Raw genomic sequence first — 106513 nt, 5'->3', positions numbered from 1 at the left:
TCGACCGCCTGGGCAAAACCGCCGCCACCGCCGAGGATTTCCCCGCCTTCATCGTGAACCGCATCCTGATGCCAATGATCAACGAGGCGGTTTATACGCTCTATGAAGGCGTCGGCAACGTCACCTCCATCGACATGGCGATGAAGCTTGGCACCAACCACCCGATGGGCCCGCTGGAACTGGCGGATTTCATCGGCCTCGACACCTGCCTTGCGATCATGAACGTGCTGCACGATGGTCTGGCCGACACCAAGTACCGCCCCTGCCCGCTGCTGACGAAATACGTGGAGGCCGGGTGGCTCGGCCGCAAGACCGACCGAGGGTTCTACGACTACCGTGGTGAAGGCGACCCCGTTCCGACGCGCTGAGGCTGATCGGTGAAGCGCTCCGGCTCCGCTTCATCTTGCTAAATACAACTCAATCCCGCCCGCGCCACAAGCGCGCCCGTCGGCTCGTCGTGCCCCGTCGCCGCTTGTCCCGAGGAGGTTACTGATCCGGGTTGTCGCCAAGCGACAGCGTCCGCTCGCGCAACCATGACATGAACTCGCGCGGCTTGCCGATGCGGTCGGCCCATTCATCGGGCGTGATCGGATTGCCGATCACCGGTGCCTGCGGCTTGTCGAAGCTTTTCACCACCTCATGGATCAACAAGCCCTGACGGATCACCGGGCTGATCTTGTTGGCAACCTGGTAGGCACGGCTGTTTTGGCCGGTGAAGAAGCAGGGCACGATGGTCGCGCCGGAATTGCGGATCATCTTGGCGGTGAAAACGTTCCACTCACCCTCGATCGGCTGGCCCATCATGCGGTCCGACACCGCCACCGCGCCCGAGGGGAACAGCGAGATCAAGCCACCGGCTTTCAAATGCTCCATCGCGGCGGCGCGCATATCCAGCATCTTCTGCTGTGCATCCGCCTCGTGGGGGAAGGGCACGGAAATCATGTAGCCTGCGGCGGCCTCGTCAATGCCGGTCAGAAGCGCCCGGGTCAGGATGCGGTAGTCATCGCGGCGGCGCCCGATCAGATCCGCAAGGATCATCCCGTCCACCAACCCGTGCGGGTGGTTGGCGACGAAGATCACCGGCCCCTCTTTCGGAATCCGGTCCAACTGATGGTCAGGGGTCTGTAAATCGATCCCCATGACCTTCATCGTCGCGGGCCAGAACGCCTGTCCTTTGAATTCGCCCAAACTCTCGAACTGACGGATGCGGCGAATGATGGTGATCTTGCCGGTCATCCATTCGATCGCCTTGATCGTGAAGCGGACGAAAGGACTGGGGAAGGAATTCGCATAGGTCAACGACCGGCGGTCATAGGTGCCCCCCGGCCCGTTCCCACGGGTCGGCGCGGGCGCCGATACATTTCGTGTCGTCAAATCCGTCACGTGCCCTCGTCTTCCGTCATCCATTAAGGCCATTGTCCCAGCCCCTCAGGTATCCTCGCCGAACCGATCGGCGACCAGAGCCTCCAACGCGTCGGCCAAACCCTCCGCTTCGGCCCCGCTGGTTTCAACCTCAATAGAGGTTCCCATGGAAGCTGCCAACATCAAAAGGCCCATGATGCTGTCACCGGCAGCACTCAGCCCATCGCGGCGGACCGTGGCCTCGGCGTCAAACTCTTCGACAACCTCGACAAATCGCGCCGAGGCGCGGGCGTGCAGACCCTTGACGTTCACGATCTTCAGGTTCCGTATCGTGCTTGTGTCGCTCATCACTTTGGCTCTCCCATGGTCATTCCGGCGCGCCGTCGAAGCTGTTGATGTACCGCCGACCGGCCTCCGCCGCGCGCGATACGGCCTCATCCACGCCCAACTGGCGCGACTTCACCAGTTTCACCAGCATCGGCAAATTCACCCCCGTCAGGATCTTGCGATTGGCCGGGCGGCACGCCCGAAGCGACAGGTTCGACGGCGAGCCGCCATACATGTCCGTCACCACCACCACACCATCCCCGCTGTCCACCGCATCGGCGGCATCACAGATTTCGCGGGTGCGCGTGGGGCGGTCGTCTTCGGGGCCGATGGAAATAGCCACCATAGATGGCTGCGCGCCCACGACATGTTCCGTCGCGCGCTTCAGCTCTTGCGCCAAGCCGCCATGGGCGACGATCACGATGCCGATCACGGTTGCTCCGCCTCTCCATCCCCCGTCGAGGCAGAAACCCACGTGATGGGCCCCCGGTCTCGGTCACTGTCCTTGGTGGCGTCCTTGTCCACGTCTCGGTGCCTTTTAGACACATGCCAGCCCTCTTCCGCAAGGCGGCGCTCTGTTATCTCGGCCAAAGTGACCGAGCGGTGCCGCCCCCCCGTACAGCCAAACGCCACCGTCAGATGGCTTTTGCCCTCTTCCTTGAAGGCGGGTAGCAGCAAATCCAGCATGGCGTTGATCTGACTGCGGAAGGTTTCGAACCGTGCATCGGCGGTGACATAGGCCTGGACCTCTGCGTTGCGTCCATCTTTGGCCCGCAGGTCCGCGTCCCAATGAGGATTGCGCAGAAATCGACAGTCAAACACCATATCTGCGCCAATGGGCAACGCGCGCCGGTAGGAAAACGACATGATCTGAATCGCCATTCCAGGAGCCCGGTCCTTGGCAAAGAAACGCCCGACCACTTCGCGGGTTCGATGGGGGGTCAAGTTGGTCGTGTCGATCAACACATCGGCCCGGCCGCGCAGGGGGGCCAGCATTTCACGTTCCATCGCGATCCCATCGGCGGGGTCGGCTTCGGGCGCAAGGGGGTGGCGGCGGCGGGTTTCCGAATAACGCCGTTGCAGCGTTGCGGTATCGCAATCGATGTAGACCAGATCGGCGGCATAGGCCGGATCCTGTTCCAGCTTCTCATGGGCATTGATCAACGCGCGCGCATCGAAGTCGCGGGTGCGCGGATCGATGCAGAGCGCCAGAGGACGCTCAGGCGGCGCGCCTTCCAGAAGACGGGGCAATAGGCTGAGGGGCAGGTTGTCAATCGCTTCGAACCCCAGGTCCTCCAGCGCGTGGATCACCGTGCTGCGCCCGGCGCCAGAGGGGCCGGTGACAAAAACCACATGGGCGGGAGGGGAGGTCGGGGGCATCGGCAAACAATCCGCGGGCTGGGGGTCAGAGGTCGGCCCTGCCATAGCGCAGCAGGTGGATCAGGGTGGGGGCCAGCGTCACCTGTCCTGCGGCAAGGATCAACTCGACTTTTTGGTTATGTATGTGGACCAACCGTCGCGGCGGCAGACGGTCCGTCTCTGCCCGGTCAAGATCCACGACCAACGACAGGGGAGCGCGGGGGCAGATCGGACCGGCATGCAGCAGACCCACGCCCCGCGCCTCGATCAAGTCGGGGGCGCCGTCGGGGCGCGTGAGGTCAAGGCCATCCAGCCAGACGCCATCGTCGCAGATCAATTCGGCCCCATGAGCCAGAAGCGCAAGTGCGAGGGAGGACTTTCCGCTGCCCGAAGGACCCAGGATCAAAACACCCCTGCCCCCGACCGCAACGGCAGTGGCGTGAAAATACAGCCTGTCCCCGTCCCGTGAACTGGCCCTTGTTACCAGCGCTTCAGGCGGGGCAGTCACGGATCAGATCGGCAGGCCGACAACGAAGCGCGCGCCAAGCGGTTCAGAGGTGATATCGGCCTCCGTCGGGCGGATGTTCTCGGCCCAGATGACGCCACCGTGGGCTTCCACGATCTGCTTGGAGATCGCGAGGCCAAGACCCGAGTTGTTGCCGAACTGGCTTGCCGGGCGCTCGCTGTAGAACCGGTTGAACACCTTGGTCAGCGCTTCTTCCGGGATACCTGGGCCGGTGTCTTCTACCACGACCAGCACGCGATTCTCGCGCCGCCGGGTCCACAGCCGCACTGCGTCGCCTTCCTCGCAGAAGGAAATCGCATTGCTCAGCAGGTTCACGAAGACTTGCGCCAAGCGCCCTTCGAGGCCGTGGATCTCGATACGATCCGTCGGCAAATCGGTAATGAACTCGATCCCCCGCTTGCCTGCTTCTTCCGCATGGTATTGCGAGAGGTTTTCAAGCGTCTTGACCAGGTTGAACTCTTCCTCTTCCTCTTTCACCAACTCACTATCGAGCCGCGAGGCGTTGGAGATATCGCTGACCAGACGGTCAAGCCGATGCACGTCATGCTCGATCACGTCGATTAGGCGCTTGCGCTGTTCATCGGTCTTGGCGAATTCCAGCGTGCCCACGGCAGACCGCAGGGAGGCCAAGGGGTTCTTGATCTCGTGGCTGACGTCGGCGGCGAACTGTTCGTTGCTGTCGATCCGGTCATAAAGCGCCGCGACCATGCCACGTAACGCGCCGGACAGGCGCCCGATCTCATCGGGGCGGCCGGTCAAGTCGGGGATGCGCACGCGCGTGGGGGACATCTTGCGGGCGTTCTTGTCACGACCCAATTCGGCGGCCGCGGACAGATCTGCAAGCGGGTTGGCGATGGTCGATGCCAGCACCAGCGACAGCACGATGGACACCAGAAGCGCCACCACGAACATCTGCAACAACTGTTCCTGTTCGACACGGACCAGCTGATCGATCTCTCCGGCGGCGGTTGTCACGACGAGGACACCGATGATACCGCCGACACCCTCGATCGGTGAAGCTGCGGCGTAGATTGTTCCGGTCGCGTTCGAGCCGCGTTGAAGGATCGTAGCCCCGCCCATGGCGGCGGCGACAAGATCCCCGTGGGCTTCCGGCCCGTTTTCAACAGGTGCAGTCTCAACCCCATTGCCCAGAATGCCCGCCAGGCCATCGTAAATGGAGACGAGGAAATCAGTGATCAACAGGGTTTCGCGCGGCTGGCCTTCCAGCCCCCGGACCGGACGCACGCCACTGCGTGCAATATCGCGGGTGGAGGTCACGGGCACGCCATCGGCGGCGAAGATGAAAACCTCCATCCCTTCGGGCACACCAATGCGCGACAGCACCCCCTCGGGGTCAATGCCGTCACCGGTCACCAAGTTGGCGGGCGCAGAGACCGGAAGATTGGCCTCGAAGATATCGGACATCAGCTGCGCTTCGCTGGCCAGCGCCCGTTCACGTTGCAGCACAAGGCTGTCGTGGACCGGGTTCAGCCAAAGGAACACCACACCCAACACCATTATGGCGATCAGGTTGAACAGGATGATCTTGCGGGCAAGCGGCGAGGAATTCAGAGAAATCAGCGACCGGCGCGACCTTGCGGCACGCAATTCAGATTCCACACCGGATTGGGGACGGTCCCAATCCTCGCCCAACACGATATCAGACCGCTCAGTGGCGCGGCGGTTGGTCATCGAGACGTCAGCTGGCACGATGCGCCCCTATTCTTCGTTGTAACGGTAGCCGATGCCGTAGAGCGTCTCGATTGCGGAGAAATCGTTATCGACAGAGCGCATCTTCTTGCGCAGACGCTTGATGTGGCTGTCGATGGTGCGGTCGTCGACGTAGACCTGTTCGTCGTAGGCGACATCCATCAGCTGGTCACGGGACTTCACGAAGCCGGGGCGTTGGGCCAGCGCCTGCAACAGCAGGAATTCCGTGACCGTCAGGGTCACGTCGCGGCCTTTCCACGTCACGGCGTGACGCAGCGGGTCCATTTGCAGATCACCCCGGTCCAGCACGGTGCTTTCTTCGGGCGCGCCAGCGGCGTCGGATGCAATCGCATCCTGGCGGCGCAGGATGGAGCGGATGCGCTCGACCAGAAGACGCTGAGAGAACGGCTTGCGCACGTAATCATCCGCGCCCATGCGCAGACCCATCAACTCGTCAATCTCATCATCCTTGGACGTGAGGAAGATCACTGGCATCTGCGATTTGGTGCGCAGACGTTGCAACAGATCCATCCCGTCCATGCGCGGCATCTTGATGTCGAAGACACCCAGATCCGGCAATTTGCGGTTGAAGGCGTCCAGTGCGGACTGCCCGTCATTGTATGTTTCGACATCGAAACCCTCTGCCTCAAGGGTCATCGATACAGACGTCAGGATATTCCTGTCGTCATCGACAAGTGCGATACGCGCCATCGGCTATGTCCTCAGATTACTGCTCAGTTCTTTTATATTTTCAGGCAGTGTCCAGCTTTCATGCCAGAGAATCAATGAAAATCACGCCATTGACTGCCCGGCTCCACACGACTGTGGCCAAATTGCGTTAATGCCATGTGAAGAATTGTGGCGAGAATGGGGCAAACTTGCCTTATCTCGTGCAGGGCAGCGGAATTCGGCCGCACGAAAGAAAATTTCGTTGTGGTTGCGCTAACTGTGCCCAAGCGTCCTGTTCAGTCTTAAAAACGTCATGTTATAGCGAGAGTACGGCACAGCGCTCGGGTTGCGCCGTCACATCAATACAGGGCCTAGACCGCCCGACAGGAGCTTGGACGCCATGACAGATGCTATGTCACGGGGACGCATGAACCCCGCCCATACACTTGATCAACAAGGTATCACGGGGCTCGGCTCGGTCTATTATAACCTGCTGGAACCGGCCTTGATGCAGGCCGCCGTGGAACGCGGCGAGGGTCGCATCGGCCAAGGGGGCACGTTTCTTGTGTCCACGGGCCAGTTCACCGGCCGCTCTCCCAATGACAAATTCGTGGTGCGTACGCCTGAAGTCGAAGACACCATCTGGTGGGACAACAACGCCCCGATGGCGCCCGAGGCGTTCGACACGCTCCACGCCGACATGCTGGAGCACATGAAGGGCGGCGACTACTTCGTTCAAGACCTCTACGGCGGGGCCGATCCCGAGCATCGTCTGGATGTCCGCGTCGTCACGGAACTGGCGTGGCACAACCTGTTCATCCGCCACCTGCTGCGCCGCCCCGATGCGGATGAACTGGCGACCTTCGTGCCGGAATTCACCATCATCAACTGCCCGACGTTCAAGGCCGACCCGGCGCGCCACGGCTGCCGCTCGGACACCGTGATCGCGCTGAACTTCGAGAAGAAGATGATCCTGATCGGCGGCACCGAATATGCAGGCGAGAACAAGAAATCCGTCTTCACGCTGCTCAACTACATTTTGCCGGGCAAGGGTGTGATGGCGATGCATTGCTCGGCCAACCATGCCATTGGCGATCCCGATGACAGCGCCGTGTTCTTCGGCCTTTCCGGCACCGGCAAGACGACGCTTTCCGCCTGCCCCACGCGGACGTTGATCGGTGACGATGAACACGGCTGGTCCGATAGCGGGATCTTCAACTTCGAGGGCGGCTGCTACGCCAAGACCATCAACCTGCGCGAAGAGGCAGAGCCCGAGATCTACGCCACGACCCGTAAGTTCTCGACCGTGATCGAGAACATGGTCTACGACCCCGACACGCTGGAACTGGACTTCGACGACGACAGCCTGACCGCGAACATGCGCTGCGCCTACCCGATCGAGATGATCTCCAACGCGTCGGATACCGGCCTTGGTGGCGCGCCCAAGAACATCGTCATGCTCACTTGTGACGCCTTCGGTGTTCTGCCCCCCATCGCGCGGCTGACGCCCGCGCAGGCGATGTATCACTTCCTGTCGGGTTTCACCGCCAAGGTGGCCGGCACCGAGCGTGGCGTGACCGAACCCACGCCGACCTTCTCCACCTGTTTCGGCGCGCCTTTCATGCCCCGTCGCCCCGAAGTCTACGGAGAGCTGTTGCGCGAAAAGATCGCCAAACACGGCGCAACCTGCTGGCTGGTGAATACCGGCTGGACCGGGGGGGCTTTTGGCACCGGGTCGCGCATGCCGATCCGCGCCACGCGGGCGCTGCTGACGGCAGCGCTGGACGGGACGCTCAACAAGGGCGAATTCCGCAAGGATCCCAACTTCGGCTTCGACGTGCCGCTGCATTGCACCGGCGTGGCCGATCTGCTGCTGGATCCCCGTCGTACATGGGACCGGCCCGACAGCTATGACCGGCAAGCGCAACGCCTGGTCGACATGTTCGCCGAAAACTTCGCCCAATACGTGGATCACATCGATGCAGATGTGAAAGCGGCGGCGATCTGAAGCCCATTGGCGGGTTTTGAACACGGCCACCCCCATCGGGTGGCCGTTTGCATGACTGCAGGAAATCCGGCGTAGGCACAGGGTACGCGGCGGGCTAGCGTAAGGCATCCAATCCCCCCGGAGACCGCCATGCGCCTTCTTCCCTTCGCCCTTCTGGCCCTCGCCACGCCGCTGCATGCCCAAAGCGCCTCGATCTATGCCTCGCCCGAGCTGAACAGCTTCAACTACGACATCCTGTGCTACTACGATAACGATAACCCCAACGTACCGATGACCCCTGCCGAGATCGCGCAGATCAATGCCACCACGGCCTTCTTCGACGACGTGAGTACCGATGGCGCCACCAAGATCCCCGTCGGCGCGGGAGTGACCTTCGGGGTCCTGTCGAACTATCCGGAAGGCGTCGCCTATGATGTGACGTCAACCATCACCCATATCGCCCGCGACGGCACGGTGACGGAGGACACGGTAACCCTGCGCTTCGACGACGTGCTGGACATCGATGGCTGGACCTTCGATTCCGCCGCGCCCGGCAACCTTGGGATTTACAGGTTCCAGACCTTCCGCAACGGGCAAGTGATCTACGATCTGTCGTTCGATGTCGTCACCGCCGAGGAATTCGCAGGCCCGCTTCCGCCCTGCGTGACCCTGCCGTAACACCTCGTCCCATTTCCTGCCGATGCGCCTTGGCCTATCGTCCGGGTTATCACTTCTTACAAGGCCGGTCTTTGCCATGCGCGCCCTCTCGTTTCCTGTTCCGACCCGCCTTGCCCTATGCCTGCTGACGCTGTGCCTGATGCTGTTGCCACCACCGTCCACAGCGCAAGAGGCCAACCCCCGCGTCAGCCCCCTGCTTGCCGAGCTGGTTTATGGCCTCTATTGCGCCCAGGAACCTGACCGCCGCGACCCGGCGCCCGGAACGGCCTCAGGCGTGATCAACATGGTGCCCATGATCCCGGATTTTCAGTTTCGCCAGAAACTGGTGCCCGCCGAGATCGGCATCGGCTTTGGCGTGCTGGCCACCGCGCCGCCAGACGTGCTGCATGATCCGGTGACAGTCACCGTCACCCACCCCCCTTACCCAGACAGCGGCATCGAAGTGGAACAATGGATCACCGATGTTGATGACGGGCAGAACCTGATGGGGTTCAGCTTCGATCATGCACACGAGTTGGTGTTGGGCGAATGGACATTCACCGCCCATACGCTGGCGGGCGAAGAATTGTTTCACATCGCCTTCGAGGTCATCGCACCCGAATTGATGCCGCAGGTCATCAGCACCTGCTTCGGGTCATTCATGTCGTAGGGCAGCCGCGATCGCGAACCATTTCGAAACCTTCTTTCCCCATGCTCATCGCTGTTCAGAATGTGCAAACAGGTGAGTCTCGATATGGTGAAACGGGTAATAATGCATGTGGGCCTGGGCCAGACGGGAACTCGCACGATCCAGACGACCCTCGCCTCGAACCGCCCCGCGCTTGCGCGGTTGGGGGCCGTCTATCCCGGCGACGCCGACGCGCATCACGACCTTCTGGCATTGGTCCACCCCAACGGTCCGCGCCACACCTGGTACAAGCGGCAAAGCATCTCGCCAGAGGCCGCGCAATGCCTGGCCGATCGGCAGATGTCCGCGATCCGTGCAGCGGCGGCCACCGATGCCTCGGTCATATTTCTGTCCAGTGAGTTCTTTCAGGCCCTGCGCGCACCCCAGTTCACCCGCCTCGATCACCAGATCGCCGCGCTGGGGTACCAGTTGGAAACGCTTTGCTACATTCGGGAACCGCTGGCCCATACCGCCTGTCGGATCGAACAAGGGGTGCGGCAGGGCTCTGCCCGGATCGCCCAGATGATGGACCGCCCCTATCCTCCGCTGGCCCGCGATCATTGTGAGGCCGCGCTGACATCCCTCGGCCGCCACAGGGTGCACTTGCGGATGATGGAAAACGCGGCACCGGGCGGTTTGACCGCCGATGTGCTGAACGTCGCAGGGCTGACGCCTTACCCTGGCACCCTGATCGATGCCCCTGATGAGGCGCGCCTGTGCCACGACGCGGTTTATCTGCTGGATGCCATCAATGGTGATGACGCCGCCTGTAGCGCCGACCGCGCCCTGTTCCGACACCATGAGGCAGAGCTTTTCGCCATGGAAGGACACCCCTTCACGCTGCCCCGCGACGTGGCGCGGCGCGTTCAGATCCAATCCCGGGCCGAGCAGGATTGGATCTTCCGGAACTTTCACATCCGCTACCCGATGCAGGTCCTGCAGGATGTGCCGTCCCATTGGCAGGAAATCGAATGGGCCGCCGATGCGCTTTTTGCCGTCAGCCAAATAGGCCCCGCCGCACAAGATTGGCACCCGCCACAACAAGCAGCAATAGCGTAAGCTTGCGGAACAGGTTGGCATCCAGCTTCGCGCCGACCCAGAATCCGATCTGCATGCCGATGAAAATCGGCAGCAACAACAGGGCCGAGAACGGGATCGTCGCGGCATTCATGACGCCCGATTGCAAATGCCCAACAAGAAGGAAGACCGCGCCGAGGCTATAGATCAGCCCCTGCACCAGAAGCTGCCGCATCTTCGGCGTGTCCAGCGCGATCAGATACAACACCGTGAGCGGCCCCCACGACCCGGTGAAGCCGCCCACAACTCCCGTAAGCGCCCCAATCCCCAATTCTGCGGCGCGGCGACGCGCCGGCGGGATGGAGAAGCGGACCCCGGCCAATTGGATGATCGACAGCGCCATGACGGGCACGCCAAGGATCAGGTAGAACACGTTCTCGGGTACGAAGACGACGAATTGCGTGACAATCAGGATCAACGCACAGACGATCACGATGTAGCGCCAATGCTCTTGCGTCGCTTCCCGGATTTCGGCCCGCGGGTGGCGAGCCACCTGCACAAGGTTCGAGACCAACGCCGGTAAAACAACGCCCGAAATGGCGAGCAATGGATCCAGGAACAGCGTCAGGCCCGACAGGATGATCAACGGAACACCAAAACCGATCGCCCCCTTCACAATGCCTGCAAACAACGTCACCGCGAAGGCCGCCGCAAAGGCCCATAGGGGCATCAATTCCATCAGGTCCTGTATCATGGTGCTGTTCTAAGCCCCATTTCCAGCGCCCGCACGCGCAATCACTCGCGACACTTTTGTGCGTTTTTTGACGCATTGCAGCATTTTTGTTGCGCTGCACCTGCAAACGCCCTACCTCTCCCCAAGACCCGAGCACAGGAGAATGCTACCATGCCACGCGACGCCGACCTGCAAAACGAGACATCCGTGATTCTCTCTGACCTTCTAAGCCTCACACGTTCTGCCGTTCCGCCCGCCGAGGCGCTTCTGGACAAGGCAAAAACCCATCTGCGCGCCGCGCTCTCGGAGGATGGTCGCGTATCGGCCAGCCTGATCGAGCAAAATCAGACCGCGGCCCATGGCCTCGCGTGGCTCGCGACATACGTCGAATCGCTGCGACAGATGCAGGGTTGGGCCGAGCGGCTGGACGCCGACGGCAAGTTCGGAGAGATCGAGCAACTGATCCTTCAGATCACGTTCGGCGAATACCTCTGGCAGCTTTACGGCGGCATCCCGATGAGCCAGGGCGAAATCCTGCGCCTGCAAGACATCGGCCTGTCTCAAGATGACCAGCGCGCCTTGATGGATGACGCGGTCATGACCCTGGCCCAGGGCGGCAACACCCAAGCCGCCCGCACCCGTCTGGTCGACCTGATGCAGGAACGCGCCGCCGAGGCGACGGTGGGCAATTGCGGCCTCGACGAGGAACTCGACATGATCCGCGAACAGTTCCGCCGCTACGCCGTCGACCGCGTGATCCCCGACGCCCACGAATGGCACCTGAAGGATGAGTTGATCCCGATGGAGATCATCGAAGAGCTTTCTGAGATGGGCGTCTTCGGCCTGACCATCCCCGAGGAACACGGCGGCTTGGGCATGTCCAAAGCTTCCATGTGCGTCGTGTCCGAGGAATTGTCGCGCGGCTATATCGGCGTGGGCTCGCTGGCCACACGTAGCGAAATCGCCGCCGAGTTGATCCTGGCCGGCGGCACCGATGAGCAGAAGGCCAAGTGGCTGCCGGGGCTGTCGTCCGGTGAAATCCTGCCCACGGCTGTGTTCACCGAACCCAATACCGGATCTGACCTTGGCAGCCTGCGGACGAAGGCGACCAAAGACGGCGACGATTGGGTCATCAATGGCAACAAGACCTGGATCACCCACGCCGCGCGCACCCATGTGATGACGGTGCTGGCCCGCACAATCCCCGACACCGACGACTATAAAGGCCTGTCTATGTTCCTTGCGGAAAAGACGCCCGGCACCGATGAGGCGCCTTGGCAGGACGCGGGTATTTCGGGCGGTGAGATCGAGGTTCTGGGCTACCGTGGCATGAAGGAATACACGGTCAACTTCGACGACTTCAAAGTGAAGGGCGAAAACCTTCTGGGTGGCGAAGAAGGCCAAGGCTTCAAGCAACTGATGCAAACCTTCGAGAGCGCCCGCATCCAGACCGCCGCCCGCGCCATCGGTGTGGCGCAATCCGCGCTCGACGCCGGGATGCAATACGCGCAGGACCGCAAGCAATTCGGCAAGTCCCTGATCAACTTTCCCCGCGTCTCGGGCAAACTGGCGATGATGGCGGTAGAGATCATGATCGCCCGGCAACTCACGTATTTCTCAGCGCGCGAGAAGGACAACGACCGCCGCTGCGATCTGGAGGCAGGGATGGCCAAACTGCTTGGCGCGCGTGTCGCCTGGGCCGCCGCAGACAACGCCCTGCAAATCCACGGCGGCAACGGTTTTGCGCTAGAATACGGGATCAGCCGTATCCTGTGCGACGCGCGGATCCTGAACATCTTTGAAGGCGCTGCCGAGATCCAGGCGCAGGTGATCGCGCGGCGTCTGCTGGCGTGACAGCGGCGGGGGCGCTGAAATCCTCGGCCTGGGGCATAGGGGGCTAGGATGCGGGCCTTCATCGCCCTGCCCCTAGCCGATACGGCCGTCGATGCACTTTTGCGGGTCCAATCGCTGCTGCCCGTTGGAAAACCGGTTCCCGAAGAGAATCTGCACATCACCCTCGCCTATCTGGGCGAGGTGCCGGAAGAGGTGTTGGAGGTGCTCCACGACCTCCTTGAAGCGGCCCCCCTTCGCGCGGCTGACGTCGCTTTCGGGGCGCTTGGTACCTTCGCTGAGATGGAGCGTGGCCTGACTTTCGCCGAGGTCATCCCCTCCGATGCGCTGACAGCCCTGCAATCAAAGGTTGCGCAACTGGCGCGGCAAGCGGGGGCAGAGCTACCGCGCCGAAGGTTCCACCCCCATGTCACGCTGCTGCGCGCGAACAAGCAGCCCAAGGGTCCCGCCCGCGACAGGCTGGCCGCCGCCATGGGCATCCCCCTTGACGTGCCCGGTTTCACAGCGCGTGAGCTACGTCTTTATCAGTCGACCCTGACACCGACGGGCGCGCGACACGAGGTATTGGCCAGCTACCCCCTGTCCTGAGCGGCCCGCACCAGCGCCGCCACCAACCGTTGCCGCGCAGCGGGCAAGGCGCGGTCCCCAAGGCTGGGGGCCAGATGGTTTTCAAGGAAATGCCCCGTCACGCGTAGCCCCTCGATCACATCAGTCAGACCGTTCGCCATCCCCTCCAGCGCGGGGGACAGGGGCAACAACTTGTCCACCCATTCCCCTGCCGCCGACCGCGACACGGCCCGGCCGGTCCGCGGAGAGATATAGGCAAGGTCTTGCGTCACACCGCTGACCGCGCATTGCGACAGGTCAAGGCCAAAGCCCATCTCGGCCAGTAGCGCCATCTCCCACCCCAGGTAAGCCTCGGCCCACCGTTCGGCCCCAAGGCCATCCAGCACGGCGAGGCTGCGGGCATAGAGGCCGGGATAAGCCGCACGCTCGGGCAAGGTGAATGACAGCAAAGCGCAGATTGACGACAGCCCCGCCAAGGCGATCCGATCACCCATCGCGTCCGCCGCCCGGCCCTTGCGCACCTCGACGGTGAAGCTGCCCAGATGCTCCGAGAGCCGCGCCCGCCACGTCGCGTCCAACTGCGCGCCGACCTGCAAGACAGGCGCCATCTTGCGCGATGCCCCACCGTGCACAACGCCCGCGTGGCGACCATGTGCTTCTGTGAACACCTCGATGATGGCGGAGGATTCGCCATGTCGCCGCACGGCCAGAAGGATCCCATCTGCACGCCATTCCATGGCCTGGACTATTGCGGCTTGCTGCCCACAGCGCACGGGAAAAATGATCCCGCTCAGTTGAAACTGCGCGCGGGGCCATGGCAAGGGTGTGAATATGTTCTCGGCACTCTCTCCTCGCGCCCGCTGGACGGCCATGGTCATCGCGCTTCTGGCGTTTGGGTCCGTGGCCGCGATGTTTTGCTACAACCTCGACACGGCACGCTACGGAGACGTGGCCGCGACCGCCTGGGGCATGGCGCGGTTCTTCACCATCCTCACGCATCTGGCGGTTGTGATCACGTTTGCCACCGCCGCCCTGCGCCGCGACGGGGTGGACGACGCGTGGATCGCCGCGCTGACCCTTGCAATGGTTATTGTCAGTATTGTGTATCACGTGCTGCTGTCGGATATCACAACCTACGTGGGTATCGGGGCCTGGGCCGATCAGGGCCTGCACAGCGTCGTGCCCGTCGCCTGCGTCCTGTGGTGGATCGCCTTCGCGCCCAAGCACAACCTGCACTACCGCGACCTGCCGACATTCATCGTCTGGCCCTGCGTCTACGTGGCCTATGCGCTGGCGCGCGGCGCGCGGGACGGCACCTATCCCTATCCGTTCATGGACCTGTCTGAGAAATCATCGCTCGTGGTGGCCACAAACCTTGCGGGGCTACTTATCGTCATGTTGATCGGGGGGGTGATTTTCGTGATGGCCGCCCGCTTCGCCGACCGTTAATCCAGTCCCGGCTGATCCAGCAAGTGCCGCCCGTCCCGATCCTCCACCTCGATCACCCATAGATCCGGGTCGAAGCTTTTCTGACGGGCAATTGCGGCGTCCACGTCGGCCTCGGGCCCTTCGGACAGCACCATCCATTCGCGCGCGCCGGTCATCGGGTCGAAGCTGCGCTGATAAAGAGTGGCCGTGCCATCCAGAGGCGACTGTTTCACCAACACCGCCCCTGCCGTTGCATCGCCCCGCGCGACAATGAACACCGGGATATCCGCCAACCGCAGCCGCGCCAGATAGGCCGCGACCCAGAAATCTGCCGTCAGGCGCGGGGTCATGCGTTCCCGTCTTTGAAGTTGAGACCCATTTCCGAATAGCGCTCGGATTCCTCCAGCCAGCCGGGCCGGACCTTCACCTGCAAGAACAGATGCACCGGGTGGCCGACGAATTCCGCGATCTCCTCGCGCGCGGCCTTCGAGACGGATTTGATCGTCTCGCCGCCCTTTCCCAACAAAATGCCCTTATGGCCGTCCCGCGCCACGTAGATCACCTGGTCAATCTTGGCCGAGCCGTCCTTGCGGTTTTCCCAGGCCTCGGTCTCGACGGTCAACTGATAGGGCAGTTCCTGATGCAAACGCAGGGTCAACTTTTCACGGGTCATCTCGGCGGCGATCATGCGAAGGGGCAGGTCGGCGATCTGATCTTCGGGGTAAAGCCACGGGCCTTCAGGCATCTCTGCGGCAAGCCACGCCCGAAGCTCCTTGATGCCGTGGCCCTTCTCGGCCGAGATCATGTAGGTCTCGTCAAACGGATAAGCGGCATTCAGCGTCTCGGCCAACTTCAACAGAACGGGGGCTTCGACCCGATCGATCTTGTTGATCGCCAAGGCAACCTTGCGGTCGCCAGTGCGTTCCTTGAGGCCATCGAGGATCGCCTGAACGCCCTCGGTCAACCCACGCGTCGCCTCGATCAGCAGCACCACGACATCGGCGTCCGAGGCCCCGGTCCAGGCCGCCGCCACCATCGCGCGGTCAAGCCTGCGCTTGGGGCGGAAGAGGCCCGGGGTGTCCACGAACACCAACTGGCTGTCGCCTTCCATCGCCACGCCGCGCAGGCGCGCGCGTGTGGTCTGCACCTTATGAGTCACGATAGAGACCTTCGCGCCGACCATGCGATTGAGGAGCGTGGATTTACCGGCGTTGGGCTCTCCGATCAGGGCAATGAAACCGGCGCGTGTGGGCATGGGGGTATCCTTTGGATGCGTTGTATCGCGGCATAGCTGGATTTGGCGCGTGAGGTAAGGGGGCAAGCCCCATGGTGGCGGTTGCACTTGGGGGAAAGGGCGGGATTGAGTTGTATTTTGCAAGATGAAGGGGGAAGCGGCGCGCCTGGGATGTCAGCGGGCGTGCTCGACCTGCGCAAGCAGCGCATTGGCGGCCATCTGCTCGGCCTGACGTTTGGCCTTGGCCTCGGCCTCGGCGTGCTGGCCAGAGGACAACGTGACACGGACCCGGAAAACCGGCGCGTGATCGGGACCGGTGCGGGCCACCTCGGTGTAGGTGGGTGGGTCCATGCGGCGGGCTTGCGCCCATTCCTGCAATGCGGTTTTCGCATCCCGGGCGTCGTCTTCGACATGGGCGACCCGCTCGGCCCAGAGCCGTGTCACAAGATCGCGCGCAGCGCCGAAGCCGCCATCAAGGTAGACGGCGGCAATCACCGCCTCCATCGCGTCGCCCAGAAGCGCCATGCGACGGCGGCCGCCTGCCGACATCTCGGATTTGCCAAGACGCATCGCAGCGCCAAGGTCGATCTGGCGGGCCACGTCGGCGCAAGCTTCCTTGCGGACCAGTGCGTTGAAGCGGGGGGCGAGGGTGCCCTCCTTGGCTTCTGGGTCTGCCGCAAGAACCGCCTCGGCCATGACAAGGCCCAAAACACGGTCACCCAGGAATTCCATCCGTTGGTTGTCACCCCGCGTGGGCGACGACAGGGACGAGTGGGTCAACGCGCGCGCAAGCAATGCGGGGTCGTCGAATACGTACCCCAAGCGGTCCATGAAGGCCAAAAGCTCCCGCGAGGGCTTCATGGCGCTAGTCGATGGCCCGGAAGAAACGATCCGAGCGCCATGTCCAGAAGTAGATCATCCGCTGACCCGCAGACGAGAAGATCACCCGATCGGCACGGCCCAGTAGGTTCTCGGCCGGCACGAAGCCAACGCCGCCGATGGACTGCGGGAAGCGCGAGTCGATGGAGTTGTCGCGGTTGTCGCCCATGACGAAGAAATGTCCCTCGGGCACAACGAATTCGGGCGTATTATCCCCGCGTGAGCCGTCCTGAATGTTCAGGATCGAATGGGTGACACCCCCCGGAAGTTCTTCCGTGGCACGTTCCTTGGCGCAGATGCCACCGGCCCCCACGGGCGCGTTGGAACAGCGCGGCACGTGTCCTTGGGGCCCTTGGGCTTCGGCGATTTCCTCAAACGGCTCTTGAGGTGTCAGGCGCACGGGCTCGCCGTTCAGGTGCAACACGCCGTCGATGACTTGCACCCGGTCACCGGGCAGGCCGATCACCCGCTTGATGAAATCTGTGCCATTGGTCGGGTGGCGGAACACGACCACATCGCCCCGCTCGGGGTCCGAGCCGAAAATGCGCCCCTCGAACGGACACATGGAGAATGGGCAAGAGTGGCGCGAATAGCCGTAGGCCATCTTGTTGACGAACAGGAAGTCACCAATCAGCAACGTGTCCTTCATCGAACCGGACGGGATCCAGAATGGTTGAAAGAACAGCGTGCGGAAGATGCCCGCAATCACCAGCGCCCAGACGACGGTCTTGACCGTCTCCATGATGCCGCCCTCAGATTCTGCCATGGGGCTGCCCTTCCTTGTTCTACGGTTTGCTCAGGGCCGTTCTTTCCCGTGTCCTGTCGGGCAAGTCAAGCAAACGACCCGCCCCTTCCCCGTTCTGCAAATATCCCAGGGGGTCTGGGGGACTGGTCCCCCAGCGATCCGCCAACCAAGCCTAACCCATGTTACGCCGTGGAACGCTTGCCACTTTGGGCCGCAACGCCGCCTCTTGCTGCGTCAACGCCTCGATCACTACCATCGCCTGCGCCCAGGGGTGATCGTCGGTCAGTGTTACATGGATCACCGCGCCGTAGCCCTCGGGCGTCATCTGGTCGAGCCGGTCGCGCGCCCAGCCCGTAACCTCCATCACCGGCTGGCCGGTGGGCAGGTTGCTGACAGACATGTCCTTCCACGCGATCCCCATTCGAAGCCCCGTGCCCAGCGCCTTGGAACACGCCTCTTTCGCCGCCCAACGCTTGGCATAGACGGCGGCGGGATCCTGCATCCGTTCAGCCCGCGCCTGTTCGCGCTCGGTAAACACACGGTTGCGAAAGCGGTCGCCGAAACGCTCCAGCGTGCGCTCGATCCGCTCGATATTGGCGAGGTCGGTCCCGATGCCAAGGATCAAAGCAAGCTCACCACACCGGTCGTCTGATTGACGGCAAACCGCACCATGACCGGCCCGTCATGGCCCGCGTCGGCGATCGGCACCGTGATGATCAATCCGACCGCAGGATCATAGAAAGCCGTCGCCTCGGCCACAAAAGCCTGCGCGAAGAACCGGAACTCGGCGCTTTGGTAGATCGCGGTGCAGGTTCTATACTCTTCGCCAGAGCCCGCCGGGTGCAGAATGCCAAGCGCCGCGCCCGAGGCCACGTTGGGATCGATGAATATCTCGAATATGCGGATTGCACCGTTGGCGAAGGTCCGGGTGTTTTCTTCCCAAGGCTCGGTGATGGTGAGCGGTGTGAACTCAGGCCCGCAGGGGGCCGTGATGAAGGCCTGCGCCGGGGCTGCGAACGCCGTGCAAGCGGCAAGGGTCAGGGCAATCCGTTTCATCTCAACACTCCCTCAGGCGCGTGCCGCATCCATGCGGGCACGCATCTCGGCCATGGCGGCCTCAAGGCCCACGAACACCGCTTCTCCGATCAGGAAATGGCCGATGTTCAGCTCGGCCACTTCGGGCAGGGCGGCGATGGGGGCGACGGTGTCATAGTTAAGGCCATGGCCCATGTGCACCTCCAGCCCCAACTCTACACCCAGTTTCGCGCCTCTGATCAGGCGTTTCAATTCGGCATCTCGGGCGGCGATGTCGCCCTCGGCATCATGGTCGCAATAGGCGCCCGTGTGCAGCTCGATCACCGGGGCGCCGATGCGCGCCGCGGCTTCGATCTGAGACCGCTCTGCCGCGATGAAAAGCGACACGCGAATGCCTGCGTCGCGCAGGGGGGCGATGTAGTCCGCCAGGCGGTTGTCGTCGCCCGCCACTTCAAGCCCGCCCTCGGTCGTGCGCTCTTCCCGGCGTTCTGGCACGATGCAGGCGGCGTGCGGCATATGGCCAAGCGCGATCTTCTGCATCTCATCGGTGGCCGCCATCTCGAAATTCAGCGGGATGGTGATCGCCTCCATGATCGCGGCGATGTCGGCGTCGCGGATATGGCGGCGATCTTCGCGCAGATGCGCCGTGATACCGTCGGCTCCGGCCTTCTCGGCCAGCACAGCGGCGCGCACCGGATCGGGTAACGCGCCGCCCCGCGCATTACGCAGGGTTGCCACGTGGTCGATGTTCACGCCCAGTCTCAGCTTTTCCATCATGCTTCCTTTATTGCGCTATCGCCCTTCGGACGACTTGAGCACGCGCCTACTCCGCCGCTTCCGCCTGCTTTCGCAGCTTGTCCAATTTCTTTCGCAACCGCGCAGCCCGGCTTTTCTGGTAAGCGCGCACGACCGGCACCGTCAGGTAATAGCAAATGATGCCCGTGATCAGCCCCGGAAGTATACCGCCGACTGTCCACGGCCAGACGACGGTGTCCCAGAAGATCTGCAATTCGCCCCAATGAGCGCGCTCGGGGGTGAAAATCGCCTTTAGATTATGCCACAAATCCCGTGAGGCCCCGCCGAAGCGGTGAAACAGGCTGTCATTCACGCCCACCGAGGGGCGCGAGCCCAACATGAAGTGACCGAGGTTCAGCGATATCGCCGCAATCGGCACGTAGGTCAGCGGGTTACCGATGAAGGTCGCCAGCAGGGCGGCGAAGATCGAGCCGCGCATGGCTCGCGCCAGAAGCGCCGCGATAACGAAATGCAGGCCGAAAAAGGGGGTGAACACTGTCACCGCACCGGCGAAGACACCGCGTGCAATCTGTTCCGGGGTGCCCGGCAGTCGACGCATGCGGTGCTGCACGTATTGAGCCGCGCGCAGCCACCCGCCCCGAGGCCAGAGAACCTCCAGGATGATACGATACCACGGTCTATAGTCGCGCCGTCTGAACACGCGTGCTTCGCCTCCTCTCGCCGGTCGTCCCTCACCGGCGCGTTTCGCATAGATATGGACCTCTTACGGCCTCCGGTCCAGATCACGGAAGCGATCTAGCGTGGCAACATCGGAATCAGCCTCCACCGCCATCATCACGGCATGCAGGTGTTCAGCGTCGCGCACGTCCATATCAATGAGAAGACGAAAGAAATCCGGTTTGCGGTCAATGAAGTGCAGGTCCGAGATATTGGCATTCTGCTCTCCGATCAGGGTGCAGATCCGACCCAGTACGCCAATCCCGTTCGACAGCGTGACTTCCACCGTCACATTGTGTTCCGGCGCGTGTCGACCCTCGGTCCAATGCAGGTCGATCCAGCGGTCGGGCTGATCATCGAAATCGGCCAGGGCGGGGCAATCAATGGCGTGCACCACAGGCCCCTTGCCGTGGTAGGTGATGCCGACGATACGCTCTCCGGGAACGGGCTGGCAGCATTGCGCCCGCAAGGTGCGCGCACCCGGTGGCAGACCGATGACGGCGCGCGTGCCCTCGATGACCGAGGCATCGTCGGTATTGGCCAGCTCTGGATAGAGTTCGGCAACCACCTGCCGCGCGCTCAACTCGGCCGAGCCGATGCGCGCCAGCACCTCGTCCCCATTGGCAAGCGCCAGCGCCTTGGCAGCGGTGTTCAGCGCCTTTTCGGTCGCCTTCTTGTCGATCTGCTCGAACGCCACACGCGCAAGTTCCCGACCCAGCTTGATGAAGCGGTCGCGGTCGACCTCTCGCAAGGACCGTCGGATCGCGGCCTTGGCGCGGCCCGTCGTTGCAATGTCGATCCATGTGGCCTGCGGCGATTGCCCCTCGGCGGTTATGATATCAACGGATTGCCCGTTCTTCAGCCGCGTCCATAGCGGCACGCGAAGGCCATCCACCTTGGCACCGACGCAGGAATGGCCGATCCGCGTATGGATCGAATAGGCGAAATCAATCGGTGTCGCGCCGCGTGGCAGTTTCACGACATCGCCCTTCGGCGTGAAACAGAACACCTGGTCGGAATACATCTCCAACTTCACGTGTTCCAGAAATTCGTCGTGATCCTCGGCGTTCTCGAACCGCTCGGTCAGGCTTTCCAGCCATTTGGCCGGGTCCACGGCGAAGGGGTTTTGCGCCCGCACGCCGTCGCGGTAGGCCCAATGAGCAGCGACACCGGCCTCGGCCACCTCGTGCATCTGGCGGGTGCGGATCTGCACCTCCACCCGCTTGCCGTCACGCCCCGACACCGTGGTGTGGATCGAGCGGTATCCGTTGGACTTCGGCTGGCTGATGTAATCCTTGAACCGCCCGGGCACCGACTTCCACCGCCGGTGGATCGCACCCATTACCCGGTAGCAATCGTCTTCACTGTCGACGATCACCCGGAACCCGTAGATGTCTGACAGCCGCGAGAAGGCAAGCTTCTTGTCCTGCATCTTGCGCCAGATCGAATAGGGTTTCTTCGCACGGCCATAGACCCTGGCTTTCACACCCAACTTTTGCAGAACTGTCTGGATGTCTTCGGTGATCTTCGGGATCACGTCGCCGCTTTCGCGTTGCAAAGAGATGAAGCGGCGCAGGATCGACGAGCGCGCCTCGGGGTTGAGAACCCGAAACGAGAGGTCCTCCAACTCTTCACGCATCCAATGCATCCCCATGCGACCAGCTAGCGGCGCATAAAGGTCCATCGTCTCCTGGGCCTTCTGTTTCTGCTTTTCCGGGCGCATGTGGCGGATCGTGCGCATGTTGTGCAAGCGGTCGGCAAGCTTCACCAGGATCACCCGCAGGTCCTTGGACATCGCCATGAACAGCTTGCGGAAATTTTCCGCCTGCTTGCTTTCGCGGTTGCTCAACTGAAGGTTTGTCAGCTTGGTGACGCCATCGATCAGCTCGGCGATTTCGGGGCCGAACCTTTCGGACACCTCGCCATAGGTCGACCGTGTGTCCTCGATGGTATCATGCAAGAGCGCGGTGACGATGGTGGCATCGTCCAACTGGCGTTCTGTCAGAAGTGCCGCCACAGCCACAGGGTGCGAGAAATACGGCTCGCCGGAGTGGCGCGTCTGACCCGCGTGCATCTGTTCGCCATAGGCGAAAGCATCGCGGATCAAGGCTTCTTTTGTCTTGGGATTGTAGGCGCGGACGAGGTCTAGCAGATCATCGACACTGATCGCCTTGTCAGCGGCCGCGTCGTCTGTTGGCCTACCGTCCGCCGCCACAGGGCCTACTTCTGACCTTGGGCTTCCATAAGCGCGCGCAGCATCTGCTCTTCGCTCATGTCGTCCTGGGCTGGGCGGTCCTGCTCCACACCTTGAAGAAGCGCCATGGCGTCTTCTTCGGGCTCATCAACCTCGATCTGGGTCTGATGGCTTTCGATCAGACGCTCGCGCAGATCTTCGGCACTTTGCGTTTCATCCGCGATTTCACGCAGGGAAACGACGGGGTTCTTGTCGTTGTCGCGATCAACCGTCAGCGGATCGCCAGCGGCGATTTCGCGAGCGCGGTGTGCGGCAAGCATCACCAACTCGAACCGGTTCGGGACCTTATCAACGCAATCTTCAACCGTGACGCGGGCCATGGGACACTCCAGAGACTAGAAACCGTTAAGGGCTAAAGGCGCTACATAAGCGCGGCGCGCCATGTTGACAACCGGATTCGAGGCTTATTCAGCCGCGACAGGCACGGGATGAATCTCGGCCAGTTCCGCATCGGGGCGTGCGGCCAGCATCTGCGCCACCGTCAGACCCGTGGCCGGGTCCATCCACTCGGGCGCCACATCGGCCAGCGGAACCAGCACGAAGCCACGCTCGGCCAGGCGTGGATGGGGCAGGATCAACTGATCCGGCACCACCTGCGCAGCGCGCTCTGGGGGCAGGTTGGCCCAGTTGGCGCGGGTCGCGGCATCGGGCAAGATCGCATTCCCCAACCCGATCAGGTCCAGATCCATCACGCGGGCCTCCCACCTGTGGGCGCGCGTGCGGCCGAATTCCTCTTCAATGTCGTGCAGAAGCGACAACAATTCGCCCGCCTTTCCCCGCCATTCGATTCGCACAGCCGCGTTCACGAACCGCGGCCCGGACCCCGGCGGAAACGCGGGCGTATGGAACAGGCGACTCATCTGATGGGGGCCGCCCACCTTTTCCACCAACCGCCCCATGGCGCGGGGCACACTGATTTCAGGCGGCATTCCGCCGGAAGGAAGGTTTGCGCCAAGCGCAATAAGGCTTACCCTCGCGTCACGGCTATACATCGTCTCGTGCACTCATCAAAATGCCCCTTGAGCCTATCGAAAGATAACTTGAATGTGTCATTCCTGAGTTGAATACAACACAAGTTTACTAGAACGCATTGGCCGTCCACCGAGGACCTAACTTCGGATTTCAAGACCGCCGACGCACATACACACACTTACGGGCATTGGACACAACATGTTTTACCGGGACGAGCGCCTTGCGCTTTTCATTGATGGCTCTAACCTCTACGCCGCCGCAAAAGCGCTCGGTTTTGACATCGACTACAAGCTCCTTCGGTCGGAGTTCATGCAGCGCGGGAAACTGCTGCGCGCGAACTACTACACCGCCCTTCTGGAAAATGACGACTATTCACCGATCCGCCCCTTGGTGGATTGGCTGCACTACAACGGCTTCAATATGGTCACGAAGCCCGCCAAGGAATTCACCGATAGCCAGGGTCGCCGGAAGGTGAAGGGGAACATGGATATCGAGCTTACCGTTGACGCGATGGAAGCCGCCCCACATGTCGATCACGTCGTCATCTTTTCAGGCGATGGCGACTTCAAACCGCTGGTCGAGGCGCTTCAGCGCAAGGGATGCCGGGTGTCTGTCGTCTCTACGATCCGCAGCCAACCGCCGATGATCGCCGATGACCTGCGCCGCCAGTGCGACAACTTCATCGAGCTGATGGACCTCAAGGAAGCAATCGGGCGTCCTCCACGCGAACCGCGGATCGAGGCGGTTGACCCAGTTGACGTGGGCGCCGAATAGCAGCGCCCACCTTGGTCAGGCTTCAGCCTTGCACCCAAGGCTCCAGAGGCCACCAGCCGCCAGCATCAGCGCAAGACCGGACGGAACCGTCCGCGTGATGTTGAACACCTGCCAGCGTGGCCGATACGCCTCCCAGATCGTCTGTGCCGCATCTATGTCGCGGGGGACGTCAAGCGCGGCCAGCGCCTCGTTCATCGGCACATTGACCAGAATGGTCAGGATCAGTCCTCCCATCAAGTAGACGCCCCCGCCTCCGGCGAAGAGCACCCGCGCGCGACCCTGGGTCGCGACGGCGGCGGCGAACAGGACCACTGGTGTCAGGAAGAACGTCGGGCAGAAGACCGCATTGCGCACGCTTGCGTTCATCGCCTGCATCGCCGCGATGGCGATGCGTGGGTCCGCCGCGTCCAGCCCCCACATGGTAGAGCATACCCACGCATAGAAGAACCCGAAAATCGCCCCTGAAAAGAGGACCGATGCAAACCCCAATGTTACGCCAACGCCACGCATGTCCTCAATCCTTTTAAGCAGCATTCGGTAGTGGCCGTAATATGCATTACGGTATTGCACTAATCCGTAATGCATATTACGGCTTGGGGTCAAGAGGGGGATGTAATGGAAGACAAATCCAAAGAGGAACGGCGCGTGCAGATCGAGGATGCGGCGTACCGGATGCTGGAGGAAAAGGGCTATGCGGGCGCATCGATGCAGGCGATCGCGCGGGCGGCAAAGGCGTCGAACGAGACGCTCTATAATTGGTATGGCGACAAAAAGGGCCTAATGGCCGCGCTGATCGCACGCAACACCGATACGGTGCGCGCGGCGCTTGCCGACAGCCCCGACAAACCGGCGCTTGACCAGCTTGCCCACCTCGGCCCGATCCTGCTTGGCATGGTCTTGGGGCCCCGCGCCGTGGCGCTCAACCGCGCAGCGGCGGCCGATCCCTCCGGCGATCTAGGCCGGGTGTTAGCCGCCGGGGGCCGCGACACCGTCGGGCCAATGATCCAGGGCATCATCGCCCAAAGCCCTTTGCAGGGCGACGCGACGCGGCTGACGCAGCTTTACCTCACTCTGCTGCTCGGCGATCTCCAGATCCGGCGTGCCACCGGCGCGATGGAGACGCCCACACCCGCCTTCTGCGAAGCCCGCGCGGCCGAGGCGCTTGAGATCCTCAAACGCCTCGCTGTTTGACAGGGACACGCCACCCCGCGCATCGTTCCCCATGCCGCGCTCCAACCCTCACCGCCCCTACACGCCTGACCCGGACCAGATGGCGCTTCGGCCCAACGTCTCTGGCAATGTGATCAATGGGCTGGGGGAGGCCACCAAACGCCGCCCCAAGATGGTCTATTGGGCACCCGACCCCGATGACATTCCCCACGGCGAGATGCAGCGTTGGTTCTACACCACCCGCCCCGACGAGGCCCGGTTCCGCGCCATGGCCGAATGGCGCGCGGGCATCTACGACGTCCCCCTCCCCAAGGTCACGGGCCCGCCCGCGCACAATACCCCCGAGGCCTGGACCGAGGCCCTCCTGCAATTCGTCAACGATGGATCCTGCGAGAAGATCGGGGTGGCAGACATGGACCAGAACTGGGCCTACGCGGGTCACACGATCCCGCAATCAAAGGTCATCGTCCTGGGCGTGCACCACGATTACGACGCCATCAGCCAGGCCCCTGACCCGACAGCCGCCCTTGAAGTTCTGCACCAATACGGGCGGGCGGCGAAGGCGGCCAAGGACATCACCGCCTGGCTTCGCGGCCTGGGGCACGGGGCCGAGCCCGTCACCGGCCCGATGACGGGCGCGCTTACCCTGATTCCGCCCGCGATTGCCTGCGGGTTCGGAGAGCTTGGCAAGCATGGCTCCCTGATCACGCCCGAGTTCGGCAGCTCTTTCCGGCTATCGGCCGTGCTGACCGATGCGCCGTTCGCGCCGACACCGCCCCGGACCCACGGCATCGACGACTTCTGCGCCAACTGCCGCATCTGCGAAGACGCCTGCCCGCCCGAAGCCATCGCGCCGCACAAGCAAACCGTCAGGGGCACCCGGAAGTGGTACGTCGATTTCGACGCCTGCCTCCCCTACTTCATCGAGAACCAGGGCTGCGCGATCTGCGTCGCCGTCTGCCCCTGGTCGCGCCCTGGTGTGGGCCTCAACCTTGCGGCCAAACTGGAACGCCGCGCGCGGCGCTAGACGACCCGCAACCCAAGCTGACCCAGCAGATCCGCCGCCTGCCCCTTGGAAATGACAGCACCCTTGAAGCGCCGTGCATCGGTCAGCGTCACGCCCCCCAGATCCGCCCCCCGCAAATCGGCCCCCTCGAACCCGCACGCCTCCAGGCGTGCATTTCGCAGCGAGCAGTCCTCGAACACGGCATCCCGAAAATCGCAAGACGTCATGTCTGCCTCGCTGAAATCGACGTGCTTCAAGGTCATTTTCCGAAACGAGACCTTGGTCAGGACGGCAAGGGACAGCAAGACATCCTCCAACTCGAACGCCACGGCCCGCACGTCGGACAGGTCGGCCCCCGTCATTTTGGCGCGGCTGATCCTGGCGGACGACAGCGTGGCACCGCGCAGGTCGGTGTTGCTGAAGTCGCCGCCCTCAATCTCGGCCTCCTGCAAATCCGTGCCGAGGAAACGGGCCCCCGATGCGCGACAGGTCTTGAAGATCGCCCCTTCCAGCACCGCACCGCTGAATGACGCACCGGGGAAGGTGCACCGCTCGAACACCCAGCCCGAGAGGTCCAGGTCAGAAAGGTCGATCCCGTCCAGCGTGCATTCCGTCAGCGTCGCAGGCCCATCTACGTGCTCGATATCTGCGCGGGTCAGGGTACGGGCGACGAAGGCGGTCATGGCAAGGCCTTAGACCTCGCCGGTGTATTCGCCGCGCGCAGGATAGCTTTTCTCGATCGCGAAATCGACAGCGCCAAGCAACTCCCGGAAGTGGGGCCGCACGAAGGGCATCGTCTGCACGGACATGTAATACAACGTGTTGTCGGGGTTGATCAGGAACAACCCGGGCTCTGCGAACAACGCAGGCTCTTCGATCCCGATGGAGGTCTTGCCCCGCGAGGTAGAGATATATAGCCCCCATTCCCGCGCCTTCGCCAGGCTCATGTCATAGGCAAAGCGCAAGTTCTTGGCGCCGATGTTCTCTTTCATCTTGGCGCCCCGCTCTGCACCATCGCTGGAGATTGCAATCGATCCCACGCCGCGCGCGGTGAATTCACTCACGAGGCTTTCGAATTCCGTCAGGTACTTGGCACACAGCGGGCAGTGCAGGCCCCGGTAGAAGCACACGACGGTACCGCGAGGGCTGGACTCAGCGGCCAAATCGAAGGTGCCGCCCCCCACCTGCGGAAGGGACAGGGCGGGCACGGCTTGGCGGGGCATCAACATGGGCGTCTCCTTAAGGGTCGCGCGCACCATGGCGGGCATTGCCGGGCGCGTCACCCGAAATCGGCAACCGTCACCGGTGTCAGAGCTTGCGCAGCACGGTGATCTGGAACGGTTGCCGGTTGCCTTTCGGAGTGATATGCACATGCGGCATGTCGTCCACCCGACGGAACCGGCCCGGCAAGGTGGCCTCCACCTCGGCAATAAGGTCGTCTGAGTGATAGCGCCGCACCGGCAGGTTGGAGCATGTCTCTGGCCCATCTTCGGCGAAGGTCGCGATGATTGCGTGTCCTCCCTCGGCCAGTGCGCGGTCCATGGTGTGCAGATAGGCGGCGCGATCCGGCGCATCGACAAGGAAATGAAACACCGCCCGGTCATGCCAAATCGCATAGACGCGGTCCGGCTTCCATTCGGTGACCGAGCCTGTGATCCAGTTCACAACCTCTGCGCGCGCGCCCAACCTTTTCCGGCTGACGTCCAACGCCGCGCCTGACAGATCCAGCACACTGATATCGCGAAACCCGGCATCCAGCAGCGCATCCGGAAGGCGTGACGCGCCGCCACCGATATCCACCAAGCCGCCCTCGGGCGTCCCGTAGCGCGCAATCAGCGATACCGACTGATCCGGCGTGCGTTCGAACCACGTCAACGCAGCTTCGTCGCGCGCAGCATACACCTTGTCCCAATGGTCTTTCCGGTCCGCCATGGCTCCTCCTACTTTTGACACCATTGCTTCTCGTGCCCCCCTGCGCTGCTATATCTCCCTGGTCGGCACTGGACCTCGCACCTATTCGCCCCTACCTCTTGGACGAAGCCGGAGTCCGACCATGACCAAATTGCCCCTCACGATTTACCTCGCCGCCCCGCGCGGCTTTTGTGCCGGCGTGGACCGCGCCATCAAGATAGTCGAGATGGCACTAGAGAAGTGGGGCGCGCCCGTCTACGTGCGCCACGAGATCGTGCACAACAAATATGTGGTCGATGATCTGAAAGCCAAGGGCGCGGTGTTCGTCGAAGAGCTATCGGAATGCCCCGACGACCGCCCGGTCATCTTCTCGGCCCACGGGGTGCCGAAGTCCGTGCCGCAGGCAGCGGCCGCGCGCCAGATGGTCTATGTCGATGCCACCTGCCCGCTGGTCTCCAAGGTCCATATCGAAGCGCAACGCCACGCCGACAACGGTCTGCAAATGATCATGATCGGCCACGAGGGGCACCCCGAAACCGTCGGCACCATGGGCCAGCTTCCAGAGGGAGAGGTGCTTTTGGTCGAAACGGTGGAAGATGTGGCAAAGGTCGCGGTCCGTGATCCGTCGAAGCTGGCCTTTGTCACCCAGACGACGCTGTCCGTCGATGACACCGCCGACATCGTCGCCGCCCTGCAATCGCGCTTTCCGGCTATCGTCGGCCCCCACAAGGAAGACATCTGCTACGCCACCACCAACCGCCAGGAAGCGGTGAAAGCCATGGCCTCCAAGGCCGAGGCGATGTTGGTCGTGGGTGCGCCCAATTCTTCCAACTCCAAACGTTTGGTCGAGGTCGGATCGCGGGCCGGGTGCGGCTATTCCCAACTTGTCCAACGCGCCACCGACATCGACTGGCGGGCCTTGGACGGCATCAAGACGCTCGGCATTACCGCGGGCGCTTCCGCCCCCGAAGTGCTGATCGAGGAAGTCATCCAGGCGTTCGAGGACAGGTTCGACGTCACCCGAGAAATGGTGGAAACGGCCATCGAGGACGTGGAATTCAAGGTGCCGCGCGTGTTGCGGGAAACGGTTTAGTCGTCATTCCGCGTGTCAGGATGGCCATCCGCCAATGCCTGTTGCCAAATCGGTGATGAGATCGGAATAGTGTTGCTCGAACTTGGTTCACAGCCAAGTCCACCGTTGTCCCGATCGAGATCGTAGTCATCGGGCCCAACGACCCGAACGGTGGCGTTTACAATCGGCCAATCCCCATCTCCGCCTGCACAATCCGGCTCTGGGCAACCCTGTCCGTCTGGCACGCAAAACCCAGCGTAGCTTGGGTGGCACGATTGACCGTTCGCAGCAAAAGCCGCGTACACGAACAGTACAACGAGGGGCGACAGGCGAAACATTTCTGAAAGGTAGTCGGCCCGTTAACCAAAGTTAATGGAAAAGGCGCCATTGCAGTCCCTTGCATCCAAGCCCCACAGGGACAATCCTGTGTCCTTGAAACCTGTGGGCGTCGCGCGCCACCCACAAGACCCCAAGGCCCCCCGCGTCATGTTCTGGAAAAAACGCCAAGCCCCACCCGCACCGCCGCCCAGTCGCACCCAGGACTGGCAAGCCACATTGCACCGAAGCGGTGTTCATTGCCCGCCCAACCGACATCCTCGGCGCGAACATGACACTGTTTCCGGAGTGACGCGGGCCAAGTCCGTTTTCTCAAATTGATATAGTATTGATTTACCCTAGTAGGTGAGTTCCATGCCCACGCCCTTCGACCCGCAGTTGGTCCTCGCCCGCCCCCTGATGGCCAACCTTGCGACCGTGACGCCGGACGGCGCGCCGCGCAATGCGCCGGTCTGGTTCGCATGGGAGAATTCAGCGCTTTGGATGTTGTCAGACGCCACCTCCAGCAGCGCCGCGCGGGTAATCTCCAACCCTCAGGTCGCCGTCGAGATCGTGGACTACGACAATGCGGCGGGCGTCCTGCGCCACCTCGGCCTGCGCGGAGAGGCCAGCGTCGAGCCGATGAACACCGCCCTCTTCCGGCGCCTCCTGCGCCGCTATCTTGGCCCTGAAGATCAGCAAAACGAATGGTTTATCAAAAACGTCGCCCGTGTGGAGGATCCCGCCGGCCGCCTGATCCGCCTGGTGCCATCCTCCATTTTCACCAATGATGTCAGCTTCTTTCGCACTGGCCCAGCACTGGCCCAGCGCAACGCCCGTTGACAGGCGCGCCCCTGTCGGGCACGTTTGCCGTAATTCTTATTACGGAAAACCCACCCCCATGATCACACCCCAGTTTCTGCTGACCGCGTTCGTGGTCGTCATCGCCCCCGGCACCGGCGTGCTCTACACATTGGCCCTCGGTCTGGGTCGAGGCCGCAGCGCCGCGATCTGGGCAGCACTGGGATGCACCATCGGCATCGTTCCACACCTTTTTGCAGCCACCCTTGGGCTTGCCGCCGTGCTCCACACCTCGGCGCTTTTGTTCAATGTCGTCAAATTCCTGGGGGTGGCCTACCTGCTCTATCTCGCCTATTCCGCGCTGCGCTCCGGCGGCGCCCTGAACGTAGAGCCCACCACAACGGACGAGAGCGGTTCTACCATCGCCAAACGCGGCGCGCTGATCAACATCCTCAACCCGAAGCTGTCGATCTTCTTCCTGTCGCTGATGACACCGTTCCTGTCCGGTAATCCCGCCGCAGTGACGCAGGAAATCCTGCTGCTTGGCGGTATCTTCATGGCAATGACTTTCGCCGTCTTCGTCCTCTACGGCCTCTTTGCCGCCACTGCGCGCACCTATATTCTCGGATCCGCCCGCATCATGGCCTGGATGAACCGATCCTTCGCCGCCATCTTCGCACTGCTCGCCGGCCGCCTCGCCCTGGAGCGCGCCTGACCATCTTTGTTCCCTGAAAATGCCGGGGTCTGGGGCAGCGCCCCAGAAGCTCCCTTGCCCCCGCTCGCAGCCGTGCCACATATGCGCCCATGACCCGCATTCCCACCTCTGCCCTTCTGCTTGGCCTCACAGGCCTGATCCCGTTCCTCTGGGGCGCGTCCTCCTCGGCGGGTCTTCTCCTTGACTACATGCCACTCTCGCTGCCTCCCGCGCTCACCGGCGGGGCCGTTCTGACGGCCTATGGCACGATCATCCTCAGCTTCATGGCAGGCGTCATCTGGGGATTTGCCGCGAAAGCGCAGACTTCCTGGATGCCGGTAGGCCTTGCGCTCTCTACCCTCCCCGCCCTTTGGATCTTCTTTTTCACCGGCCAACCGGAAAGCACCCGTATCATCGCCTTGATCTCCGGTTTCGTCGGGCTTCTCGCGATCGACGTCACCTGCGCGCGCCGGGGGCTTGCGCCGGATTGGTGGGTTCCCCTGCGCCTTTTTCTAACAGGGGTGGTTGTGTTTTGCCTTCTCATCGGTTTCCTACTGGGCCCATGATTGATCACCAGACCATCTCCGTCTACGGGGCCGCCGTCGAGCGGTACCGCGCCGCGCCGATGTCGCCCGACCATGTGGATTTTCTGGACGCTTTTGCTTCCAAGGTTTGCGACGGCGGGCTGGTCCTTGACTTGGGTTGCGGGCCCGGGGATCAGGCGAAACGGCTGATGGATCATGGCCTACGGGTCGATGCGATCGATGCGACCCCGGCCTTTGTGGATGCCGCTGTTGCGCTTGGTGTTCCCGCCCGCCGCGCGCTGTTCGAGGATCTGCCGGGTGCCACGCAGTACGACGGGATCTGGGCGAGCTTCAGCCTGTTGCATGCCCCACGCGACGCGGTGCAAAGCCACATCTTGCGGCTGGCCCAAAGCCTGACGCCCGGGGGCGTGTTCTTCCTCGGCATGAAAACCGGTGACGGGGAAGCGCGCGATAATCTGGGTCGGTTCTACAGCTACTTCTCTGTGGACGCATTGCAGGGGATGCTCACGGACGCAGGCCTGACCGTGACCGACTGTGTGACCGGCAGGGGAAAGGGTCTAGCGGGCTCTGATGACAGCTACGCCTTGATGATCGCGACAGCCGATGCCTGATCTCGTCGCCTACACGGACGGCGCCTGCTCCGGCAATCCCGGCCCCGGCGGATGGGGAGCGCTGATGCGCGCCAAGGACGGTGACAAGATCCTGAAGGAGCGCGAGTTAAAGGGCGGCGAGGCCGACACGACCAACAATCGCATGGAACTCCTGGCCGCGATTTCCGCGCTGGAGGCGCTGGAGAGACCCTCCAAACTGACGGTGATCACCGACAGCGCCTACGTGAAAAACGGCATCACCGGCTGGATGCACGGCTGGAAACGCAACGGCTGGAAGACCTCGACCAAAAAGCCGGTGAAGAACGTCGACCTGTGGCAACGGCTGGACGCCGCGCAGGCGCGGCACGACGTGACGTGGGAGTGGATCAAGGGACACGCAGGGCATGAGGGCAACGAGCGTGCCGATGAATTGGCCCGCGCCGGAATGGCGCCGTTCAAGCCGGGCAAGCGGAGCTGAATGAGCCTCCGATGACCCTCGCCCTGACGCTCGACAACGCCTCAGTGCTGATCTTCGCCCTGACCGGAGCCTTGGCGGCCTCCCGGGCGCAACTTGATGTCGTGGGTTTCATCTTCTTTGCCGCGCTCACGGCGGTGGGCGGCGGCACTTTGCGCGACCTCCTGCTGGACCGCGATCCCGTGTTCTGGATCGCCGACGCCACGCCCCTGGCCATCGCCACGGGCGCAGCGGTGCTGGTGTTTTTCACGGCCCACCTCGTGGAAAGCCGCTTGAAATGGCTGATCTGGCTGGATGCCGCGGCGCTTGCAATTGCCGTCGCGGCCGGCGTGTCCGTGGCCCGCAGCATGGAGGTCGGCACCGGTGTGGTCCTGGTCATGGGCGTCGCCACAGGCACCTTCGGTGGCCTGATGCGGGACGTGGTGGCAAACGAAGTTCCGCTGGTGTTGAAACAGGGAGAGCTCTACGTCACCGCCGCTGTCGCAGGCGCCGGGGCGGCCCTCATCGCGTCGCTTCTGGCAGATGGGACGATCTGGACCACGGTAGCATGCATCGCCACGACCTTTGGTCTGCGCGCAGGGTCACTACTGTTTGGGTGGCGCTTGCCGGTCTACAAACCGCGCCCACCGCGGGCCTAGGCACCAAAAAGCCTTGCAAGGCTTTTACAAATTCCTTGCAAGGAATTTCGCAAGATCCTTCGAAGGATCTTGTTGCGCGTCAGTCGATGGTGCGCGTCAGTCGATGGTGCGCGTCAGTCGATGGTGCGCGTCAGTCGATGGTGCGCGTCAGTCGATGGTGCGCGTCAGTCGATGGTGCGCGTCAGTCGATGGTGCCCGTCAGTCGAAAGTGCCGGTCACACGCCCCAGAAGCATGAAGGCGCGCGCGGTGCGGGTATCAGCCAGATGCGCAATTTCTTCGTCGCTTGCGTTTTTCTCGAACTCCATGAAGGTCCGGTCGAAATGGCGCAGGAAGTGGTGCACGGCATCGCGGAAGACCGGATCCTTACGCATTCGGCCCGCTGCCAACACCAGCGAGGATCGGTCGTGAATTCCGCCCAAGGCCGCAATCGGGCGACCCCGTTCGCCCTTCGCGAACCGCCGCCAGACCTCGGATTTGGAGCGATCAGGCCGCAGGTCATCCATGTAAATCCCGTCTTGCGACAGAAGCGTCAGGACGTCTTGAGAGGCACGGATCAACCGCTCTGTCGCGCGATCTTCCAAGGCCCGGCGCAGGGTGCGAAATCCCTCCTTGTCGTGCTCATTTTCGGGGAAATTCAGGGCCCTGATGAAATCCGCCACTGAAATCGGCTCAGCCGCGACCTCTTGCACGAGGCCCAAGGCCGGTTGCGGTTGTGCCGCGTCAATCTCGGCCAGGACGGGCGGCACCGCAGCCCGGACCTCTGCCGGGTCCACCACGCGCAGCGAGGTGAAGGTCGCCAGCTTCGTGTCCGCCGCCTGTTGTGCGGCCATCAGATCATCCAGCTTCTGGACAAGATCCGGCTTCATCTCCATCGACTGGCGCTGTTGTTGCTCCACATAAGCCGCCCGCATTGCGTCGATCGAGGCCTGAAGGCGCGCCGCTTCCTGTCGCAGGGCCCGCGCCGTCCGCGCGGCCATGGCCGCCACCCAGATCAAGGCCAGAGGAAGAATGACCGCCAGGATCGACAGCAACCGCGATAATCCGCTTGCGGTATCTTCCCCCTCCGCACTCGCGAGGCCCAGGAAAATCACCGCGACGATCCACAGGATCGACACGGCAATCGCCACGACCTCGATCACCGTGACACGGGGTCCGGCCTCGGCACGGGCATAAAGACCGAGGTCAAGGGCCGTCGGCGTGGCTTGAGGCGGCGGTGTTGGATCAGAAGACGGCATCGTCTTTGTCATCTCGGTCGGCGGACGGTCATGGCAGGCGGCTTGGCAAAGGCCTCAAACATAGGAAATCTTGACGATTTCGTACGACTTGGCCCCACCAGGCGTGCGCACCTCAACGCTATCGCCCTCTTCCTTGCCGATCAAGGCGCGGGCGAGGGGGGATTTGATGTTGAGCAGGCCTTTGTGAATATCGGCCTCGGCCTCCCCCACGATCATGTAGGTCTTCTCTTCCTCGGTCTCTTCGTCGACCAGATTAACGGTCGCACCGAATTTGATTGCCCCCGACAGGGTCGCCGGATCAATCACCTGCGCCAGCGAGATCGATCCCTCAAGCTCTTTGATCCGCCCCTCGATGAAGGACTGCTTCTCTTTCGCGGAATGATACTCCGCGTTCTCGGAAAGGTCGCCATGCTCGCGCGCTTCCGCGATCGCCTTGATGATCGCCGGACGCTCGATACTCTTGAGCTGCTTGAGTTCACCGTTCATGGCCTCCAGGCCCTTCGGTGTCATGGGGATCTTTTCCATCGGTCAGTGCCTTGCGAAACGAGAGCAAATGAAAACCCGGCGAAGCGCAGGGCCATGCCGGGATAAGGGAACGTTAGGCGCGAATGCGCGCCGGATCAACTGGGATTGCGGGCAAGCCCCTACAACGAACCAGAGATACCGATTTCAGCCGTTCCGCTGATCGACAGGCCGGCGACCGGTGCTGCGCGCTCGGGCCGCTCGGGTTCACCATCCACACCGCAGGCGGTAAGGATCAGGATCGACAGAATTGCGAGATACCGCATGGGGGGCCTCCTTCAAATCCCGTAGTGTCAGCCGCTTTGCGCCGCCTGTCCAGCGGGAAGGTCCCGTGTCGGCAAGCCTGCGCCTAACCCAGTTCCGCCCGCCACTGTGCGATCTGCTCGCGCACCCGAACCGGCGCAGTGCCCCCGTAGGACACGCGCGAGGCGACAGAGTTGTGCACGCCCAGCACATCGAACACGGCTTGCGTGATGTCCCCATGAACTGATCGCATGTCCGCCAGCGTCAGGTCCGGCAGATCACAGCCCTTGTCCTCGGCCAGCTTCACAAGGCTGCCTGTCACGTGGTGCGCCTCCCGGAACGGCATATCCAGCGTCCGCACCAGCCAATCGGCAAGATCCGTGGCGGTAGAGAACCCGCTGGCGGCGGCGGCCTCAAGGGACGCTACATTTGCCTCCATGTCGCGCACCATGCCTTCCATCGCGGCCAATGCCAGCATCAGGTTGTCGGCGGCATCAAACGTCTGTTCCTTGTCTTCCTGCATGTCCTTGGAATAGGCCAGCGGAAGCCCCTTCATCACCGTCATCAGCGCCACATTGGCCCCGAAGATCCGCCCAATCTTGGCGCGGATCAACTCTGCCGCGTCGGGGTTCTTCTTCTGCGGCATGATCGACGATCCGGTCGAGAACCGGTCAGACAAAGCCACGAAACGGAATTGGGCCGACGACCAGATCACCAGCTCTTCGGCAAAGCGCGACAGGTGCATGGCGCAGATGGAGGCAGCCGACAGGAACTCCAACGCGAAATCGCGATCCGCCACGGCATCGAGGGAGTTCGCGGCGGGGCGGTCGAAGCCAAGCGCCTTGGACGTCATGTCCCGGTCAATCGGGAAAGAGGTGCCGGCAAGGGCAGCGGCCCCCAGCGGCGATGTGTTCATCCGCGTGCGTGCATCGCGGAAGCGCGAGGCGTCGCGGCCCAACATCTCGACATAGGCCATCATGTGGTGGCCCCAGGTCACGGGTTGCGCAGTTTGCAGGTGAGTAAAGCCGGGCATGACCCAATCGGCCCCGGCCTCGGCCTGGCCCAACAGCGCCCGCTGAAGCGCCTCGATCCCGGTGATGGCGGCGTCCATCTGGTCACGCACCCACAGCTTGAAGTCGGTAGCGACCTGGTCATTGCGCGAGCGTGCCGTGTGCAGACGTCCGGCGGCCGGGCCGACGATTTCGGTCAGGCGAGACTCCACATTCATGTGGATGTCTTCCAGCGCGGCGGAATAGGTGAACGTCCCGCCCTCGATCTCTGACAAGACCGTGAGCAGGCCTTCCCGGATCGCCTCGACATCGCTACCGTCCACGATGCCTGTCGCGGCCAACATGGCCGCATGGGCACGGGAGCCTTCGATGTCCTGGCGCGCCATTCTCTGGTCAAATGAGATCGAGGCATTAATTGCCTCCATGATCGCATCGGGACCAGCGGCGAACCGGCCGCCCCACATGGTGTTGGCTTTTGTCGCGTCGTTGGTGGAACCCGTACCGCTCATGTCTAATGTCCTGTCTCTCAAAGGAACCAAGATGGTCCGCAAAATTCTACTTACCGCCGCTTACATCGCCGCAAGCCTTGGTGCAAATGCTGCCATGACACTACAGGCGTCGGCGCAAGATCTGTCCGCGCTACAGGTGGGTGAGATGCGCGGGTTGGTGATCCATGCGGATCCGGTCACGACGTCCGCGCTTCCCTATGTGCAAGCAGACGAGACGGAAGGCGCCCTTTCGGATTACGCGGGGCAGTATGTGCTGCTGAACTTCTGGGCCACCTGGTGTGCGCCCTGCCGCGAGGAAATGCCCTCGCTGCAACGCCTGCAGGACCAGATGGGCGGCGACACCTTTCAGGTCGTGACGCTGGCCACGGGGCGCAACCCGCCGCAAGCCATCCGGCGGTTCTTTGAGGAAGAGGGCGTGACCTCCTTGCCGCAACACCGCGACATCAATCAACAAATCGCGCGCGAGATGGGGATTTTTGGCTTGCCGATCACGTTGGTCCTCGACCCGGAAGGCCAAGAGATTGCCCGCTTGCGTGGCGATGCCCACTGGGATTCGCCCGAGGCGATTGCGATGCTGCAGGCGATCATGGCATCTGGCAGTTGATCACGGGGGCCGTTCGTCCATCATGCCCCTTGCTCGCGGGCCATCTCCGTCACCGCGTCATGCCGGAAGCAGCCCACCAAATGGTCGTTCACCACGCCGGTTGCCTCTAGCCAGGCATAAACGATCGTCGGGCCACAGAACTTGAACCCCGCCTTCTTGAGGTCCTTCGACATGCGCGCGCTCATTTCCGTGGACGGCGGCACATCCGCCATCGACTGGAAGGTGTTTTTCAGCGGCACCCCATCGACGTAATCCCAAATGAACCGATCAAACCCGCCGCGCTCTTCCATCGCGATCCAGGCCTGGGCGTTGGTGATCGCCGCCTCGATCTTGCCCCTGTGGCGCACGATGCCCGCATTCCCCAGCAAGCGCTGAACGTCGGCCTCGCCCCAGTGCGCGATGACCTCTGGGTCAAAGTCCTCGAAAGCCGCGCGAAAGGCGTCCCTCTTGCGCAGGATCGTGATCCACGCCAGCCCCGCCTGGAACCCGTCAAGCACCAGCTTTTCCCACAGCGCCCGGCTGTCGTATTCGGGCACCCCCCATTCTTCATCGTGATAGGCCACGTAGAGGGGGTCCGACCCACACCAATCACACCGCCCCGCGTCCCGATCACCACTTGTGCCCGTCATTCCAAAACTCCCCTGCATTCGAAGCAAATCGCGAATTTCATCCTTCCTTAAAGAGACTCAGGGCATCAACCCAGAGCGAGTGGGTGATTGGAGTTGCACAATGCGTGACATTGGCGTGGAACCGATAGAACCGGGATTGGAAAGTCCCCTTGACGCAGCGGTCACCCAAAGGGATCGCGGCACCTTGGCGATGGTGCAGCAGGCCCTGGCGCGGGGCGATGCGCTGCTGGCCTTTCAACCGATCGTCCGCGCCGATGGGCAAGGCATCGCGTTTTTCGAGGGGCTGATCCGTATCCTCGACGAAACCGGCCGGGTCATCCCCGCGCGCGACTTCATGGGTGCCGTGGAAGATACGGATATCGGCCGCCAGATCGATTGCGCGGCCCTGCATTTCGGCCTTGAGGCCCTGCGCAATAATCCCGGATTGCGCCTGTCGATCAACATGTCCGCCCGGTCTGTCGGGTATCCACGCTGGATGCAGATCCTTCGGACCTGCCTGCGCGACCACCCCATGGTGGTTGAACGTCTGATCCTTGAGATCACCGAAAGCTCGGTCATGATCATGCCCGAGATCGTGGCCATCTTCATGGAAGACCTGCAAGACAAGGGCATCACCTTCGCGCTGGACGACTTCGGCGCGGGGTATACGGCCTTCCGCCACTTCAAGACGTTCTACTTCGACATCCTGAAAATCGACGGTCAGTTCACGCGCAACATTTCCGAAGATGCGGACAATCAAGTCCTGTCCGAAGCCCTCATCGGCCTCGCCCGGCATTTCGACATGCTTGTTGTGTCGGAATCGGTCGAAACCGCGGAAGAGGCGCAATGGCTTGCCGCCGCCGGTGTCGATTGCCTGCAAGGCTACTACTACGGCGCCCCGTCGATGAAATTGCCCGACGTGGATACCAACCAGATCGTCCGCAGCGCCTGAACACTGCGGCCTCTACCTTCCGCTGCGTCAAGATCCATGCTGCAGGCGCATATCCGCCACCTCATCCTTACCTGAGACACCGTGTCCGTTGAATTATACGTGTCGTGCACACTATCACCTGCGCAATTCATACGCTGCGTCGGACGCCTTGCATGACCCCCGGCGCGCACAGGAAAGGACTTCCCATGACCAATGTCGTCATCGCTTCTGCCGCCCGCACGCCGGTTGGCAGCTTCCTCGGCTCTTTCGCCAACACCGCCGCCCATGACCTCGGCAAAACCGTGATCGAAGCCGTGGTGGAGCGCGCCGGTATCGACAAGGCCGACGTGTCCGAGACGATCCTTGGCCAAGTCCTCACCGCCGCCCAGGGCCAGAACCCGGCCCGCCAGGCCCACATCAACGCGGGCCTGCCGCAAGAATCCGCCGCCTGGTCGATCAACCAGGTCTGCGGCTCCGGCCTGCGTGCCGTGGCCCTTGGCGCACAGCACATCATGTTGGGCGATGCCTCGATCGTTATCGCCGGTGGTCAGGAAAACATGTCCATGTCCCCCCACGCCGCCATGCTGCGCGCGGGCCAGAAGATGGGCGACATGAAGTATATCGACACGATGATCCGCGATGGCCTGTGGGACGCCTTCAACGGCTACCACATGGGTCAGACCGCCGAGAACGTGGCCGAGAAATGGCAGATTTCCCGCGAACAGCAGGACGAATTCGCCGTCGCCTCGCAAAACAAGGCCGAAGCGGCCCAGAAGGCCGGCAAGTTCGTGGATGAGATCTGCTCGGTGATCGTGCCCAACCGCAAGGGCGACATCACCGTCGATCAGGACGAATACATCCGCCACGGTGCCACGATGGAAGCGATGCAGAAACTGCGCCCCGCTTTCACCAAGGACGGCTCTGTCACCGCCGCCAACGCCTCGGGCCTGAATGACGGCGCTGCCGCCACCCTGCTGATGTCCGCCGATGACGCCGAGAAGCGCGGGATCAAGCCGCTGGCGCGCATCGCCTCCTACGCGACCGCGGGCCTCGACCCGTCGATCATGGGTGTGGGCCCGATCTATGCGTCCCGCAAGGCGCTGGAAAAAGCCGGTTGGACAGTCGATGATCTGGACCTCGTGGAAGCGAACGAAGCCTTCGCCGCGCAAGCCTGCGCCGTGAACAAGGACATGGGCTGGGATCCGGCCATCGTGAACGTGAACGGCGGCGCCATCGCCATCGGCCACCCCATCGGCGCTTCCGGCTGCCGCGTTCTGAACACGCTGCTGTTCGAAATGCAGCGCCGCGACGCCAAAAAAGGCCTCGCCACGCTGTGCATCGGTGGCGGCATGGGTGTCGCCCTCTGCGTCGAGCGGGACTGATCACACCTAAATTGAAGGCCGTGCGCAATAAAGTTGCGTGCGGCTTTTTATTTTTCTAACAAAGTTAAGCACCATAAGGAGAGAGACATGGGACGAGTCGCACTGGTCACCGGCGGCAGCCGAGGCATTGGCGAGGCCATTTCCAAGGCCCTGCAAGCGGACGGCTACACCGTCGCCGCCACCTACGCGGGCAACGATGAAGCCGCGAAGAAGTTCACCGACGAAACCGGCATCAAGACCTACAAGTGGAACGTGGCCGATTACGACAGCTCCAAGGCGGGCATCGAACAGGTCGAAGCGGACCTCGGCCCGATCGAAGTGGTTGTCGCCAACGCGGGCATCACCCGCGACGCGCCGTTCCACAAGATGACGCCCCAGCAGTGGCAGGAGGTTATCGACACCAACCTCACCGGTGTCTTCAACACCGTCCACCCGATCTGGCCCGGCATGCGGGACCGCAAGTTCGGCCGTGTCATCGTGATCTCTTCGATCAACGGCCAGAAGGGCCAGTTCGCGCAAGTGAACTACGCCGCAACGAAGGCGGGCGATCTGGGCATCATCAAATCTCTGGCGCAGGAAGGCGCCCGCGCCGGCATCACCGCCAACGCCATCTGCCCCGGCTACATCGCCACCGAAATGGTCATGGCGGTGCCCGAGAAGGTGCGCGAGTCGATCATCGGTCAGATCCCCGCAGGCCGTTTGGGTGAGCCCGAGGAAATCGCGCGCTGCGTGTGCTTCCTTGCCTCTGACGATAGCGGCTTCATCAACGGCTCCACGATCTCTGCCAACGGCGCGCAGTTCTTCGTCTGAACCGCTTCACAGTTTCGAAAGGCCCCTGCCAAGCGCGGGGGCCGTTTGCGTTGCGCACGCCGCTTTCCTTCGCCTGTTGAACGATCTAAACGGCGTTCATGACCCGCACACGCGCCACGGCCATCGGTTTCATTGCCGTCCTCCTCTGGGCGCTTCTGGCGTTGTTTACCATCGGCTCTGCCCCGGTTCCGCCGTTCCAGTTGAACGCGATGACCTTTGCGATTGGCGGCACCATCGGCCTTGTCTGGGTGACGCTGACTGGCGGCTGGCCCAAATTGCGTGCCGTGCCGCTACGCGTCTACGTCTTTGGCACGGTCGGCCTATTCGGCTATCACGCCCTCTATTTCAGCGCGCTACGCCTTGCGCCCCCGGCCGAGGCCAGCCTCATCGCGTACCTCTGGCCCCTGTTCATTGTCTTGTTCTCGGGCCTCCTACCCGGTGAGCGTCTGGGGCCATTGCACATTCTGGGTGCGCTCACGGCTTTTGCGGGCGCCGCGCTGATCGTAGCGCCGGGGGCCGAGGGGTTTTCAGGTGGCATAGGCCTCGCCCTGGCAGGGCTCTGCGCGCTGACGTGGTCCAGCTACTCGGTGATTTCCCGGCACCTGGGCCGCATGCCGACCGAAACCGTCGCGGTGTTCTGCGTCGCTACAGCCGTTCTCTCGGTCCCGGCGCATCTGGCGCTGGAAACAACCGTATGGCCAGACGGCGCATTGCCTTGGGCTGCCATCGTCGCCCTCGGGATCGGGCCCGTGGGCCTTGCATTTTATGTATGGGATTTGGGCGTGAAGGCTGGCGACATCCAGGTGTTGGGTGTGGCCAGCTACGCGGCGCCGCTGTTGTCGACGCTTATCTTGGTCATCGTGGGCGTCGCAAGCGCATCACCCAACTTGATTATTGCGGCCACCCTCATCGCGGGTGGCGCAGGCCTTGCGGCCCTTGGCTCTGCCCGCGTTCAGCGAAGCGCGCAAAGATAGCTGTTCACGCGCGCCATCTTTTGCGCTTCGTTCACTTGGAGTTGGAACGTGGACTGGCGCACAAGCGCGCGGATTTCCGAGAAGAACATCTTAAGTGACCTTTGGGATGAGGGAGAGTTTTTAATCTGCCCATCATTTAGGCGCTCTCGGGTCCGAACCCCAATGCTCTTTCGGAATGGCCGCTAACCGGTGGCCGCAACGCTCAGGTCGGTTTTGGCACGGCGACGGAACAATTGCGCGAACAGCCGCGCTATCTCACGGCTGCGCTCGGCACGCGCCTGGTCAATGATTTTCCGCATTTCGGGTTCTGCGAGATCGTGGAGCATGGGACACCTATACAAGTAAAGACTGCGTTCCTGACTAATATAGGAGCAATGCGGCAGTGCAGCATTGCAAATTCTGCAACCCCGCTTCCCGCTCGCTCATGCGCGTCCGGTCAGAAAGCCCCAGATCTCACCCAGTATCTTTCCACGTTCTGCGTGAGCACGGGAAATGGCGTCGCGGGTGGCGGGGCTGGTGGTGTTGTCGAAGTGCATGGTGCGTATCCTTATCGGTTGCGTGTTTCATCTTGTTCTCAATATTGGCTGTTGCCGGGATCCTCACAAACGAGACTTTCCAACCCTTCACACAAAGTATACTTAACCGAGAATGTCTGATCGCTTGCCTCCCCTCACCGCGCTGCGCGCCTTTGATGCCGCCGCCCGCCATATGTCGTTCTCCAAGGCTGCGGCCGAGTTGAACGTGACACCCGCGGCCCTGTCGTTTCAGATCAAATCCTTGGAAGAGCATTTGCAGGCGCCGCTGTTTCGTCGCCTCAACCGCGCCGTCGAACTGACGGATGCCGGGCGCGCGCTGTCCCCCGGCGCCGCCGACGGTTTCACGGCACTGGCCAGCGCATGGCGCGCCGCAAAGCGGACGGTGGATCAAACCAGTCTTACCGTCACCGCGGGCCCTGCCTTCACCGCCAAGTGGCTGGCACCGCGATTGTTCAAGTTCGCCATGGCCAACCCCGAGATCGAGCTTCGATTTTCGGCAACCCTGAGGATGATGGATTTCAGCCGCGACGACGTGGACGTCGCCATTCGTTTCGGTTTGATGAAAGACGAACCGGGGTTGTTCACCACGCCCATCATTCGCGAATGGGTCGCGCCGATGATGGCCCCGGATTTGGCCGAGAAATACCCGAACCCCAGCGACCTCGCACGCGCGCCGCTGCTGCACTATGATGATTTGAGGTTTCTGAAGCCCGCGGTCGATTGGGCCGCATGGTTTCGTGCCGCCAATCTACCGCCGAGGTTCTCGGCGGGGGCGCGGTTCAGTCAGGCGGATCATGCCTTGGATGCCGCGGCTGCGGGCGCCGGGGTGATCCTTGGGCGCATCTCGCTGGCCGAAAAAGACCTGAGCGAGGGGCGTTTGGCCATGCCCTACAAGATCGCCCTGACAACCGAAGCCGGGTATCGTTTCGTCTGCCCGGAGGGGACAGAAATGCGCCCGCAGGTGAAGAAGTTCCGTGAGTGGATCGAGGCGGAAATCTCCACCCTCGATGCATATCGAAACGGGCTTACATTCGTGGATGCCGCCGAGGTCGAGGTCTAGACGTCGCCCCGGCGGCGACGAGAATTACCGGCCGAGGCGGCTGATTTCCTCTTTCAGCCGCAGCTTTTCTTTCTTCATATCGCGCAGGGTCAGGGGGTCCACGGCCGGACTGCGTTCTTGTTCTTCAACCGTAGCGGAGAGGTTGGCATGCTTCTTCTTGAGTTCCTGAAGATGGGCATTCAACGACATAAGATACTCCTCTGATGTTAAACCATACCACTTCAGTCCAGCATATTGTCATGCGTCTGTCACGAAGAACTGTGTTAACGGCTAAAATGCCTCATATTTAGCTGGTTAACCGAATGGCAGCGGCGCGCCATCGCGCAGAACCGCGCGGGCTGTTGCAGAATAGTCATCGCCATCTCGCAGGTGCGTCGCCCCTTCATGTATAAGAACGGGGGCGAGCAGTTGGAACGCGCCTTTCGCCCCTTTGCGCGCCCGCACCACCACACGGCTTGCGGCGCGGCCTTCTCGGGGTGTCAGGGGCAAAACGGAAATGCTCCCGAACCCGGCCAGTCCCGCCAACAAGTCCGGCAGCCGCTCGGCCATATGGATCATCGTCAGCCAACCGCCTGGTTTTAGCCGCGCGCGCGCGGCGACGCACCAATCTGCCAGCGGGGTCTCCTCCCTCAGCGCCGCGTCCCGGCCCGCATCGCCCGAGGGCGTGCCCGGCCCATAGTAGGGCGGGTTGGCGATCACATGGTCAAAGCTGCGCTGGCGCAACGCAGCGGGCAGCGCCGTCAGATCGGCGTCTACCACGTCGATCCCGTTGCGTCGCGCCAGTGCCCCATACGCCACTTGCCGCTCCACCCCGGTGACGGCCACATCGACCCGCGCCATTAGGCACAAGGCAGCCACGCCGACGCCACAGCCCAACTCCAACACGCTTTCACCCGGTTTTGCCGCGCAGGCGGCGGCCAGAAACACCGGATCCGTTGCAGCCCGGTAGCCATCGCGCGGCTGCCACGCCATGACGCGGCCGCCCAGGAAGCCGTCTTGCGTCAGCTCCACTCCGACACCGGAAGATCATTGTCGCGCAAAACCGCCTCTGCGGCGGCGGCCTCATCCCGGCGCACCATCAGGCGGCGCGGCAATATGCCGATGCTTCCCTCAAGGCCGCTCATATGGACGTCCAACTCGAACACCTCTATATCCTCGCCCCTAAGCAAAGCGGTGGCGAAGGCGATCACGGTCGGGTCGTTGCTGCGCAGAATTTCAAGCATGCAAGACAGGTAAGCCCCCAAGGCTCACCTGTCGAGATGGAGATGGGGACATGAGCCTGGATACGCCAACGCAAAAGCCCCACGACCGCCTGTCTGCTACGCTGGCTGACGATCTGGTCGCCGTGAACACGCTGATCCGCGACCGCATGGCCTCCAGGCACGCCCCCCGCATCCCCGAGGTCACGGCCCATCTGGTGGAAGCCGGAGGCAAGCGCATCCGCCCGATGCTGACGTTGGCTTGTGCGCGGCTGTGCGGCTACACGGGCGACGATCACGTGAAGCTGGCCGCGACGGTGGAATTCATTCACACCGCGACCCTGCTGCACGACGATGTTGTCGACGAGTCCGAACAGCGCCGGGGTCGCCCCACGGCGAACCTGTTGTGGGACAACCAATCCAGCGTTCTGGTCGGCGATTACCTCTTTGCCCGCGCGTTCCAATTGATGGTGGAGCCGGGTAGCCTGCGCGTCCTCGACATCCTTTCCAACGCCGCCGCCACAATTGCCGAGGGCGAGGTGCTGCAACTGACCGTCGCCGCCAACATCGACACGCCCGAGGATACGTACCTGCAAGTCATCCGGGGCAAGACCGCCGCCCTGTTCGAGGCCGCCTGCGAAGTCGGTGGCGTGATCGCCGAGCGCGACGAAAAGACCGTGAAAGCGCTGGCGACCTACGGCGACGGGTTGGGCGTGGCCTTCCAGATGGCCGACGATCTGCTGGATTGGGGTGGCGTCGACGGGGGCGCAAAGCTGGACAAGAACATCGGCGACGACTTCCGCGAACGGAAAATGACGCTGCCGGTGATCCGAGCCATTGCCGCAGGCGATGCGGACGAGCGCGCCTTCTGGGCACGCACCATTGGCAAAGGGGACCAGCAAGAGGGCGATCTGGAGCGCGCCCTTGGCCTGTTGCAAACCCACGGCACCCTCGCCAGCACCCGCGACGCGGCCAATGCCCATGTGGATCAAGCCAAGGCAGCCCTCACCGCCCTGCCCGACGATCCGATCCGCGACATGCTGAGCGATCTGGCCGACTACGTGGTGGCACGGCTGAACTAGCCCAACACTCGCGCCTAGGGCATCACAAGCGCCGCCTCGGCCCACCATTCCCTGGGCATCGAAGCGGCGGCGGCTTCTGCCTGCTGTTCCGTCGCGTATAGCCCGAAACACGTCCCGCCCGAGCCGCTCATCCGGGCCAGCGCACAGCCCTCGGTTTGCGCCAAACGCTCCAGCACCTCGGATATCACCGGTGAGACCGTCTTCGCAGCCGCCTCCATGTCGTTGCGCGTCGTGGCGAGCCACGTGATGAAACTGTCGAAGTCGTTCCATTCAGGCGTTGGCAAGGCCGCGTTGTCGACGTCTTCCATCATCTGAAAGACCACGCCTGTCGGAACAGCGACCCCTGCGTTGACCAGCACCATCCACATAAGCGGAAGTTCCGGCACCTCTTCCAACACCTCGCCAATGCCTGACATGCGGCACGGACGTCGGTGCCAGCACACGGGAACATCCGCGCCCAAGGCCTCGGACCCGTCTGGCCCGCAGCCCAAAGCGATCAATACCGACGCCGCATCGGTCGAGCCGCCGCCAATTCCGGCGGATTGGGGAAGATGTTTTTCCAGCGTGATATGCGAGGGCCGTCCGGCCCATTCTGCCGCCCGCCACACAAGATTGCGCGCGTCCGACGGAACACCCTCTGCCTTGGGGCCCGTGACTGTCACCGACATCTCGGACGCGGGTTCTACCGTCAACCAATCGAACACGCCCGCGAAGACCACCAGACTGTCGAGCAGATGATAGCCATCGGCCCGCTTGCCCGTCACATGCAGGGCAAGGTTCACCTTCGCCGGCGCAAAAACTTTCATGACCCTGCGACCCTTCCGCCGACGCTACTGCTCGGTCAAGGCCCCTACGCCGCCTTCTTCCTCCAGCACCTCATAGAGGCCGACATCCAGCTTGCGCCGGATGCGGGCCGCCTCGTCAGGCTCGGGGTTGAAGGACAGGGCGCGGTGCCACTGGAATTCCGCCTCGCGGTAGCGGCCATTGACCCAATATACATCGCCCAGATGGTCGTTGACGATGGGGTCGTTGGGTTCCAGTTCCACGGCGCGCTCCATCGGCGCCACGGCCTCATCGAAACGGCCAAGGCGGTAATACACCCAACCGAGGCTGTCGATGATGTAACCGGATTCAGGCCGTGCCGCGACAGCGCGCTGGATCATATCAAGGGCTTCATCGAAGTTACGGCGCTGCTCCACCAGGGAATAACCAAGGTAGTTCAAGACGTTGGGCTGTTCGGGGTTCAATTCCAACGCGCGGCGAAAATCGGCTTCCGCCGGGTCCCAATTGTCGATCTGGTGATAGCTGATCGCGCGGGCGTAGTAGATGAACCAATAGCGCGGCAGATCCGTGTCCACGAGGGACAAGACCGCGGTATAGGCATCGATTGCCTCTTCGAAACGCTCGGCCCGGCGCAGGATATCGCCGTAGGCCGCCTGCACCGACGCGAGATCCGGGCGCGCCTCGGCAAGGGCGGCAAGGATGGCGATCGCCTCTTCCTGCTGCCCCAGATCCTCCAGCGCTTCGGCCCGGCCCATCTGGGCCTCGATGTAATTCGGATCGCCCTCTGGCACGGCGGCAAAAGTTACGGCCGCCTGTTGGAATTGCTCACTCGCGCTCATCAATTCGCCCGCCAGCACCATGGCATCCGTGTGATCCGCGTCGATCCCTTGCGCGGCCTGCGCCATCAGTAGCGACAACGTCGTGTTACGGTCGCCCGACAGCAGTTGCGCCACGGTAAAGAACACCTCGGCCACGCCATCCTGGGCGGTAATCACGAAATCATAGGGGATCGTTTCGCCTGAGCCGACTTGCGCCTGAAGCGCCAGAAGGCCGGGGTCAGGAACGGCCTGAGTATAGCCGTCCAGCAGGTCCAGCGCCTCGGCGCGCATGTCCAACTGAAGCATGACAACGGCGCGGGCACGTACAACGCGCTCCGTATTGGTGATCTGAACCCCGGTCGCGCCTGACAGGATTTCATGGGCCGCCTCGAAGTCGCCGACAGCCGCACGGGCCAATGCAAGGTGTAGCGCCGCCAGTTCTTCCAGGCCCCGCTCCGAGGCCAAGGCCTCGAACAGATCAACGGCACCAGACATGTCGCCTTGGCCAAAGGTCAACCACGCGCGGGCAAGGTCATTGGCAAGGGGGCCGGGGCCGTTCCCGGCCTCGATCATGTCGATGGCGGCTTGCAAGTCGTCCTCGGCCACGTGCCGCACGAATTGCACCAACGCGACCAGTTCTTGACCATCCGCCCCCTCGGGAAGGCCTTCCGCAACCGCTGCGGCCTGCTCCCACTCGGCAAGCGCGGCATGGGCGAAGACCGCGTTGCTGACGATGAACGGATTGCCGGGATCAAGCAGCAAGGCCCGGTCGAAATACGCCGCCGCCTGTGCATGATCGCCGGAAATCGCCGCCGCGCGGCCCGCCAGATAGGCCCCTGCCAACCCCTCGGCATGGGCCGTCACCGGTTGGATCATTGCCATCGTGGCAAGGGCAAAGACTGAACTTCTCACGCGCATCAAGCTCTCCTCAGAGGCGGTTTCGTCAAAGACTAGGCCGCGTCCGGGGGAAGGGCAATCACGTCGCCGTCACATGCCCATCACATATTGGGGTAATTCGGCCCATCGCCGCCTTGGGGCACCGTCCAGTGGATGTTCTGGGACGGGTCCTTGATGTCACAGGTCTTGCAGTGGACGCAGTTCTGGAAGTTGATCACAAAGCGCGGGTCCTTCCCGGCCTCTTCGACAACCTCGTAGACCCCCGCCGGACAATAGCGCTGCGCGGGCTCTGCATATTCCGGCAGGTTCACCGCAATCGGCACGCTGGCATCGCGCAGCTTCAAGTGCGCGGGTTGGGATTCTTCGTGGTTGGTAAAGGAGAAAGCGACGTTCGTCAGCCTGTCGAACGACAGCTTGCCGTCAGGCTTGGGGTAGTCGATCAGGTTCCAGCGCGCGGCCTTCTCGGTCGCGGCGGCGTCCGTCTTGCCGTGGCTCTTGGTGCCAAGGAAGCTGAAGCCCAGCGTGTTGGTCCACATGTCGAGGCCGCCCAGCGTCAGCGACGCCATCAACCCGCTTTTGGACCAGATCGGTTTCACGTTGCGCACCTTCTTGAGGTCCTGACCGATCGGGCCTTCGCGCACCTCCACCTCATAATCGCTCAACTCATCGGACGCGCGGCCATCCTGAATGGCCGCGAAAGCCGCTTCCGCCGCCGCCTTGCCGGACAGCATCGCGTTGTGGTTGCCCTTGATGCGCGGCACGTTGACCATGCCCACGGAACAGCCCAGCAGCGCCACGCCGGGGGCCACCATCTTGGGCATCGACTGATAACCGCCTTCAGTGATCGCGCGGGCGCCATAGGCGATGCGTTTGCCGCCTTTCAGAAGCTCCGCCACCATCGGGTGGTGCTTGAACCGCTGGAATTCCATGTAGGGGAACAGATGCGGGTTCTTGTAGTTCAGGTGAACCACGAAACCCACATAAACCTGATTGTTTTCAAGGTGATATATGAACGATCCGCCGCCCGCGTTCTTGCCAAGCGGCCAGCCCATCGTGTGGGTGACGCTGCCCTCTTTGTGCTTGTCGGGGTCGATTTCCCAGATCTCTTTCATGCCCAGGCCGTATTTCTGCGGCTCGTGCCCCTCGCCCAGATTGTACTTGCCGATCACCTCCTGGCTCAGGCTGCCGCGCACGCCCTCGGACAGGAAGACGTATTTGCCCAGCAGCTCCATCCCCGGTTCGGTGCCCTCGCCGTAGGACCCATCGGCCTCCAGCCCGAACACGCCGGCCACGACACCGCGCACTTCGCCGTTGTCGCCGTACACCATCTCGGAACACGCCATGCCGGGGAAGATCTCGACCCCCAACGCTTCGGCCTGCTCCGCCATCCAGCGGCAGACATTGCCCATGGAGACGATGTAGTTCCCGTGGTTGTTCATCAGCGGCGGCATGGGCCAATTGGGGATGCGCACGCCACCGCCCTCGCCCAGCATGTAGAAGTTGTCGTCTTTGACAGGCACGTTCAGCGGCGCACCCTTTTTCTTCCAGTCGGGGATCAGCGCATCAAGTCCGCAAGGGTCCAGCACCGCGCCCGAAAGGATATGCGCCCCAACCTCGGATCCCTTTTCCAGCACCACGACGCTTAGATCGGCATCCAGCTGCTTCAACCGGATCGCCGCCGACAGCCCCGCAGGCCCTGCGCCCACGATGACGACGTCATATTCCATGCTTTCGCGTTCGATCTTGGTCATTGGTTCGGCCATGATGCGCATCCCTCAGTCTGTCATCAGCCCACAAAATGGGCCGGAAAAAGCGTTCGGAAAGGCGTAGCGCGCTGGTGACGCAGGCGTCAATCGTGACGCCACATCAATAATGCCGCAGGGCAGCGTGGACGCCGGGCAACTGCGGCGCTACGTGGACCCCCAACGCGCGCTCAAGCAGCCCGAAGGCCGGAGCGCATGAAAAAAGGAGTCATCCCCGTGCGCATCATCTACCTCGCCCTCATCTTTGCCGGCATCTACTACCCATGGCGCCACTTCTACGCGTGGTTCGATCAGAACGGTTGGGACCTTGGGCCGATGATCGACGCGTGGTACGTGAACGAGGCGACGACGGCCCTGACCTGGGACCTGACAATTGCCGCCATCGCACTGGTCGTCTGGGTGCTCTACGAGGTCATCGCGCGGCGCGATTTCTGGTGGCTGCTGGTGATCCCGGTGACCTTCGGGATCGGCGTCTCGGCGGGTCTGCCTTTGGCGCTTCTCCTCCTCACGATCCGGCGGGGGCAAACGGCGTAGACCGGGCCTTGGTCCGGGGCCGGATTTCAAATTGATACACCATTGATATACCTCGTCAGAGGGTAAGCACCGGTCAGAGGGTAAGCACCGTCTGGCCCGTCGTTTTCCGCGCCTCCAGCGTCCGGTGGGCCTCGGCCACATCTTCAAGGGCAAACCTCTGATCGATGCGGATCTTGATCGCGCCCGACGTCACCTTCTCGAACAGTTCCGCCGCCATCTGCTGGCACGTCGCGTGATCCGCGATATGGGCAAACAATGTTGGCCGGGTGATTTTCAGCGACCCCTTCTGCGCCAGTTTCGCCAGTTCAAACGGCGGCACGGGACCCGAGGCATTGCCGAAAGAAATCATGAACCCCAAGGGCTTGAGGCAATCAAGCGATCCCTCGAATGTATCCGCCCCGACCGAGTCCATCACGACGTCCACACCTTTGCCGCCGGTCAGCTCCCGCACCTTTGCGACCCAATCCTCGGTCCGGTAATTGATGCAGACCTCGGCCCCATTCTCCACCGCCAGCGCGCATTTCTCTGCGCTGCCCGCCGTGGCGATCAGCCGAATGCCTTCGCTGCGTGCCCATTGGCAGGCGATCAGCCCCACGCCACCCGCTGCGGCGTGAAACAGCACCGTGTCGCCCTTGGCAATCGGTGTCGTGCGTCGGAAAAGGTAGTGCGTTGTCAAACCCTTGAGCATCATCGCGGCGCCTTCTTCAAACGATATCTCGTCCGGCAATGGGCAGACCTGCGCGGCGGGCATCACCCGCGCCTCCGTATAGGCGCCGGGCGGCGTGCAGGCGTAGGCGGCCCGGTCACCAACGCTCAGATGCATCACGCCCTCGCCCACGGCTTCGACCACGCCTGCGGCCTCCATCCCCAAGGCCTGGGGCAGTTCCATCGGATACAATCCCGACCGCTGGTAACAATCGATGAAGTTCAATCCGACCGCGTGGTGGCGGATCCGGATTTGTCCCGGGCCGGGCTCTCCCACCTCAAGATCCACAATCTTGAACTGTTCCGGGCCGCCGTGGGCCTCGATAATCGCCGTCTTTACCATGGTCTTCCCTCGTGAGCCTCTTTGAACCCCATTGGATAGGTGCTACGTCGCCGCTTGCAAGACAGAAGGAACGCGCGCGATGGATCATTTTCTCTACAAGGACGGCGTGCTGCACGCCGAAGATGTGTCCGTTGCGGACATCGCCGCAAGCGTCGGCACGCCCTTTTATGCTTATTCCACGGCAACGTTGACCCGGCATTTCCAATTGTTCGAAGACGCCTTAAGCGGCCTTGACCACCTCATCTGCTTCGCGATGAAAAGCAATTCAAATCAAGCAATTATCGCCCATATGGCTGCGCTTGGCGCGGGGATGGACGTGGTGTCTGGCGGCGAATACCTGCGCGCCAAGGCCGCAGGCGTTCCGGGTGAGAAGATCGTGTTCTCCGGCATCGGCAAGACCGAAGCCGAGATGCGGCTGGCGCTGGAGGGCGGCATCCGGCAGTTCAACGTGGAATCAGAGCCCGAGATGGAACGCCTGTCCCGCGTCGCCACGTCCCTTGGCGTCGCGGCCCCCATCACCGTTCGTGTGAACCCGGATGTGGACGCGAAGACCCATGAAAAGATCGCCACCGGGCGCAAAGAGGACAAGTTCGGCATCCCCATTGCCCGCGCGCGCGAGGTTTATGCGCTCGCCGCCTCTCTTCCAGGCCTTGAGGTCATCGGCATCGACGTCCACATCGGCAGCCAACTCACCGAGCTTGAGCCGTTCGAGACCGCCTACACCAAGGTCGCTGACCTTACTGCGCAGCTGCGCGCCGACGGCCATGAAATCAGCCGCCTCGACCTCGGCGGCGGGCTTGGCATCCCGTACGAACGCTCCAACTCCGCCCCGCCGCTGCCCATCGAATACGGCGAGGTGATCAAGCGGACCGTCGGCCACCTAGGGTGCGAGATCGAGATTGAACCCGGCCGCCTGATCTCTGGCAATGCGGGCATCCTTGTGGCGTCCACCATCTACGTGAAACATGGCGAAGGTCGGGATTTCCTGATCCTCGACGCGGCGATGAACGACCTCATCCGCCCCGCCATGTACGGCGCCTACCATGATATCATCCCCGTCGTGGAAGCCGCCCCCGGCGCAGAGCAGTCGCCCTATGACATCGTCGGGCCCGTGTGCGAAAGTGGCGACACCTTTGCGAAACAGCGCAACCTGCCCCCGGTGGGCGAGGGCGACCTGATCGCCTTCCGCTCGGCAGGGGCTTATGGTGCCGTCATGTCGTCGGAATACAACACCCGCCCCCTCATCCCCGAGGTTCTGGTCCACGGCGATCAATTCGCCGTCATCCGGGCGCGTCCATCGTTTGACGACATGATAAACCGAGATACACTCCCTGAATGGATGTAGCGGGCCGCGTGCGCCCCGGCAGATGGATCATATGACCGAGGATAACGCCGACACGGGCCCCAAGACCGACGCGATCAAGCGGCTGATCTGGCCGCTGCGACTGACCCGTGCAGGCATGGTTGCCGAACGGTTCGTGCGCGCCTTTTGGCCCGTCTGGACACTGGTCTTCGTGGTCTTCGCGGCGCTGGCATTCGGGGCGGGCAGTCTTGCGTCGCCGACCGTCATCTGGAGCGTTCTGGGCGTTGTTTCCTTGGCCGCACTGGTTCTGATTGCCCTTGGCATCCACGGCTTCAACATGCCGACCCATGCCGAGGCGCTGGAGCGTTTAGACGCGACCATGCCGGGTCGCCCGATCACCACATTGCTTGATACACCCGCCGTCGGTGGGAGCGATGCGGCCAGCCGATCAGTCTGGGTCACTCACGTCGCCCGCATGGCCAATCGCGCCGCAAGCGCCCGTGCGCCGCAGCCCGATTTGCGGGTCTCTCGCGCCGATCCCTATGCGCTGCGCTACATTGGCGCGGTCGCACTTGCCATGGCGCTGCTCTTCGGAGGCCTGTCGCGTGTGACTGAGGTCGGCGAGGTTCCGCTTGGCCCGGGTGCCGCCACGGCCTCTGCCGGGCCATCTTGGGAAGGCTGGGTCGAGCCGCCGATCTACACCGGTCTGCCGTCCCTTTACCTCAACGACATCACTGCCGACGGGTTCCAGGCCCCCTTGGGATCCGACATCACCCTGCGCGCCTACGGGGCGCCCGGCGAGATTACCCTGCGCACGGACATCGGGCCGATGCCAGAACCCGACCCCAACGCCTACGCCCAGACCGTCACGATGGAACGCGGCGGCACCTTGGCCGTCGACGGGCCGGGCGGGCGCGAGTGGACCGTCTCCGTCCGCCCGGACCAACCGCCCACCATTGCGCTGGACGGAGAGGTTGAGGGCGAGCCGCCCGGTGCGATGCAGTTCACATTCACCGCCACTGATGATTACGGCGTCAGTTCAGGCACCGCCACAATCCGCCTAAATGCCGATGCCGCCGACCGCCGCTTTGGCCTCGCCGTCGATCCCGAGCCACGTGAGCCTGTGGTTCTCGACCTGCCGATGCCGTTCCGGGGCAACCGCGATGAGTTTACCGAAGTTGTGCTGGAAGACCTGTCGGAACATCCCTTCGCCAACCTCCCCGTGACCCTCACCCTCACCGCCGTGGATGACGCGGGCCAGATCGCCACCGCCTCCTACGACGTGGCCCGCCTGCCCGGTCAGCGCTTCTTTGACCCGCTCGCCAACGGGCTGATCGAGTTGCGCCGCGATATCCTGTGGAGCCGAGAAAACGCCGAACGCTCTGCCCGCTTGTTGCGTGCACTGACCCATCGGCCCGAAGACGGGTTGAACGAAGGCGTCTACCTCGCCCTGCGGTCCGCCATTCAGCGGCTGGAATCTGCCATCGACTTCATCTCGATCGAGGCACAGGAAGACGTGGCCGAAATCCTCTGGAACGCCGCGCTGGAATTGGAATTCGGCGATGCCGGTAGCGCGCTGGAGCGTCTGCGCCGCGCGCAGGAACGCCTAGAGGAAGCCATGCGCCAAGGCGCTTCTGACGAAGAGATCGCCGAACTGATGCAGGAAATGCGTGAGGCGATGGACGACTACATGCAGGAGCTCGCCGACAATACGGAGTTCGGCGACGATACCGACCAGCCCGATCAGGGCGGTGAACGGCAGGAAATGACCGGCGCCGACCTGGATGAGATGCTGCGACGCATCGAAGAACTGATGCAGGAAGGCCGCATCGCCGAAGCGATGGAGATGCTGCAGGCCCTGCAAGAGATGCTGGAAAACATGGAGATCACCCAGGGCGACGGCAGCGGTGATGGCCCGCAAACGCCCGGCCAACAGGCCATGGAAGGCCTGCAAGACACGCTGCGCGGCCAACAGGAGCTGTCCGACGACGCCTTCCAGGACCTGCAAGAGCAGTTCAACCCCAACCGCCCAGGCCAGCAAAGCGAACAGCAGGGCGATGCACCCCAAGGCAACCAGCCCGGCCAAGAGGGCGAGAACCCCGGTGATAGTGCCGGTGGCGATGGCAGCGAAGGATCCCTGGCCGAGCGGCAACAGGAACTATTGCGCCAGTTGGAAGAACAAGCCCGTCGCCTCCCCGGCACTGGCACCGAAGCGGGCGACGAGGCGCTGGACCAGCTTGGCGACGCTGGTCGCGCGATGGACGAGGCGGCGGATGCGCTGGAACGCGGCGACATTGCCGAGGCGCTGGACCTGCAATCCGAGGCGATGGAGGCCCTGCGTGAGGGCATGACGCAATTGGGCGAGGCCTTGGCACAGGAACAAGGCGCAGAGCCCGGCCAAGGACAAGCCGAAGGTAACATGGCCGAAAGCCGCCCGCTGCAAGACCCACTGGGACGACAGGCAGGCAACAATGGTGCCTTTGGGTCCGACGAGAACGGTTTGGGTGAGAACGAAGAAGCCCGCCAACGCGCACGCGAACTTCTGGACCTGCTGCGCGACCGCGCCGCCGAACAGGCCCGCCCCGAGATCGAGCGGGATTACCTACGCAGGTTGTTGGAGCAATTCTGACGCACGCGGCGTAACGGCACGTACCCGTTTCGGGGCGAAAACGGGGGTGGGAGAAGGTCTTACCCCTCAGAGCCACTCGCCAGTGACCGGGCCATATCGTCCAACCAGAACCGGGCTGCATTCACGGTGTCCAAGTAGCTTTCCAGCGCCGGGCCCGCTTGCGGTACGGCCTCGGAAATCTGGCCCGCATAGCTGTAGATGCCGACCAGAACCGCGGCCAGGATGATCATCATGAAGAACCCGCGCCGCACGGATCCGCGACGGCGACCAGCGGCGCCGACCGTATCGACATCCGTCGCGCTGGCCTCATCCTCATGGCGGTCCCCTGTGGCGCGGAGGGTCGAATTGATCTCTTCGATATCGGGGAACTGCTCGCGCCGCGAGGCGGCTGCGGCACTCGCCACGGCTGCGGAAATCTGCTCTGTGTCAAAGGCGTCTTCGGCCCCTTCCAACTCGGCCAAGCGCTCTTCGCGGGTCGGGCGCGGCTTGGACGCGAGGGGCATTTCCTCTTGCTGCGGGGCAGGCTCTGGCGGCGGATCACCCCGACGCAAGCGCGCTTCGCGCTCGGCCTCTTCTCGCAGGATATCGGTGACGCCGGGATCGATCTGTCGCCGCGTCGGGCGCGGTGCCTCGGCGTTCGCCTCAGCCCCCGGCGCACCGCTTGGCCCCTCCACCGCGACTTCCGACAAGCGCGGCTCTCGCTCGGGGGCGGCGGGTTCGGGCGCCGGCTCTGGCGCAGGTGGCTCTACCCGCCGGGGTCCGGGCTGAAACCACGTCTGCGAACAATTCGAACACTGTACATCGCGCCCGCCAGGGGGCACCATCGCTTCGTCGACTTCGTATTTTGCGCTGCAATTGGGGCAGGTTAGCCGCATCGGGTTAGTCTCTGATCTTGGGGCCGAAACGTCGGACCTTCAGGCAGCGAGGCGCACCGCCCCGTCGCAACTTCACCGCAAAGGTTAGCAACCCGGCGGGACCTTTCCAATCCCCGTAAAATCGCAGGCCGATTGCAGTTGCAACAACGACTCAGTCCCGCGTCAAGGCGCGCGCCCACGATTGCAGTGCCGCGGCAACAATGCGACACAGGGACAGCGCAAGGGTAGGGGCTGAATTCCAATGATCGAGATGCAGGACGCCGCCTATGGGTACGGGGCCGAGCCGCTTCTTTCAGGCCTGTCGTTGCATCTGCCGCCGGGCTCTTTCCACTTCCTCACAGGACCTTCGGGCGCGGGCAAAACCACCTTTTTGAAGCTGTGCTATGCCGAACTGCTGCCCACGGGCGGGCACATCAGCCTGTTCGGCCATACTGCGACGGGCCTCGCCCGCGATGGCATCGCGGATCTGCGCCAACGCATCGGTGTCGTGCATCAGGACTGCAATTTCCTGGATCATCTACCCCTGAGAGACAACCTCGCCCTGCCCCTGACGGTCACCGGCAAGGGCAGCATGGTCCAGGAAAGCAACCTGACGGAACTGATCGGCTGGGTCGGCCTTTCGGCCCGCGCCAATGCGTTCCCGCCCGAACTGTCAGGGGGCGAGCGTCAGCGCGCGGCGCTGGCCCGCGCGATCATCATGGATCCGGATCTGATCCTTGCCGATGAGCCTACCGGCAACGTCGATTGGGACATGTCCCTGCGGCTTCTGAACCTGCTGGTCGAATTGAACAAGCTGGGCAAGACCGTTGTCATCGCCACCCATGATCTGGCGCTGATCCGCGCCGCCAAGCAGCGCGTTCAGGCGCGGGTGCTGCGGATCCAGGGCGGGCAGATCATCAGCGCGGGGGCGGACCTATGAGCTTGGGGGCAGACCTCTTCGCCTTGGTGCGCGGCGATGCGCAAGCCGACCGTGTGGTGCCCCGCAGCGGGCAATCCGCACGGCTGACACTGGCCACCTCGGCGGCGATGGCCTTCCTGGCTGTCTTCGCCATGGCGTTATCCATGGCCTCGGGCCGCCTGGCGGACCGCTGGTCCGATGCACTGGCGCAGTCCTCCACCATCCGTATCTCTGCCCCTCCGGCAGAGTTGGAGGCGCAGACATGGGCCGTCCTGACCATTCTGGAACAGACCCCCGGCATCGAAAGCGCCCGCGCCATGACCGATGAGGACCAGCAGGCGCTGCTGGCCCCCTGGTTCGGGCCGGACCTGCCGCTTGAAGACCTGCCCATCCCCCGTCTGATCGAAGTCATCGAAACGTCCGAAGGCTATGACGCCGACGGTTTGCGCCAGCGCCTTGTCGCGGAAGCGCCGGGGGCCGTTCTTGATGATCACGACCGATGGCGTCGCCCGTTGGCAGAGGCAGCAAGCCGCCTGCGCCTGCTGGGGGGCCTCGCGCTGGTGCTGATCCTTGGGGCCACCGCCGCCATGGTGACGCTCGCGGCTCAGGCCGCCCTCTCGGCGAATGAGCAGGTGATCCGCGTGCTGCGCCTAGTGGGCGCACGCGACAGCTACATCGCCCAAGCCTTCGTGCGCCGCTTTACCGTGCGCGCCTTGACCGGGGCCGCCGTGGGCACCGCGATCGGCGTGCTTGCCGTGATGATCCTGCCCTCGACGCGCGACACGGCAGCGATCCTGACCGGCCTCAGCTTTTCGGGCGCGGGGTGGCTCTGGCCGCTTCTGATCCCGCTTCTTGCGGCCGCCACGGCCTTTTTGGCGACACGATTTGCCGCGTTCCGCACCTTGCGAGGCCTTCAATAATGCAAACCCTCCGATCCTTCGTTCACATCGTGCAGATGTATGTCGCGATGCTGGTGATCGGCGTCGTGTTGTTTCCCTGGGCGCTGTTCAGTCCCCGCGGTGCCCATTTCGCCTGCCACACCTATTGCCGTTGGGTCTTCTGGACCCTCAGCTGGATGGTTGGCCTGAAAATCGAAGTCCGCGGCACGCCCCCCACCGATGAGGTCATGGTCGCCGCCAAACACCAAAGCTTTCTGGACGTCATGGCCATCTATCACGCCGTCCCACGGGGTAAGTTCATCATGAAACGTGAACTGATGTACGCCCCGATCATCGGTCAGTACGGGTTGCGCATTGGCTGCGTTCCCGTCAATCGCGGCAAACGTGGCGCGGCGATCAAGAAGATGCTGGAGGATGTCCGTTCGGGCCGCCAACAGGGCGGCCAGTTGATCATCTACCCCCAGGGAACCCGCATCGCGCCCGGCGTCTCGGCCCCTTACAAGGCCGGAACCGGCGCGCTTTATGGGCAAATGGATCAGGCCTGTGTGCCGGTGGCGACCAACATAGGGGTGTTTTGGCCGAAGAAGGGCATCACCCGAAAACCGGGTGTGGCGGTTGTGGAATTCCTGCCCCGCATTGAACCGGGAATGGCCCCGAAACCTTTCCTCGCCCGTTTGGAGCATGAGATCGAAACCGCCAGCGACGCTCTGCTGGATGAGATTGGATTTGTGAGACACGCACCATGAAAACGATTACCGACATCGCCGCGCTGGAAGCCCTCTATGACGCTGCCGTGCCCACCTCACTCAAGAAGGTGGTGCCCGGTCTCACCCCGCTTTATCGCCAATGGATCGAGGCCGCGCGGTTCGTCGTGATCAGCACCGTCGGTCCCGAGGGCACCGACGCCAGTCCCCGGGGGGACGACGGCCCCGTCGTCCGCATCGTCGATGACAGGACGCTGATGATGCCCGATTGGCGCGGTAACAACCGCATCGATAGCCTGCGCAACATCGTTCGCGATGGGCGCGTCTCGCTGATGTTCATGGTGCCCGGCGCGGATAATGTGGTGCGGATCAACGGGACGGCGGTGCTGACCGACGACCCGGACGTGACATCGACGTTCGAACAGCGCGGCAAGCACCCCAGGTCCGTGATCGTGGTGACCACCGGAGAGGTGTATTTTCAATGTGCCAAAGCGATCATGCGCGCGGGGTTGTGGACCCGGGATGACGCAGAAGGCCTACCGAAAGCCGGTGATTTCATCACCGATGTGGACCCCGCCTTCGACGGCAAGACCTATGACGCCGAATATCCCGTGAAAGCGCCGGAGCGGATGTGGTGAAGGCCCTCGCCTACGTCTTGCTCCTCCTCGGCCTTTTGCTAGGTCTCCTCGCAGGTTTCGTCTTTTTTGCGGCCTGGTCGGACTTTGGCTACAGGGGATGTCCGGGGGCGCAGCAATGCTCGGACGCGGTCAGCGTGATGGTGCTGACCGGCTGCGCCATGGTGGCAAGCTTGGTAATGTTGTTCGCGGCGGTCGTTCTGGCGCGGCGTTAAACGCCGATGTGCGAGACCCGGACATCCGCGTCGTGGTCACGCCCATACGCCACGATCCCGATGGATCGCACGTCCTCGGCCCGGATCTGGGCGGGCAAGGGATCGCGGGACGGACTGAACGCGCCGAGCGGCAAGGTGACCTCGGCCCACTCCGGGCCCGTGTCGAACCCGGCGCGATAGGATAGCCAGGGCCGTGTGCTGTGGATGCTCCGCAGGTGGACGAAATAACGCTCGCCATTGCCACGGACCCTCAGGTGCACGGCATCCCCGCTTAGACCGTGGGGCAGATCCGCCCGAATCTGGATGAAGCCGCCATTGTTCGCCGTCGAGACGGTGCCTTGCAACCGCAGCACCCCGTCTTCGACCCAGCCGCGCCCGGTCGAGACGCCGCCCATGACGGTGTCGGCGGCATAGCGCCAGGTAAACGCGGTGATAGACTGCATGGGGCTCGCTTTCGCGGCTGTCGCAAAGAAAGGCGCAAGGCACAGGCCGAGGGCGGCCTGCCGCCGGGTTATCACGCGGCGAGACCTTTGGTGCCTAGATCAAGGAATTTCTTGCGGCGCCCCGCGATCAGGGCTGCGCGGTCGGCCTCGTGGAGGCCCGCAAGCATCGATGCAATCGCTTTGCCCACGCTCTTGATGGCCGCTTGCTTGTCACGCTGCGCGCCGCCCATCGGCTCGTTGATGACCACGTCGCAAACCCCCAACTTGTGCAGGTCCTGGGCTGTCAGCCGCAGGGCCTCGGCCGCTTCACGCATCTTTTCGGCGTCTTTCCAAAGGATGGAGGCGCAGCCCTCCGGGCTGATGACGGAATAGACCGAATGCTCCAACATCGCCAGACGGTCGGCAGTGGCGAAGGCCACTGCGCCGCCTGAGCCGCCTTCGCCGATGATCACCGAGATCAGCGGCACGCCGATTTGCAGGCATTTCTCGGTAGAGCGTGCAATCGCCTCGGACTGGCCGCGTTCTTCCGCGCCCTTGCCGGGGTAGGCGCCAGGGGTGTCGACAAGGGTGATGACGGGCAGGTTGAAGCGGTCGGCAAGGTCCATCAGGCGCACCGCCTTGCGATAGCCTTCGGGGCGGGCCATGCCGAAATTACGCTCGATCCTTGTCTTGGTGTCAAAGCCCTTCTCATGGCCGATGACGACGACAGGCGTATCCTCAAACCGGGCCAGGCCGCCCATGATCGCATGGTCGTCGGCAAAATTTCGATCCCCGGCCAGCGGCGTATACTCGGTGAACAGCGCTTCGATGTAATCCTTGCAGTGGGGGCGCTGTGCGTGGCGGGCAACCTGGCATTTCCGCCAAGGCGTCAGATCCGCGTAGAGGTCCCGCAGCAGATCGGCGGCTTTCTTGTCGAGGGCCGCCGCCTGATCTTCGACGTCCATCCCCTCTTCCCGGCGCGCGATGGCGCGCAACTCTTCGGCTTTGCCTTCAATCTCGGCAAGCGGCTTTTCGAAGTCGAGGTAGTTCATCGCGCGTCATTCTCCACCGTGGACGGACCATAGGTATATGACGCTGCGCATCGTCAGATGCAACGGAACAGATCAAATCGAACTAGGTGCTGCTTCGCTCGATCAGAAATTCCGCCTTTGCAAAAAGAACCTCATGCTCTTCCGGGTTAAAGATCTGCGACCTGCGGGGCGTAGTGATGTGTGCCCTGCTGCCTAACGCGCCGCGCGGCCCGCATCGTTGATGCGCCCAGTCAGAGCGCGGAATGACCGCCGCAGTTTTCGCAATGCGCAGGAAGTCCTTGGGATCCGGAGCCTCCAACACCTCGAACTGCAGGGTCGCGCTGATCCCCTCATCCCGGCAACGGTTTTGAAGGCCAAGGCGTAGATGCGATTTGACGCGGCTGACCGTGTCAATTTCGTATGCGGTAACCGGCACCAGAACCGAGCCATCAATGGCCATGCCCGCGTATTGTGCGTGCTCCATATGCTGTGCCAGGAAGGGCCCATCCAGGACCGCCTTTTCGGCAGCCCCGAAGAACCGCTCGGACAAATGCCAGCCTCCGGTATTCACGGAGATCTTCAAAAATCCCGAGAACGTCCCGTAAGGCAGCGCGGCGAAGGCATTGGTCACGTCGCGCACGAAAGCGGCCCCGGTCAACAGTCCCGTTTCCGGATCCCGCGTCATGGCAGCCGCCATCCGGTGTTCTCTTTGAATACGGCGGTTTTCTCGTTCCAGTACGTAACCGATCAGCGGAATGGCCAAAAGGTTCATCGCGAACAGGGGCAACGCAGCGGTTGTAAAGAACCAGGCGGCCAAATCGTCGGGCAACACGAAACCTGCCAGCAAATGCGACGACATCGCGATGGCCAGAACCAGCAGCATTTTGAAACTACGCTTGTCAAACCGCTGGACATACCACGCCCAGAAACAACCGGCACCACCTGCCATGATCATCGCCACTACGCCAGCCGTTGCACCGATGCCCCCCATCCCAATCCGCGTGCTCGCGGCGATGAACAGACACGGCAACAACCCGCGCCAGCCCAGGAATGCCCCGGCAAGGGCAATCGGAATATTGCGCAGATCGATGAGCAGACCGTCATACGGCTCGATCGGGCGCAGCATGAGGATCAAGGCGATCACGCCAAACAGAGCCCCCAGGGCAAAAGGCGCCAGGGCCTTGCCCGAGAGTTTCCGACGAACGCCGCCGTAGGCCTCACCCAGAAGGGCGGACACAGCGATTGCTACGATCACATCAACGATGAAAGTGACAGACATACGCCAACCTCCAAGAAAAATAACTTGCGCACCACTGTGTACAGGTACACTTGCCAATTCCTTAACGGCCGAAACTTAACTCGCGATAATTTTAGACTGCTGCACGATGACCTCGGCCTGTTTGATCGACGCGATGTCTACCAGACGGCCTTTGTAAACGGTCGCCCCGGCCCCTTCGGCCTTGGCCTTTTCCATGGCGGCCAGAATCTCTTCCGCCTCGGCCACAGCTTCTTCGGAAGGGGTGAAGACTTCATTAGCAACGGCGATTTGCTTGGGGTGGATCGCCCATTTGCCAACCATTCCCAAGGTTGCAGACCGTCGCGCCTGCGCGCGGTAGCCCTCATCATCCGAAAAATCGCCGAACGGCCCGTCAACGGGCAACACCCCATGGGTGCGGCAGGCCGCGACAATCGCCGTCTGGGCCCAATGCCAAGGATCGGACCAGTGCTTTTGGCCCTCATGGAGCATGTAGTAATTCTCTTGCGTGCCGCCGATGCCGGTCGTCTGCATCCCCATCGACGCCGCGAAATCCGCAGCCCCCAAGCTCATCGCCTGCATCCGGGGCGAAGCCGCCGCGATTTCTTCGACATGGGCGATACCCGCGGCAGACTCAATGATCACCTCAAAGCCGACGGGCTTTGTGCGCCCCTTGGCCGTTTCAATCGCCGTGACCAGGGCATCGACCGCGTAGATATCCGCCGCGCACCCCACCTTGGGGATCATGATGATGTCCAGACGCGGGGTGTCGGCCTCCAGCAGTTCCACCACATCGCGATACCAATAGGGCGTGTCGAGGCCGTTGATCCGGACCGAAAGGGTCTTCTTGCCCCAATCCACGTCCTTGATCGCGGCGATGATGTTGGCCCGTGCCGTGGCCTTGTCATCCGGCGCGACGCTGTCTTCCAGATCCAGATTGATCACATCCGCCGCAGAGGCCGCCATCTTCTCGAACAGTTTCGGATTCGAGCCGGGGCCGAACAGCTGGCAGCGGTTTGGGCGTGCAATGGGAGTGGGCTGGATGCGGAAGCTCATGGGGACCTCACGAAAGGAAATTGCGCAATGCGTTGTGTGAGGGGTAATTTATTGCGCCTCAGCGTGCAAGCGCCGCAGTGCAGAAATCAGCGATTCCGCCAGGGGCGATCCTTCGCGCCCTTGCCGCGCCGCCGCGAGGCATATTCCGTGGGGATCAGGATCAACGCGGCAGCCGAGCCGATCACCGCGTCCAAACCCGGAGATCCCAGCGACAGACCGAACAGGGACCGCACGAAGAATAACACCAGCACCGCGCCCCAGGCGATGAATACCGAGGGCAGAATGCCGTTGTGGGTCCAGCCCCATTTCTCGAACAAGAAAGCCACGACGCCCGCGATCATCAGGGATCCGAAGAATGAAAACAGGATCATATGCGTTCTCCAAAGCGCGGGCACAGACCCGGTTTATCCCAATATGGTCCCCGGAGCGATCCTTGCGCCCAGAAGCCAGTCTTTCGTGTCCATCGCGCCCTTGCCCTCGGGCTGGACACGCGTGATTTCAACCGCCCCGTCACCGCAGGCGACGGTCAACCCTTCCAGCACTTCGCCCGCTGCACCGTTGCCGTCGGCCACGCGGCTCTGCAACAGCTTCAAACGTTTGCCGCCCACCATGGTCCAAGCGCCGGGAAACGGCGACAGGCCCAGGATCTGACGATTGATATGGGGGGCGGAAGCGGTCCAATCCACCTTCGCCTCGGATTTATCGATCTTGGTGGCATAGGTGACACCCTCTTCGGGCTGCACCTCTGGCGCAAGATGGTCGAGTTGCGCCAAAGCCTCCACAATCGCCTTGGCGCCGATCGTGGACAGGCGGTCGTGCAACGCGCCAGTCGTCTCTTCCGGGCCAATCGGGGTCTTTTTGCGCAAGAGGACAGGGCCGGTATCCAGCCCGGCCTCCATCTGCATGATGCATACGCCCGTTTCGGCATCGCCCGCCATGATCGCGCGATGGATCGGCGCTGCCCCGCGCCACCGGGGCAGTAGGGACGCGTGGATATTCAGACAACCGCGTGCCGGCGCGTCCAGCACGGCCTGCGGCAGGATCAACCCGTAGGCGACGACAACGGCGACATCGGCCTTCAGCGCGGCGAAATCTGCCTGTGCCTCCGCCCCCTTCAGCGACACCGGATGGCGCACGGCCAGGCCCAAAGCCTCGGCGCGCGCTTGTACAGGGCTGGGGCGGGCCTTCTTGCCGCGTCCCGCCGGGCGCGGGGGCTGAGAATAGACGGCAACGATCTCGTGCCCCGCGTCGTTCAGTGCTTCGAGGACGGGAACAGAGAAATCAGGCGTTCCCATGAAGATCAGGCGCATTGTGTCCTCGGATTTGGGGGCGTTGCGCCCGCTTTAGCAGGTCACGTCCCTCCCCGCCATGGCTCGGGCGCATCCCAAAGGGGCCGCGCTGCCTCTTGGCGCGCATCGAAATCGCTCACCCCGATGTCGCGCAGCAGATGCGCGTCAAGCCGGGACAACGCCCGCCTGCTTCGCCAGACGGCGCGCCAGTGAATGAAGGGCAGGCGAAAACGGCGGCGGGGGCGAACGGTGGCCTGGTCGGTATCAGTCATTGGTGGTCTCCTTTTCCGGCCGACCCTGCCCTGTGACGCGCCTTTGATGCTTTGGTCCGGACCAAAGCGTTCGCCCTTGCCACGCGGCCTGCGAACCCGCAGCCTGCGCCCATGACCCAAGGACCAGACATCACTCGCATTGCCATGCTCATCGGCGATCCGGCCCGCGCCAACATGTTGCTGGCCCTGATGGATGGCCGTGCCCTGACCGCCGGAGAGCTGGCCGAGGTCGGCGGCATCAGCGCCGCAACCGCCTCTGGCCACTTGGCGCAACTGGTCGACGCGGGGCTCCTGTGGCCGCGCAAACAGGGGCGGCACCGCTACTTTGCCTTGGCGGATGCAGACGTGGCCCATGCGTTGGAAACCCTCGATGGCCTTGCGGCCGCCAAAGGCCACATGCGCCACAAACCGGGGCCGAAGGACGCTGCCCTGCGAGAGGCGCGGATTTGTTACGACCATCTGGCGGGGGCGCACGCGGTGAGGATGTTCGATTGCCTCGCCAGCGGCGGCCATCTGACGGTCTACCATGAGGATATCGGCTTGACCGCCCAAGGCGCCACTTTCATCGAGGGTCTTGGCATCGACGTAGACGCCCTGAGCCGCCTTTCGCGGCCCCTGTGTCGCGTGTGCCTGGATTGGTCCGAGCGTCGGTCCCATCTGGCCGGTGCCCTTGGGGCGGCGCTATTGGCGCGCTTTGAGGAATTGCAGTGGCTGCGCCGGTCCCGCGACAGCCGCCATGTGACCTTCACGCCAGACGGCGCGCGCGCCTTTGCGAAGGCCTTTTCCTGAACTTGGCGCCTAGGCCTTGCGGGCCTTCTTGATCAACATCTCCCGCTTCACCTTGCTGAGGTTGTCGAAATACATCTTGCCCGCAAGATGGTCGATCTGATGTTGGACGGAGGTGGCCCAAAGCTCCACAAACTCCTGCCGGACACGCATTCCGTGGTGATCGGTGAACGCCACCACGACCCGCGCGGGGCGGGTGATCTTCGCGCTGACGCCGGGAAGGTTGGGCGAGCCCTCGGGGTAGGTGTTCATGTCATCCGACACGCTGATGACCTCTGGGTCCGCCATGCGGATCGCCTGCCCGCGCGTGTCGCTGGCATCCACTACGGCAAGGCGCAGCATGACGCCGATCTGCGGCGCGGCAAGGCCGACGCCGGGCATCGCGTCCATGGTGTCGATCATGTCCTGCCAGATCGCGCGATGTGCATCTGTGATGGTCCCCACGGTCTCGGTGGCGGTACGAAGGCGCTTGTCGGGCCATGGGATGAACGGCTTAACCGGCATAGAGGGCCTCCAGCTCGGCCCGATCTTCCGGAGACTGGTGATCGAAGATCACCCGGCCATCAAGGTGGTCCAACTCATGCTGAATGCAGCGGGCAAGGTTGCCTTCGAAGGTCTCTGTCTGCGGCCCGTCAGCCCCCTCCCACGCCAGCGTGACGCCCTCCGGGCGCGTGACGCGCATGGGCAGATCGGGAATGGAGAGGCACTGTTCCTCCATGCTCCGCATATCAGCGCTGCGTTGCTGGACCACCGGATTCACGAAGACCCGCGGCGTGCGCACGCCTTCTTTCCACGTCACATCGACCACGAACACGCGCTGCAAGACACCGACCTGCGGCGCTGCCAGACCGCGCCCGTAAGCGGCATACATCGTGTCGAACAGATCCTCGATCAGCTGCGGGTCAACCTTCCCCACCGGCTTGCAAACCTCCGACAACCTCGCGTCGGGCCACAGCAGAACGTCCCTGACGCTCACACCCCGTCCCTTGCCCGGTCGCGCTTCAGCTTCACCATCTTGCGGGTGATCAACTGCCGCTTCAGCCCGCTGAGGTAGTCGATGAACAGCTTGCCCTCCAGGTGGTCGATTTCATGCTGCACGCAGGTCGCCCAAAGCCCGTCGAAGGTCTCTTCCTGCGGGTTGCCGTGCAAATCGATCCACCGCACCGTCACTGCCTCGGGCCGGGTCACATCGGCATAGATATCGGGGATCGACAGACACCCCTCATCATAGGTGTTCATCTCATCCGAGGATACCACGACCTCCGGGTTGAACATGGCCAGGGGGCGCGGCGCGGCGCCCTCCTCCTTCACGCAATCCAGCACGATCAACCGCTGGCCCACGCCGACCTGTGGCGCGGCCAAGCCGATACCGGGCGCTTCGTACATGGTGGTCAGCATATTGTCGGCCAGCATGCGCAACTCATCCGAAAGGTCCGCCACGGGGGCGGCCACCTTCTTCAGGCGTGGGTCGGGATGGATCAGGATCGGTAGTTTCATGGGCGTTCATGTAAGACAAAGCGCCGCCCGAATAAAGGGCACTCCCTCACCCATCTTTGTTCCGTGAAAATGCACCTTGAAGGCATCGACGCGGCCACGCGTATCACCGGCCGACCATTCCAGCCCGAACCCTTGCAGCCCGCCCGCCAAACGTTAGGGTCTCCAGAAACCAAACAGGAGCCCTTCCCATGTCATTCGACGAGATCATCGACCGCCGCGGCACCCATTGCGTGAAATGGGACATGATGGAGGCGCTCTACGGCGTCTCGCCCGAGGATGGTATTTCGATGTGGGTCGCAGACATGGACTTCCGGCCGCCCCAATGCGTCCAAGACGCGGTGGCGGATATGCACGCCCACGGCATTTACGGCTACTTCGGCGACGACAGCGCGTACCGTGCCGCGATCTGCTGGTGGATGCAGGAACGCCACGGCTGGACGGTCGATCCCTCCCACATCTTCTCGACCCATGGCCTGGTGAATGGCACGGCGATGTGCCTTGATGCCTTCACCCGCGAAGGCGACGGCGTGGTCCTGTTCACGCCCGTCTATCACGCTTTCGCCAAGGTCATTAACGCCTCCGGTCGCGACCTGTGCGAACTGGAAATGGACGTCGTCGACGGTCGCCTGACCCTCGATTTCGACAGCTTCGATGCGCAGATGAAAGGGCACGAGAAGATGCTCGTGCTCTGCTCCCCTCACAACCCCGGCGGCCGCGTGTGGACCCGCGACGAACTGCAAGGCATCGCGGATTTCGCGCGTCGCCACGACCTGATCCTTGTCTCCGATGAAATCCACCACGACCTGACCATGCCTGGCCAGACCCATATTCCCATGGCCCATATCGACGGCATTGCCGACCGGCTGGTGATGATGACCGCTGCCACCAAGACCTTCAACATCGCGGGCAGCCACATCGGTAATGTGATCATCGCCGACGATACCCTTCGCGCCACGTTTGCGGGCCGCATGGCCGCGCTTGGCATGTCGCCCAACTCCTTCGGTCTTTTCATGGTGACCGCCGCCTATTCGCCCGACGGGGCAAAATGGCTAGACGAGTTGCGCGCCTACCTGGCTGAAAACGCCCGCATTTTCGATGAGGGGATCAACGCCATTCCCGGCCTGCACTCGATGGCGTTGGAATCCACTTACCTTGCGTGGGTCGATTTCGAAGGCACCGGTATGACCCGCGATGAATTCACCAACCGTGTCACCAAGACCGCCAAGATCGCCGTCAACTACGGGCCGACCTTCGGCAAGGGCGGTGACAGCTTCCTGCGCTTCAACATCGCGGCCCCCCGCACGGTCATCGAGGACGCCGTGGCGCGGATGCAAGCCGCCTTCAGCGACCTGCAGTAAGCCTTTCGCGCAGCAGGTATAGCGCCAGGCTGCCCACCACGATCGCTCCTCCGCCAAGCATCATCGGCGTAGGGGCCTCGCCAATGGCCAGCCACACCCATAGCGGCCCCAGCACCGTCTCCAACAACAACAGCAAGCTGACATTCGCCGCCGCTGTATAGCGTGAGGCAAGCGACAGGCAGAAGAAACTGACCGGCAGAACCACCGCGCCGGTCACTAGAATGGGCCACAGGACCGCGTCACCCAGCATCTGCGCCGGACCAACCAAGACGATGCCCACGGCCCCTGCCCCCAATGCGCCCAAGCCCACTGTCGGCAGGATCGGCATATCCCCGAACCGTCGGATCAGCACGAACGACAGCGCCAGGCACACCGCAACCCCCAACCCGTAGAGCGCGCCCACCAGCGCGCTTGCATCCCACACGCCTTCGCCCTTCCCAAGCACCGCAACTGTGATCCCCGCCAGCACACAGCCAATCGTGACCCAGGTCGCCCGCCCCGTGGCCTCCCCCATCAACGCCCACGAGAACAGGGCCGCAAAGACCGGCACCGTTGCCACCCCCAGCAACACCATCGTCACCGGCGCGCCGACGATCCCGAAGGTAAAGAGCGTTCCATTCACCCCTTGGCAGACCGCAATTGCCAAACCTCCGCCCGAGAATACCAGCGCCAGGTCCCTGCGCCAATGGCCCACGCGGCTCACGGCCCAGGCCGCGATCAGCACCACCCCCATGATGGAGGAGCGCCAGCCCAACATCTGCACACCGTCCATGCCAGAGAGCCGCATCAACATCGCGTCCGGCGTCAGCACAACTGCGCCAAGCGTCGCGAGAAGCAGGCCCGGCCCGAGGGCCGCGAGGCCACCGTTGCCGCGCGTGAAGCGCGACCCGCTCATCCCAACCCCTCGATCAACGCCGGCTCATGGCCAAGGCCGAGGATCCACCCCTCTTCCCGGTCGCCTTCGCGCAGCATCGCCTCCAGATGATCCGGCGCAAGCGAGGCAAAGGCCTTCGCCACCAACCGCACCTGCGCGGCGTCCAAAATCTCCACACCCCGAACCCGCGCCTTTACGCTCGCGTCAATCAGACCGGGATAAATCTCAGCCAAGACAATCGGTGTGTCGCTGGCCTCGAACGGCGAAACTGACAGGTCCGTGCCATACCGCTTTCGCAGCCCTTGCACATGGGGCAAGCCCAGAAGGCTCTGCGACCCGACCGAGCCATTGCCCAAAAGCTGAAACGTCGTCTTCGCGCGCGGCAATTTCTGCTCGATCACCCGCCGTTCCATGAATGGGAACGGGTCATAGACCGGCTTGCGAAACAGCAACTGCTTCGTGGCGCGCTTTGCCGAGCAGCCCCAGAACGGACCCGGCGCGGCGAAGCCCGCGTTCATCGCCTCTGCCACGTCAAATCGATTGTTCCGGTTGCGGTCGTCATCTTCGATCCGTGAAGCGAGCCACTCCCAAAGCACCAACGGATCGCCCGAGCCCGCCACGGCCCTCGCAAACCCTTTCGGATACCCAAACGGAAAGTCAAAACCCACCAGCACCCGCCGCCCGGCGCGCCGCTCGCCATCAAGCAGCCCCGTCAGGAACCGCATCGCCGCCACGCGCGTCCGCTGGTAACTCGTCGCAAGGTACGTATCCCGCGCCATCCCCACGAAAATCGCATCCTTCGTGCGCCTGGCAGGCGACGGCGCGGAACGGGCCGACCAATCCACGATCACGATGGTATCAAAGCCGCTCACAACCGCGCCTCGGCCATGGCCAGATCTTCGGCGGTGTTCACGTTGAAAAACGCGCCCGCGTCCTCGAACATCACGGGCGTCACGCCAACGCCGTCAGCCCAATCCGTCACCTTCCGCGTGCCCGCCGCCAGGGCGTTGCGCAAATCATCGGCAAGGCTCACGTCCCACAATGCCGTGGTCCCGTGCAGCCCGTCTTCGGTCTGCGCCGCTACGATCCGCCCCGGTACATCCAACCGCGCCGCCAGGTCCAGCGGCAGAAACGGCGTGTCCACCGCCACCGTCAGCACCCGCGCCGCGCCCAGGCCCTGCGCCCAGACCATCGCTGCCAGGATACCACCCAACGGCCCTTGCCCGGGCACCTCGTCAGGGACCACGGGCAATCCTTCGAACGCCTCGTCCGCGTTCACCGCGACGCCATGCACCTGCGGCGACACCCGGTCCAACACATGCCGCCAAAGCGGCACGCCCCCCAACAGGACCCTAGCCTTGTCGCCGCCAATGCGGCGCCCCTGCCCGCCGGCCAGGATCACCGCCGGAAAATCGTGTTCCGCCAATTGCATCCTCCCCTGCGCGAGTCTACCGATGTGCCATTCCGCACGGATACTGACGCACCATGACACCCGATACCACCACAAGAACCGCCTTTTGGCGCGGCGCTCGCGATTGCGGGCCATTCCTTTTCGTGGCGGGCCCATTCGGCATGCTCTTCGGCGTCGTCGGGACGGAGGCCGGGCTTAACATCGCCGAGGTCATGGGCTTCTCTGTTGTCATCATCGCGGGCGCGTCCCAATTCGCCGCGCTGCAACTGATGTCCGAACAGGCGCCGACCGTGATTGTCCTTCTGTCGGCCATCGCGGTGAACCTTCGGATGGCCATGTATTCCGCCTCTCTCGCGCCCCACGTGGGGGGGGCGCCGCTGTGGCAGCGGGCGCTGATCGGCTACATGAATGTCGATCAGACCTACGCCGTGTCGGTCCTGAAGTACGAAGCCACCCCCCAGATGACCCTGTCCGAGAGGGTCGCCTATTTCTTCGGCACCTGCTTGCCCATCGTGCCGATCTGGTACGCCGCCACCCTTGTGGGTGCGCTGCTTGGCCAATCCATCCCGACCGAGTGGGGGCTGGAGTTCGCCGTCCCCGTGACCTTCATCGCCATGATTGCCCCCGCTTTGCGCACGCCCGCCCATATCGCGGCGGCGGGGGCCTCGATCATCCTGGCGCTTGCCTTCGCGGGCCTGCCTTACAACCTTGGCCTGATGCCCGCAGGCATCGGCGCGATGATCGTAGGAGCAGAGGTTGAGCGGCGCATGGGTCGAAGCTTCACGCAACCGCCGGGGGCGCCCAAATGACCGGTTGGAGCGCCGGAGAGATCTGGTTCATCATCGCCGCTCTCGGACTTGCGACCTACGTGATCCGGTTCTCGTTCCTCGGCCTGATCGGGGACCGGGCGCTTCCTGAATGGCTGCTGCGCCACCTGCGCTATACACCCGTTGCGATCCTGCCCGCCTTGGTGACGCCTTTGGTCGTCTGGCCCGCCACGGCAGACGGTGCGCTGAGCCCGCCACACCTCGCAGGTGCGGTTGCTGCCATGGGCATCGGCTATTGGCGCAAAAGCCCGATTTGGGCGGTCGTGGCGGGCATGGGCGCGTTCCTGGTGGTGCGGGCAGTCATGTAGACCGAGCCTTGGCCCGGTTTACGGGTGACGCGCTACACCGGAAGCGCCGTCGTCTTGAACACCGTCTTCAGTGCGAAACTTGACTGCATCTGCGCCACGCCGGGCAACCTCGCCAGATGCTGGCGATGGATCCTTGCAAAATCTTCGCTGTCCCGCGCCACCACCTTCAACAGGTAATCCGCCGAGCCTGCCATCAGGTGGCATTCCAACACATCTTCCACCCGTGAAACGGCCTTCTCGAAGGCATCGAACGTCTCATCCGATTGGCCTTGCAGCTTGATCTCGACGAACACCGTGGTCACGCGCCCCACGGCGCGAGGGTTCAGCAGGGCCACGTAATCGCGGATCACGCCCGAGGCCTCCAGCCGCTGCACCCGCCTGTGGCAGGCGGAGGGCGACAGGTTTACCCGCTCGGACAATTCCGCGTGGGTCATCCGCCCCTGCCGTTGCAGCGCCCGCAGGATGGCAACGTCCATTGCGTCCAGATCGACTTCCTTGATGATTTCTCTCGCCATACCCGCCCTTTGCACAAAGATATTGCAAAGGACTGCCCCAAGTCGGGCAAACTTTCAAAGCAATTCGACCCCGACAGGCGTATTCCCGATCCAAACGACACACGTTCTGGGAGGAACCACCATGCATATCGGCTGTCCGACAGAGATCAAACCGCAAGAGTTCCGCGTTGGCATTACCCCCGCCGCCGCGCGCGAGGCCGTGACCCACGGCCACCGTGTCACACTGCAATCGGGTGCCGGCATCGGCGCGGGCTTCACGGATGAGGATTACCTCGCTGCGGGCGCCGACATTGCTGCTGACGCCGCCGAGATATTCGCAAGCGCCGACATGATCGTGAAGGTCAAGGAACCTCAGGCCGTTGAGCGCGCCATGCTGCGTGAGGGGCAGATCCTGTTCACCTACCTGCACCTTGCCCCCGACCGCCCGCAAACCGACGACCTGCTCAAAAGCGGCGTCACCGCCATCGCCTATGAGACCGTGACGGACCGCACCGGTGGCCTACCGCTGCTGGCCCCGATGTCCGAGGTCGCCGGTCGCCTCGCGCCACAGGTCGGATCTTGGGCGCTGCAAAAGGCCAATGGCGGGCGCGGTGTCCTGATGGGCGGCGTTCCGGGCGTTGGCCCGGCCGAGGTGCTGGTGATCGGCGGCGGTGTCGTCGGCACCCAGGCCGCCCGTGTCGCCGCCGGTATGGGCGCGGATGTCACCATCCTCGACCGTTCCCTGACCCGCCTGCGCTACCTCGATGATGCCTACCGGGGCGCGTTCAAGACCCGCTACGCCAGTGCCGACGCAACCGCGCAACTGATCCAGACGGCCGATATGGTCATCGGCGCCGTGCTGATCCCCGGCGCCGCCGCGCCCAAACTGGTGACCAAGGCGCAGCTTTCGACCATGAAGCAGGGCGCGGTCATCGTCGATGTCGCCATTGACCAGGGCGGCTGCTTCGAGACATCCAAGGCCACCACCCACCAGGACCCGATCTACGAGGTCGACGGCATCGTCCACTACTGCGTCGCCAACATGCCCGGCGCGGTCGCCCGCACGTCCACCTTGGCCCTCGGCAACGCCACGATGCCCTTCATGCTGGCGCTGGCCGACAAGGGCTGGAAACAGGCCTGCGCCGACGATCCCCACCTGCTGGAAGGCCTCAACACCCACGCGGGCAAGCTGACCAACTACGCCGTCGGTGTGGCCTTGGGGATGGATGTCATCTCTCCGGCGCTGGTTATCAAGAACTAGGGCAACGGAAAGGGCGCGGCGGCGCGTGGTACCCGAGCAAGTGATTTAGACCCACCCGGAGTTCCCGTAATGTCGCGCCTTTCCCCCTATTGGCTCTGGGCCGTTCTGGCCCTGCTTCCCGCCCTGTTCACCTACGAGGCGCTGACCTCCACCGATCCACGGGCCATCCACGGATTGCTCCACCCCACGGGCGAATTCTCGGCCCGGCTGTTGATCATCACGATGATGATCTCGCCCCTCGCGCTGATTCTCAAAGGCAGCCGCTTCGTGGCATGGCTCAAGCGCAACCGCCGTTACTTCGGCTTCGCCGCCTTCGGCTATGCGCTGCTGCACACCATTTTCTACCTCATCGACGAAGGCAGCCTGACTGCCGTCACCAATGACCTGCCAAAGCTTTATATCTGGACCGGCTGGATCGCCTTCGCGATCTTCATCCCGCTGGCGCTGACCTCCATGGATGCTGCCGTGCGCTTCCTCGGCACCCATTGGAAAACCCTGCAACGCACCACCTACGTGGCCGCCATGTTCGTGCTTGTTCATTGGGCGTCGCTGCATGATTGGGGCGGGACCGGCGTGGCGCTTGTCCACTTCGCCCCCCTTGCTTTGCTGGAGGCCTACCGGGGGTGGTACTGGATCAACAAGGCCGCGACCCGGCGGGTAGCCTCGGCCTGAGGCGCCACGAAAAAGGCCCGCGCTGTGGCGGGCCTTTTCCATCTTTCATGCCGTCGTCGCCGCTGCGATCTTGCAGCCTTGGCTTATCCGCGCGCCTTCAGGCTGTCGCGGATTTCCAGCAGAACGTCCAACTCGCTCGGGCCGGTCTCGACCTCGGGGGCCACTTCCTCGGGCTTTTCGGCGGCGGACTTCACGCGGTTCACCATCTTCACAAGCATGAACACCACGAAGGCGATGATCAGGAAGTTGATGATCGCCATCAGGAAGTTGCCGACGGCAAAGACAGAGATCCCAGCCTCCGTACAGGCCGCGACCGAGGCGCATTCGCCGTCGCCCAAGACGTAGAACCACCCCGAAAAATCCATCCCGCCGGTAAACAGCGCAATGATCGGGTTGATCAGATCGCCTACCAAAGAGGTGACAATCGCCGTGAAGGCTGCGCCGATAATGATACCAACAGCCATGTCCATTACATTGCCCTTGGCAATAAAGTCCTTGAATTCGTTAATCATTTGGTTGTCCCAACCTATCCAGATCCTGTTCGCTCGGGATGTCATTTCGTGCGCATGCGCACAGTGCTCCCTCTCGCACCTCCACACTTGCCGGGGTAGCGCTAACAAACAAGGGGACATAATTGCTGGTGTGATCAATTCTGGAGGGGACACCCCATGACCGCCATCACCGACCATCCCATCAACACCCGCTGGCCTGCTGCTGATCCGACCGTGCTTCAGCTCTACTCTTTCCCCACGCCCAACGGAGTGAAGGTCTCTATCGCGCTGGAGGAAATGGGCCTGCCCTACGAGGCGCATACCGTCACGCTGTCGGACGCCGACGTGAAAAGCGACGCCTTCCTGGCCCTGAACCCCAACAACAAGATCCCCGCCATCATCGACCCCAACGGGCCGGATGGTGAGCCGCTGGAGCTGTGGGAATCCGGCGCCGTCCTGATTTACCTGGCCGAGAAGACCGGCAAACTGATCGGCACGACGCCCGCACAGAAGTACGAAATCATCAAATGGGTGATGTTCCAGATGGGCGGTGTGGGCCCGATGTTCGGGCAACTCGGCTTCTTCTCCAAATTCGCCGGGTCCGAGATCGAAGACCCGCGCCCGAAACAGCGCTACGTCAACGAGGCCAAGCGCCTGCTTGCCGTGTTGGAAAAGCAGTTGGCCGACCGTGATTGGGTTGCGGGCGACTACTCCATCGCGGACATCGCAATTGCCCCATGGCTTGCGGCGCTGGATTTCTATGGCGTGAAAGAAACTGTCGGCTGGGACGAACTGACGAACGTGCCCGCCTACCTCGACCGCTTTCTTGCGCGCGAGGCCGTCAAGGTCGGACGTGTCACGCCCCCGCGCGAGGGGTAAGGATCAAGGGGGCGGGCGCACGTGCCCCATAATAGGGCGGGGTTCAGCCCGCCGCCCCCTATCTTCACCAGTTACGTCGGCAACTTGCCTGTCAGCACATAGCGCAAGATCTGCACGACTTGCTCAGGCTCTTCCGCCGCCGCCAGCGCCGCGCCGTGGATCTCTTTCAGCGCGTGTTGATGCTCGGGCATCGACAGAACGATCAGCGGTTTGCCAAGGGCCGCCGCCATGCCCGCGTCAAATGCCGCGTTCCACTGTTTGTATTTCTCACCGAAGCGCACGACGACAATGTCCGCGTTTTCAAGGCCGTGCCGGGTTCGGATCGCGTTGACCTTGGCCCCCTTGTGATCGTGCCAAAACTTGTTTGGCTCCTCGCCCAATATCGCCACACCGCAGTCATCGCTGGCCGCGTGGTCCGTAACAGGACTGCTGAACGTCACGTCCAGATCTTTAGAGCCGTCTATGATCCGCTCGCGCCAATCGGTGTGAATCTCGCCTGATAGATAGACTTTCATCGGGTATTTCTCCTTTATCCGCGCAACGTACCGCCCGTGGCTTTGCTGACCTTCTCAACGATCTTCGCGGCCACGGCCTCGATCTCTTCCTCGGTCAGGGTCTTGTCGCGGGGCTGCATGCGGACCGCGATGGCGATGGACTTGTTGCCCTCCCCCAGCGACCCGCCGATGAATTCGTCAAAGACGCTCACGTCAGCAATCAGTGCCTTGTCGGCGCCAGCGGCAGCATTCACCAGATCCAACGCGGCCACATCCGTGGGCACGACGAAGGCGAAATCACGCTCCACCGCTTGCAGGTCCAACATCGTCACGGCCCCGCGCGTGGCGGACGTGCTGCGCGGCATCGGCACCTCTTCGGGGAAGATCGTGAAGGCCATTGCAGGGCCCTTCACATCCATCGCCGACAGGATCTTGGGGTGAATTTCGCCAAAGATCCCAAGCACTTTCTTGGGCCCAAGGCAGATCATCCCGTGCCGCCCCGGGTGCCATTGGTCGCCCGCCCCGCGCAGGATCTGCGCCTTGGCCGGTGCGCCAATGGCGGCCAGAACGGCCTCCGCATCGGCTTTCACATCATAGACATCCACCGCACGACGTGCGCCATGGGGATCGCGGGGACCGGTGTGGCCCACCAGAATGCCCGAGGCCTGCAAATGCTGCTCCCCCGGTTCACCACCATGGAAGCCTGCGCCAACTTCGAACAGCGCCATATCCACCATCCCACGCGCCTGGTTGCGCGCCGCGGCCTGCAGCAGCCCCGGCAGAACCGAGGGGCGCATGTGCGACATCTCGGAGCTGATCGGGTTTTCCAGCATCACGTCATCGGTGCCGCCGCCGAACAGCTCTGCACTGGCCTTGTCGATGAAGCTATAGGTCACGCATTCATTGTACCCCAGCGCCGCAATTGTGCGCCGGGCACTGCGTTCGCGCAGCTGCATCGGCGTCAGCACGGGCGCGGGAACGCCGGGTTCGCGCGGCAAGGGCTGCGGCTCCAACTGGGACAGGGACGTGACGCGAGCGACTTCTTCTACAAGATCGGCCTCCCCCTGGATATCGCGACGCCAGCTTGGCACCCAAACCTCCAGCGTATCGGTGCCGGTGGCGCTGAACCCCAAAGCCGTCAGGATGCGCGCCTGCTCTTCGCGGGACACGTTCATTCCGACCAAGGAGTTCACCCGGTCTGGCCGCATCGTGTAGCTGCGTGCGGTGTCCAGCGGCTTGCCCGCTTCCACAACCTCAGACGCCTCTCCACCGCACAAATCCAGCACCATCTGCGTCGCCGCGTGCAGGCCGGGCAGCGTATACTCCGGGTCCACGCCCCGCTCGAACCGATAGCGCGCGTCCGAGTTGATTTTCAGCGCACGGCCCGCATAGGCAATCGCGATGGTGTCCCACCAGGCGGACTCGAGGAAGACGTTCACCGTCTCCTCGGTGCAGCCGGTGTCCAGCCCGCCCATGATCCCCGCAATGCTCTCTGGGCCATTGTCGTCGCTGATCACCATGTGACCGGCAGGCAGGGTGTATTCCTTGTCATCCAGCGCGGTCAGCGTCTCACCGCCCGCCGCTTTATGCACCCGCAGATTACCCGCCACCTTGTCCGCGTCGAACACGTGCAGGGGACGGTTCTGGTCGTAGGTGAAGTAGTTGGTGATATCGACAAGCGCAGAAATCGGCCGCAGCCCAATGGCGCGCAGGCGGTCCTGCAACCACTGCGGAGAGGGGCCGTTCTTGACACCGCGAATAAGCCGCCCGGTGAAATGCGGGGCGGTGTCCAGCGTATCGGCGTCGATGGTGACGTTGATCGGGCTTTTGAACGTGCCTTTGATCTCGGCGGGCTCATGGGCCTTCAACGTCCCCAGCCCCTTCGCCGCCAAGTCACGCGCAATCCCGTGAATGCCAAGCGCGTCCTGCCGGTTCGGCGTGATCGCAATCTCGATCACCGGGTCCACCTTGGCGGGGTCGTTCTTGGCCAGCCAATCGACGAAGGTCTGCCCGACCTCGGCATTGTCCAGCTCGATGATGCCGTCGTGTTCCTCGGACAGTTCCAATTCCCGCTCGGAGGCCATCATCCCGAAACTCTCGATCCCGCGGATCTTGCCGACGCCGATGGTGATGTCGAGGCCGGGGATATAATCGCCGGGTTTCGCCAGCACCACGTGGATGCCCGCCCGCGCATTGGGCGCACCGCAGATGATCTGTTGCACGCCGTCGTTGGTTTCCACCTGACACACGCGCAGACGGTCTGCCTCCGGATGCTTCTCGGCGGATTGGACGTGGGCAATGGTGAAATTGGCCAACGCCGCCGCGCGGTCCTCCACGCCTTCCACTTCCAGCCCGAGGTCCGTGAGGGCATCGGTGATGGCTTGGACAGAGGCGTCCGTGTCGAGGTGATCTTTCAGCCAGGAGAGGGTGAATTTCATTTTCGGGGCTCCGCGCGTTTATTCACGGGTGTTCTACCCGTTCACGCTACGAAGTCCATGGAGGGCATCTGGAAAGTATGGACGCAAAAAACGAAGACCGCCCAAAGCTTGATATCGCTTAGCGGGCGGTCTGCCTAGAAAACCAGGTCTTAAAGCCCGAAAACCGGGATACCCTGTACATATACCGCTTCATCAATGAAGATTCAATGACTGCCGAATCCTAGAGCTGCCAACACGCCCGCGCGCACATTTTCAAGATCAGCAGCAGAGATCGCAGGCGTGATCCATTTCCGCTTACCAACCTTGAAGCCATCCATTCGCTTCAGGCTAATGTTCATCAGCAAATCGCACTTAGCCCAAACTCCATCATCGGGAGCATCCCAAGGTGCATAATTCTGGCTAAGCTTCACATGATATGGAAGTTGCTTGATCGGAGCCGTTGTACTGGTCGGAACAACTGCAACTAGATCGCCTCGATTGGGAAGGCGGGGCGAAACGACTACGACAGGGCGCCGCTTGCAGATCTCTGGCGGTTCAAAACCTCGAAAATCTGCAACTAGAAGCGCGCCTGCGCGTGGGTGGAATTTAAGTGGCAAGCCTTCTCAAACCCCCGCATGCACGCTTGGCATCTCCAGCGCCCCAAACCCGTAGTGCCGCAGCCACCGCAGGTCGCTGTTGAAGAAGTCGCGCAAATCCGGGATGCCGTATTTCAGCATGGCAATCCGGTCGATGCCCATGCCGAACGCGAAGCCCTGGAACTCGGACGGGTCGATCCCTCCAGCCTCAAGCACTTTCGGATGCACCATGCCAGAGCCCAAGATCTCCAGCCAATCGTCGCCCTCACCGACCTTCACCGTGCCGCCCTCGAAGCTGCACTGAATGTCGACCTCGGCGCCCGGTTCCACGAAGGGGAAGTGGGACGCGCGGAAGCGGGTTTTGACCGCCACCCCGAAGAACGCCGAATAGAACTCCTCCAGCACCCATTTCAGGTTGGCCATCGAAACGTCTTTGCCCAACACAAGCCCCTCCACCTGATGGAACATCGGCGTGTGGGTCTGGTCGTAGTCCGCGCGATAAACGCGACCCGGCGCGATGATGCGACACGGCGCGCCGTACTTTTCCATATGGCGGATCTGCACGGGGGACGTGTGAGTGCGCAGCACGTGGGGCGGGCGGTTATCGCCCTCGGCCCTATGCGTATAGAACGTGTCCATCTCGGCCCGCGCGGGGTGGTGGCCGGGGATGTTGAGCGCGTCGAAATTGTAGAAGTCCGTCTCGATCTGCGGGCCTTCCGCGACGGAAAAGCCCATGTCGGCGAAGATCGCCGTGACCTCCTCCATGACCTGGCTGACAGGGTGAATGGACCCCACACGACGGTGCCGCGCGGGCAGCGTCACGTCCAACCACTCCGCCTTCAGCCGCTCATCCAACGCGGCGTCGGCCAGACCGGCCTTCTTCGCCACAATTGCGGCGTTGACCTCATCCTTCAGGGCATTGAGCGCGGGACCGGCAACCTGCCGTTCCTCGGGCGTCATCTTCCCAAGCTCTCGCATCTTCAGCGAGATCTCACCCTTCTTGCCAAGGGCGGCCACGCGAAATTCCTCTAGCGTCGCCTCATCCGTGGCGCCGCCGATGCGGTCAATCCAGCTGCTTCGCAAGTCGTCCAAGCCGTCCATATTCGCGCGCTCCCGCCTCGTAATTCCGGCAAATCCCTATGCGGGAGAGGGGGGGAATGCAAGCTGAGCGCTTTGGCCGAAGCCGTGCCTGCCCCATTCCTGCCACATTTGAAGCGCCCCTTTTCAAGGGCCGGAATGACGTGCGCGTAAGGACTCTAATATATTGATAAAAATGATGAATATCGGCCCTTGCGGTAAGTGTCCTTTCAGACACAGGGCGGCATTCCCGCAACAGCTAAGTCAGGTGATTCGGCACAAGTGTGTCAAATCATTGACTGAAACCGGGCTTGCCCTCAGTTTCGCCGCCAAGTCGGGCGAGTAAGCACCGGCATCTATTGGGCAGGTACACGTGAGCATGTTGGTCACACAAAACTCGGGGTTTGCCCCCCGAAACTTGGCTCCCGCCACGGGTCTGGTCGATGCGGAACAGCATCGGCCATGCGCATGTGCGGGCGGCTGGGTCGCCACATCAACACTCTCCCCCCGTGTATCCGTAGAGTATCAAGGCGGCGCCATACCCTTGGGTGCGTCGTCTACACAGACGGAGTTTGTTTGATGGCGATCTTTAGAAAACGCATGCAACAAGACATGGATCATGAGGATGCAAGCCAGCGGCTGGCCCATGCATCCCGGCGGGCAGATCATTACCGCAAGCTGGTGGCAACGCCGTCGGTCTTGCTGGCAGCAGGCCTGTTTACCGTGTCCGGCGTGGCCGGTGGGTTCCTTGCCACGGGGCAGAACACGGCGCAAACGCCGCGCCAGATGGCCATGACGTTGCCCGCAGCCCCGGTTGCCGCCGTGCAACCCGTGCTGGCACCGCAAGCCCCCACGGCCCCGGAACAGGTGGCCGAGGTCGAAACCGAAGACCTTCCACCGGTGTTGGAAGCCGCCCTGGAGGTCACCGAAGTCGCCCCGGAGGAGGAAGAACTGGTCTTCACGTCCCTCTCGGTCGATGCCGCAACCGGCCGGGAAGAGCGGCGCGCCGCGAACCGCCCCGTCCTGACGGAAGCCCAGGCAGAGATCTGCCGCCAGAACCTGCAAGGGGCTGCTGATCGTTTGTCGGTCCGCTTCTCGGCAGGGTCCACCGACGCAGAGTCGGAAGACATGAACGCCGCCTTCTCCTTCGCCGAAGGCGTCGCGTCGTGCAGCGGTATCCGCGTGATGGTGCGCGGCCATTCCGACGCCACCGGTGACGAAACGCAAAACCTTCTGCTGTCGTGGGAGCGCGCCGAATCCGTGATCGAGGCGATTGAAGCCGCCGGTCACGACACGTCTTTCTACGAGCCCATCGGCTTCGGGTCCCGCCAGCTTCTGGCAGACACCCCGGCCGAACAAGCCCAAGCCCTCAGCCGTCGCGTCGAATTCGCCGTCGTGCCGTTGCGCCAGTAACTGAAAAGGTCAAGAACCATGCCCGTATTCGTTAATCTCATGCTTGTCCTTTTGCTGATCAGCACCGCTGGCGCCGGGGGCTACCTGCTTGCCCGCGCCCACTTCGCCGCCACGATCGCCAATCGCGTCATGGCCTACCAAGCCCGCCTTGCCCGGTCCCAGCGGGACGGCAAGCAAGCGCACAAAGACGTCGCACGCCTCGAAGCAGAAGTAGCCATCCTGTCCGAAGACCTTACCCGCGCCCGTGGACGGGTCAGCCGCTATGAAGTGGCCTTGTTCGAGGGCTATCCGGCCAGCGAAGTGGATCTGGAAGCCGCAGCCGCAGCCGTCAACGAGCAGTCGCTGCAACAGCAGGCAGCCGCCTACGTGCAGCGCGTCCATGGCGTTGATGACTTTGACCGCGCAGGCGATCAGGACGTAGCCCCCGTCGCACAACGCCGTGGTTTGGAGCAGATGAGCCGCGCCATCGCCTGACGGCCCCTCACGATCCGAGGCAACAAAAAACCCCGCGGCGCCAGATCGGTGCCGCGGGGTTTCTTTTGTTTCCGACAGGAAAGACGCTTAAAGCGCGGCCTTCGCCTGATCCACGATCGCGCCGAAGGCGTCGGGCTCGTGCACGGCCAGATCAGCAAGGACCTTGCGGTCCACCTCGATCCCGGCTTTCGCCAGACCGTTGATGAAGCGCGAATATGTCAGCGCCTCATCATGCTGACGCACAGCCGCGTTGATGCGCTGGATCCACAGGGCGCGGAACTGGCGCTTGCGGTTCTTGCGGTCGCGGGTGGCGTATTGGTTGGCCTTGTCGACGGCCTGGGTCGCGGTGCGGAAGTTGGTCGACCGCGCGCCATAGTAACCCTTGGCGGCATCGATGACTTTCTTGTGGCGACGGTGAGTGACGGTTCCACCTTTGGTACGGGACATATCAGCGGCTCCTTAACGGTCGTAGGGCATGTAGGATTTGACGATCTTGGCGTCGGGGGCCGAAAGCTCGGCCGTTCCGCGCGCATTGCGGAGGAACTTGTTGCTCCGCTTGATCATCCCGTGCCGTTTACCGGCCTGACCTGCCAGCACCTTACCAGTGCCTGTCACCTTGAAGCGCTTCTTCGCGCTCGACTTCGTCTTCATCTTCGGCATTTCCAACTCCTATCGTCTCGAGTGGTTCAGGTGCGTCGCGGCATGCCGTATTTCGGCCGGAGGCACCGTAGGAAAGCACCCATTACGGTCAACACAGACGGCTTGCAAGACAAAAGCCCTGCTTTTTCGTGCCATTTGAGTGCCATTGTGTTGCGAACCACAGGGGTGCGGGACCGGGCGCTTGAATTGTGGGTAATCCGCCAAAGCGCATGAAATATGCGACAAACCCCCAAATATTGCGGCTTCCGCTTTGGTCAACGCTACAGACAGTGTGAGTTTGACCTGTAGGGGCGCAACGTCGCCCGTACGACTGGGGATAGCACTGTGGCCGTATTCTACTCTCACCGATTGAAGTCAGTCATTCAACATATGGTCTGTGACTTGGGCCTGACGTTCCCTTTGGACGATCAGGGTGCCCGGGTCTCTATCGCCGAAAACCGCAAGATGATCGAGGAAACCGCAGCCAGACTGCGGGTCCATGTCCAGTTCCACGAGACGGAGCAGGGCATGATGGCCGTGTTTCATAGTGATTGAGTGATATGATGAGCAGCCGCAAACGACGCGACGCACAATCGGTTGAATTAAGGGCAGCGGGCATGACGCTGGCCCAGATCAGCCGCACCACGGGGCAACACCCCAAATCCCGAACCGCGTTGGTTTCTGTCTCGTTGGCTCTGTTCGGTCTGGCTGCCGCCGCTGCATCCTATGTCGCCCTTGGGCCAACCAGCACCGCGCCGCGCCCCATCGCGGCCTTGGACCCCGTCGTCGCGCAGGATCCGTCACCCTCCGTAACACCGGCGGACGTCGCAGCAGTGATCGCCCGGATCCCGTCGCGCCTGCGCAGGTGCAGCCCGTTCCTGCCGTTGCAAACATACCCATGGAGATCCGCATAGCGCCCGAAGCGACTGCCCCGCTGACCGTCGCAACCCCGGACGCCGTGCCCGAGCCCGCTGCACCGGCCCTGGGGGCCGAGGCCGATTGCGTCGCAACGCTCGACGCCTTGGCCGCGTCGATCACCGTCCCTTTCGATCCTTATGCCGTCGAGACAACCAGCGGCGCGATGGCCCCCGTGGTCGACCTCGCGCAGCGGGTGGCCGAATGCGACACCGCCTATATCGTCGTGGCTGGCCCCGCAGACCCATCCGGGGATGAGACGTTGAACCTTGTCCTGTCCTGGCAACGCGCTGAATTCGTTGTCACCCACCTGACCGACACCGGCTTTGACCGGATCCGCCTTGAGGCGATCGGCTTTGAATCCCGGCGCCCGATTTCCGAAGGTGCCGCTGGCGCCGACGACACCCTTAACCGACGCGTCGATTTCATCGTCCGTGCCGAACTTCCGTAGGATTACGCCATGTATGTTGCTTTGAACCTTATCCTTTTGACGGCGCTGATCCTCACGGCGGGCCTTGGCGGATACATCCTTGCCAAAGCCAAATTCACAGCGTTCCTGGAACGGCGCACGGCTGCCGACCAAGGGCAGATCACGCGACATTGCAGGGCGGCGACGGCGACAGAGGATGACACAAAGCGGATGTCGGGCGATCTGGACCGGGCGAAACGGCAGATCAGACGGTACGAGGCGGCCCTTCTTGCGCAGCCCGAAGCGCCCAGGCAAACGCCGTTGCCGGACCGAACCGGGCGCTATGACATGCCTGACCTGCGGGCGGAAGAACCCTCAGGGCATCTTGATGGCGAGGTCTTGCAGGACGTCAAGAAGACTATCGACGTTGACCGTTGCCGGATTAACGTCGTCCGTCGAGAAATAGCGTAGGAAGATGTTGCGCGCCTGATCGTCCATGCCTTCATGCATGCCCATCGACCAGGTCGGGAACATCCGTTCGCGGACATCTTGGCTGGAAATCAGGATGATACTGGAGTGCCGCGGATCACGGGCGATCCGGTGGTAGATCGCACTGACTTCGGCGCGCCCACCTTCCAGACCCTGTAGGAAGTGATCGCCGTTGTAGTGCAGCATTCCGGTAATGAAGGCGCGTTGGTTGTTGCGCCGACACTTTTCGATGAGATCATCAACATCCATCCGCTCGGACGGGTTGCGCTACGAGTAATAATCGAGACGGGTCAAAATCATGCAACCTATTCCTGCGGTATGGGGTCGACGCGCACGCCTACTGTGGTCGCCACCCACAAGAACACAATATTTGGGGCGGTTCCCAAGGCAATTCGCTCCTCCCTCTTATCGACGCATTGCGACATTAAGGTTTCGGTTCGGGACCTTGGCCTAGTTCAGCACCCGCGCGGCAACCGCAATAAAGGCGTTGGGAATGTCCAAGGGCTCCAGCCCATCGGGCTCGTTCAGGTGAACATAGGTGCCAAGCCCGATGGCAATCGCGAAGGAGATGAGGGCGACGAACGGCCAGCGCTTCATCGTCCAGGCTGCCACGATGGACGAGAACGACATGATCCCGACCAGGGTGGCGATCACCAGAAGGATATCTGCGCTGACCGGAAGCGTCATTCCAGTTCGGACGCGTAGATCAGGCGTTCGTCACAGGGGGCGATTCGCAGGATGTTGGTGGACCCCGTTTGTCCGAAAGGCACGCCCGCAGTCACGACGATCAGATCCGTCTTCTCGGCCAAGCCTTCCGACGTCGCGGCCTTTACGGCGTTGATGACCGCTTCCTTGAAGCGCCCCACCGCCCCGACCTTCACGCAATGGCAACCCCAGGTCAGACACATGCGCCGGGCGATGGCCTGGCGCGACGTCAGGGCGAGGATTGGCACGCTGGGACGTTCTCGGGCGGTAAGGGCCGCGGTCGAGCCCGATTCCGAGAAGCAGCAGATCACACGGATATTCGTCGTCTCGGCAATCTCGCGCGCGGCCGAGACGATGGCATCGGCGACCGTCTCTTTCTTGCCGCCCCGGCTGGCCTCGATCACCTCGCGGTAGGTGGGGTCGCTCTCGACCTCGATGGCGACGTTGTTCATCGTGGTCACGGCCTCGATCGGAAAATCACCGGCAGCGGACTCAGCGCTAAGCATGACGGCATCGGCACCCTCGTAGATCGCCGCCGCCACGTCCGAGACCTCGGCACGTGTGGGCATCGGGCTTTCGATCATCGACTCCAGCATCTGCGTGGCCACGATAACCGGCTTGGCGGCATTGCGGCACTTGCGCACAAGGCGCTTCTGGATCGGCGGCACATTCTGAACCGGCAGTTCCACCCCAAGATCGCCTCGGGCGACCATGATCCCGTCGGAGGCCTCTAGAATTTCGTCGAAATTCGTCACGGCAGAAGGCTTCTCGATCTTTGACAGGACCGCCGCGCGGCCTTTGGCCAGCGCGCGCGCCTCTTCCACATCCTCTTTGCGCTGAACGAACGACAGCGCCAGCCAGTCGACGCCCAACTCGCAGACGAACTCCAGGTCCTTGCGGTCCTTCTCGGACAGGGCGGCAAGCGGCAGCACCACATCGGGCACGTTCACGCCCTTGCGGTTGGAAATCCGGCCCCCCGCCAACACCTCACAATTGGCAAAATCAGCGCCGCATTCCAACACCTTCACGCGGATCTTGCCATCGTTGATCAACAGATGCGCGCCGGGTTCCAGCGCCGCGAAAATCTCGGTGTGGGGCAGTTGCACGCGCGTCGCGTCACCGGGGGTATCGTCCAGGTCCATGCGGAAGGAGCCGCCGACCTCCAGGTCATAGCCGTCATCATTGTCGAATACGCCGACCCGCAGCTTGGGGCCCTGAAGGTCCGCCAGAATCGCGATGGGCTGCCCCAGATCGGCCTCGATCTGTCGAATGATCCCGTGGCGCACCGCAATCTCGGCGTGATCCCCGTGGGACATGTTTAAACGAAAGACGTCCGCGCCCGCTTCGTGGAGCGCACGGATCATCTCATAATCATCAGAGGCCGGGCCCAGGGTGGCAACGATCTTTACGTTACGGTCGCGTTTCATGACTCTCTCGTCCTATTTTGTGCTTGGAACACCGCTTTTGCTGCGATGTTTGCGCTATCAGTGGCGCCGTTAAATCCGTATTGACGCAAAACGCGCGCCCGAACAACAGGGCAGAGTGCTGGCGTTTGGCCGCAGTCCGAATTACCCCTGCTTTCAAGCAGGTATGGATGAACAATCAATGACGGATGCAGTTGAGGTGTTTGGCGCGGAGCGAGGCGGGCGTTGGGTCGTCACCTGCGACCACGCCAGCAACCGCGTTCCTGACGACGTGGCCGGTGGAGATCTGGGCGTGCCGCCCGAGGACATGCACCGCCACATCGCATATGATGTGGGCGCTCTGGGGGTGGCACAGGCGATGGGAACAGCGCTGGATGCGCCTGTCGTGGCCTCGAAATTTTCGCGGCTGGTGATCGATCCAAACCGGGGCGAAGACGATCCGACGCTACTGATGCAGATCTACGACGGCTCGATCATTCCCGCCAATCGCGGCGTGTCCGGCGCAGAGCTGGAGCGGCGACTTGATCGCTTTCACCGCCCGTATCACCGCGCCCTGGCCCAGGTGATCGCGCGCCGCAACGACCCGATCCTTGTGGCCGTCCACAGCTTCACCCCGCAGCTGCGCGGGCGGGACCCTCGGCCCTGGCATGTCTCGGTTCTATATGCGGGCGACACGCGGCTGGCCTATCCGCTGCTGGCGCGCCTTCAGGACGAGAAGGACCTTTGCGTTGGCGATAATGAGCCCTATTCCGGCCATCTGCCCGGGGACGCCCTGGACCAACACGGGACCGTGCCCGGCAGGCTCCACGTGCTGATCGAAGTGCGCAACGATCTGATCGAAACGCCCGCCGCGCAAGAAGACTGGGGCGCTCGGCTGGCAGGCTTGCTTGAAGCCGCCGCCCAAAGCGCCGAATTGTGAGACGACCCAAAGGAGTTTTGACATGAGCGACCCTACCACTACTGAACTTGAAGCCGCCGCTTTTCGCCGCCTTCTGGCGCATCTGGACGCCCGCACGGACGTGCAGAATATCGACATGATGAACCTGACCGGGTTTTGCCGGAACTGCCTGAGCCGCTGGTACCAGGAAGAAGCCGCCGAGCGGGGGCTGGAACTTGGCAAGGACGCGGCCCGCGAAATCATCTACGGGATGCCCTACGCGGAATGGCGGGAGAAGTATCAGACCGAAGCGACCGCCGAACAGAAAGCCGCGTTCGAGGTCAACAAGCCGGACCACTGATCCTTGACGAAGGGAATGCGCTCGCTTCGCGATCGCCCGCGCCGGGGGCCTTGCCCTCCGTTCAGCGGCTTTGCCGCGTAGCTTGGGACCCGCCAAAGGTGTACGGGCAAGATGAACAGGGGGCGCGTCAGGCAGCCTTCTGGGCTGCTTCCGAGCGAAGGAAAGCGGGTTTGCCAGGCTGGCTGAGATCCGGCACATGGGCATAGCCGCCGATGTCGAAATCCAGAATCTGCTCGGCCCGCGTCAGGCGGCGTTCCTGGATGAACCGCGCCATCGCCCCGCGCGCTTTCTTGGCGAAGAAGCTGACGATCTTGGGGCCGCCGGGTTTTTCCTCGAAGAACTGGGGCGTGACGATTTGCAGATCCAACGCCTTCTCGTCCACGGCCGAGAAATATTCGACCGAGGCGCAGTTGATCAGCGTATCGGTCTTGATCGCCTCGGCCTGCGCATTCAAAGCCTCTGACAGGCGCGGGCCCCAATAGGCATAAAGCGAGGGGCCTTTGCGGGTCTTCAGGCGGCTGCCCATCTCCAACCGGTAGGGCCGGATCGCATCGAGGGGACGCAAGAGGCCGTAAAGACCCGAGAGGATCCGCAGGTGATCCTGAGCATATGCAAGCGTGTCGGCCTCAAGACTTGCCGCCTCAAGCCCGGCATAGGTGTCGCCCGCGAAGGCCAGGGCGGCGGGCCGCTCGCCTTCTGGCGCGTCCTCAAAGGCCTTGAAACGGTCCGCGTTCAGCTTCGCCAGATCAGCACTGATATCCATCAGCTTGCGCAGGTCCGCCTGGCTCAGGCGCTTTGCGGCGCGGGCCAGCACAACGGCATCGTCCATGAAATCCGGCTTGGTCGTCGCAACCTCGCGTTCGGACCAATCGAGCCGTTTTGCGGGGGAAATCACGGTAAGCATGAACGGGGCCTCCTAGCGGTTCGGACAAAATGTAAGCGACGCGCGCGAATTATCCAGCCTCGCGCCGAAGGTGCGTCAACCCGTGTCGCGCAGGACATCGAGGAACGCATCGCCAAAGCGGTCGATCTGCTTTTCCCCCATGCCCGCGATCCGGGACAGATCATGGACGGACGCAGGCCTGCGTTCCGCGATCTTGCGCAGTGTGGAATGGGTGACGGAAAGGTATTTGCCCGTGCCGTCATCCCCGCGCATAAGGTCCTGCTGGACCTCCATCAAGCGGTCGAAGACATCGCCCGCGTCGCGTCCCGCCAACGCGCGGCGGACGGGGTGGACAGGCTCTGCCGTCTCACCGGTGATGACTTGCAGGAAAGCGGTGCCGTAACGCTCCAGCTTGGTGGCACCGACGCCGGATATCCGCGCCATATCATCAAGGGTTCTGGGCCGCTTCTCGGCCATTTCGATCAAGGTCTTGTCGGTGAAAATGACGTAAGCCGGTACACGCGCATCCTCGGCCAGCGCCCGGCGCTTGGCTTTCAGGGCAGACATCAGCGGCGCGTCATCCTCGGAAACCAGCATCTTCACGGCGGGGCGGCGCGGCGCCTTGGTCATCGTGTCGCGGCGCAGGGTAATGGTCTCCTTGCCCCGGAAGATCGCGTGGGCGGCTTCCGTCATCCGCAACGCGCCGTAGCGCTCGGGATCCGGGCGCACCAGGTCCAGCCCCATCATCTGCCGAAACACCGCCTGCCAGCCGCGTTTGTCGAACTCCGTGCCGACGCCATAGGTGGGCAGGCGATCGTGACCGCGCTGTTTGATCTTCTCGTTTTGCACGCCCAACAGCACATCGATCAAATGGCCCGCGCCGAAACTTTCGCCGGTGCGTCGCATCGCGGACAGCGCCTTTTGGACGGCGACGGAGGCATCAAACAGCTCCGGCGGCTTGGCGCAGAGATCGCAGTTGCCGCAATCCTCCGACGTATCCCCGAAGTAGGCGAGCAACAGTTTGCGGCGACAGCCATGGGCCTCGGCCAGGCCGATCAGCGCGTTGAGCCGAGCATGGTCGGCTGCTTTGCGTTCGGGCGGCGCAAGGCCCTCGTCCACCTGCTGGCGGCGGAAACGGATATCGTCGGGGCCATAAAGCGTCAGCGTATCGGCGGGCGCACCATCGCGACCGGCGCGGCCGATTTCCTGATAATACCCCTCGATCGACTTGGGCAGATCGGCGTGGGCGACCCAGCGGATATCGGGCTTGTCGACCCCCATGCCGAAAGCCACCGTGGCGCAGACGATCAGACCATCTTCGGTGTTGAATCGATGCTCGACGATCCGGCGGTCCTCGGCCTCCATCCCACCGTGATAGGCGCAGGCGTTGTGCCCTTCGTCGCGCAGGGCCTTAGCCAGCGTTTCCGTCTTCGCGCGGGTGCCGCAGTAAACGATGCCGGATTGCCCCTTACGGGCGGCGGCAAACGACAGGATTTGCTGGCGGGGTTGGTTCTTGACCTCGAACGCGAGGGTCAGGTTGGGCCGGTCGAAGCCGTGCAGAAAGACCTCGGGCGGGCCCTCAAACAGACGTTCGCAGATCTCGGCGCGGGTCTCGGCATCCGCCGTCGCCGTGAAGGCCGCAAGCGGCACATTGAGCGCGCGGCGGAGCGCGCCAAGCCGCAGGTAATCGGGGCGGAAATCGTGGCCCCATTGGCTGACGCAATGGGCCTCATCCACGGCGATCATCGATACGCCCGCGCGCGACAGCATCCGTTCGGTCCCCGATGACGCAAGGCGTTCGGGCGCAAGGTACAAAAGCTTCAGCGTGCCCGCTTCCAGCCCCTCCCACACCGCGTCGGTTTCCTCGGGCGTATTGCCCGAGGTCAGCGCGCCCGCCTCAACCCCCGCTTCGCGCAATCCGCGCACCTGGTCGCGCATCAACGCGATCAACGGAGAGATCACCACAGTGACCCCCTCGCGCATCAAGGCGGGCAGTTGAAAACACAGGGATTTTCCGCCCCCCGTGGGCATGATCGCCAAGACGTCCTTGCCCGAGGCCACGGCCTCCACGATCTCTGCCTGACCGGGCCGAAACGCGTCAAACCCGAAGGTGGACTTCAGAATCGCGGATGTGTCGGGGTGTTCGACCAACATCGTCGGGCAGCCTGTCGATTTTTTTATGCAAATGCTCGTGTTGAGGGTGAACGTCCCATATTGAGAATCGGTAAACAAGGCCTGCGCGCCCAAACAGGGCCAAGATGTTGTGGATTAGTCCGCAATCCCAAGCAGGGCTGGTAGGTCATCCATGGTTCGGAACACCTGCGCGCCGACCTCTTCCAGATCCGCGCCGCCCATTGGCGCATAGCCGAAACACCGCATTCCGGCCCGTTGCGCGCCCAATGCGCCCGAGGCGCTGTCCTCGATCACCACGGCGCGGGCGGGCACGACGCTCATGTATTTGGCGGCGATGAAGAACAGCTCTGGATCCGGCTTGGAGACCCCAAGGGTATGGGCAGAAAACCGTTTGCGTTCAAAGCGGTGCGCCATGCCCGTGGCCCCCAGCGTGATGTCCATTTTTTGGTCCGAGCCGTTGGAGGCGACGCAATAGGGCACGCCCGCCGCGTCCAGCGCGTCCAGCACGCCAACCACGCCGGGGATCGGGTCGACGCCCTTGCGAAGGCGGGCGTAGGTTTCTGCATAAAGCTCTGTGATCCACTGGGCATCGGTGCCCGGCAGCGGCGCCCCCATGGCGCGGACCCCGGCGGCGACCTGCGCCATGCTTTTGCCCACGAACATCCCCATGATCTCGTCCAGCGACATGTGAATACCCATGCCCGCCAGCGCATCCACGGTGACCTGATTGGACACCGGTTCACTGTCCACCAGCACCCCGTCGCAATCGAAAATAACCAGCTCAGGAGGCATGCATTTATCCGTCGTTTTTCAGAAGTGAAATTGTAGTGCCACCGTATTGCCGCTGATCGAGCAGCGTGAAAGGCGCAGGGACCAGCGGCGGGGCGTTTTCTTCCCACACGATGGTGGCACCGGGCGCAAGCCAGCCGGTGCGCTGTAGGGTCTCCAACGCGGCCTCGCCAAGGCGTTGGCCATAGGGCGGATCGAGGAACACCAGATCAACGGACTCTTTCGGCGGGCCAAGGTCCGCCACGTCGGTGCGAAAGACCTTGGTGATGCCTTGGGCAGAGCAGAGCGCGATATTCTCGCGCAAAAGCGCGCGGGCGGCGGTGCCGCTATCGACGAAGGTGGCGTGGATGGCACCCCGCGACAGCGCCTCAAGCCCCAACGCGCCGGTGCCCGCAAAAAGATCAAGCACACGGGCGCCGCGCACCAGGTCGCCGTTGCGACCATTGGTGAGCAGGTTGAACAGGCTTTCACGCACGCGGTCCGTGGTCGGGCGCAGATGCGCCGCCGCATCCCCCGTGCCGACATCCGCCAGTTTCTTGCCGCGCAGACGCCCGCCAACGATTCTCATGGCATGAGCCTCATGCCTTCAGCAGCGCCTTCAGATCTGCCTCCAGGTTTGCGACGACGTCGGGTGCCGGGGACTTGCCAGCCTCGATCAGCCGCTTGCCGATCATGTAGCCGCGCGGGTCGTTCATCGCATCCACGGCCAGCAAGATGTCGTCCGCATAGTACCAATGGGACCGCGCCGCGCCGCCATCGCGGACAGCGACCCGGTCATAGCCCGTGTTGAGCCCGGCGATTTGCAACTTCACATCGTATTGGTCGGACCAGAACCAGGGCTTGGGCACGTAATCCTGCCCCGCCCCAAGGATGTTTTTCGCCACGGCTTCGGCCTGATCAATCGCGTTCTGCACGCTCTCCAGCCGGATCCGCGTGCCCCGGAACGGCAGCGAGGCGCAATCGCCCGCCGCCCAGATGTTCGGGTCGCTGGTCTGCCCGTGGATATCGGTCGCGATGCCGTTATCCAGTGTCACGCCCGCCATCTGCGCCGGGCCATCGTTCACCACGATACCGATGCCCGCGATCACCATGTCATAGGGATGTTCTTCGCCGTTTTGCAGGATTGCGCCGACGACGCGGCCATCGGCCCCGTTGAGGCATTCCAGCCCGACGCCTTCCAGAATACGCACCCCATGGGCGGTGTGCAGCGCCCGGAAATAATCCGCCGTCTCTGGCGCGGCGACACGGCCCAGGATGCGCGGCGCGGCCTCGATCAGGGTCACGTCCATGCCGCGTTTGCGGGCCACGGCGGCGGCCTCCAGCCCGATGTAGCCGCCCCCCACGATCAACGCGCGGCGGCCTTGCGTCACCTCGGGTTCCATCGCATCGACATCGGCCAGCGTGCGCACCACATGCACCCCAGCCAGATCACCGCCGATCTTGGCGGGCAAGCGGCGCGGCGTGGACCCCGTCGCCAGCACCAGAGCATCATAGGGCAGCACGTCGCGGCCCACCGTCACGGTCTTTGCACCCGCATCAATGGCATCCACGGGCGCGCCCAGGCGCAGCTCGATCCCGTTTTCCGCATACCATGCCTCGGGCCGCAGAAAGAGGCGGTCAAGCGCCATCTCGCCCAGCAAATAGGCCTTGGACAAGGGCGGGCGCTGGTAGGGGGGCACCGGCTCATCCCCGATCAGGGTGATCGCGCCCTCATACCCTTCAGCACGCAGTTTGGCGACGCAGGAGGCCCCGGCCTGACCCGCTCCGATGACGATTATCTTCTCCATGATGCACTTCCCTGCTGGCACTGTCCGAGGCAGACCCTATATGCCGGAGGAATGAACGCACAAGCGCAGGAGACGACACCAATGGCACTTTCCGTGGGCGATGCCCTTCCCAACGCAACCCTTTTGCGCATCGGCGCCGAAGGCCCCGAATCCGTCGAGATGGACACGCTGACCAAAGGGCGCAACGTGGCGATCTTTGGGCTTCCGGGCGCCTACACCGGCACCTGCACGACGGCGCACATGCCGAGCTTCATCCGCAATATGGGGGGCTTCAAGGCCAAGGACGTTGACGAAGTGATCTGCGTATCAGTCAACGACCCCTTCGTGATGGATGCATGGGGCGCGGCCACGGGCGGCAAAGAAGCAGGCATTGCAATGTTGGGCGACGCCTCCGCCGCATTCACCAAAGCCATCGGCATGAACTGGACAGCCGAGGCGGTGGGCTTCTTCGACCGTTCCCGTCGCTACGCCATGTATGTGGAGGATGGCGTTGTGAAGAACCTGCACGTTGAGGAAGGCCCTGGCGTCTGCGAAGTCTCTGCCGGGGAATCGCTGTTGGCGGTGATCTGAATTCCTATGGATCGCCTTGCTAGGATGCGAGGCGATCCATCTTCGCGGCGAGGGTAACATCCAGCGCGGACAGCCCGTCCACGTCATGGGTCGCCAGTGTGACCTCGACCGTCTTGTAGACGTTCGACCATTCCGGGTGATGGTCCATCTTCTCGGCCACGATCGCCACTTGCGTCATCCAGCCGAAGGCGCGGGTGAAGTTCTTGAAGACAAAGGTCTTGTGGATCGCATCGCGCCCATCGACCTCGGCCCAGCCGCTTTCGCCCAGCGTCGTCAAAGCCTCGGCCCGCGCGGCCCCTTCCAGTTTTTCCGCCATTACTCCTGCTCCTCCACTGTCGCGCGCTTGAACGGGCCATAGCCTGTCAGCACCTCGATTTCTTCATCCACGGCGGCCTTCTCGGCCTCCAGATAACGGGCGATGGCCTCGGCAAAGCCCGCGTCCCGCACCCAGTGGAGGGAATGCGTGGCGACAGGCAAATACCCCCGCGCCAGCTTGTGGGCGCCTTGCGCGCCCGCCTCCACGCGGGCCAGGCCATGGGCAATCGCGTAGTCGATGGCCTGATAATAGCACAGCTCGAAATGCAGGCAGGGGTGGTCTTCCACGCAGCCCCAGTAGCGCCCGAAAAGCGCATCCGCCCCGATGAAGTTCAGCGCCCCCGCGACCGGCCTGCCATCGCGAATGGCAAGACACAGCAGCATGTCATCGGCCATGGTGTCATGGGCGATATCGAAGAACGCACGCGTCAGGTAGGGCGTGCCCCACTTCCGTGCGCCGGTGTCCTGGTAGAAGTGCCAGAAGGCATCCCAATGCTCAGCCTTGATGTCGGCCCCGCTAAGGCTGACGATCTCTCCGCCGAAGGCCTGCGCGCGCGCGCGCTCCTTGCGGATGTTCTTGCGCTTGCGACTGGAAAGCGTGGCAACGAACCCGTCGAAATCCGCATAGCCGTCGTTCACCCAATGGAACTGCTGCGACCAGCGACGCATCAACCCGATGCGTTCGCCGGCAATCGCCTCATCCTCGGTGCAGAAGGTGACATGAAGCGATGACAGATCGTTTTCCGACGCGATCTGCACCGCCCCCTGGATCAACGCGGATATCCCGGTGACATCATGGCCGGGACGGGTCAGGAACCGTCGCCCGGTGGCAGGCGTAAAGGGGGCCGCGATTTGCAGCTTGGGATAATAGTCGCCGCCCGCGTTTTCATAAGCGTGGGCCCAATTGTGGTCGAAGATGTATTCGCCCTGACTGTGGCCCTTGGCGTACATCGGCGCGCAGGCGATCACCTGATCGTCCATCCGTGCCACCAGATAGCGGGGCTGCCAGCCGCTGCCCCGCCCGACGCTGCCCGATTGCTCCAGCGCCTCCAGGAAACGATACGTCGTGAACGGATCACGGGGGCGGCCGTCTTCGGGGCAGGCGCAGGCGTCCCAATCCTCTGCCGCGATCTGCGACAGGGAGGTCAGGACATCGATGCTGATCTGTGTCTCGCCGTCCACAATCGCCTCCGCTTGGGTTTCCCCCATAGATGGGGCCCCCGGCGGTTGCGTCAATCGGCAACCCCGGCGCAGAGGCGTCATTGGCCGGGCGTATAGCCCTCGAACGTGATGTTGTCCGCCACCCGGCGCGCTTTCGCCTCCTGCTCGGGGGATTTCACCGTCCAGCACAGGATCGGAACCCCCTTGGCCTTCAACTCCGCCACGCGCGGCGCGGCAAGATCTTCACAATCATGGCTGATGAAGCTGGCGCCGATGGCATCGAACGCACCGATTTCGCGCAGGGCATGCAGGGTGTCGGGCGACAGATCCGGCCATTCCTTCTCGTTGAAGCCGTCGGTCACGATCCCCCTCGGCACGCTTGGCGCGCGCTTGGCCATGTTGGCGACCATATGGGGATTGAACGACATCACGGCGACGGGGCCGTCGTAGCCTTGCAAGGCGCGAGCGACGGCGCGCTCCAGCTCATCCGGGGCAGAGCCGGTGCCGCCGGATTGGTCTTTCAACTCGATCAGCAGGGGCACCCTGCCGCCGACAATCTCCAGCACTTCCGGCAAGGTCGGCACCGTCTCGGACGATCCTGTCAGGGTCAGTTTCACCAGATCGCGCGCAGCCCATCCCCGGATCGGCCCGCTTTCCGCTGTCAGACGGTCCAGCCGGGCATCGTGGAACACCATCGCCGCCCCGTCCGAGGTCAACTGCACGTCGATCTCAACACCATATCCCTGCGCCACCGCCGCAAGAACGGCACCGGCGCTGTTTTCGATCACGCCACGGGCGCGGTCGTGAAGGCCCCGATGGGCCAGGGGTTTGCCGAGAAACTCGGGCGGGAGGGGCGGCGTCATAAAGGGTGTCACTCCGCGATCTGGAAGATGCCTTCGATCTCAACCGCCACGTTGAACGGCAAGGCGCCTGCACTGACGGCGGACCGGGAATGACGGCCCGCGTCGCCCAGCGCCTCTACCAGGAAATCCGAGCAGCCGTTGATCACCTTCGGCTGGTCGCCGAAATCTGGCGTGGAATTCACGAACCCCGTCAGCTTCACGACCCGGATCAGCTTGTCCAGGTCGCCACCGCACGCCGCTTTCACCTGCGCCAGAAGGTTGATCGCACAGACTTTCGCCGCCGCTGCCCCCTGTTCCACGCTTAGGTCAGCGCCGATCTTGCCGGTGATCATCTCACCGTTTTCAATCGAGATCTGGCCCGAGACGAACAGAATGTCGCCCACTTGCACGGACGGCACGTAGTTGGCCGCAGGCGCGGTCGCATCCCCCAGGGTGACGCCCAGTTCCGCCAGCCGTGCTTCGATATTTCCGCTCATGTCAGAGCCTCCCCCGAATATGTTTCGAAGCGACCGTAATGCGCGGCGCGGCCCATGGAAAGACCGCTTTAGCTTTCCCGGAACGCCCGCGAAAAATAGGTCGTGAAAGGCTCCAGCAGGTAGGCCAGCGGGGTGCGGTCCTCGGTCCGGATGAAGGCATCCACCGGCATCCCCGGGATCAGGACCCGTTCGCCCAGAAGTTGCGCCTGCTCTTCCGTCATGGTGATTTCCGTGCGGTAGAAGCTGCCGCCGCTGACCTCATCCACGAACGCATCGGCCGAGACCTGCGCGACCTCTCCCATGACCTCGGGCATGGAGCTTTGGTCAAAAGCCGGGAAGCGCAGGGACACAGTCTGTCCTTCGAACACCTGATCGACGTCGATCGCGGGGATACGGGCCGAAATCACCAGGGGGCGACCCGCGGGCACGATATAGGCGAAGGGGTCTGCCGGGCGCAGGACCGAGCGGGCGCCAAAGATCGTGAGGCCATGGATCGTGCCCGCCACGGGCGCGCGCAGTTCCAGCCGGGAAATGCGGCGTTCCAGATTGGCGGTCCGCTCCACCAGTTCCTGTTCGTCGACACGAATTTCGCGCAGCTCTCCGATCGCCTGCTCCCGGCGCGTCGTCGTCAGTTGCAGGATCGCCAGTTCCGTCTCGATGATCCGCTCCGCTGCCTCGGCGCGCCCGGCCGTGGCCTGCCCCAACTGGCCGCGCAACTGCACCAACTCCTGCCGCAGACGCACCACGGGTTCGACCGTGCCGGTGCCCCGTTCCAGCAGGTCTTCGCGGCGGGCAAGTTCTTCTCCGACAAGCTCGATCTGTTCCACCAGCGCGGCCTCCTGGGCGCGCATGGCGTCGACCTGCGTGCCGATCTGGGTGATCCGCCCACGCAGCTGCTCTTCCTCACGCGCAAGGGTATCGGCGCGGGCGGCAAAAAGGTTTTCCTGCCCCGAAAGCGCATCTGCGATCTCGGGGTCGGTGGCCGCAATGGCCAGCAAGGCCTCCGAATAGTGGAGCAACTCGGCGCCATCGCGCTCGGCCTCCAGCCGGGCGCGGCGGGCGGCTGTCTCGGCCAGGCGGGCACGGGCGACGGCCAGTTCCGTCAGCGAATCAGAGGCATCCAGCCGCACCAGCACCTGCCCCTCGTCCACGCGGTCGCCTTCGTCGACCATCAACTCGGCCACCACGCCGCCTTCGGGGTGCTGGATCGCCTGACGGTTGCGGTCGACCTCGATCTGGCCCGAGGCCACAACGGCCCCCGACAAGGTGCTGGACACCGACCAGCCGCCAAATCCAAGGACCAGGACCGCCAGCGCGACAAGGCCGATCAGCATCGGGCCGCGCACGGACCAGGCGGGGCGCGTGTCTTGGGTCATGTCAGATCTCCCGCCGCTTTGGCACTGGTGACGCGCTGCACATCGGCGCTGTTTTGCAAGACCTTGGCCAGCACCTCATCGCGCGGGCCGAACGCCTGCACCACCCCGTTCTTGAGCACCAGAAGCTTGTCGCATTGTTGGATCGCATTGGGCCGGTGCGCCATGATCAACACGCTGTTGCCCGCCGCCTTCATCCGCTGCACCGCAAGGTTCAGCGCCTCGGAGCCTTCGTGATCCAGCGCCGAATTCGGCTCATCCAGCACCAGCAGCACCGGGTCGCCATAAAGCGCGCGGGCCAGCCCGACGCGCTGCACCTGCCCCCCCGACAGTCGCGGCCCAAGGCCCGATACCTGGGTGTCATATCCCTGGGGCAACTCGCGGATCATCGTGTCCGCCGCCGCCGCAACCGCCGCCGAGGTGACCGCCTCGCCTGAGGGGTTGGGATCGAGCCGGGCGATGTTTTCCGCCACGCTGCCGTCAAAAAGGCTGACGGATTGCGGCAGGTAGCCGATCAGTTTGCCAAGGGCATCGGGGTCGTATTGATCAAGCGTCGCCCGATCCAGCCGGATCGAGCCGCCCGCAATCGGCCAGACGCCCGTGATCGCGCGCGCAAGGGTGGATTTGCCGGACCCAGAGGGGCCGATGATGCCCAGCGCCTCGCCAGGTTCCAGCCGGAACGAAACCCCGCGCAACGATGGCTTCTTCTCGCCCGGCGGTGCGATGGTCAGGCCCGCAACTTCCAGTGCGGCCTTCGGGCGCGGCAGGGCCAGACGCTCGGGCTCCTGCCCCTCGGACAACAGCAACTCGCGCAGGCGCGTCCAGCCGCGCAGGGCCTCCTGGATCATCGGCCATTGGCCGATCGCCAGATCGATAGGCGCCAGGGCGCGCCCCATCAGGATGGAACCCGCAATCATCGCGCCGGCCCGCAACTCTCCGCGCAGCACCAAAAGGGCGGCAAGGCCCAGGATCGCCGATTGCAGGAACAGTCGCAGGGTCTTGGACAGGGTCGCATAGCCCCCCGCACGGTCGGCCACGCGCATGCTGACATCCAGCGCCCGCGCGCGTTGCCTGTGCCACCGGGTGAACGCCGTGCCCTGCATCCCCAACGACCGGATCACCTCGGCCGAAGATTGCATCTCTCCGGCCATGCGATCGGCGGCGCGGCTCGTCTCGGCCGCCTCCGCCAAGGGCCCGGCGGTCGTGATGCGGTTGAAAAGGGTCACCAGGATCAACACCCCCGCCGCCCCCAGCGCCATCCACCCCAACCACCCATGGAACGAGAAGATCGCGACGATGAAAAGCGGCGTGAACGGCAGGTCGAACACCGCCATGAATACCGGCGACGACATCACCCGTTGGACCGAGGCCAGATCCCCAAGCGCCGTCTGCGCCTGCCCGGTGCGTTGCGCGCGATCCAGCGCGGCACGGAAAACGCGGCCATCGAAGGCCTCTTGCAGGCGCGCGCCAAACCGCGCCGCGACACGGGCGCGGGCGTAATCCAGAATTCCCATCATCGCGAACAGGAACGCCACCAGCACCGACAGGGCCAACAACGTCTCTTCACTGCCGGACCCCAAAACGCGCTCATAGACCTGCAACATGTAAAGCGGCCCGGTCAGCATCAGCAGATTCACGAACAGGCTGAACAGCGCCACGGACCAAAGGATCCAGGCGTTGCGTCGGCGAAACTCTGCCAGTTCATCCTTTGCGATAGTTCGCATACGCCGGTCGCCTTCTTTTGAAATCATAAGGTTGGTCGGTGCCTTGACACCCCAACCGCCCGCATCGATGTATCAAGGGTGTGGTGCGCTGCATAGTTACCCTATACCCTTTATAAAGCGTGCAGGGCGGCTGGGTCGTCCATCAAGCCTATCCACGGGGGAACAACGTGCACTTCTTGTCTTTGCACAACACCGGCCGATTGGGCGCAGCAGCGCTGGTTATTCTGCTGACCGCCTGCGGCCCCGCGACACTGCCTCCGGGCGACCAGATCGCGGACGCCGACGAAGCGCGCAACCGCGCCGCCCATGCCACGAACATCGCCCTGGATCGCGCCGTGCTGGACCCGGCTGCAACGGCCTACGGCACGGCCGTGCCCGAGCCTTTGCGCGTGGGCGTGTCCAACTTCGCCTCGAACCTCAACCAGCCCGGCTATGTGGTCAACAACCTGCTGCAACTGCGCCTTGGCGATGCCGCGCAGAACACGCTGCGGTTTGCGCTGAATTCCACCCTTGGCGTCGCCGGTCTGTTTGATGTCGCCTCCGCCCTTGGCCTGCCCGAGGAAGAGACAGACTTCGGCGAGACGCTGCACATCTATGGCGTGGGAGAGGGCGACTACGTCGTCCATCCGGTCTTCGGCCCCTCCACCACGCGGGACACCGTGGGCATGGTGGTCGACTTTGCCATGAACCCCCTGCGCCACTACGTCGACACGCCGGAAAGCTATTACTCGACAGGGGCCAGCATCGCGTCGGGCCTGAATTCCCGCTACGAGTTTGGCGATACGGTCGACTCGATCCTTTACGAAAGCGCCGACAGCTACGCCCAGATGCGGTCGCTTTACCTGCAACAGCGCCGGTTCGAGCTGGGTGGCGCCGACGCGGCCTATGAAGACCCCTACGTCAACGACGACCCGGCCGCCGCCGCAGAGGCCGTCGCCGCAGACCCCAACTATGACCCTTATTCGGATCCGTACTTTGACCCCTATGCCCAGTAATTTCCTTACATTCCGCCCCGCGCTTACCCGCCGCGCCTTCCTGTCCACTGCTGTCGCGGCGGCCGCGCTGCCGTTTCTGCCGCGTCCCGCGCAGGCGATGACCGCAGGCCAGGCGCAGGCGCTTGTCGATGCCGCCGTGGCCGACGTGAACCGCGTCATCTCTTCGGGCGGCTCGGACGCCGCCGTCCTGCGCGAGATGGAGCGGATCCTCAGCACCTATGCCGACGTGCCCACCATCGCCCGCTCGGTCCTTGGGCCTCCGGCCCGCACGGCCAGCGCCGCCCAGTTGCGCGCCTTCACGGATGCGTTTCAGGATTACTTCGCGGCCAAATACGGTCGCCGTTTCCGCGAATTCATCGGCGGCACGATCACCGTGCAAGGCGTCCGTCCCGTGCGCTCGTTCTTCGAGGTCATCTCTGTGGTGAACCTGCGCAACGCAGCCCCGTTCGAGCTGCGCTGGCTGGTCTCTGATGGCTCGGGCCGCCCGTTGTTCTTCAACCTGATCATCGAAGGCGTGAACCTGATGATCTCCGAGCGCACGGAAATCGGCGCCATGCTGGAAGCGCGCGGCGGCAACATCGACGCGCTCACGCAACATTTGCGCACGTTGGGGTAAGCGTAGGGTGGGGGATAAGCGTAGGGTGAGGGGATAAGCGTAGGGTGGGTGAAACCCACTGTCCCTTCCAAGTGGAACGGGTGACATCACCCATTCCACAGGCGCGGGCGCGAAGGCCGGCTCTGCGGGACGTAGCGGCCGTTCATTCGGCCAACGTCAATGTCTGCTTACCGGATCGTCGGCTCGGGATCATTGCGGCGCGTTCCCAAAAAATAAGCCCACAGACTCAGAACGACTGCTGCCGATGAGATTATTGTCATCACGGTACCGGGTATGAAATTCACGAAACCGCCAAGGTCCATGAATATGAAGTAGCCAACATCCGTTACCCATCCAACGATTGCTGTCATGAAAATGAACATGATCGACTGCCGCCAAATCATCACCCCGCCGACAACAGTGAACGCTCCGATCCAAAGCAGGTTAAAGCCGTGTTGGTTCAAAACTGCCCCAACGGCGGCATGGTAGTCACCAACAAGCAACGAGGGGTCTACCGCGTCCGCGATCCCTGCAACGGCCCCCGCAGTGCCTTGCGAGATCGTCATCATACCAGCAAACATGTGCACCAGGCCCCAGATGACCCAAAGCACTGACGAGATTTTGAGAAGAAGCCTGTTTGTAGCGGTCATCTGTACGCCCCTTTGATTGCATGGGTTTGAGTGCTATTCGGTTGATGCTACCCACTTTCGATATTTTGTGGACTAAGTCAACTAAAGTGTTCCCATGCAAGATGCAGAACTGGCCCTCCTCATTGATCGTTTCATGCGACGGATTCACTTTGGTCTTCAGTCTAAAGGGCCGTCATTCGACACGGAAAAAGTCGGGCCCGGCGGCGGCATAGTCCTTTTGACTCTATCGGATATGGGCTGCCCCAGCTTGCATGAACTGACCAAGCAAGTGGCACGCGACAAGTCTCAGATGACGCGGACCATAAGGTCGCTCGAGACCAAAGGCTTGGTTAGTCGCAAACCATCACCTGACGATGCGCGGGTAACACTCGTCTACTTAACACAAGCGGGCGAGCGGGTCGTCGATGCACTTCAACGAGTTGTCTCGGAAACGATCAACGAAATCCTTTCGCCAATTTCGAAGTCCGAAGAGCAGGTGCTGCGCGATCTGTTGGAACGCGCCCTTGGTACAATGACAACCAATTAGCGCACATTCATGCAGGGCGCAGCATCCGGAAAACTAGACTCAAGCCCACCCTTCGCTGCGTGCGCACACTGCCTCCCCGCCAGCACAAGCGTCACCGCAGGCCCGCCGCGTCAATTCAGCTGATATTCCAACGGATAATGCCCATCGCGGTATTCCCCGAACAGGTCGGGCAGATCCGGGTGGCTGACGGGCTCTCCGGTGTCGTCGGGCACAAGGTTCTGCTCGGACACATAGGCCACGTAGTAGGTCTGATCGTTCTCCGCCAACAGGTGGTAGAACGGCTGGTCCTTCACCGGACGCGCCTCTTCTGGGATCGCCTCGTACCATGCCTCGGAATTCGAGAACTTCGCATCGATATCAAACACGACACCGCGAAACGGATGTTTCCGGTGCTTAACGATCTGACCGATGTTGTATTTGGCTTGCGTCTCAAGCATGGCTTGCCCCCGGAACTTAAGAAAGCTTGTTACCGAACCGTTGCGGGGTTTGTCCATCCCGTGGCGCGATTCTATGGGGAAACAGTCTGTGAACCTTGCCCTGATAGTGTTGGAAATCACCGCGCCCGTCTTCGTTTTGGGGGCGGCGGGGTTCGTCTGGGTGCGCGCGGGATACGAGTATCCGACCCAGTTCGTGACCCGCCTTGCCATGACCCTCGCGGTGCCCTGCCTGATCTTCACCGCGCTGGTCGGCACCCAGATCGAGGCGCAGGCCCTGGCCTCGCTCAGCCTCGCGGCCGTCCTGTGTTACGTGCTGATCACCTTGGGCGCATGGGTCATCGTGCGCCTGTTTCGCCTGGACGCCCGCGCCTACCTGGCGCCGCTGACGTTCGGGAACACCGGCAACCTCGGCCTGCCGCTGGCGCTGTTTGCCTTTGGCGAAAATGGCCTGGGCCTGGCCGTCGTCGTCTTCGCCATCATGGCGATCATCATGTTCACGGTGGGCCTTTGGATGGTCGCAGGCATCCAGAATCCCGCCCGCGTGGTACGAGAGCCGATCCTCTGGGCCTCCCTCGGTGGTGTCGCGGCGCTGGTCATGGGGTGGCATCCGCCGACCGTCGTGATGAATTCGCTTGGGCTGATCGGGCAGATGGGCATCCCCCTGATGCTGCTGACGCTCGGCGCCGCCGTTGCCCGCCTGAAGCCCGCCCGTGTGCTGCCCGCCTTCGGCCTGTCGGCGATCAAGCTGACCATTGGACTTGCGGCAGGCGTCGGTGTGGGCCTGGCCACTGGCCTGACCGGCGTGCCTTTCGCGGTGCTGATCCTGCAAATGGCTACGCCCGTCGGCGTCACGTCCTATCTCATGGCCGAACGCTACCAGACGGACCCGGACGCCAGCGCCAGCCTTGTCGTGACCTCCACCCTTCTGGCGATTGTTGCCCTTCCGATCACGCTTTCGTTTCTTCTGCCGGGGTGAGGCAAACCACCCGTTTTCCTGACGCCGCTTTTGCTCTATACTTCATTCCAACGCGTCGCAAACAGGCGCAACCCAGAGGCAGAGCAAGCCAATGTACAGACGAACCCTATTGATAGGCCTTGTGGCCTCTCTCGCGGCGTGTGGATCGCGGGAATTCGAATCACCGCGCAACCTCGATAACGCCTGCGCGCTCGGGCGCGAGCGGCCCAACTACCTGCGCGCCATGCGCCGGGCCGAGCGGAACTGGAACGTCCCCGTCCATGTGCAAATGGCCGTGATCCACCAGGAAAGCCGCTTCGACGGCGATATCCGCCCGCCCTTCCGCTATGCCCTCGGCGTGATCCCCATGGGGCGGCAAAGCTCGGCCATCGGCTATTCGCAGGCGCTGGACGGCACATGGGACGAATACGTTGCAGACACCGGCAACCGGGGCGCCGACCGCACCGATATCCGCGACGCGACCGATTTCATGGGCTGGTACATGAACCTGACGGTCGAGCGGAACAATATCCCCCTTACCGATGCGCGGCGCCAATACCTTGCCTATCACGAAGGCCACTCGGGCTATGCCCGCGGCAGCTACAACGCGAAGCCGTGGCTGATCGAGGTCGCGCAGCGGGTGGAAGCCCGGGCCGAGCGCTATCGCCAGCAACTGGAACGCTGCTGACCGAATACGTCGCGCTCAGTTCCCGTTGCGGGCGGTGATCTCTTGCGGGATGGAGAAATACCGCGCCGGGATCCGGCCGCCCTGCTCCAAAGCACCCAGAATGACGGTCGTTTGCGCGCCCCCCTCATCGGTGATGATCCACTGGCGCAGCTCGATCGGGTTGGGCGTGAAGACCAGCGTGATCGACCCGATGTTGGGCCGCTGCGGATCGCGCGCCACCACCCGGGTGGAGGTGCCGTCAAATGAATGCTCGCTGACCATTCCTGACTGACCCAGGTTCACGTTGCGCTGCAAGATGATGCGCAGGGGCGTCTCATCCAGCGGATATTGCTCGGGCGGGCCGGACGCGCGGCCATCGAAAATCGCCACCTGGCTGCCCCCCGCCATCACCAGCAGATCATCGCCGTCATAATCGAACCGCACCCGTCCGGGGCGGTGAATGTAAACCGTGCCCGTGGACACCGTCCCGTCCGAGTTGATCTGCGTGAACGGGCTTTCCGCCGTTAGCATGGCGTTGAGGTAGGCCGACAAATCCCCCAGCGGGATCGCGTTGGCGAAGGCCGCGGATGGGGTCAAGGCAGCAGCCGTGGCGCTGCCCAACAGGGTCCGGCGGGTGATCGACATGAAATAATGCTCCGATTCGAAAGACTTGCCCTCAATATAGGTAGGAAGCCCCCGCTATGCGATAACCCCGGCGCGTCACCGCCGATCAACACGCGGTGAGCGGGCCGGATCAAGCGGTCGGCCCTGCGGCCTGCCCCGCCTCTTGCGGGATCTGACAGGTGAACCGCGTTCCATCCTCGTCAGACACCACGTCCAACGTGCCACCATGGGCCTTGGCGATTTGTGCCGCGATATACAGACCCAGCCCCAACCCCATCGGATTGCCGTCGTCGGTGCTTCTGACAAACGGCTCGAACAACCGCTCCAGCGCCTGCTCCGGGATCGG

General features: G+C 63.0%; 130 protein-coding genes and 1 pseudogene (2 of these 131 cut by a window edge). 53 read left to right on the top strand and 78 right to left on the bottom strand.

The window, feature by feature from the left end; genetic code table 11:
• Positions 1-368, top strand: the 3' end of a protein-coding gene (locus KUL25_RS17950; protein WP_068364964.1) for a 3-hydroxybutyryl-CoA dehydrogenase. Its footprint begins 511 nt before the window's first position; 368 of the gene's 879 nt are visible here — the last part of the coding sequence; the start codon falls outside the window, past its left edge; it ends in the stop codon at positions 366-368.
• Positions 369-486: 118 nt separating this feature from the next.
• Here KUL25_RS17950 and KUL25_RS17945 read toward each other — a convergent pair whose 3' ends face one another.
• The 7 genes from KUL25_RS17945 to KUL25_RS17915 all read right to left on the bottom strand — a co-directional run bounded on the left by KUL25_RS17945 (position 487) and on the right by KUL25_RS17915 (position 5995).
• Entirely contained in the window at positions 487-1416 is a 930-nt protein-coding gene (locus tag KUL25_RS17945) for a lysophospholipid acyltransferase family protein (RefSeq protein WP_282563179.1), read from the bottom strand.
• 12 nt (positions 1417-1428) lie between these two features.
• Positions 1429-1710, bottom strand: coding sequence for an HPr family phosphocarrier protein (locus KUL25_RS17940; RefSeq protein ID WP_068364970.1), 282 nt, complete (start codon positions 1708-1710; stop codon positions 1429-1431).
• A gap of 19 nt (positions 1711-1729) precedes the next feature.
• Complete coding sequence (locus KUL25_RS17935) at positions 1730-2122, bottom strand: PTS sugar transporter subunit IIA (RefSeq protein ID WP_068364973.1); 393 nt, start codon at positions 2120-2122, stop codon at positions 1730-1732.
• Complete coding sequence (gene rapZ / locus KUL25_RS17930) at positions 2119-3069, bottom strand: RNase adapter RapZ (protein ID WP_257894166.1); 951 nt, start codon at positions 3067-3069, stop codon at positions 2119-2121. The genes KUL25_RS17935 and rapZ overlap by 4 nt, the downstream gene beginning before the upstream one ends.
• Before the next feature lie 25 nt (positions 3070-3094).
• A complete protein-coding gene (locus tag KUL25_RS17925) occupies positions 3095-3454 on the bottom strand; it encodes an HPr kinase/phosphorylase (protein ID WP_257894165.1) in 360 nt (119 codons plus the stop codon).
• Between the two features lie 105 nt (positions 3455-3559).
• Positions 3560-5266: a sensor histidine kinase gene (locus KUL25_RS17920; RefSeq protein WP_257894896.1), complete on the bottom strand. Its 1707-nt coding sequence runs from the start codon at positions 5264-5266 to the stop codon at positions 3560-3562.
• Between the two features lie 27 nt (positions 5267-5293).
• Positions 5294-5995, bottom strand: coding sequence for a response regulator transcription factor (locus KUL25_RS17915; RefSeq protein ID WP_011453662.1), 702 nt, complete (start codon positions 5993-5995; stop codon positions 5294-5296).
• A 370-nt stretch (positions 5996-6365) separates the two neighbouring features.
• Between KUL25_RS17915 and KUL25_RS17910 the strand changes: the two genes are divergently transcribed.
• From KUL25_RS17910 to KUL25_RS17895, 4 genes are all read left to right on the top strand, one after another.
• Positions 6366-7961: a phosphoenolpyruvate carboxykinase gene (locus tag KUL25_RS17910; protein WP_257894895.1), complete on the top strand. Its 1596-nt coding sequence runs from the start codon at positions 6366-6368 to the stop codon at positions 7959-7961.
• A gap of 129 nt (positions 7962-8090) precedes the next feature.
• Positions 8091-8618, top strand: a complete 528-nt coding sequence (locus KUL25_RS17905) for a DUF3859 domain-containing protein (protein ID WP_257894164.1) — start codon at positions 8091-8093, stop codon at positions 8616-8618.
• 76 nt (positions 8619-8694) lie between these two features.
• Positions 8695-9267 (top strand): DUF3859 domain-containing protein, encoded by a 573-nt coding sequence (locus KUL25_RS17900; protein ID WP_257894163.1) that lies wholly within the window; start codon positions 8695-8697, stop codon positions 9265-9267.
• Positions 9268-9339: 72 nt separating this feature from the next.
• The gene (locus tag KUL25_RS17895; protein ID WP_257894162.1) at positions 9340-10344 is read left to right on the top strand and encodes a hypothetical protein; all 1005 of its coding nucleotides are present in this window, start codon (positions 9340-9342) and stop codon (positions 10342-10344) included.
• On the opposite strand, the gene KUL25_RS17890 is transcribed toward KUL25_RS17895, so the two are convergent.
• Positions 10283-11056, bottom strand: coding sequence for a sulfite exporter TauE/SafE family protein (locus KUL25_RS17890; RefSeq protein WP_257894161.1), 774 nt, complete (start codon positions 11054-11056; stop codon positions 10283-10285). The genes KUL25_RS17895 and KUL25_RS17890 overlap by 62 nt on opposite strands.
• A gap of 150 nt (positions 11057-11206) precedes the next feature.
• On the opposite strand from KUL25_RS17890, the gene KUL25_RS17885 reads away from it, so the two are divergent.
• Positions 11207-12889 carry an acyl-CoA dehydrogenase family protein gene (locus KUL25_RS17885; RefSeq protein ID WP_257894160.1) on the top strand — a complete coding sequence of 561 codons (1683 nt, stop codon included), beginning with the start codon at positions 11207-11209 and terminating at the stop codon, positions 12887-12889.
• Between the two features lie 48 nt (positions 12890-12937).
• Positions 12938-13474, top strand: coding sequence for an RNA 2',3'-cyclic phosphodiesterase (gene thpR / locus KUL25_RS17880; RefSeq protein WP_257894159.1), 537 nt, complete (start codon positions 12938-12940; stop codon positions 13472-13474).
• On the opposite strand, the gene recO is transcribed toward thpR, so the two are convergent.
• The gene (recO, locus tag KUL25_RS17875; RefSeq protein ID WP_257894158.1) at positions 13459-14190 is read right to left on the bottom strand and encodes a DNA repair protein RecO; all 732 of its coding nucleotides are present in this window, start codon (positions 14188-14190) and stop codon (positions 13459-13461) included. The genes thpR and recO overlap by 16 nt on opposite strands.
• A 94-nt stretch (positions 14191-14284) precedes the next feature.
• Here recO and KUL25_RS17870 point away from each other — a divergent pair, with 94 nt between their 5' ends.
• Positions 14285-14902, top strand: coding sequence for a Pr6Pr family membrane protein (locus tag KUL25_RS17870; protein WP_257894157.1), 618 nt, complete (start codon positions 14285-14287; stop codon positions 14900-14902).
• Here KUL25_RS17870 and KUL25_RS17865 read toward each other — a convergent pair.
• The 11 genes from KUL25_RS17865 to folK all read right to left on the bottom strand — a co-directional run bounded on the left by KUL25_RS17865 (position 14899) and on the right by folK (position 23493).
• Complete coding sequence (locus tag KUL25_RS17865) at positions 14899-15231, bottom strand: DUF1491 family protein (protein ID WP_257894156.1); 333 nt, start codon at positions 15229-15231, stop codon at positions 14899-14901. The two genes, KUL25_RS17870 and KUL25_RS17865, sit on opposite strands and share 4 nt — an antisense overlap.
• A complete protein-coding gene (gene era, locus KUL25_RS17860) occupies positions 15228-16136 on the bottom strand; it encodes a GTPase Era (RefSeq protein WP_257894155.1) in 909 nt (302 codons plus the stop codon). The genes KUL25_RS17865 and era overlap by 4 nt, the downstream gene beginning before the upstream one ends.
• 153 nt (positions 16137-16289) lie before the next feature.
• Positions 16290-16976 (bottom strand): ribonuclease III, encoded by a 687-nt coding sequence (rnc, locus tag KUL25_RS17855; protein ID WP_257894154.1) that lies wholly within the window; start codon positions 16974-16976, stop codon positions 16290-16292.
• Positions 16977-16980: 4 nt separating this feature from the next.
• Positions 16981-17760: a signal peptidase I gene (lepB, locus tag KUL25_RS17850; RefSeq protein ID WP_257894153.1), complete on the bottom strand. Its 780-nt coding sequence runs from the start codon at positions 17758-17760 to the stop codon at positions 16981-16983.
• 151 nt (positions 17761-17911) lie between these two features.
• Positions 17912-18364 carry a holo-ACP synthase gene (acpS, locus tag KUL25_RS17845; protein ID WP_257894152.1) on the bottom strand — a complete coding sequence of 151 codons (453 nt, stop codon included), beginning with the start codon at positions 18362-18364 and terminating at the stop codon, positions 17912-17914.
• The gene (locus KUL25_RS17840) at positions 18361-18795 is read right to left on the bottom strand and encodes a hypothetical protein (RefSeq protein WP_257894151.1); all 435 of its coding nucleotides are present in this window, start codon (positions 18793-18795) and stop codon (positions 18361-18363) included. The genes acpS and KUL25_RS17840 overlap by 4 nt, the downstream gene beginning before the upstream one ends.
• A gap of 12 nt (positions 18796-18807) precedes the next feature.
• Positions 18808-19548 carry a pyridoxine 5'-phosphate synthase gene (locus KUL25_RS17835; RefSeq protein WP_427854454.1) on the bottom strand — a complete coding sequence of 247 codons (741 nt, stop codon included), beginning with the start codon at positions 19546-19548 and terminating at the stop codon, positions 18808-18810.
• A 49-nt stretch (positions 19549-19597) separates the two neighbouring features.
• On the bottom strand, positions 19598-20230 hold the full coding sequence (locus KUL25_RS17830) for a DUF2062 domain-containing protein (protein WP_068356993.1): 633 nt from the start codon (positions 20228-20230) through the stop codon (positions 19598-19600).
• Positions 20231-20293: 63 nt separating this feature from the next.
• Complete coding sequence (locus KUL25_RS17825; protein ID WP_257894149.1) at positions 20294-22462, bottom strand: RelA/SpoT family protein; 2169 nt, start codon at positions 22460-22462, stop codon at positions 20294-20296.
• Between the two features lie 5 nt (positions 22463-22467).
• The gene (rpoZ, locus tag KUL25_RS17820) at positions 22468-22821 is read right to left on the bottom strand and encodes a DNA-directed RNA polymerase subunit omega (RefSeq protein ID WP_257894148.1); all 354 of its coding nucleotides are present in this window, start codon (positions 22819-22821) and stop codon (positions 22468-22470) included.
• Positions 22822-22905: 84 nt separating this feature from the next.
• Positions 22906-23493: a 2-amino-4-hydroxy-6-hydroxymethyldihydropteridine diphosphokinase gene (gene folK, locus KUL25_RS17815; protein WP_257894147.1), complete on the bottom strand. Its 588-nt coding sequence runs from the start codon at positions 23491-23493 to the stop codon at positions 22906-22908.
• A 178-nt stretch (positions 23494-23671) separates the two neighbouring features.
• Here folK and KUL25_RS17810 point away from each other — a divergent pair, with 178 nt between their 5' ends.
• A complete protein-coding gene (locus tag KUL25_RS17810) occupies positions 23672-24247 on the top strand; it encodes a LabA-like NYN domain-containing protein (protein ID WP_257894146.1) in 576 nt (191 codons plus the stop codon).
• A 15-nt stretch (positions 24248-24262) separates the two neighbouring features.
• Here KUL25_RS17810 and KUL25_RS17805 read toward each other — a convergent pair whose 3' ends face one another.
• On the bottom strand, positions 24263-24781 hold the full coding sequence (locus KUL25_RS17805) for an anthrone oxygenase family protein (RefSeq protein WP_257894145.1): 519 nt from the start codon (positions 24779-24781) through the stop codon (positions 24263-24265).
• Positions 24782-24862: 81 nt separating this feature from the next.
• On the opposite strand from KUL25_RS17805, the gene KUL25_RS17800 reads away from it, so the two are divergent.
• Together KUL25_RS17800 and KUL25_RS17795 are read left to right on the top strand one after the other, a co-directional pair.
• On the top strand, positions 24863-25438 hold the full coding sequence (locus tag KUL25_RS17800) for a TetR/AcrR family transcriptional regulator (RefSeq protein WP_257894144.1): 576 nt from the start codon (positions 24863-24865) through the stop codon (positions 25436-25438).
• Positions 25439-25469: 31 nt separating this feature from the next.
• On the top strand, positions 25470-26444 hold the full coding sequence (locus tag KUL25_RS17795; protein WP_257894143.1) for a 4Fe-4S dicluster domain-containing protein: 975 nt from the start codon (positions 25470-25472) through the stop codon (positions 26442-26444).
• On the opposite strand, the gene KUL25_RS17790 is transcribed toward KUL25_RS17795, so the two are convergent.
• The 3 genes from KUL25_RS17790 to KUL25_RS17780 all read right to left on the bottom strand — a co-directional run bounded on the left by KUL25_RS17790 (position 26441) and on the right by KUL25_RS17780 (position 28355).
• Positions 26441-27106 carry a pentapeptide repeat-containing protein gene (locus tag KUL25_RS17790; protein ID WP_282563178.1) on the bottom strand — a complete coding sequence of 222 codons (666 nt, stop codon included), beginning with the start codon at positions 27104-27106 and terminating at the stop codon, positions 26441-26443. The genes KUL25_RS17795 and KUL25_RS17790 overlap by 4 nt on opposite strands.
• A 9-nt stretch (positions 27107-27115) precedes the next feature.
• Positions 27116-27652: a peroxiredoxin-like family protein gene (locus KUL25_RS17785; RefSeq protein ID WP_257894142.1), complete on the bottom strand. Its 537-nt coding sequence runs from the start codon at positions 27650-27652 to the stop codon at positions 27116-27118.
• A gap of 79 nt (positions 27653-27731) precedes the next feature.
• Positions 27732-28355, bottom strand: coding sequence for a class I SAM-dependent methyltransferase (locus KUL25_RS17780; RefSeq protein WP_257894141.1), 624 nt, complete (start codon positions 28353-28355; stop codon positions 27732-27734).
• 121 nt (positions 28356-28476) lie between these two features.
• Here KUL25_RS17780 and ispH point away from each other — a divergent pair, with 121 nt between their 5' ends.
• The 7 genes from ispH to KUL25_RS17745 all read left to right on the top strand — a co-directional run bounded on the left by ispH (position 28477) and on the right by KUL25_RS17745 (position 33464).
• Entirely contained in the window at positions 28477-29427 is a 951-nt protein-coding gene (gene ispH / locus KUL25_RS17775; RefSeq protein WP_257894140.1) for a 4-hydroxy-3-methylbut-2-enyl diphosphate reductase, read from the top strand.
• A 669-nt stretch (positions 29428-30096) separates the two neighbouring features.
• Positions 30097-30564 carry a pyridoxamine 5'-phosphate oxidase family protein gene (locus tag KUL25_RS17770; protein WP_257894139.1) on the top strand — a complete coding sequence of 156 codons (468 nt, stop codon included), beginning with the start codon at positions 30097-30099 and terminating at the stop codon, positions 30562-30564.
• Positions 30565-30622: 58 nt separating this feature from the next.
• Positions 30623-31237, top strand: coding sequence for a LysE family translocator (locus tag KUL25_RS17765; protein WP_257894138.1), 615 nt, complete (start codon positions 30623-30625; stop codon positions 31235-31237).
• Between the two features lie 89 nt (positions 31238-31326).
• Complete coding sequence (locus tag KUL25_RS17760) at positions 31327-31782, top strand: DUF3429 domain-containing protein (RefSeq protein ID WP_257894137.1); 456 nt, start codon at positions 31327-31329, stop codon at positions 31780-31782.
• A complete protein-coding gene (locus tag KUL25_RS17755; RefSeq protein WP_257894136.1) occupies positions 31779-32372 on the top strand; it encodes a class I SAM-dependent methyltransferase in 594 nt (197 codons plus the stop codon). The genes KUL25_RS17760 and KUL25_RS17755 overlap by 4 nt, the downstream gene beginning before the upstream one ends.
• Complete coding sequence (gene rnhA, locus KUL25_RS17750; protein ID WP_257894135.1) at positions 32365-32829, top strand: ribonuclease HI; 465 nt, start codon at positions 32365-32367, stop codon at positions 32827-32829. Before KUL25_RS17755 ends, rnhA begins: the two co-directional genes overlap by 8 nt.
• 11 nt (positions 32830-32840) lie before the next feature.
• Entirely contained in the window at positions 32841-33464 is a 624-nt protein-coding gene (locus KUL25_RS17745; RefSeq protein WP_257894134.1) for a trimeric intracellular cation channel family protein, read from the top strand.
• Positions 33465-33662: 198 nt separating this feature from the next.
• On the opposite strand, the gene KUL25_RS17740 is transcribed toward KUL25_RS17745, so the two are convergent.
• The 4 genes from KUL25_RS17740 to argH all read right to left on the bottom strand — a co-directional run bounded on the left by KUL25_RS17740 (position 33663) and on the right by argH (position 36984).
• Positions 33663-34712 (bottom strand): hypothetical protein, encoded by a 1050-nt coding sequence (locus KUL25_RS17740; protein WP_257894133.1) that lies wholly within the window; start codon positions 34710-34712, stop codon positions 33663-33665.
• A 42-nt stretch (positions 34713-34754) separates the two neighbouring features.
• Positions 34755-35225 (bottom strand): transcription elongation factor GreA, encoded by a 471-nt coding sequence (gene greA, locus KUL25_RS17735; RefSeq protein WP_068357067.1) that lies wholly within the window; start codon positions 35223-35225, stop codon positions 34755-34757.
• A 119-nt stretch (positions 35226-35344) separates the two neighbouring features.
• Entirely contained in the window at positions 35345-35488 is a 144-nt protein-coding gene (locus tag KUL25_RS17730; protein ID WP_257894132.1) for a hypothetical protein, read from the bottom strand.
• A gap of 83 nt (positions 35489-35571) precedes the next feature.
• Positions 35572-36984, bottom strand: coding sequence for an argininosuccinate lyase (argH, locus tag KUL25_RS17725; protein WP_257894131.1), 1413 nt, complete (start codon positions 36982-36984; stop codon positions 35572-35574).
• A gap of 31 nt (positions 36985-37015) precedes the next feature.
• Here argH and KUL25_RS17720 point away from each other — a divergent pair, with 31 nt between their 5' ends.
• Entirely contained in the window at positions 37016-37588 is a 573-nt protein-coding gene (locus tag KUL25_RS17720; RefSeq protein WP_257894130.1) for a TlpA family protein disulfide reductase, read from the top strand.
• 20 nt (positions 37589-37608) lie between these two features.
• Here KUL25_RS17720 and KUL25_RS17715 read toward each other — a convergent pair whose 3' ends face one another.
• Positions 37609-38217, bottom strand: a complete 609-nt coding sequence (locus tag KUL25_RS17715; RefSeq protein ID WP_257894129.1) for a DNA-3-methyladenine glycosylase I — start codon at positions 38215-38217, stop codon at positions 37609-37611.
• A gap of 100 nt (positions 38218-38317) precedes the next feature.
• Here KUL25_RS17715 and KUL25_RS17710 point away from each other — a divergent pair, with 100 nt between their 5' ends.
• The 4 genes from KUL25_RS17710 to yddG all read left to right on the top strand — a co-directional run bounded on the left by KUL25_RS17710 (position 38318) and on the right by yddG (position 42293).
• Positions 38318-39148 carry an EAL domain-containing protein gene (locus KUL25_RS17710; protein WP_257894128.1) on the top strand — a complete coding sequence of 277 codons (831 nt, stop codon included), beginning with the start codon at positions 38318-38320 and terminating at the stop codon, positions 39146-39148.
• A gap of 185 nt (positions 39149-39333) precedes the next feature.
• The gene (locus tag KUL25_RS17705; protein ID WP_257894127.1) at positions 39334-40509 is read left to right on the top strand and encodes an acetyl-CoA C-acetyltransferase; all 1176 of its coding nucleotides are present in this window, start codon (positions 39334-39336) and stop codon (positions 40507-40509) included.
• Positions 40510-40596: 87 nt separating this feature from the next.
• Entirely contained in the window at positions 40597-41319 is a 723-nt protein-coding gene (gene phbB / locus KUL25_RS17700) for an acetoacetyl-CoA reductase (RefSeq protein WP_257894126.1), read from the top strand.
• Positions 41320-41417: 98 nt separating this feature from the next.
• Positions 41418-42293, top strand: a complete 876-nt coding sequence (yddG, locus tag KUL25_RS17695; RefSeq protein ID WP_257894125.1) for an aromatic amino acid exporter YddG — start codon at positions 41418-41420, stop codon at positions 42291-42293.
• 182 nt (positions 42294-42475) lie between these two features.
• Here yddG and KUL25_RS17690 read toward each other — a convergent pair whose 3' ends face one another.
• Complete coding sequence (locus tag KUL25_RS17690) at positions 42476-42619, bottom strand: hypothetical protein (RefSeq protein WP_257894124.1); 144 nt, start codon at positions 42617-42619, stop codon at positions 42476-42478.
• Positions 42620-42941: 322 nt separating this feature from the next.
• On the opposite strand from KUL25_RS17690, the gene gcvA reads away from it, so the two are divergent.
• Entirely contained in the window at positions 42942-43889 is a 948-nt protein-coding gene (gene gcvA / locus KUL25_RS17685; RefSeq protein ID WP_257894123.1) for a transcriptional regulator GcvA, read from the top strand.
• A 24-nt stretch (positions 43890-43913) separates the two neighbouring features.
• Here gcvA and KUL25_RS17680 read toward each other — a convergent pair whose 3' ends face one another.
• The 3 genes from KUL25_RS17680 to KUL25_RS17670 form a co-directional block, all read right to left on the bottom strand.
• On the bottom strand, positions 43914-44078 hold the full coding sequence (locus tag KUL25_RS17680) for a YdcH family protein (protein ID WP_257894122.1): 165 nt from the start codon (positions 44076-44078) through the stop codon (positions 43914-43916).
• A gap of 105 nt (positions 44079-44183) precedes the next feature.
• Positions 44184-44861, bottom strand: a complete 678-nt coding sequence (locus KUL25_RS17675) for a tRNA1(Val) (adenine(37)-N6)-methyltransferase (RefSeq protein ID WP_257894893.1) — start codon at positions 44859-44861, stop codon at positions 44184-44186.
• Positions 44862-44890: 29 nt separating this feature from the next.
• Positions 44891-45112 (bottom strand): putative signal transducing protein, encoded by a 222-nt coding sequence (locus tag KUL25_RS17670; protein WP_068357093.1) that lies wholly within the window; start codon positions 45110-45112, stop codon positions 44891-44893.
• A 50-nt stretch (positions 45113-45162) separates the two neighbouring features.
• Here KUL25_RS17670 and KUL25_RS17665 point away from each other — a divergent pair, with 50 nt between their 5' ends.
• Complete coding sequence (locus KUL25_RS17665; protein WP_257894121.1) at positions 45163-46170, top strand: polyprenyl synthetase family protein; 1008 nt, start codon at positions 45163-45165, stop codon at positions 46168-46170.
• A 14-nt stretch (positions 46171-46184) separates the two neighbouring features.
• On the opposite strand, the gene KUL25_RS17660 is transcribed toward KUL25_RS17665, so the two are convergent.
• The 3 genes from KUL25_RS17660 to KUL25_RS17650 all read right to left on the bottom strand — a co-directional run bounded on the left by KUL25_RS17660 (position 46185) and on the right by KUL25_RS17650 (position 50419).
• Positions 46185-46976 (bottom strand): 4-(cytidine 5'-diphospho)-2-C-methyl-D-erythritol kinase, encoded by a 792-nt coding sequence (locus tag KUL25_RS17660; protein ID WP_257894120.1) that lies wholly within the window; start codon positions 46974-46976, stop codon positions 46185-46187.
• A gap of 24 nt (positions 46977-47000) precedes the next feature.
• On the bottom strand, positions 47001-48689 hold the full coding sequence (locus KUL25_RS17655; protein WP_257894119.1) for a tetratricopeptide repeat protein: 1689 nt from the start codon (positions 48687-48689) through the stop codon (positions 47001-47003).
• An 80-nt stretch (positions 48690-48769) separates the two neighbouring features.
• On the bottom strand, positions 48770-50419 hold the full coding sequence (locus KUL25_RS17650; RefSeq protein WP_257894892.1) for an electron transfer flavoprotein-ubiquinone oxidoreductase: 1650 nt from the start codon (positions 50417-50419) through the stop codon (positions 48770-48772).
• 207 nt (positions 50420-50626) lie between these two features.
• Between KUL25_RS17650 and KUL25_RS17645 the strand changes: the two genes are divergently transcribed.
• Positions 50627-50965: a DUF2834 domain-containing protein gene (locus tag KUL25_RS17645; protein WP_257894118.1), complete on the top strand. Its 339-nt coding sequence runs from the start codon at positions 50627-50629 to the stop codon at positions 50963-50965.
• Between the two features lie 73 nt (positions 50966-51038).
• Here KUL25_RS17645 and KUL25_RS17640 read toward each other — a convergent pair whose 3' ends face one another.
• Positions 51039-52013: a quinone oxidoreductase family protein gene (locus tag KUL25_RS17640; protein WP_257894117.1), complete on the bottom strand. Its 975-nt coding sequence runs from the start codon at positions 52011-52013 to the stop codon at positions 51039-51041.
• Between the two features lie 79 nt (positions 52014-52092).
• Between KUL25_RS17640 and lysA the strand changes: the two genes are divergently transcribed.
• Together lysA and KUL25_RS17630 are read left to right on the top strand one after the other, a co-directional pair.
• On the top strand, positions 52093-53358 hold the full coding sequence (gene lysA, locus KUL25_RS17635; RefSeq protein WP_257894116.1) for a diaminopimelate decarboxylase: 1266 nt from the start codon (positions 52093-52095) through the stop codon (positions 53356-53358).
• 31 nt (positions 53359-53389) lie between these two features.
• Complete coding sequence (locus KUL25_RS17630) at positions 53390-55945, top strand: DUF4175 domain-containing protein (protein WP_257894115.1); 2556 nt, start codon at positions 53390-53392, stop codon at positions 55943-55945.
• Between the two features lie 59 nt (positions 55946-56004).
• On the opposite strand, the gene KUL25_RS17625 is transcribed toward KUL25_RS17630, so the two are convergent.
• Positions 56005-56634, bottom strand: a complete 630-nt coding sequence (locus KUL25_RS17625; protein ID WP_257894926.1) for a hypothetical protein — start codon at positions 56632-56634, stop codon at positions 56005-56007.
• Between the two features lie 90 nt (positions 56635-56724).
• A pseudogene (locus KUL25_RS17620) lies at positions 56725-56820 on the bottom strand (zinc-ribbon domain-containing protein); the annotation flags it as partial.
• Positions 56821-57061: 241 nt separating this feature from the next.
• On the opposite strand from KUL25_RS17620, the gene KUL25_RS17615 reads away from it, so the two are divergent.
• The 5 genes from KUL25_RS17615 to KUL25_RS17595 are packed head-to-tail and all read left to right on the top strand — an operon-like array spanning position 57062 to position 60171.
• Positions 57062-57739 carry a cell division ATP-binding protein FtsE gene (locus KUL25_RS17615; protein ID WP_257894114.1) on the top strand — a complete coding sequence of 226 codons (678 nt, stop codon included), beginning with the start codon at positions 57062-57064 and terminating at the stop codon, positions 57737-57739.
• Positions 57736-58638 (top strand): cell division protein FtsX, encoded by a 903-nt coding sequence (locus tag KUL25_RS17610; RefSeq protein WP_257894113.1) that lies wholly within the window; start codon positions 57736-57738, stop codon positions 58636-58638. Before KUL25_RS17615 ends, KUL25_RS17610 begins: the two co-directional genes overlap by 4 nt.
• Complete coding sequence (locus KUL25_RS17605; protein ID WP_257894112.1) at positions 58638-59363, top strand: lysophospholipid acyltransferase family protein; 726 nt, start codon at positions 58638-58640, stop codon at positions 59361-59363. Before KUL25_RS17610 ends, KUL25_RS17605 begins: the two co-directional genes overlap by 1 nt.
• Positions 59360-59959 (top strand): pyridoxamine 5'-phosphate oxidase family protein, encoded by a 600-nt coding sequence (locus KUL25_RS17600; RefSeq protein WP_257894111.1) that lies wholly within the window; start codon positions 59360-59362, stop codon positions 59957-59959. The genes KUL25_RS17605 and KUL25_RS17600 overlap by 4 nt, the downstream gene beginning before the upstream one ends.
• Positions 59956-60171, top strand: coding sequence for a hypothetical protein (locus KUL25_RS17595; protein ID WP_257894110.1), 216 nt, complete (start codon positions 59956-59958; stop codon positions 60169-60171). The genes KUL25_RS17600 and KUL25_RS17595 overlap by 4 nt, the downstream gene beginning before the upstream one ends.
• Here the strand turns inward: KUL25_RS17595 and KUL25_RS17590 are convergent.
• The 7 genes from KUL25_RS17590 to KUL25_RS17560 all read right to left on the bottom strand — a co-directional run bounded on the left by KUL25_RS17590 (position 60168) and on the right by KUL25_RS17560 (position 65496).
• Positions 60168-60614, bottom strand: a complete 447-nt coding sequence (locus KUL25_RS17590) for a CIA30 family protein (RefSeq protein WP_257894109.1) — start codon at positions 60612-60614, stop codon at positions 60168-60170. The two genes, KUL25_RS17595 and KUL25_RS17590, sit on opposite strands and share 4 nt — an antisense overlap.
• Before the next feature lie 71 nt (positions 60615-60685).
• On the bottom strand, positions 60686-61645 hold the full coding sequence (locus KUL25_RS17585; RefSeq protein ID WP_257894108.1) for an acetyl-CoA carboxylase carboxyltransferase subunit alpha: 960 nt from the start codon (positions 61643-61645) through the stop codon (positions 60686-60688).
• Between the two features lie 82 nt (positions 61646-61727).
• Positions 61728-62903, bottom strand: a complete 1176-nt coding sequence (locus KUL25_RS17580; protein ID WP_257894107.1) for a LytS/YhcK type 5TM receptor domain-containing protein — start codon at positions 62901-62903, stop codon at positions 61728-61730.
• Between the two features lie 75 nt (positions 62904-62978).
• The gene (locus tag KUL25_RS17575; RefSeq protein ID WP_257894106.1) at positions 62979-63935 is read right to left on the bottom strand and encodes an L-malyl-CoA/beta-methylmalyl-CoA lyase; all 957 of its coding nucleotides are present in this window, start codon (positions 63933-63935) and stop codon (positions 62979-62981) included.
• 86 nt (positions 63936-64021) lie between these two features.
• Positions 64022-64306: a hypothetical protein gene (locus KUL25_RS17570; RefSeq protein ID WP_257894105.1), complete on the bottom strand. Its 285-nt coding sequence runs from the start codon at positions 64304-64306 to the stop codon at positions 64022-64024.
• Positions 64307-64339: 33 nt separating this feature from the next.
• Positions 64340-65245, bottom strand: a complete 906-nt coding sequence (fmt, locus tag KUL25_RS17565) for a methionyl-tRNA formyltransferase (RefSeq protein ID WP_257894104.1) — start codon at positions 65243-65245, stop codon at positions 64340-64342.
• Positions 65246-65286: 41 nt separating this feature from the next.
• On the bottom strand, positions 65287-65496 hold the full coding sequence (locus KUL25_RS17560; RefSeq protein WP_257894103.1) for a DUF1127 domain-containing protein: 210 nt from the start codon (positions 65494-65496) through the stop codon (positions 65287-65289).
• A gap of 111 nt (positions 65497-65607) precedes the next feature.
• Here KUL25_RS17560 and KUL25_RS17555 point away from each other — a divergent pair, with 111 nt between their 5' ends.
• The gene (locus KUL25_RS17555; protein WP_257894102.1) at positions 65608-66285 is read left to right on the top strand and encodes an ArsR/SmtB family transcription factor; all 678 of its coding nucleotides are present in this window, start codon (positions 65608-65610) and stop codon (positions 66283-66285) included.
• Between the two features lie 9 nt (positions 66286-66294).
• Here KUL25_RS17555 and def (KUL25_RS17550) read toward each other — a convergent pair whose 3' ends face one another.
• The 3 genes from def (KUL25_RS17550) to def (KUL25_RS17540) are packed head-to-tail and all read right to left on the bottom strand — an operon-like array spanning position 66295 to position 67779.
• Positions 66295-66786, bottom strand: a complete 492-nt coding sequence (gene def / locus KUL25_RS17550) for a peptide deformylase (RefSeq protein WP_257894101.1) — start codon at positions 66784-66786, stop codon at positions 66295-66297.
• The gene (gene def / locus KUL25_RS17545) at positions 66776-67258 is read right to left on the bottom strand and encodes a peptide deformylase (protein ID WP_257894100.1); all 483 of its coding nucleotides are present in this window, start codon (positions 67256-67258) and stop codon (positions 66776-66778) included. The genes def (KUL25_RS17550) and def (KUL25_RS17545) overlap by 11 nt, the downstream gene beginning before the upstream one ends.
• Positions 67255-67779: a peptide deformylase gene (def, locus tag KUL25_RS17540; RefSeq protein WP_257894099.1), complete on the bottom strand. Its 525-nt coding sequence runs from the start codon at positions 67777-67779 to the stop codon at positions 67255-67257. The genes def (KUL25_RS17545) and def (KUL25_RS17540) overlap by 4 nt, the downstream gene beginning before the upstream one ends.
• A gap of 188 nt (positions 67780-67967) precedes the next feature.
• Here def (KUL25_RS17540) and KUL25_RS17535 point away from each other — a divergent pair, with 188 nt between their 5' ends.
• Positions 67968-69137: a MalY/PatB family protein gene (locus KUL25_RS17535; protein WP_257894098.1), complete on the top strand. Its 1170-nt coding sequence runs from the start codon at positions 67968-67970 to the stop codon at positions 69135-69137.
• On the opposite strand, the gene KUL25_RS17530 is transcribed toward KUL25_RS17535, so the two are convergent.
• Genes KUL25_RS17530 through mobA form a run of 3 tightly spaced genes read right to left on the bottom strand, consistent with a single transcriptional unit; the run spans position 69121 to position 71437 of the window.
• On the bottom strand, positions 69121-70032 hold the full coding sequence (locus KUL25_RS17530) for a DMT family transporter (protein ID WP_257894097.1): 912 nt from the start codon (positions 70030-70032) through the stop codon (positions 69121-69123). The genes KUL25_RS17535 and KUL25_RS17530 overlap by 17 nt on opposite strands.
• A complete protein-coding gene (locus KUL25_RS17525) occupies positions 70029-70883 on the bottom strand; it encodes a hypothetical protein (protein ID WP_257894096.1) in 855 nt (284 codons plus the stop codon). The genes KUL25_RS17530 and KUL25_RS17525 overlap by 4 nt, the downstream gene beginning before the upstream one ends.
• Positions 70880-71437 carry a molybdenum cofactor guanylyltransferase MobA gene (mobA, locus tag KUL25_RS17520; RefSeq protein ID WP_257894095.1) on the bottom strand — a complete coding sequence of 186 codons (558 nt, stop codon included), beginning with the start codon at positions 71435-71437 and terminating at the stop codon, positions 70880-70882. Before mobA ends, KUL25_RS17525 begins: the two co-directional genes overlap by 4 nt.
• Before the next feature lie 59 nt (positions 71438-71496).
• On the opposite strand from mobA, the gene KUL25_RS17515 reads away from it, so the two are divergent.
• Together KUL25_RS17515 and KUL25_RS17510 are read left to right on the top strand one after the other, a co-directional pair.
• Positions 71497-72231: an AzlC family ABC transporter permease gene (locus KUL25_RS17515; RefSeq protein ID WP_257894094.1), complete on the top strand. Its 735-nt coding sequence runs from the start codon at positions 71497-71499 to the stop codon at positions 72229-72231.
• Positions 72228-72557: an AzlD domain-containing protein gene (locus tag KUL25_RS17510; protein ID WP_257894093.1), complete on the top strand. Its 330-nt coding sequence runs from the start codon at positions 72228-72230 to the stop codon at positions 72555-72557. Before KUL25_RS17515 ends, KUL25_RS17510 begins: the two co-directional genes overlap by 4 nt.
• 32 nt (positions 72558-72589) lie before the next feature.
• On the opposite strand, the gene KUL25_RS17505 is transcribed toward KUL25_RS17510, so the two are convergent.
• Positions 72590-73072, bottom strand: a complete 483-nt coding sequence (locus tag KUL25_RS17505; protein ID WP_068357190.1) for an Lrp/AsnC family transcriptional regulator — start codon at positions 73070-73072, stop codon at positions 72590-72592.
• 121 nt (positions 73073-73193) lie between these two features.
• Between KUL25_RS17505 and ald the strand changes: the two genes are divergently transcribed.
• Together ald and KUL25_RS17495 are read left to right on the top strand one after the other, a co-directional pair.
• The gene (gene ald / locus KUL25_RS17500; RefSeq protein WP_257894092.1) at positions 73194-74312 is read left to right on the top strand and encodes an alanine dehydrogenase; all 1119 of its coding nucleotides are present in this window, start codon (positions 73194-73196) and stop codon (positions 74310-74312) included.
• Between the two features lie 69 nt (positions 74313-74381).
• Complete coding sequence (locus tag KUL25_RS17495; RefSeq protein WP_257894091.1) at positions 74382-74984, top strand: protein-methionine-sulfoxide reductase heme-binding subunit MsrQ; 603 nt, start codon at positions 74382-74384, stop codon at positions 74982-74984.
• An 83-nt stretch (positions 74985-75067) separates the two neighbouring features.
• Here the strand turns inward: KUL25_RS17495 and mscL are convergent, their stop codons facing one another.
• On the bottom strand, positions 75068-75496 hold the full coding sequence (mscL, locus tag KUL25_RS17490; protein ID WP_068357204.1) for a large conductance mechanosensitive channel protein MscL: 429 nt from the start codon (positions 75494-75496) through the stop codon (positions 75068-75070).
• A gap of 156 nt (positions 75497-75652) precedes the next feature.
• On the opposite strand from mscL, the gene KUL25_RS17485 reads away from it, so the two are divergent.
• A complete protein-coding gene (locus KUL25_RS17485) occupies positions 75653-76354 on the top strand; it encodes a glutathione S-transferase family protein (protein WP_257894090.1) in 702 nt (233 codons plus the stop codon).
• Between the two features lie 71 nt (positions 76355-76425).
• On the opposite strand, the gene KUL25_RS17480 is transcribed toward KUL25_RS17485, so the two are convergent.
• The 4 genes from KUL25_RS17480 to pheS all read right to left on the bottom strand — a co-directional run bounded on the left by KUL25_RS17480 (position 76426) and on the right by pheS (position 80953).
• On the bottom strand, positions 76426-76869 hold the full coding sequence (locus KUL25_RS17480; RefSeq protein WP_068357209.1) for a YtoQ family protein: 444 nt from the start codon (positions 76867-76869) through the stop codon (positions 76426-76428).
• A gap of 14 nt (positions 76870-76883) precedes the next feature.
• Positions 76884-79286 carry a phenylalanine--tRNA ligase subunit beta gene (pheT, locus tag KUL25_RS17475; protein WP_257894089.1) on the bottom strand — a complete coding sequence of 801 codons (2403 nt, stop codon included), beginning with the start codon at positions 79284-79286 and terminating at the stop codon, positions 76884-76886.
• Positions 79287-79489: 203 nt separating this feature from the next.
• Positions 79490-79882, bottom strand: coding sequence for a type II toxin-antitoxin system PemK/MazF family toxin (locus KUL25_RS17470; RefSeq protein WP_257894088.1), 393 nt, complete (start codon positions 79880-79882; stop codon positions 79490-79492).
• Between the two features lie 6 nt (positions 79883-79888).
• Positions 79889-80953 (bottom strand): phenylalanine--tRNA ligase subunit alpha, encoded by a 1065-nt coding sequence (gene pheS / locus KUL25_RS17465; protein ID WP_257894891.1) that lies wholly within the window; start codon positions 80951-80953, stop codon positions 79889-79891.
• Between the two features lie 585 nt (positions 80954-81538).
• Between pheS and KUL25_RS17460 the strand changes: the two genes are divergently transcribed.
• Both KUL25_RS17460 and KUL25_RS17455 read left to right on the top strand, forming a co-directional pair.
• Positions 81539-82351, top strand: a complete 813-nt coding sequence (locus KUL25_RS17460; protein WP_257894087.1) for an OmpA family protein — start codon at positions 81539-81541, stop codon at positions 82349-82351.
• A gap of 18 nt (positions 82352-82369) precedes the next feature.
• Positions 82370-82825, top strand: coding sequence for a hypothetical protein (locus tag KUL25_RS17455; protein ID WP_257894086.1), 456 nt, complete (start codon positions 82370-82372; stop codon positions 82823-82825).
• 87 nt (positions 82826-82912) lie between these two features.
• On the opposite strand, the gene rplT is transcribed toward KUL25_RS17455, so the two are convergent.
• Positions 82913-83272, bottom strand: coding sequence for a 50S ribosomal protein L20 (gene rplT, locus KUL25_RS17450; protein ID WP_068357235.1), 360 nt, complete (start codon positions 83270-83272; stop codon positions 82913-82915).
• 12 nt (positions 83273-83284) lie between these two features.
• Complete coding sequence (rpmI, locus tag KUL25_RS17445) at positions 83285-83485, bottom strand: 50S ribosomal protein L35 (protein ID WP_257894085.1); 201 nt, start codon at positions 83483-83485, stop codon at positions 83285-83287.
• Positions 83486-83809: 324 nt separating this feature from the next.
• Here rpmI and KUL25_RS17440 point away from each other — a divergent pair, with 324 nt between their 5' ends.
• From KUL25_RS17440 to KUL25_RS17430, 3 genes are read left to right on the top strand one after another with little or no spacing between them, the layout of a single operon-like run.
• Positions 83810-84019 (top strand): hypothetical protein, encoded by a 210-nt coding sequence (locus KUL25_RS17440; RefSeq protein ID WP_257894084.1) that lies wholly within the window; start codon positions 83810-83812, stop codon positions 84017-84019.
• 8 nt (positions 84020-84027) lie between these two features.
• Complete coding sequence (locus tag KUL25_RS17435) at positions 84028-84378, top strand: hypothetical protein (RefSeq protein WP_257894083.1); 351 nt, start codon at positions 84028-84030, stop codon at positions 84376-84378.
• Positions 84363-84830, top strand: coding sequence for an OmpA family protein (locus KUL25_RS17430; protein WP_257894082.1), 468 nt, complete (start codon positions 84363-84365; stop codon positions 84828-84830). The genes KUL25_RS17435 and KUL25_RS17430 overlap by 16 nt, the downstream gene beginning before the upstream one ends.
• A 333-nt stretch (positions 84831-85163) precedes the next feature.
• Here the strand turns inward: KUL25_RS17430 and KUL25_RS17425 are convergent, their stop codons facing one another.
• The 3 genes from KUL25_RS17425 to pyk all read right to left on the bottom strand — a co-directional run bounded on the left by KUL25_RS17425 (position 85164) and on the right by pyk (position 87409).
• Positions 85164-85526 carry a BLUF domain-containing protein gene (locus KUL25_RS17425; protein ID WP_257894081.1) on the bottom strand — a complete coding sequence of 121 codons (363 nt, stop codon included), beginning with the start codon at positions 85524-85526 and terminating at the stop codon, positions 85164-85166.
• Between the two features lie 201 nt (positions 85527-85727).
• Complete coding sequence (locus KUL25_RS17420) at positions 85728-85964, bottom strand: hypothetical protein (RefSeq protein ID WP_257894080.1); 237 nt, start codon at positions 85962-85964, stop codon at positions 85728-85730.
• Positions 85961-87409 (bottom strand): pyruvate kinase, encoded by a 1449-nt coding sequence (gene pyk, locus KUL25_RS17415; protein ID WP_257894079.1) that lies wholly within the window; start codon positions 87407-87409, stop codon positions 85961-85963. The genes KUL25_RS17420 and pyk overlap by 4 nt, the downstream gene beginning before the upstream one ends.
• A gap of 178 nt (positions 87410-87587) precedes the next feature.
• Between pyk and KUL25_RS17410 the strand changes: the two genes are divergently transcribed.
• Together KUL25_RS17410 and KUL25_RS17405 are read left to right on the top strand one after the other, a co-directional pair.
• Complete coding sequence (locus KUL25_RS17410; protein ID WP_257894078.1) at positions 87588-88325, top strand: N-formylglutamate amidohydrolase; 738 nt, start codon at positions 87588-87590, stop codon at positions 88323-88325.
• Between the two features lie 22 nt (positions 88326-88347).
• Positions 88348-88644, top strand: a complete 297-nt coding sequence (locus KUL25_RS17405; protein ID WP_257894077.1) for a DUF1244 domain-containing protein — start codon at positions 88348-88350, stop codon at positions 88642-88644.
• A gap of 127 nt (positions 88645-88771) precedes the next feature.
• Here the strand turns inward: KUL25_RS17405 and yaaA are convergent, their stop codons facing one another.
• The 5 genes from yaaA to KUL25_RS17380 form a co-directional block, all read right to left on the bottom strand.
• Entirely contained in the window at positions 88772-89548 is a 777-nt protein-coding gene (gene yaaA / locus KUL25_RS17400; RefSeq protein WP_068357259.1) for a peroxide stress protein YaaA, read from the bottom strand.
• 75 nt (positions 89549-89623) lie between these two features.
• Positions 89624-91681 carry a DNA helicase RecQ gene (gene recQ / locus KUL25_RS17395; RefSeq protein ID WP_257894076.1) on the bottom strand — a complete coding sequence of 686 codons (2058 nt, stop codon included), beginning with the start codon at positions 91679-91681 and terminating at the stop codon, positions 89624-89626.
• A 114-nt stretch (positions 91682-91795) separates the two neighbouring features.
• A complete protein-coding gene (locus tag KUL25_RS17390) occupies positions 91796-92452 on the bottom strand; it encodes an HAD family hydrolase (protein ID WP_257894075.1) in 657 nt (218 codons plus the stop codon).
• Positions 92453-92456: 4 nt separating this feature from the next.
• On the bottom strand, positions 92457-93017 hold the full coding sequence (gene rsmD / locus KUL25_RS17385) for a 16S rRNA (guanine(966)-N(2))-methyltransferase RsmD (protein WP_257894074.1): 561 nt from the start codon (positions 93015-93017) through the stop codon (positions 92457-92459).
• A 10-nt stretch (positions 93018-93027) separates the two neighbouring features.
• Positions 93028-94236 carry an NAD(P)/FAD-dependent oxidoreductase gene (locus KUL25_RS17380; protein WP_257894073.1) on the bottom strand — a complete coding sequence of 403 codons (1209 nt, stop codon included), beginning with the start codon at positions 94234-94236 and terminating at the stop codon, positions 93028-93030.
• 81 nt (positions 94237-94317) lie between these two features.
• On the opposite strand from KUL25_RS17380, the gene KUL25_RS17375 reads away from it, so the two are divergent.
• Positions 94318-94806, top strand: a complete 489-nt coding sequence (locus KUL25_RS17375; RefSeq protein WP_257894072.1) for a peroxiredoxin — start codon at positions 94318-94320, stop codon at positions 94804-94806.
• Positions 94807-94825: 19 nt separating this feature from the next.
• On the opposite strand, the gene KUL25_RS17370 is transcribed toward KUL25_RS17375, so the two are convergent.
• The 6 genes from KUL25_RS17370 to KUL25_RS17345 form a co-directional block, all read right to left on the bottom strand.
• Positions 94826-95122, bottom strand: a complete 297-nt coding sequence (locus tag KUL25_RS17370) for a 4a-hydroxytetrahydrobiopterin dehydratase (RefSeq protein ID WP_257894071.1) — start codon at positions 95120-95122, stop codon at positions 94826-94828.
• Positions 95122-96330 carry a GNAT family N-acetyltransferase gene (locus KUL25_RS17365; protein ID WP_257894070.1) on the bottom strand — a complete coding sequence of 403 codons (1209 nt, stop codon included), beginning with the start codon at positions 96328-96330 and terminating at the stop codon, positions 95122-95124. Before KUL25_RS17365 ends, KUL25_RS17370 begins: the two co-directional genes overlap by 1 nt.
• 50 nt (positions 96331-96380) lie before the next feature.
• Entirely contained in the window at positions 96381-97145 is a 765-nt protein-coding gene (locus KUL25_RS17360) for a glycerophosphodiester phosphodiesterase family protein (RefSeq protein WP_257894069.1), read from the bottom strand.
• A gap of 8 nt (positions 97146-97153) precedes the next feature.
• A complete protein-coding gene (locus KUL25_RS17355; protein WP_257894068.1) occupies positions 97154-97621 on the bottom strand; it encodes a RidA family protein in 468 nt (155 codons plus the stop codon).
• Positions 97622-97689: 68 nt separating this feature from the next.
• On the bottom strand, positions 97690-98997 hold the full coding sequence (locus KUL25_RS17350; protein WP_257894067.1) for an HlyD family type I secretion periplasmic adaptor subunit: 1308 nt from the start codon (positions 98995-98997) through the stop codon (positions 97690-97692).
• On the bottom strand, positions 98994-100718 hold the full coding sequence (locus KUL25_RS17345; protein WP_257894066.1) for a type I secretion system permease/ATPase: 1725 nt from the start codon (positions 100716-100718) through the stop codon (positions 98994-98996). Before KUL25_RS17345 ends, KUL25_RS17350 begins: the two co-directional genes overlap by 4 nt.
• Positions 100719-100885: 167 nt before the next feature.
• On the opposite strand from KUL25_RS17345, the gene KUL25_RS17340 reads away from it, so the two are divergent.
• Positions 100886-101713, top strand: coding sequence for an MlaA family lipoprotein (locus KUL25_RS17340; RefSeq protein WP_257894065.1), 828 nt, complete (start codon positions 100886-100888; stop codon positions 101711-101713).
• On the top strand, positions 101703-102329 hold the full coding sequence (locus tag KUL25_RS17335; protein ID WP_257894064.1) for an MlaC/ttg2D family ABC transporter substrate-binding protein: 627 nt from the start codon (positions 101703-101705) through the stop codon (positions 102327-102329). The genes KUL25_RS17340 and KUL25_RS17335 overlap by 11 nt, the downstream gene beginning before the upstream one ends.
• Before the next feature lie 167 nt (positions 102330-102496).
• Here the strand turns inward: KUL25_RS17335 and KUL25_RS17330 are convergent, their stop codons facing one another.
• The gene (locus KUL25_RS17330) at positions 102497-102958 is read right to left on the bottom strand and encodes a hypothetical protein (RefSeq protein ID WP_257894063.1); all 462 of its coding nucleotides are present in this window, start codon (positions 102956-102958) and stop codon (positions 102497-102499) included.
• Positions 102959-103052: 94 nt separating this feature from the next.
• Here KUL25_RS17330 and KUL25_RS17325 point away from each other — a divergent pair, with 94 nt between their 5' ends.
• Positions 103053-103484, top strand: a complete 432-nt coding sequence (locus tag KUL25_RS17325; RefSeq protein ID WP_257894062.1) for a MarR family winged helix-turn-helix transcriptional regulator — start codon at positions 103053-103055, stop codon at positions 103482-103484.
• 110 nt (positions 103485-103594) lie between these two features.
• Here the strand turns inward: KUL25_RS17325 and hspQ are convergent, their stop codons facing one another.
• A complete protein-coding gene (hspQ, locus tag KUL25_RS17320; RefSeq protein ID WP_257894061.1) occupies positions 103595-103921 on the bottom strand; it encodes a heat shock protein HspQ in 327 nt (108 codons plus the stop codon).
• An 88-nt stretch (positions 103922-104009) separates the two neighbouring features.
• On the opposite strand from hspQ, the gene KUL25_RS17315 reads away from it, so the two are divergent.
• Complete coding sequence (locus KUL25_RS17315; protein WP_257894890.1) at positions 104010-104897, top strand: AEC family transporter; 888 nt, start codon at positions 104010-104012, stop codon at positions 104895-104897.
• A gap of 91 nt (positions 104898-104988) precedes the next feature.
• Positions 104989-105564, top strand: a complete 576-nt coding sequence (locus KUL25_RS17310; RefSeq protein ID WP_257894060.1) for a transglycosylase SLT domain-containing protein — start codon at positions 104989-104991, stop codon at positions 105562-105564.
• A gap of 15 nt (positions 105565-105579) precedes the next feature.
• Here the strand turns inward: KUL25_RS17310 and KUL25_RS17305 are convergent, their stop codons facing one another.
• Together KUL25_RS17305 and KUL25_RS17300 are read right to left on the bottom strand one after the other, a co-directional pair.
• On the bottom strand, positions 105580-106188 hold the full coding sequence (locus tag KUL25_RS17305; RefSeq protein WP_257894059.1) for a LolA family protein: 609 nt from the start codon (positions 106186-106188) through the stop codon (positions 105580-105582).
• Between the two features lie 109 nt (positions 106189-106297).
• On the bottom strand, positions 106298-106513 hold the 3' end of the coding sequence (locus KUL25_RS17300) for a sensor histidine kinase (protein ID WP_257894058.1). Its footprint extends 588 nt past the window's final position; the window shows 216 of its 804 coding nt (coding positions 589-804); its start codon lies off the right edge, out of view; it ends in the stop codon at positions 106298-106300.

The sequence above is a fragment of the Gymnodinialimonas phycosphaerae genome (assembly GCF_019195455.1).
In the GTDB taxonomy this organism is placed as follows: Bacteria; Pseudomonadota; Alphaproteobacteria; order Rhodobacterales; family Rhodobacteraceae; genus Gymnodinialimonas; species Gymnodinialimonas phycosphaerae.
Note: the sequence above shows the minus strand (reverse complement) of the source record. Positions and strands in the feature narration are given on the sequence as shown.

What these genes read in the sequence shown, in the direction of transcription:
- KUL25_RS17945 (WP_282563179.1), bottom strand. Translation starts at nt 1,416, where the DNA reads ATGGCCTTAATGGATGACGGAAGACGAGGGCACGTGACGGATTTGACG.
- KUL25_RS17940 (WP_068364970.1), bottom strand. Translation starts at nt 1,710, where the DNA reads ATGAGCGACACAAGCACGATACGGAACCTGAAGATCGTGAACGTCAAG.
- rapZ (WP_257894166.1), bottom strand. Translation starts at nt 3,069, where the DNA reads ATGCCCCCGACCTCCCCTCCCGCCCATGTGGTTTTTGTCACCGGCCCC.
- KUL25_RS17920 (WP_257894896.1), bottom strand. Translation starts at nt 5,266, where the DNA reads ATGACCAACCGCCGCGCCACTGAGCGGTCTGATATCGTGTTGGGCGAG.
- KUL25_RS17915 (WP_011453662.1), bottom strand. Translation starts at nt 5,995, where the DNA reads ATGGCGCGTATCGCACTTGTCGATGACGACAGGAATATCCTGACGTCT.
- KUL25_RS17910 (WP_257894895.1), top strand. Translation starts at nt 6,366, where the DNA reads ATGTCACGGGGACGCATGAACCCCGCCCATACACTTGATCAACAAGGT.
- KUL25_RS17905 (WP_257894164.1), top strand. Translation starts at nt 8,091, where the DNA reads ATGCGCCTTCTTCCCTTCGCCCTTCTGGCCCTCGCCACGCCGCTGCAT.
- KUL25_RS17900 (WP_257894163.1), top strand. Translation starts at nt 8,695, where the DNA reads ATGCGCGCCCTCTCGTTTCCTGTTCCGACCCGCCTTGCCCTATGCCTG.
- KUL25_RS17890 (WP_257894161.1), bottom strand. Translation starts at nt 11,056, where the DNA reads ATGATACAGGACCTGATGGAATTGATGCCCCTATGGGCCTTTGCGGCG.
- KUL25_RS17885 (WP_257894160.1), top strand. Translation starts at nt 11,207, where the DNA reads ATGCCACGCGACGCCGACCTGCAAAACGAGACATCCGTGATTCTCTCT.
- thpR (WP_257894159.1), top strand. Translation starts at nt 12,938, where the DNA reads ATGCGGGCCTTCATCGCCCTGCCCCTAGCCGATACGGCCGTCGATGCA.
- recO (WP_257894158.1), bottom strand. Translation starts at nt 14,190, where the DNA reads ATGGAATGGCGTGCAGATGGGATCCTTCTGGCCGTGCGGCGACATGGC.
- KUL25_RS17870 (WP_257894157.1), top strand. Translation starts at nt 14,285, where the DNA reads ATGTTCTCGGCACTCTCTCCTCGCGCCCGCTGGACGGCCATGGTCATC.
- KUL25_RS17865 (WP_257894156.1), bottom strand. Translation starts at nt 15,231, where the DNA reads ATGACCCCGCGCCTGACGGCAGATTTCTGGGTCGCGGCCTATCTGGCG.
- era (WP_257894155.1), bottom strand. Translation starts at nt 16,136, where the DNA reads ATGCCCACACGCGCCGGTTTCATTGCCCTGATCGGAGAGCCCAACGCC.
- rnc (WP_257894154.1), bottom strand. Translation starts at nt 16,976, where the DNA reads ATGAAGCCCTCGCGGGAGCTTTTGGCCTTCATGGACCGCTTGGGGTAC.
- lepB (WP_257894153.1), bottom strand. Translation starts at nt 17,760, where the DNA reads ATGGCAGAATCTGAGGGCGGCATCATGGAGACGGTCAAGACCGTCGTC.
- KUL25_RS17840 (WP_257894151.1), bottom strand. Translation starts at nt 18,795, where the DNA reads ATGAAACGGATTGCCCTGACCCTTGCCGCTTGCACGGCGTTCGCAGCC.
- KUL25_RS17835 (WP_427854454.1), bottom strand. Translation starts at nt 19,548, where the DNA reads ATGGAAAAGCTGAGACTGGGCGTGAACATCGACCACGTGGCAACCCTG.
- rpoZ (WP_257894148.1), bottom strand. Translation starts at nt 22,821, where the DNA reads ATGGCCCGCGTCACGGTTGAAGATTGCGTTGATAAGGTCCCGAACCGG.
- folK (WP_257894147.1), bottom strand. Translation starts at nt 23,493, where the DNA reads ATGTATAGCCGTGACGCGAGGGTAAGCCTTATTGCGCTTGGCGCAAAC.
- KUL25_RS17810 (WP_257894146.1), top strand. Translation starts at nt 23,672, where the DNA reads ATGTTTTACCGGGACGAGCGCCTTGCGCTTTTCATTGATGGCTCTAAC.
- KUL25_RS17805 (WP_257894145.1), bottom strand. Translation starts at nt 24,781, where the DNA reads ATGCTGCTTAAAAGGATTGAGGACATGCGTGGCGTTGGCGTAACATTG.
- KUL25_RS17800 (WP_257894144.1), top strand. Translation starts at nt 24,863, where the DNA reads ATGGAAGACAAATCCAAAGAGGAACGGCGCGTGCAGATCGAGGATGCG.
- KUL25_RS17795 (WP_257894143.1), top strand. Translation starts at nt 25,470, where the DNA reads ATGCCGCGCTCCAACCCTCACCGCCCCTACACGCCTGACCCGGACCAG.
- KUL25_RS17790 (WP_282563178.1), bottom strand. Translation starts at nt 27,106, where the DNA reads ATGACCGCCTTCGTCGCCCGTACCCTGACCCGCGCAGATATCGAGCAC.
- KUL25_RS17785 (WP_257894142.1), bottom strand. Translation starts at nt 27,652, where the DNA reads ATGTTGATGCCCCGCCAAGCCGTGCCCGCCCTGTCCCTTCCGCAGGTG.
- KUL25_RS17780 (WP_257894141.1), bottom strand. Translation starts at nt 28,355, where the DNA reads ATGGCGGACCGGAAAGACCATTGGGACAAGGTGTATGCTGCGCGCGAC.
- ispH (WP_257894140.1), top strand. Translation starts at nt 28,477, where the DNA reads ATGACCAAATTGCCCCTCACGATTTACCTCGCCGCCCCGCGCGGCTTT.
- KUL25_RS17770 (WP_257894139.1), top strand. Translation starts at nt 30,097, where the DNA reads ATGCCCACGCCCTTCGACCCGCAGTTGGTCCTCGCCCGCCCCCTGATG.
- KUL25_RS17765 (WP_257894138.1), top strand. Translation starts at nt 30,623, where the DNA reads ATGATCACACCCCAGTTTCTGCTGACCGCGTTCGTGGTCGTCATCGCC.
- KUL25_RS17760 (WP_257894137.1), top strand. Translation starts at nt 31,327, where the DNA reads ATGACCCGCATTCCCACCTCTGCCCTTCTGCTTGGCCTCACAGGCCTG.
- KUL25_RS17755 (WP_257894136.1), top strand. Translation starts at nt 31,779, where the DNA reads ATGATTGATCACCAGACCATCTCCGTCTACGGGGCCGCCGTCGAGCGG.
- rnhA (WP_257894135.1), top strand. Translation starts at nt 32,365, where the DNA reads ATGCCTGATCTCGTCGCCTACACGGACGGCGCCTGCTCCGGCAATCCC.
- KUL25_RS17745 (WP_257894134.1), top strand. Translation starts at nt 32,841, where the DNA reads ATGACCCTCGCCCTGACGCTCGACAACGCCTCAGTGCTGATCTTCGCC.
- KUL25_RS17740 (WP_257894133.1), bottom strand. Translation starts at nt 34,712, where the DNA reads ATGACAAAGACGATGCCGTCTTCTGATCCAACACCGCCGCCTCAAGCC.
- greA (WP_068357067.1), bottom strand. Translation starts at nt 35,225, where the DNA reads ATGGAAAAGATCCCCATGACACCGAAGGGCCTGGAGGCCATGAACGGT.
- KUL25_RS17730 (WP_257894132.1), bottom strand. Translation starts at nt 35,488, where the DNA reads ATGCGGTATCTCGCAATTCTGTCGATCCTGATCCTTACCGCCTGCGGT.
- argH (WP_257894131.1), bottom strand. Translation starts at nt 36,984, where the DNA reads ATGAGCGGTACGGGTTCCACCAACGACGCGACAAAAGCCAACACCATG.
- KUL25_RS17720 (WP_257894130.1), top strand. Translation starts at nt 37,016, where the DNA reads ATGGTCCGCAAAATTCTACTTACCGCCGCTTACATCGCCGCAAGCCTT.
- KUL25_RS17715 (WP_257894129.1), bottom strand. Translation starts at nt 38,217, where the DNA reads ATGACGGGCACAAGTGGTGATCGGGACGCGGGGCGGTGTGATTGGTGT.
- KUL25_RS17710 (WP_257894128.1), top strand. Translation starts at nt 38,318, where the DNA reads ATGCGTGACATTGGCGTGGAACCGATAGAACCGGGATTGGAAAGTCCC.
- KUL25_RS17705 (WP_257894127.1), top strand. Translation starts at nt 39,334, where the DNA reads ATGACCAATGTCGTCATCGCTTCTGCCGCCCGCACGCCGGTTGGCAGC.
- phbB (WP_257894126.1), top strand. Translation starts at nt 40,597, where the DNA reads ATGGGACGAGTCGCACTGGTCACCGGCGGCAGCCGAGGCATTGGCGAG.
- yddG (WP_257894125.1), top strand. Translation starts at nt 41,418, where the DNA reads ATGACCCGCACACGCGCCACGGCCATCGGTTTCATTGCCGTCCTCCTC.
- KUL25_RS17690 (WP_257894124.1), bottom strand. Translation starts at nt 42,619, where the DNA reads ATGCTCCACGATCTCGCAGAACCCGAAATGCGGAAAATCATTGACCAG.
- gcvA (WP_257894123.1), top strand. Translation starts at nt 42,942, where the DNA reads ATGTCTGATCGCTTGCCTCCCCTCACCGCGCTGCGCGCCTTTGATGCC.
- KUL25_RS17680 (WP_257894122.1), bottom strand. Translation starts at nt 44,078, where the DNA reads ATGTCGTTGAATGCCCATCTTCAGGAACTCAAGAAGAAGCATGCCAAC.
- KUL25_RS17675 (WP_257894893.1), bottom strand. Translation starts at nt 44,861, where the DNA reads ATGGCGTGGCAGCCGCGCGATGGCTACCGGGCTGCAACGGATCCGGTG.
- KUL25_RS17670 (WP_068357093.1), bottom strand. Translation starts at nt 45,112, where the DNA reads ATGCTTGAAATTCTGCGCAGCAACGACCCGACCGTGATCGCCTTCGCC.
- KUL25_RS17665 (WP_257894121.1), top strand. Translation starts at nt 45,163, where the DNA reads ATGAGCCTGGATACGCCAACGCAAAAGCCCCACGACCGCCTGTCTGCT.
- KUL25_RS17660 (WP_257894120.1), bottom strand. Translation starts at nt 46,976, where the DNA reads ATGAAAGTTTTTGCGCCGGCGAAGGTGAACCTTGCCCTGCATGTGACG.
- KUL25_RS17655 (WP_257894119.1), bottom strand. Translation starts at nt 48,689, where the DNA reads ATGCGCGTGAGAAGTTCAGTCTTTGCCCTTGCCACGATGGCAATGATC.
- KUL25_RS17650 (WP_257894892.1), bottom strand. Translation starts at nt 50,419, where the DNA reads ATGACCAAGATCGAACGCGAAAGCATGGAATATGACGTCGTCATCGTG.
- KUL25_RS17645 (WP_257894118.1), top strand. Translation starts at nt 50,627, where the DNA reads ATGAAAAAAGGAGTCATCCCCGTGCGCATCATCTACCTCGCCCTCATC.
- KUL25_RS17640 (WP_257894117.1), bottom strand. Translation starts at nt 52,013, where the DNA reads ATGGTAAAGACGGCGATTATCGAGGCCCACGGCGGCCCGGAACAGTTC.
- lysA (WP_257894116.1), top strand. Translation starts at nt 52,093, where the DNA reads ATGGATCATTTTCTCTACAAGGACGGCGTGCTGCACGCCGAAGATGTG.
- KUL25_RS17630 (WP_257894115.1), top strand. Translation starts at nt 53,390, where the DNA reads ATGACCGAGGATAACGCCGACACGGGCCCCAAGACCGACGCGATCAAG.
- KUL25_RS17615 (WP_257894114.1), top strand. Translation starts at nt 57,062, where the DNA reads ATGATCGAGATGCAGGACGCCGCCTATGGGTACGGGGCCGAGCCGCTT.
- KUL25_RS17610 (WP_257894113.1), top strand. Translation starts at nt 57,736, where the DNA reads ATGAGCTTGGGGGCAGACCTCTTCGCCTTGGTGCGCGGCGATGCGCAA.
- KUL25_RS17605 (WP_257894112.1), top strand. Translation starts at nt 58,638, where the DNA reads ATGCAAACCCTCCGATCCTTCGTTCACATCGTGCAGATGTATGTCGCG.
- KUL25_RS17600 (WP_257894111.1), top strand. Translation starts at nt 59,360, where the DNA reads ATGAAAACGATTACCGACATCGCCGCGCTGGAAGCCCTCTATGACGCT.
- KUL25_RS17590 (WP_257894109.1), bottom strand. Translation starts at nt 60,614, where the DNA reads ATGCAGTCTATCACCGCGTTTACCTGGCGCTATGCCGCCGACACCGTC.
- KUL25_RS17585 (WP_257894108.1), bottom strand. Translation starts at nt 61,645, where the DNA reads ATGAACTACCTCGACTTCGAAAAGCCGCTTGCCGAGATTGAAGGCAAA.
- KUL25_RS17580 (WP_257894107.1), bottom strand. Translation starts at nt 62,903, where the DNA reads ATGTCTGTCACTTTCATCGTTGATGTGATCGTAGCAATCGCTGTGTCC.
- KUL25_RS17575 (WP_257894106.1), bottom strand. Translation starts at nt 63,935, where the DNA reads ATGAGCTTCCGCATCCAGCCCACTCCCATTGCACGCCCAAACCGCTGC.
- KUL25_RS17570 (WP_257894105.1), bottom strand. Translation starts at nt 64,306, where the DNA reads ATGATCCTGTTTTCATTCTTCGGATCCCTGATGATCGCGGGCGTCGTG.
- fmt (WP_257894104.1), bottom strand. Translation starts at nt 65,245, where the DNA reads ATGCGCCTGATCTTCATGGGAACGCCTGATTTCTCTGTTCCCGTCCTC.
- KUL25_RS17560 (WP_257894103.1), bottom strand. Translation starts at nt 65,496, where the DNA reads ATGACTGATACCGACCAGGCCACCGTTCGCCCCCGCCGCCGTTTTCGC.
- KUL25_RS17555 (WP_257894102.1), top strand. Translation starts at nt 65,608, where the DNA reads ATGACCCAAGGACCAGACATCACTCGCATTGCCATGCTCATCGGCGAT.
- def (WP_257894101.1), bottom strand. Translation starts at nt 66,786, where the DNA reads ATGCCGGTTAAGCCGTTCATCCCATGGCCCGACAAGCGCCTTCGTACC.
- def (WP_257894099.1), bottom strand. Translation starts at nt 67,779, where the DNA reads ATGAAACTACCGATCCTGATCCATCCCGACCCACGCCTGAAGAAGGTG.
- KUL25_RS17535 (WP_257894098.1), top strand. Translation starts at nt 67,968, where the DNA reads ATGTCATTCGACGAGATCATCGACCGCCGCGGCACCCATTGCGTGAAA.
- KUL25_RS17530 (WP_257894097.1), bottom strand. Translation starts at nt 70,032, where the DNA reads ATGAGCGGGTCGCGCTTCACGCGCGGCAACGGTGGCCTCGCGGCCCTC.
- KUL25_RS17515 (WP_257894094.1), top strand. Translation starts at nt 71,497, where the DNA reads ATGACACCCGATACCACCACAAGAACCGCCTTTTGGCGCGGCGCTCGC.
- KUL25_RS17510 (WP_257894093.1), top strand. Translation starts at nt 72,228, where the DNA reads ATGACCGGTTGGAGCGCCGGAGAGATCTGGTTCATCATCGCCGCTCTC.
- KUL25_RS17505 (WP_068357190.1), bottom strand. Translation starts at nt 73,072, where the DNA reads ATGGCGAGAGAAATCATCAAGGAAGTCGATCTGGACGCAATGGACGTT.
- ald (WP_257894092.1), top strand. Translation starts at nt 73,194, where the DNA reads ATGCATATCGGCTGTCCGACAGAGATCAAACCGCAAGAGTTCCGCGTT.
- KUL25_RS17495 (WP_257894091.1), top strand. Translation starts at nt 74,382, where the DNA reads ATGTCGCGCCTTTCCCCCTATTGGCTCTGGGCCGTTCTGGCCCTGCTT.
- mscL (WP_068357204.1), bottom strand. Translation starts at nt 75,496, where the DNA reads ATGATTAACGAATTCAAGGACTTTATTGCCAAGGGCAATGTAATGGAC.
- KUL25_RS17485 (WP_257894090.1), top strand. Translation starts at nt 75,653, where the DNA reads ATGACCGCCATCACCGACCATCCCATCAACACCCGCTGGCCTGCTGCT.
- KUL25_RS17480 (WP_068357209.1), bottom strand. Translation starts at nt 76,869, where the DNA reads ATGAAAGTCTATCTATCAGGCGAGATTCACACCGATTGGCGCGAGCGG.
- pheT (WP_257894089.1), bottom strand. Translation starts at nt 79,286, where the DNA reads ATGAAATTCACCCTCTCCTGGCTGAAAGATCACCTCGACACGGACGCC.
- KUL25_RS17460 (WP_257894087.1), top strand. Translation starts at nt 81,539, where the DNA reads ATGCAACAAGACATGGATCATGAGGATGCAAGCCAGCGGCTGGCCCAT.
- KUL25_RS17455 (WP_257894086.1), top strand. Translation starts at nt 82,370, where the DNA reads ATGCCCGTATTCGTTAATCTCATGCTTGTCCTTTTGCTGATCAGCACC.
- rplT (WP_068357235.1), bottom strand. Translation starts at nt 83,272, where the DNA reads ATGTCCCGTACCAAAGGTGGAACCGTCACTCACCGTCGCCACAAGAAA.
- rpmI (WP_257894085.1), bottom strand. Translation starts at nt 83,485, where the DNA reads ATGCCGAAGATGAAGACGAAGTCGAGCGCGAAGAAGCGCTTCAAGGTG.
- KUL25_RS17435 (WP_257894083.1), top strand. Translation starts at nt 84,028, where the DNA reads ATGAGCAGCCGCAAACGACGCGACGCACAATCGGTTGAATTAAGGGCA.
- KUL25_RS17430 (WP_257894082.1), top strand. Translation starts at nt 84,363, where the DNA reads ATGGAGATCCGCATAGCGCCCGAAGCGACTGCCCCGCTGACCGTCGCA.
- KUL25_RS17425 (WP_257894081.1), bottom strand. Translation starts at nt 85,526, where the DNA reads ATGGATGTTGATGATCTCATCGAAAAGTGTCGGCGCAACAACCAACGC.
- KUL25_RS17420 (WP_257894080.1), bottom strand. Translation starts at nt 85,964, where the DNA reads ATGACGCTTCCGGTCAGCGCAGATATCCTTCTGGTGATCGCCACCCTG.
- pyk (WP_257894079.1), bottom strand. Translation starts at nt 87,409, where the DNA reads ATGAAACGCGACCGTAACGTAAAGATCGTTGCCACCCTGGGCCCGGCC.
- KUL25_RS17410 (WP_257894078.1), top strand. Translation starts at nt 87,588, where the DNA reads ATGACGGATGCAGTTGAGGTGTTTGGCGCGGAGCGAGGCGGGCGTTGG.
- KUL25_RS17405 (WP_257894077.1), top strand. Translation starts at nt 88,348, where the DNA reads ATGAGCGACCCTACCACTACTGAACTTGAAGCCGCCGCTTTTCGCCGC.
- yaaA (WP_068357259.1), bottom strand. Translation starts at nt 89,548, where the DNA reads ATGCTTACCGTGATTTCCCCCGCAAAACGGCTCGATTGGTCCGAACGC.
- recQ (WP_257894076.1), bottom strand. Translation starts at nt 91,681, where the DNA reads ATGTTGGTCGAACACCCCGACACATCCGCGATTCTGAAGTCCACCTTC.
- KUL25_RS17390 (WP_257894075.1), bottom strand. Translation starts at nt 92,452, where the DNA reads ATGCCTCCTGAGCTGGTTATTTTCGATTGCGACGGGGTGCTGGTGGAC.
- rsmD (WP_257894074.1), bottom strand. Translation starts at nt 93,017, where the DNA reads ATGAGAATCGTTGGCGGGCGTCTGCGCGGCAAGAAACTGGCGGATGTC.
- KUL25_RS17380 (WP_257894073.1), bottom strand. Translation starts at nt 94,236, where the DNA reads ATGGAGAAGATAATCGTCATCGGAGCGGGTCAGGCCGGGGCCTCCTGC.
- KUL25_RS17375 (WP_257894072.1), top strand. Translation starts at nt 94,318, where the DNA reads ATGGCACTTTCCGTGGGCGATGCCCTTCCCAACGCAACCCTTTTGCGC.
- KUL25_RS17370 (WP_257894071.1), bottom strand. Translation starts at nt 95,122, where the DNA reads ATGGCGGAAAAACTGGAAGGGGCCGCGCGGGCCGAGGCTTTGACGACG.
- KUL25_RS17365 (WP_257894070.1), bottom strand. Translation starts at nt 96,330, where the DNA reads ATGGGGGAAACCCAAGCGGAGGCGATTGTGGACGGCGAGACACAGATC.
- KUL25_RS17360 (WP_257894069.1), bottom strand. Translation starts at nt 97,145, where the DNA reads ATGACGCCGCCCCTCCCGCCCGAGTTTCTCGGCAAACCCCTGGCCCAT.
- KUL25_RS17355 (WP_257894068.1), bottom strand. Translation starts at nt 97,621, where the DNA reads ATGAGCGGAAATATCGAAGCACGGCTGGCGGAACTGGGCGTCACCCTG.
- KUL25_RS17350 (WP_257894067.1), bottom strand. Translation starts at nt 98,997, where the DNA reads ATGACCCAAGACACGCGCCCCGCCTGGTCCGTGCGCGGCCCGATGCTG.
- KUL25_RS17345 (WP_257894066.1), bottom strand. Translation starts at nt 100,718, where the DNA reads ATGCGAACTATCGCAAAGGATGAACTGGCAGAGTTTCGCCGACGCAAC.
- KUL25_RS17335 (WP_257894064.1), top strand. Translation starts at nt 101,703, where the DNA reads ATGCCCAGTAATTTCCTTACATTCCGCCCCGCGCTTACCCGCCGCGCC.
- KUL25_RS17330 (WP_257894063.1), bottom strand. Translation starts at nt 102,958, where the DNA reads ATGACCGCTACAAACAGGCTTCTTCTCAAAATCTCGTCAGTGCTTTGG.
- KUL25_RS17325 (WP_257894062.1), top strand. Translation starts at nt 103,053, where the DNA reads ATGCAAGATGCAGAACTGGCCCTCCTCATTGATCGTTTCATGCGACGG.
- hspQ (WP_257894061.1), bottom strand. Translation starts at nt 103,921, where the DNA reads ATGCTTGAGACGCAAGCCAAATACAACATCGGTCAGATCGTTAAGCAC.
- KUL25_RS17310 (WP_257894060.1), top strand. Translation starts at nt 104,989, where the DNA reads ATGTACAGACGAACCCTATTGATAGGCCTTGTGGCCTCTCTCGCGGCG.
- KUL25_RS17305 (WP_257894059.1), bottom strand. Translation starts at nt 106,188, where the DNA reads ATGTCGATCACCCGCCGGACCCTGTTGGGCAGCGCCACGGCTGCTGCC.